The organism is Neobacillus soli NBRC 102451 (assembly GCF_001591665.1).
GTDB classification, from domain to species: Bacteria; Bacillota; Bacilli; order Bacillales; family Cytobacillaceae; genus Neobacillus; species Neobacillus soli.
In genome coordinates this window covers 57672-165720 of sequence record NZ_BCVI01000019.1, presented here as the reverse complement: position 1 = coordinate 165720, position 108049 = coordinate 57672, and the positions used below count along the sequence as shown (strand labels likewise).

88 protein-coding genes, 1 tRNA gene, 4 pseudogenes and 4 riboswitches (1 of these 97 running past the window's edge) are annotated in these 108049 nt (G+C 38.4%); of the genes and pseudogenes, 62 read left to right on the top strand and 31 right to left on the bottom strand.

All coding sequences use genetic code 11. The annotated features are described in order from the left end of the window. The 8 genes from BSO02S_RS08320 to BSO02S_RS08285 form a co-directional block, all read left to right on the top strand. On the top strand, positions 1–874 hold an 874-nt coding region (locus tag BSO02S_RS08320), incomplete at its 5' end, for an RES family NAD+ phosphorylase (protein WP_084374945.1). Positions 875–1722: 848 nt separating this feature from the next. Further along, complete coding sequence (locus BSO02S_RS08315; RefSeq protein WP_066065230.1) at positions 1723–2967, top strand: ABC-three component system protein; 1245 nt, start codon at positions 1723–1725, stop codon at positions 2965–2967. Continuing rightward, positions 2957–3481 carry an ABC-three component system middle component 4 gene (locus tag BSO02S_RS08310; protein WP_066065227.1) on the top strand — a complete coding sequence of 175 codons (525 nt, stop codon included), beginning with the start codon at positions 2957–2959 and terminating at the stop codon, positions 3479–3481. Before BSO02S_RS08315 ends, BSO02S_RS08310 begins: the two co-directional genes overlap by 11 nt. Beyond that, positions 3474–5450: a hypothetical protein gene (locus BSO02S_RS08305; protein ID WP_066065224.1), complete on the top strand. Its 1977-nt coding sequence runs from the start codon at positions 3474–3476 to the stop codon at positions 5448–5450. Before BSO02S_RS08310 ends, BSO02S_RS08305 begins: the two co-directional genes overlap by 8 nt. Positions 5451–6590: 1140 nt before the next feature. Beyond that, entirely contained in the window at positions 6591–7733 is a 1143-nt protein-coding gene (locus tag BSO02S_RS08300; RefSeq protein ID WP_066065221.1) for a putative endonuclease domain-containing protein, read from the top strand. Positions 7734–7901: 168 nt separating this feature from the next. Beyond that, positions 7902–8081 carry a YneF family protein gene (locus BSO02S_RS08295; RefSeq protein ID WP_066065218.1) on the top strand — a complete coding sequence of 60 codons (180 nt, stop codon included), beginning with the start codon at positions 7902–7904 and terminating at the stop codon, positions 8079–8081. Between the two features lie 139 nt (positions 8082–8220). After that, complete coding sequence (locus BSO02S_RS08290; RefSeq protein WP_066065216.1) at positions 8221–9972, top strand: ABC transporter transmembrane domain-containing protein; 1752 nt, start codon at positions 8221–8223, stop codon at positions 9970–9972. Position 9973: 1 nt separating this feature from the next. Beyond that, positions 9974–11770, top strand: coding sequence for an ABC transporter ATP-binding protein (locus tag BSO02S_RS08285; protein WP_066065213.1), 1797 nt, complete (start codon positions 9974–9976; stop codon positions 11768–11770). A 43-nt stretch (positions 11771–11813) separates the two neighbouring features. Here BSO02S_RS08285 and BSO02S_RS08280 read toward each other — a convergent pair whose 3' ends face one another. Next, positions 11814–11990 (bottom strand): aspartyl-phosphate phosphatase Spo0E family protein, encoded by a 177-nt coding sequence (locus BSO02S_RS08280; protein ID WP_066065210.1) that lies wholly within the window; start codon positions 11988–11990, stop codon positions 11814–11816. Between the two features lie 280 nt (positions 11991–12270). On the opposite strand from BSO02S_RS08280, the gene BSO02S_RS08275 reads away from it, so the two are divergent. The 3 genes from BSO02S_RS08275 (at position 12271) to BSO02S_RS08265 (ending at position 14092) form a co-directional block, all read left to right on the top strand. Next, positions 12271–12981, top strand: coding sequence for a cytochrome c biogenesis CcdA family protein (locus BSO02S_RS08275; protein ID WP_066065207.1), 711 nt, complete (start codon positions 12271–12273; stop codon positions 12979–12981). Between the two features lie 111 nt (positions 12982–13092). Continuing rightward, the gene (locus BSO02S_RS08270; protein ID WP_066065204.1) at positions 13093–13452 is read left to right on the top strand and encodes a response regulator; all 360 of its coding nucleotides are present in this window, start codon (positions 13093–13095) and stop codon (positions 13450–13452) included. Positions 13453–13612: 160 nt separating this feature from the next. Then, a complete protein-coding gene (locus BSO02S_RS08265) occupies positions 13613–14092 on the top strand; it encodes a CcdC family protein (RefSeq protein WP_066065202.1) in 480 nt (159 codons plus the stop codon). Positions 14093–14165: 73 nt separating this feature from the next. Here BSO02S_RS08265 and BSO02S_RS08260 read toward each other — a convergent pair whose 3' ends face one another. Next, positions 14166–14591 (bottom strand): DUF2621 domain-containing protein, encoded by a 426-nt coding sequence (locus BSO02S_RS08260; protein ID WP_066065199.1) that lies wholly within the window; start codon positions 14589–14591, stop codon positions 14166–14168. A 309-nt stretch (positions 14592–14900) separates the two neighbouring features. On the opposite strand from BSO02S_RS08260, the gene BSO02S_RS26950 reads away from it, so the two are divergent. Next, positions 14901–14997 (top strand) — tRNA-Sec (locus tag BSO02S_RS26950). 286 nt (positions 14998–15283) lie between these two features. Here BSO02S_RS26950 and BSO02S_RS28620 read toward each other — a convergent pair. Continuing rightward, positions 15284–15432, bottom strand: a pseudogene (locus BSO02S_RS28620) (asparagine synthase); the annotation flags it as partial. 1 nt (position 15433) lies between these two features. Here BSO02S_RS28620 and BSO02S_RS27915 point away from each other — a divergent pair. Next, positions 15434–15676: pseudogene (locus tag BSO02S_RS27915) on the top strand (transposase); the annotation flags it as partial. A gap of 306 nt (positions 15677–15982) precedes the next feature. Here BSO02S_RS27915 and BSO02S_RS08250 read toward each other — a convergent pair. The 8 genes and pseudogenes from BSO02S_RS08250 to BSO02S_RS08220 form a co-directional block, all read right to left on the bottom strand. Further along, positions 15983–16885 (bottom strand): TIGR01777 family oxidoreductase, encoded by a 903-nt coding sequence (locus BSO02S_RS08250; protein ID WP_066065192.1) that lies wholly within the window; start codon positions 16883–16885, stop codon positions 15983–15985. Between the two features lie 100 nt (positions 16886–16985). Then, complete coding sequence (locus tag BSO02S_RS08245; protein WP_066065189.1) at positions 16986–17531, bottom strand: HXXEE domain-containing protein; 546 nt, start codon at positions 17529–17531, stop codon at positions 16986–16988. A 98-nt stretch (positions 17532–17629) separates the two neighbouring features. Beyond that, positions 17630–19501 carry a squalene--hopene cyclase gene (shc, locus tag BSO02S_RS08240; RefSeq protein WP_066065187.1) on the bottom strand — a complete coding sequence of 624 codons (1872 nt, stop codon included), beginning with the start codon at positions 19499–19501 and terminating at the stop codon, positions 17630–17632. 288 nt (positions 19502–19789) lie between these two features. Next, on the bottom strand, positions 19790–20365 hold the full coding sequence (locus BSO02S_RS08235) for an NAD(P)H-dependent oxidoreductase (protein ID WP_066065184.1): 576 nt from the start codon (positions 20363–20365) through the stop codon (positions 19790–19792). Between the two features lie 567 nt (positions 20366–20932). After that, positions 20933–21207, bottom strand: a pseudogene (locus BSO02S_RS26265) (UV DNA damage repair endonuclease UvsE); the annotation flags it as partial. A 204-nt stretch (positions 21208–21411) separates the two neighbouring features. After that, entirely contained in the window at positions 21412–21837 is a 426-nt protein-coding gene (locus tag BSO02S_RS28265) for a tyrosine-type recombinase/integrase (protein WP_084374944.1), read from the bottom strand. 152 nt (positions 21838–21989) lie between these two features. Further along, positions 21990–22922 (bottom strand): response regulator, encoded by a 933-nt coding sequence (locus BSO02S_RS08225; RefSeq protein ID WP_066065178.1) that lies wholly within the window; start codon positions 22920–22922, stop codon positions 21990–21992. Between the two features lie 4 nt (positions 22923–22926). Continuing rightward, complete coding sequence (locus BSO02S_RS08220; protein ID WP_235846891.1) at positions 22927–24216, bottom strand: ATP-binding protein; 1290 nt, start codon at positions 24214–24216, stop codon at positions 22927–22929. Positions 24217–24767: 551 nt separating this feature from the next. Here BSO02S_RS08220 and BSO02S_RS27910 point away from each other — a divergent pair. The 6 genes and pseudogenes from BSO02S_RS27910 (at position 24768) to BSO02S_RS08195 (ending at position 32266) form a co-directional block, all read left to right on the top strand. Beyond that, positions 24768–24929, top strand: a complete 162-nt coding sequence (locus BSO02S_RS27910) for a hypothetical protein (protein WP_235846890.1) — start codon at positions 24768–24770, stop codon at positions 24927–24929. A 137-nt stretch (positions 24930–25066) separates the two neighbouring features. Then, positions 25067–27664: a M14 family metallopeptidase gene (locus tag BSO02S_RS08215; protein WP_066065175.1), complete on the top strand. Its 2598-nt coding sequence runs from the start codon at positions 25067–25069 to the stop codon at positions 27662–27664. A gap of 373 nt (positions 27665–28037) precedes the next feature. Then, positions 28038–29156 (top strand): annotated as a pseudogene (gene ltrA / locus BSO02S_RS08210) (group II intron reverse transcriptase/maturase); the annotation flags it as partial. A 430-nt stretch (positions 29157–29586) separates the two neighbouring features. Next, positions 29587–30414 (top strand): electron transfer flavoprotein subunit beta/FixA family protein, encoded by an 828-nt coding sequence (locus BSO02S_RS08205; protein WP_066065173.1) that lies wholly within the window; start codon positions 29587–29589, stop codon positions 30412–30414. After that, positions 30415–31449 (top strand): electron transfer flavoprotein subunit alpha/FixB family protein, encoded by a 1035-nt coding sequence (locus BSO02S_RS08200; protein WP_066065170.1) that lies wholly within the window; start codon positions 30415–30417, stop codon positions 31447–31449. Between the two features lie 295 nt (positions 31450–31744). Beyond that, positions 31745–32266, top strand: coding sequence for an ECF transporter S component (locus tag BSO02S_RS08195; RefSeq protein WP_066065167.1), 522 nt, complete (start codon positions 31745–31747; stop codon positions 32264–32266). Between the two features lie 49 nt (positions 32267–32315). Here the strand turns inward: BSO02S_RS08195 and BSO02S_RS08190 are convergent, their stop codons facing one another. Together BSO02S_RS08190 and BSO02S_RS27495 are read right to left on the bottom strand one after the other, a co-directional pair. Next, entirely contained in the window at positions 32316–32999 is a 684-nt protein-coding gene (locus BSO02S_RS08190) for a TerC family protein (RefSeq protein ID WP_066065165.1), read from the bottom strand. Positions 33000–33108: 109 nt separating this feature from the next. Continuing rightward, positions 33109–33168, bottom strand: a riboswitch (Fluoride riboswitch). 126 nt (positions 33169–33294) lie between these two features. Next, complete coding sequence (locus BSO02S_RS27495; protein WP_169802731.1) at positions 33295–33453, bottom strand: hypothetical protein; 159 nt, start codon at positions 33451–33453, stop codon at positions 33295–33297. Between the two features lie 147 nt (positions 33454–33600). Between BSO02S_RS27495 and BSO02S_RS08185 the strand changes: the two genes are divergently transcribed. The 10 genes from BSO02S_RS08185 (at position 33601) to BSO02S_RS08140 (ending at position 49711) form a co-directional block, all read left to right on the top strand. After that, on the top strand, positions 33601–34161 hold the full coding sequence (locus tag BSO02S_RS08185) for a sugar O-acetyltransferase (protein WP_066065162.1): 561 nt from the start codon (positions 33601–33603) through the stop codon (positions 34159–34161). 89 nt (positions 34162–34250) lie between these two features. After that, a complete protein-coding gene (gene dsdA, locus BSO02S_RS08180) occupies positions 34251–35612 on the top strand; it encodes a D-serine ammonia-lyase (protein WP_066065159.1) in 1362 nt (453 codons plus the stop codon). 362 nt (positions 35613–35974) lie between these two features. Then, a riboswitch (glycine riboswitch) is annotated at positions 35975–36076 on the top strand. Positions 36077–36392: 316 nt separating this feature from the next. Then, positions 36393–37778, top strand: coding sequence for an amino acid permease (locus BSO02S_RS08175; protein WP_066065158.1), 1386 nt, complete (start codon positions 36393–36395; stop codon positions 37776–37778). A gap of 115 nt (positions 37779–37893) precedes the next feature. Further along, positions 37894–37996, top strand: a riboswitch (glycine riboswitch). Between the two features lie 305 nt (positions 37997–38301). Next, positions 38302–39702, top strand: coding sequence for a dihydrolipoyl dehydrogenase (lpdA, locus tag BSO02S_RS08170; RefSeq protein WP_066065153.1), 1401 nt, complete (start codon positions 38302–38304; stop codon positions 39700–39702). Positions 39703–39830: 128 nt separating this feature from the next. After that, the gene (purU, locus tag BSO02S_RS08165; protein ID WP_066065150.1) at positions 39831–40700 is read left to right on the top strand and encodes a formyltetrahydrofolate deformylase; all 870 of its coding nucleotides are present in this window, start codon (positions 39831–39833) and stop codon (positions 40698–40700) included. A 259-nt stretch (positions 40701–40959) separates the two neighbouring features. Next, a complete protein-coding gene (locus BSO02S_RS08160; protein ID WP_096190882.1) occupies positions 40960–42033 on the top strand; it encodes a Wadjet anti-phage system protein JetD domain-containing protein in 1074 nt (357 codons plus the stop codon). Then, the gene (locus BSO02S_RS08155) at positions 42024–43538 is read left to right on the top strand and encodes a hypothetical protein (protein ID WP_235846889.1); all 1515 of its coding nucleotides are present in this window, start codon (positions 42024–42026) and stop codon (positions 43536–43538) included. Before BSO02S_RS08160 ends, BSO02S_RS08155 begins: the two co-directional genes overlap by 10 nt. Then, entirely contained in the window at positions 43535–44281 is a 747-nt protein-coding gene (locus BSO02S_RS08150) for a DUF6063 family protein (RefSeq protein ID WP_066065144.1), read from the top strand. Before BSO02S_RS08155 ends, BSO02S_RS08150 begins: the two co-directional genes overlap by 4 nt. Further along, positions 44259–48728: a coiled-coil domain-containing protein gene (locus BSO02S_RS08145; RefSeq protein WP_066065141.1), complete on the top strand. Its 4470-nt coding sequence runs from the start codon at positions 44259–44261 to the stop codon at positions 48726–48728. The genes BSO02S_RS08150 and BSO02S_RS08145 overlap by 23 nt, the downstream gene beginning before the upstream one ends. A 209-nt stretch (positions 48729–48937) precedes the next feature. Beyond that, on the top strand, positions 48938–49711 hold the full coding sequence (locus tag BSO02S_RS08140) for a L,D-transpeptidase family protein (RefSeq protein ID WP_066065139.1): 774 nt from the start codon (positions 48938–48940) through the stop codon (positions 49709–49711). 134 nt (positions 49712–49845) lie between these two features. Here the strand turns inward: BSO02S_RS08140 and BSO02S_RS08135 are convergent, their stop codons facing one another. Genes BSO02S_RS08135 through BSO02S_RS08125 form a run of 3 tightly spaced genes read right to left on the bottom strand, consistent with a single transcriptional unit; the run spans position 49846 to position 53001 of the window. Beyond that, positions 49846–50760, bottom strand: a complete 915-nt coding sequence (locus BSO02S_RS08135; RefSeq protein ID WP_066065135.1) for a pseudouridine-5'-phosphate glycosidase — start codon at positions 50758–50760, stop codon at positions 49846–49848. After that, on the bottom strand, positions 50757–51866 hold the full coding sequence (locus tag BSO02S_RS08130) for a carbohydrate kinase (protein WP_066065132.1): 1110 nt from the start codon (positions 51864–51866) through the stop codon (positions 50757–50759). The genes BSO02S_RS08135 and BSO02S_RS08130 overlap by 4 nt, the downstream gene beginning before the upstream one ends. 46 nt (positions 51867–51912) lie before the next feature. Further along, the gene (locus BSO02S_RS08125) at positions 51913–53001 is read right to left on the bottom strand and encodes a BMP family lipoprotein (RefSeq protein WP_066065129.1); all 1089 of its coding nucleotides are present in this window, start codon (positions 52999–53001) and stop codon (positions 51913–51915) included. Between the two features lie 174 nt (positions 53002–53175). Beyond that, positions 53176–53236, top strand: a riboswitch (Fluoride riboswitch). Between the two features lie 62 nt (positions 53237–53298). On the opposite strand from BSO02S_RS08125, the gene crcB (BSO02S_RS08120) reads away from it, so the two are divergent. The 6 genes from crcB (BSO02S_RS08120) to BSO02S_RS08100 all read left to right on the top strand — a co-directional run bounded on the left by crcB (BSO02S_RS08120) (position 53299) and on the right by BSO02S_RS08100 (position 57318). After that, positions 53299–53700: a fluoride efflux transporter CrcB gene (gene crcB, locus BSO02S_RS08120; RefSeq protein ID WP_066065126.1), complete on the top strand. Its 402-nt coding sequence runs from the start codon at positions 53299–53301 to the stop codon at positions 53698–53700. Next, a complete protein-coding gene (crcB, locus tag BSO02S_RS08115; protein WP_066065122.1) occupies positions 53700–54074 on the top strand; it encodes a fluoride efflux transporter CrcB in 375 nt (124 codons plus the stop codon). The genes crcB (BSO02S_RS08120) and crcB (BSO02S_RS08115) overlap by 1 nt, the downstream gene beginning before the upstream one ends. Before the next feature lie 16 nt (positions 54075–54090). Beyond that, positions 54091–54678 (top strand): undecaprenyl-diphosphatase, encoded by a 588-nt coding sequence (locus BSO02S_RS08110; protein WP_066065119.1) that lies wholly within the window; start codon positions 54091–54093, stop codon positions 54676–54678. 336 nt (positions 54679–55014) lie between these two features. Continuing rightward, positions 55015–56277, top strand: a complete 1263-nt coding sequence (locus BSO02S_RS08105; RefSeq protein ID WP_066065116.1) for a pyridoxal-phosphate-dependent aminotransferase family protein — start codon at positions 55015–55017, stop codon at positions 56275–56277. 193 nt (positions 56278–56470) lie between these two features. Beyond that, a complete protein-coding gene (locus tag BSO02S_RS26250) occupies positions 56471–56578 on the top strand; it encodes a YjcZ family sporulation protein (RefSeq protein WP_084374942.1) in 108 nt (35 codons plus the stop codon). 164 nt (positions 56579–56742) lie between these two features. After that, positions 56743–57318 (top strand): hypothetical protein, encoded by a 576-nt coding sequence (locus BSO02S_RS08100; RefSeq protein ID WP_066065113.1) that lies wholly within the window; start codon positions 56743–56745, stop codon positions 57316–57318. A gap of 56 nt (positions 57319–57374) precedes the next feature. Here the strand turns inward: BSO02S_RS08100 and BSO02S_RS08095 are convergent, their stop codons facing one another. Beyond that, positions 57375–58094, bottom strand: a complete 720-nt coding sequence (locus tag BSO02S_RS08095; RefSeq protein WP_066065110.1) for a polysaccharide deacetylase family protein — start codon at positions 58092–58094, stop codon at positions 57375–57377. Positions 58095–58245: 151 nt separating this feature from the next. On the opposite strand from BSO02S_RS08095, the gene BSO02S_RS08090 reads away from it, so the two are divergent. Next, positions 58246–60273 (top strand): YhgE/Pip domain-containing protein, encoded by a 2028-nt coding sequence (locus BSO02S_RS08090; protein WP_066065106.1) that lies wholly within the window; start codon positions 58246–58248, stop codon positions 60271–60273. Positions 60274–60570: 297 nt separating this feature from the next. On the opposite strand, the gene BSO02S_RS08085 is transcribed toward BSO02S_RS08090, so the two are convergent. Continuing rightward, on the bottom strand, positions 60571–61287 hold the full coding sequence (locus BSO02S_RS08085; protein WP_066065103.1) for a Crp/Fnr family transcriptional regulator: 717 nt from the start codon (positions 61285–61287) through the stop codon (positions 60571–60573). Positions 61288–61399: 112 nt separating this feature from the next. On the opposite strand from BSO02S_RS08085, the gene BSO02S_RS08080 reads away from it, so the two are divergent. Then, complete coding sequence (locus BSO02S_RS08080) at positions 61400–62686, top strand: NCS2 family permease (protein ID WP_066065100.1); 1287 nt, start codon at positions 61400–61402, stop codon at positions 62684–62686. Between the two features lie 127 nt (positions 62687–62813). Next, a complete protein-coding gene (locus BSO02S_RS08075; RefSeq protein ID WP_066065096.1) occupies positions 62814–64421 on the top strand; it encodes an ABC1 kinase family protein in 1608 nt (535 codons plus the stop codon). Between the two features lie 60 nt (positions 64422–64481). Here the strand turns inward: BSO02S_RS08075 and BSO02S_RS08070 are convergent, their stop codons facing one another. Then, positions 64482–65726 carry an MFS transporter gene (locus BSO02S_RS08070; RefSeq protein ID WP_066065093.1) on the bottom strand — a complete coding sequence of 415 codons (1245 nt, stop codon included), beginning with the start codon at positions 65724–65726 and terminating at the stop codon, positions 64482–64484. 243 nt (positions 65727–65969) lie between these two features. On the opposite strand from BSO02S_RS08070, the gene BSO02S_RS08065 reads away from it, so the two are divergent. After that, entirely contained in the window at positions 65970–66398 is a 429-nt protein-coding gene (locus BSO02S_RS08065; protein ID WP_066065091.1) for a MarR family winged helix-turn-helix transcriptional regulator, read from the top strand. Between the two features lie 29 nt (positions 66399–66427). Here BSO02S_RS08065 and BSO02S_RS08060 read toward each other — a convergent pair whose 3' ends face one another. After that, complete coding sequence (locus BSO02S_RS08060) at positions 66428–67555, bottom strand: polysaccharide deacetylase family protein (RefSeq protein WP_066065088.1); 1128 nt, start codon at positions 67553–67555, stop codon at positions 66428–66430. A 322-nt stretch (positions 67556–67877) separates the two neighbouring features. Between BSO02S_RS08060 and aspA the strand changes: the two genes are divergently transcribed. Continuing rightward, entirely contained in the window at positions 67878–69296 is a 1419-nt protein-coding gene (gene aspA / locus BSO02S_RS08055; RefSeq protein WP_425320380.1) for an aspartate ammonia-lyase, read from the top strand. 155 nt (positions 69297–69451) lie between these two features. On the opposite strand, the gene BSO02S_RS26935 is transcribed toward aspA, so the two are convergent. Continuing rightward, positions 69452–69646, bottom strand: a complete 195-nt coding sequence (locus BSO02S_RS26935; protein WP_142303733.1) for a hypothetical protein — start codon at positions 69644–69646, stop codon at positions 69452–69454. Positions 69647–69816: 170 nt separating this feature from the next. On the opposite strand from BSO02S_RS26935, the gene BSO02S_RS08050 reads away from it, so the two are divergent. The 4 genes from BSO02S_RS08050 (at position 69817) to BSO02S_RS08035 (ending at position 75787) form a co-directional block, all read left to right on the top strand. After that, positions 69817–71331, top strand: coding sequence for an amidohydrolase family protein (locus BSO02S_RS08050; RefSeq protein WP_066065083.1), 1515 nt, complete (start codon positions 69817–69819; stop codon positions 71329–71331). After that, positions 71328–72815 (top strand): amidohydrolase family protein, encoded by a 1488-nt coding sequence (locus tag BSO02S_RS08045; RefSeq protein WP_066065080.1) that lies wholly within the window; start codon positions 71328–71330, stop codon positions 72813–72815. The genes BSO02S_RS08050 and BSO02S_RS08045 overlap by 4 nt, the downstream gene beginning before the upstream one ends. A 106-nt stretch (positions 72816–72921) precedes the next feature. Continuing rightward, positions 72922–74487: a glutathione ABC transporter substrate-binding protein gene (locus BSO02S_RS08040; protein ID WP_066065077.1), complete on the top strand. Its 1566-nt coding sequence runs from the start codon at positions 72922–72924 to the stop codon at positions 74485–74487. Between the two features lie 76 nt (positions 74488–74563). Further along, positions 74564–75787 (top strand): amidohydrolase, encoded by a 1224-nt coding sequence (locus tag BSO02S_RS08035; protein ID WP_066065074.1) that lies wholly within the window; start codon positions 74564–74566, stop codon positions 75785–75787. Between the two features lie 89 nt (positions 75788–75876). Here BSO02S_RS08035 and BSO02S_RS08030 read toward each other — a convergent pair whose 3' ends face one another. The 7 genes from BSO02S_RS08030 to BSO02S_RS08000 form a co-directional block, all read right to left on the bottom strand. Next, a complete protein-coding gene (locus BSO02S_RS08030) occupies positions 75877–77193 on the bottom strand; it encodes an SLC5/6 family protein (RefSeq protein ID WP_066065071.1) in 1317 nt (438 codons plus the stop codon). Beyond that, on the bottom strand, positions 77190–77882 hold the full coding sequence (locus tag BSO02S_RS08025; protein ID WP_066065068.1) for a response regulator transcription factor: 693 nt from the start codon (positions 77880–77882) through the stop codon (positions 77190–77192). The genes BSO02S_RS08030 and BSO02S_RS08025 overlap by 4 nt, the downstream gene beginning before the upstream one ends. A gap of 15 nt (positions 77883–77897) precedes the next feature. After that, a complete protein-coding gene (locus tag BSO02S_RS08020; RefSeq protein ID WP_066065066.1) occupies positions 77898–78647 on the bottom strand; it encodes a sensor histidine kinase in 750 nt (249 codons plus the stop codon). 82 nt (positions 78648–78729) lie between these two features. Beyond that, complete coding sequence (locus tag BSO02S_RS08015) at positions 78730–79725, bottom strand: ABC transporter ATP-binding protein (protein ID WP_066065063.1); 996 nt, start codon at positions 79723–79725, stop codon at positions 78730–78732. Next, the gene (locus BSO02S_RS08010) at positions 79725–80744 is read right to left on the bottom strand and encodes an ABC transporter ATP-binding protein (RefSeq protein WP_066065253.1); all 1020 of its coding nucleotides are present in this window, start codon (positions 80742–80744) and stop codon (positions 79725–79727) included. Before BSO02S_RS08010 ends, BSO02S_RS08015 begins: the two co-directional genes overlap by 1 nt. 16 nt (positions 80745–80760) lie before the next feature. Further along, positions 80761–81681, bottom strand: a complete 921-nt coding sequence (gene nikB, locus BSO02S_RS08005; protein WP_066065060.1) for a nickel ABC transporter permease — start codon at positions 81679–81681, stop codon at positions 80761–80763. A 22-nt stretch (positions 81682–81703) separates the two neighbouring features. Next, the gene (locus tag BSO02S_RS08000; protein ID WP_066065057.1) at positions 81704–82606 is read right to left on the bottom strand and encodes an ABC transporter permease; all 903 of its coding nucleotides are present in this window, start codon (positions 82604–82606) and stop codon (positions 81704–81706) included. Positions 82607–82897: 291 nt separating this feature from the next. Here BSO02S_RS08000 and BSO02S_RS07995 point away from each other — a divergent pair, with 291 nt between their 5' ends. The 3 genes from BSO02S_RS07995 (at position 82898) to BSO02S_RS07985 (ending at position 87035) form a co-directional block, all read left to right on the top strand. Continuing rightward, positions 82898–84475 (top strand): glutathione ABC transporter substrate-binding protein, encoded by a 1578-nt coding sequence (locus tag BSO02S_RS07995; RefSeq protein ID WP_066065054.1) that lies wholly within the window; start codon positions 82898–82900, stop codon positions 84473–84475. Positions 84476–84554: 79 nt separating this feature from the next. Then, positions 84555–85793 (top strand): amidohydrolase family protein, encoded by a 1239-nt coding sequence (locus BSO02S_RS07990; RefSeq protein WP_066065051.1) that lies wholly within the window; start codon positions 84555–84557, stop codon positions 85791–85793. A 21-nt stretch (positions 85794–85814) separates the two neighbouring features. Continuing rightward, a complete protein-coding gene (locus BSO02S_RS07985; RefSeq protein ID WP_066065048.1) occupies positions 85815–87035 on the top strand; it encodes an amidohydrolase in 1221 nt (406 codons plus the stop codon). Between the two features lie 63 nt (positions 87036–87098). Here the strand turns inward: BSO02S_RS07985 and BSO02S_RS07980 are convergent, their stop codons facing one another. Beyond that, positions 87099–88808 carry a PucR family transcriptional regulator gene (locus BSO02S_RS07980; RefSeq protein WP_066065045.1) on the bottom strand — a complete coding sequence of 570 codons (1710 nt, stop codon included), beginning with the start codon at positions 88806–88808 and terminating at the stop codon, positions 87099–87101. Between the two features lie 253 nt (positions 88809–89061). Here BSO02S_RS07980 and BSO02S_RS07975 point away from each other — a divergent pair, with 253 nt between their 5' ends. The 7 genes from BSO02S_RS07975 to BSO02S_RS07945 all read left to right on the top strand — a co-directional run bounded on the left by BSO02S_RS07975 (position 89062) and on the right by BSO02S_RS07945 (position 97405). Next, positions 89062–89946 (top strand): oxamate carbamoyltransferase subunit AllH family protein, encoded by an 885-nt coding sequence (locus BSO02S_RS07975; RefSeq protein WP_084374941.1) that lies wholly within the window; start codon positions 89062–89064, stop codon positions 89944–89946. Beyond that, positions 89943–91487 (top strand): acyl-CoA synthetase FdrA, encoded by a 1545-nt coding sequence (gene fdrA / locus BSO02S_RS07970; protein WP_066065039.1) that lies wholly within the window; start codon positions 89943–89945, stop codon positions 91485–91487. The genes BSO02S_RS07975 and fdrA overlap by 4 nt, the downstream gene beginning before the upstream one ends. 3 nt (positions 91488–91490) lie before the next feature. Then, positions 91491–92918, top strand: a complete 1428-nt coding sequence (locus BSO02S_RS07965; RefSeq protein ID WP_066065037.1) for a YlbE family protein — start codon at positions 91491–91493, stop codon at positions 92916–92918. A gap of 96 nt (positions 92919–93014) precedes the next feature. Next, positions 93015–94205, top strand: coding sequence for an ankyrin repeat domain-containing protein (locus tag BSO02S_RS07960; RefSeq protein ID WP_235846888.1), 1191 nt, complete (start codon positions 93015–93017; stop codon positions 94203–94205). Next, positions 94205–95161, top strand: coding sequence for a carbamate kinase (gene arcC, locus BSO02S_RS07955; protein WP_066065031.1), 957 nt, complete (start codon positions 94205–94207; stop codon positions 95159–95161). Before BSO02S_RS07960 ends, arcC begins: the two co-directional genes overlap by 1 nt. 122 nt (positions 95162–95283) lie before the next feature. Next, positions 95284–96825, top strand: a complete 1542-nt coding sequence (locus BSO02S_RS07950; RefSeq protein WP_066065030.1) for a xanthine permease — start codon at positions 95284–95286, stop codon at positions 96823–96825. A 130-nt stretch (positions 96826–96955) separates the two neighbouring features. Further along, a complete protein-coding gene (locus BSO02S_RS07945) occupies positions 96956–97405 on the top strand; it encodes a nucleoside deaminase (protein ID WP_066065029.1) in 450 nt (149 codons plus the stop codon). 53 nt (positions 97406–97458) lie between these two features. On the opposite strand, the gene BSO02S_RS07940 is transcribed toward BSO02S_RS07945, so the two are convergent. Further along, positions 97459–98337 (bottom strand): alpha/beta hydrolase, encoded by an 879-nt coding sequence (locus tag BSO02S_RS07940; protein ID WP_235846887.1) that lies wholly within the window; start codon positions 98335–98337, stop codon positions 97459–97461. A 769-nt stretch (positions 98338–99106) separates the two neighbouring features. On the opposite strand from BSO02S_RS07940, the gene BSO02S_RS07935 reads away from it, so the two are divergent. Further along, positions 99107–100141 carry a VanW family protein gene (locus tag BSO02S_RS07935; protein WP_235846886.1) on the top strand — a complete coding sequence of 345 codons (1035 nt, stop codon included), beginning with the start codon at positions 99107–99109 and terminating at the stop codon, positions 100139–100141. A 148-nt stretch (positions 100142–100289) separates the two neighbouring features. After that, positions 100290–100931, top strand: a complete 642-nt coding sequence (locus BSO02S_RS07930) for a hypothetical protein (protein ID WP_066065025.1) — start codon at positions 100290–100292, stop codon at positions 100929–100931. A 345-nt stretch (positions 100932–101276) separates the two neighbouring features. Here BSO02S_RS07930 and BSO02S_RS07920 read toward each other — a convergent pair whose 3' ends face one another. Further along, positions 101277–102665 carry a sigma-54 interaction domain-containing protein gene (locus tag BSO02S_RS07920; RefSeq protein ID WP_066065246.1) on the bottom strand — a complete coding sequence of 463 codons (1389 nt, stop codon included), beginning with the start codon at positions 102663–102665 and terminating at the stop codon, positions 101277–101279. Between the two features lie 290 nt (positions 102666–102955). Here BSO02S_RS07920 and BSO02S_RS07915 point away from each other — a divergent pair, with 290 nt between their 5' ends. The 6 genes from BSO02S_RS07915 to BSO02S_RS07895 form a co-directional block, all read left to right on the top strand. Beyond that, entirely contained in the window at positions 102956–104155 is a 1200-nt protein-coding gene (locus BSO02S_RS07915; RefSeq protein WP_066065021.1) for an ornithine--oxo-acid transaminase, read from the top strand. Between the two features lie 212 nt (positions 104156–104367). Then, positions 104368–104541 (top strand): hypothetical protein, encoded by a 174-nt coding sequence (locus BSO02S_RS27485; RefSeq protein WP_169802730.1) that lies wholly within the window; start codon positions 104368–104370, stop codon positions 104539–104541. Between the two features lie 146 nt (positions 104542–104687). Next, the gene (locus tag BSO02S_RS07910) at positions 104688–105035 is read left to right on the top strand and encodes a PadR family transcriptional regulator (protein ID WP_066065019.1); all 348 of its coding nucleotides are present in this window, start codon (positions 104688–104690) and stop codon (positions 105033–105035) included. Then, the gene (locus tag BSO02S_RS07905; RefSeq protein WP_066065018.1) at positions 105016–105654 is read left to right on the top strand and encodes an HAAS signaling domain-containing protein; all 639 of its coding nucleotides are present in this window, start codon (positions 105016–105018) and stop codon (positions 105652–105654) included. Before BSO02S_RS07910 ends, BSO02S_RS07905 begins: the two co-directional genes overlap by 20 nt. Before the next feature lie 69 nt (positions 105655–105723). After that, complete coding sequence (locus BSO02S_RS07900) at positions 105724–107196, top strand: DUF4153 domain-containing protein (protein ID WP_066065017.1); 1473 nt, start codon at positions 105724–105726, stop codon at positions 107194–107196. 126 nt (positions 107197–107322) lie between these two features. Further along, positions 107323–108049 carry the 5' portion of an ABC transporter permease subunit gene (locus tag BSO02S_RS07895; protein ID WP_066065014.1) on the top strand. Its footprint extends 149 nt past the window's final position, so 727 of the gene's 876 nt are visible here — the first part of the coding sequence; the start codon lies at positions 107323–107325; the stop codon falls past the right edge of the window.

Sequence of the window (108049 nt, the reverse complement as noted above, 5' to 3'; positions counted from 1 at the left end):
AAATACAGTAAAGCTAAAGGGGACTTCACCACTTGATAGATTTAAAAACTTAGTTGTACCTAAAGAAACGATTGAAAATGTTTATCCATACAAAAAGATTAATAAAGGTGATGTTAATAACATCTTTTCTGGTCTATCTCCTTCTGATTATAAGTTAGAATGTGATATCAAGGAAAATAAGGTAAATACTGTCCTTATCAAAAAAGATACAAGTGAAGAGATTCCCGTTAAATCATTAGTAAGTACAATAGGAGCAGGTGATCTATTAAGGAACATTACAAAAGAAGAGGTAATATCGTTTTATTTGCATCTATCTAGGTATCCTATGTTGGGTTTGGAACATGAAGTAGGAAAAAGAATATCAAGTGAATTGGAAAAAATTTCTGTAATTAATGTGAAAAATAGGATATTATACAGAGCCAGACCTAGAAATCCAAAGAAAAGAGGAATCCTATATAGTCCAGATGAGATGTTTTCTGCTCCATTTGGTATGTCAAGCCATGGAAGATTCAATGTCGTGGGACAAGGAGAATTATATACTTGCGATAATATAGATGTTGCAGTTAAAGAGTGTACTAAAGATTTAGATATTACTGTTGATGTTATTCAATGGGAATTAACAGAAAGTATTAAAATGATTGATTTAACAGATGTAAATTCTCCTTTAGTTCAATACTGTAGCTTTAGTGCTGATACCTCGTCTGGGTTAGAATATTTAGTACCAAACTTTATTGCTCAATGTGCAAAAAGTAAGGGTTTAGCAGGAATTGTTTATATAAGTAATCAAGATAGCAATGCTTTGAATTACGTATTTTTTGATTATCAGAAAGGTTGGTTCAAAACACTCAATATCAATGAAATAAAAAGTGCATAAGGAAGTACAGTATCTTGAAATCAAAAACGTAACATATATAGATTTTGTTACGTTTTTTTTGTTTGCAAAGCGGAAAAACGATATTAATGTAATATTTGTATAAATTATCTTCATATTTTAAAAATTATATGATAACTATTGTAATGTCAAAATATGGTTTTTATTTAGGGACAAGTTTCCAAGTTGGTATCAACAAGATTTTACGATTTATTCAATCTATTACCAATTAATAAAATATCGATTTTATTTATTACCGAAATAACTTCCAATTGAGTTAAAATTATCATGATAAGAGAATAGCTTCCTTCCGAATATACACCAATTTTTGTATATTTGTAGTACAATGTATACATACAATTTTAGGGGAAACGGTGATAAAAAACTACCTCCTTTTTAGGAAGTAGCCTTCTATTTACAAACTATTTATGATACGGACAGCTTCTCAGTCGAACAATCCTTATTACTTAGGATTTGAGGTTAAATTACAGCATGTCGTCCAAACCGCCCATGTCAGGCATTGCAGAACCAGCTGGTTAATGGGTGTCTATTCAGTGTTATTAAAATTTGCGTTTCAAGATTTCATTGAAGACCGAAAGTTCAAAAATACAACAAATGTAAATATTCAAACTCACAGAGTGCTACTTGGTGATTCATTGAATATTGCATCCTAAATGAGGTAATAAACGTTGAGGATATCAACTAATGTTGTACATAAAACTATTCAGTAAACATATGTTTAGTAGTAAAAAATACATATTAAATTGATTAGGATAAATGAATGAAGCTATGATATATTTCAAAAAGGAAATAAAGGGCAATTATTCCTTTTTTATGGGGGGAAATGGAGAATGAATCCTATAAGCTTTATTACTGAAAAAGATAAAGAAAATTTAATCATATTTGTTCATGGTTTTACAGGTGATAAAAGTACCTGGACAAATTCAGATGGAAAATCATTTCCGGAAATGTTAAAAGAGGAAAACGAAATATGTAAAAATTTTGATATTGCCTATTTTGATTATTTTACAAAGCTGGTAGATTTGAGGAAGACTAGACTTTCAACTAGTTTTGTAGGAAATCTGTTTGGTCAATCAATAAAGGCAAAGAAAAATATAGGAATTAATAAGCTTGGTGAATTTTTTAAAGCAGCAATAGATATATATTGCTCTGATTATAAAAATATAATAATCGTTGCCCATAGCATGGGTGGCCTAGTGTCAAAAGCATATATTTTGAACGAATTAAAGGAATACTCTAATACGAAGGTAAAACTTTTTATATCTTTAGCTGTTCCACATAATGGCTCAAATTGGGCGCATATTGGAAAAGCATTATTTAAAAAAAATCCGCAAATAATCGATTTAAAGCCATTAAGTGAATTATTAAAGATACTTAATGATGAATGGATTCAAATAAAAGTGGAAAAGCCAAAAACCATTTATTATTATGGTAATTTTGATGATATTGTAAAAGAAGAAAGTGCTATATCCTATCAGGTTGAAAAACAATTTAAAATTCCATGTGACGAAGATCATCTTTCAATATCTAAACCAACAAAAGACAGTTTAGTTTATCAAGGAGTTAAAAAAAACCTTATTGAGTTTATTACCGATTTGAACTTTAAAAAAAAAATGAGTTCTAAATCATTCGAAGATGATGGAAAGTTGGACGATGAGGTCTTTGTTTTAAAACTTTTAATTGCGGATGTTCACAATAGAACTATCAAAAGTGCTAAAGAAACATTTTTTAATGCTGAATATATGAAAAAGGCATTAATAAGTAAAGGTTATAATCTTGAAGATTTAAGAGAATTATACACAAAAATAGAACATTTATATGGAATCTTTTTTAATAAATTAGTTGAGGGAGAAATAAAAAATAGTAATCAGTTGGTAAATAAAATTTATGAACAAATTATTGAAAAGGATATGAATTATTTAAAAACAACTATCCCTTTTCTTGATGCTATAAAAAAAACTGGTATGTTACATCAATTAGCTAATAACCTAGATAAGGATATATGGTGGGAACAGAATCATTCTATAAAAAATATAGAAGACTTTAGGAGGGCAAGAGATAAATATGGAGAATAAATTATCATTTGTCATTCCTGAAGCAGATTTACACTTCCGACTTATAAGATTACTTATTATACTAGATAACCTTTCTTTTACAAGTAAAGGAAATCCAATCTTAACAATTGAAAAAATTGTAATGTTTGAATTTTTGGTGAGGCATCCCAACATTTTAAAGGACGTTTTAAAAGTAATATCTAGTAAAGGTAATGAGAAATTTGTTTTATATGATGAAGAAGTCGGTTCAATAGAAGCCCTTTATCCAAATGAAATGTCGTTATACGATTTTACATCAACTAAAGTACTTTTGAAAACTTTGATTAAACATAAATTAGTTGAAGTAAATGTAGTAAAAGATATTATATTTTTTCTTATAACTAAAGAGGGAATTGAGTTTTTAAAAAATACTGAAGCAGATCATATAAAAAGAATGGTTGAAATTTGTAAGGCTATGTATCCTTTACGTTCAACAACGACAAACGAATTAAAAAAAATAATAAAACCTATAATAAAGGGGGGTAAAAATGGTTAGCTCACCAAAATTATTAATAAACAAATTGGTCTTAGTTGGTAGAGAAAAATCTTATAATGTTAATTTTCATAGTGGTTTAAATATTATTCATGGAGATATGGACACTGGAAAATCGAGTATATTAAATCTTATTGATTACTTACTAGGTGGAAGTAAGGTTAATATGTATGATGAGATAGAACAAAATGGGAAATATGGATTATTAGAAGTAGAGTTGAATGGAACAATATATACTTTCAAAAGGGATATATTCAAAACTGATGAGAATATTGAAGTTTATTCTACGACAATTGAAAATATGGAGTCTATTTTCCCTCTTGAGTATGCACCAAAATATACTGCAAAAGAAGGACCTGCTGGCTACTTTTCTGATTTTCTTCTATCTAATTTAAATATCCCTTTAGTAAAAGTGAAGAAATCTCCGTCAAAAGAAAATTCGGATATGGTACGTTTAAGCTTTAGAGATATTTTTAAATATTGCTACTTCAACCAAGATGAAGTAGGGAGTAAAGAAATATTAGATAGAAAAAACTATGCATTGGTTGCGAAAAACAAAGAAACTTTTAAGTTTTTACATAATGCTTTAGACACCCAAATTACAGAATTGCAAAATTTAATTGGTGAAAAAAACAAAGAAAAAGCAAAGCTCTCAAATAATTATGGAGTTATTTCATCGTTTCTGTTGGAGACTAAACTATCTACTCATGAATCTCTAATGGAACAAAAATCAGAAGTAGAAAGAAGATATTCCCTAATTAATAAAGAGATAAATAGGCTAACCGATTTAATGAAATCCGATTCTACTGAGATAGAAGAGTTACGTGAAATAGTAACAGAATTAGATGATGATATATCAAATTTAAATAAAAAGAAATTGCAAAAGGAAATGTTTTTAGAACAAAATTTACGTTTGAAAAAAGACTACAGTAGTGACTTAGGTAAATTACAGGTATCTCTAAGTGTAAAGGACAAACTTCCAAAAATAACTGCAGCTAGCGTTATGTGTCCTTTGTGTGATAGTAATTTGAACATAGAAGAATCTACTCGATTTTTTAATAATAATAATGAGGAGATATTAAAAAAAGAGATAAACAGCATAAAAAATAGATTAAAAGATATTAAGCTTTTAATAGAGGAAGAAAGAGATGAATTATTTGTTCTGGAAAGTAAAATTAAAATAAAATCAGAAGACTTGAATAGAGCAAGAGAAGTATTAGACACATCATCTTCCAACTTTATTTCTCCGTACCTATCTCAAAGGGATATGTTAATAGCTGAAAAGTCATCTTTAAGTGAAAAATTCAATAAATTGGATTACTTTTTAAAGATTAGAAATCAACTTAATGAAATTGAAAATAATATAATCACAATATCCGACCATTTATCTGAGCTAGGCATTAAATTAGAATTTATTAAAAATTCTGCCCCCTCAATAGATAAAATTCTTGATGATATAGGATCATATTTAAAAGAGTTTTTAGAAGCTATACCAATTAAAAATCCTTTTGGAATTAGATTAAGTAACAAAACCTTTTTGCCGATTGTGAGAGAACGGGATTATACGGATCTAACTTCCGGAGGGTTAAGAACGCTCGTTTCAGTAGGATATATAGTTAGCTTATTAAAGAATAGTATTTATACAAATACAAACTATCCTTCATTTATAATGATCGACACTATAGGCAAGTATTTAGGAAAAACAAAGAAAGATAGGCTGAAGCTATTGTTAACTGGTAATGATGAAGATCTAAAAGAAGATATGGAAGATCCTACAAAATATGTTAATCTTATTAAGCTATTGATTGATATGTCCGAAGGGTTTTTGAAAAACAATAAAGAACATCAAATAATCGTAGTAGAAAATGATTTTCCTGAAGAATTAGAAGAGAAATACCAAAAGTACGTAGTCAAAAGATTCAGTACAAATGAAAGAGAAGGATATGAAATAGGATTTATTAATAATGTATAAGTTGGAGATTCTCTAAAAATCCATAAAATATATGTTAATGTACGTAATACCAAATTTTTAATAAAAGTTATATTTGTTTTGAATTCCCCTCATAAGGGGGGCAATGGAAAACTATATTCAGTAATGACGTGCTTAATATGAAATAGGAACATGTATCAGAGCAAAATAATAACTCCTAGTGATCATCTAGGATAGTACTCATTTCATTTGGGATTCTTTATTAAAATTATTAGCGAGTTGAATGAAATTGAGTTCTTAGAGAATAAGCAGTAATAAGTAAAAAAAACATTTTTAATAACCGTGAAACATCTTTACATTTAACGATAACTGCTCTGTATTAAAATTGTTAGAAATAACCTAAGAAGTAGTCTATTCTATTGCAACAATATAAGACACGTAGTATTTTTACCATACACTCTGTCCCCTTCTTAACTACAGAAGCAGTTGTTGCTATAAACCAGAAGAAAACTAAGACAGCATTCCAGACATGGGTGACATATTTCATAAACGATTAGTATTTTTCCTCAGAATTAATCCTATCCCCTTTATTGGAAGTAGGATTTTTTTGTGGAATTTTAAGTAGTTCCTAATTGGAAAGTTTTTTATAAAAAATAGTGCTGGCTGATTTAGAACAATAATATTAAATTAATAAAAGCAGAGTTTTATCAATCAAGGGAAGGAAAGTTAAGCACAAGTAACACACGTTCTCGAATTGCTTAAGACGAACATTTACAAAGAAGTAGCTCAAAGAGGGTAATCACTAAAAGAGCATTAACCCACAGAAAAAACGAGCAAGAAGCACTGCATATCCTCAAGTAGAGGGGATACTTTAGTTTTAGACGGGTAAAAAATTGACAGGTCGATTTGGGTAGCTACACCACAAACCCATGCCTAGGAAAAGTATAAAAATATACCTTTACTTGGAAGAGTTAAGAAGAATAGAATAAGAAGATATTATACACCACCAACTCTAGGAAGGCATTTAAATGTAACTCTCTGAATGACTATATCCGTGTCTTCAGAATGTGATTGACACTTTCACACAACATTCACACTTCGTCTCCATGCTTATTCAGTAGTATAATAGAGGTATTTGAACAATCTAATATAGCACTAAATAACAACATGAGGTGACTCATAATGGAACAGCAACAACAAGAAGGTAGAATGTATAGGGGAATTAAATTGGCTGATAGTGTGAGGTTGTATAAGAAGAACGGAGAATATTTTGATAAGGTAAGAAACGGTTTGGATAGATTCGTGGATGCAATCATTGAGGTTAATTACGATGTTGTTGGGGAATTTGTAAACAATATGACCAAATTAGTCATCCGATGTGATAAAGGTCATGTTTATAATACATCACCCAATAACATAACAAACGGTTACAGATGTCAAAAATGTGCTGGAAATTCTACCGAACAAGCAAAAGTAAATTTCTACAATGTGGTTAAATCAATAGGTTATAAGGTGATCGGTGAATATGAAAATTCTAAAACAAATATTGAATTACAATGTGACAAGAACCATGTTTACAGTGTGAAACCTAATGATTTTATACACACAGGCAACAGATGTCCGAAATGCTCAATCAGAAACCCAGAAAAGGCAAAAGAGGATTTCTATAACTCCGTTGAATCGGAAGGTTATAAAGTAATCGGAGATTATAAAGGCTCTCATAAAAAAATAGAAATCCAATGTACTAAAAATCATGTTTACAGTGTTACACCATCAAATTTCAAATCGGGATGGCGATGCTCCAAATGTTCGGGTAACTGCCCAATAGAGGCGGAAAAGAACTTCTATAATGAGGTTGAATCGGAAGGTTATAAAGTCATTGGAAAATATATAAAATCCTTAATAAAAGTAGAACTCCAATGTGATAAAGGACATTTATATAGTGTAATACCACCGGATTTTATGAGAGGAATTAGATGCCCGAACTGTTCTGAAAGCAAGGGTGAAAAAATAATTCGGGAATGGTTGGAGTCAAAAGGTATTGTTTGTTTTGCTCAATATAAATTTCCCAATGATACTAGGAAATATGATTTTTGTTTGCCATTTGAGAATATCATTGTCGAGGTGCATGGATTACAACATTACAAAGAGATTGAGTTTTTCAGTAATAGCAACCTAACACGTGAACAATCAAACGATAAACGCAAACAAGAATTTGCCGAATCTCTAGGATATAAATATATCGTAGTAGATTATAGAGAACATAACCCACAACTGGCTCTAGAAAGATTCATAGAATCGTACAATAAATTAAATGCAGAATAAATAGTTACCTAAGTTGGGTGACTATTTTTTTGTCTTCAGATTCAACCAGTATTCGGATCTATATAATAATAGAAGGATTAACCAGTATCCTCTCAATCTAGTTAGTTTTCATTGACAAACATGCGTTTTTTATGGTTTACTTTTCTTATCAGAAATGTGACTTGAAAATTGGTTAAAATACTGGTTGAATTTTTCTTTTCAAAGTGGTTCAAACCCTTGGGAATTAAGAAAAATCCGCCAATCAATGAACAAATGTTAAAAATGATGATGATGCAAATGGGCATGAAACCGTCGCAGAAGAAGATCAACCAAATGATGGCAGCCATGAACAAGCAGCAATCTAAATAAAACCGGACAAGCACTCCATATGAATGGGTGCTTTTTTCGTGCCTTAAAACCATGGTTTCAAAATCTTTATTATTTTAGAAATATTTGATAAAATAAAACCGCGACTGGTTGGATTTTCAAGTGTTTTGGGGGAGTTTTAATGAAAGTTTTTTTAGAATTAGGCTGGTTTTTTAAGCAGGAGAAAAAAGCGTACATATCAGGTGTTCTTATTTTATTATTTGTAGCATTGCTGCAGTTAGTTCCTCCAAAGGTAATCGGAATGATTGCCGATCATATTAACGATGGAACGATAACGAAGGGTATGCTTGTCGAGTGGGTTGTTGTTCTTATCGCCGTCGGTCTTGCCATGTATGGACTGAGATATTATTGGAGAATTATGATTTTTGGTTCAGCGGTTAAACTTAGCAGGATTTTAAGGAATCGGTTGTATCAGCATTTTACCAATATGTCGCCGACATTTTATCAGAAAAGCCGTGTGGGAGATTTGATGGCGCATGCTACGAACGACTTGTCAGCCATTCAACAAACAGCAGGATCTGGGGTTCTGACCCTTGTAGACTCACTTTCCACTGGCGGGTTTGTAATCATTGCAATGGCTTTTACTATCAGCTGGAAATTAACCTTGATTTGTTTGATTCCGATGCCGTTTATGGCGATGCTGACAAGCTGGTTTGGATCGATGTTACATAAAAGCTTTTACAAGGCACAGGAGGCCTTTTCCTCTTTAAATGATAAAACCCAGGAAAGCATGTCAGGGATTAAGGTTATCAAAACGTTTGGACAGGAACAGGAAGATATTGAAGATTTCCGTAAAAAATCGGAAGATGTCGTTCAAAAGAATATGGTCGTAGCGAAAATAGATTCCCTCTATGACCCGACTATTTCGATTATTGTCGGCATTTCCTTTTTCCTATCGATTGCCTTTGGGGCAAAGTATGTGCTTAACGGCGAGTTAACGATTGGTGAGTTAATTTCGTTCACGACTTATTTAGGGTTATTAATCTGGCCCATGCTGGCATTCGGCTGGTTGTTTAACATTGTCGAACGCGGACGTGCCTCCTACGACAGGGTTGCTGCTCTTCTACGGGAAAAGGTGGATATCACCGATGATGACAATGCACTTGATGTGGTGCCATATGGTGATATCCAATATAGGATTTCAGAATTTACTTATCCTGGAGATTCAAAGCCGCTCTTAAAGGATGTCCTCTTTTCGCTAAAAGCTGGTGAGACACTCGGGATTGTGGGGAAAACCGGTTCTGGAAAGACAACGCTATTGAAGCTGCTTATTCGCGAATTTGAGGGCTATCATGGGGAAATTCTTTTTGGCGGCGAACCGCTCCAAAAGTACAAACTGGAAAAATTACGGGAAGCGATTGGCTATGTACCACAAGATCATTTCTTGTTTTCGGCTTCTGTTGCTGAAAACATTGCCTTTACAGACCCCACCGCGACAATCGAAGAAATTGAACATGCAGCCAATTTAGCCAATATCCATGACGATATTCTCCAATTTACTGATAGTTATCAAACAGTGGTTGGTGAGCGTGGTGTGTCATTGTCGGGCGGGCAAAAGCAAAGAATTTCGATCGCCCGGGCGCTCCTTATGAATCCTGAAGTTCTCGTACTCGACGATTCCTTGTCAGCGGTAGATGCGAAAACGGAGGAAGCGATTCTATCCTCCTTAAGGCAGAATCGTGAAGGAAAAACCACCATCATTACCTCCCATCGTTTAAGTGCCATCCAACATGCCAATCTTATTCTCGTCCTTGAGGATGGGAAGGTTAGCGAACGAGGCACACATGATGAGCTCATGGAAATAGACGGATGGTACAATGAAATGTATGTACACCAGCAGCTAGAAGAGTTAGTGGAGCAAGGGGGGTATTAAGATGGAAGAGAAAATGCAGTTATCCGAACGTGAGCAAAGAAAGATCTTATTCCGCCTTCTTTCATATACAAAGCCGCATAAGAAACTAATCGGTGTTGCCTTTGCCCTATTGCTGTTAACAACCATAGGAGACATCGTTCTGCCCTATTTAGTCAAAATTTTTATCGATGATTATTTGACACCAGGGAATCTTGCGTTTCAGCCATTGCTGATTCTTGGTTCTGTCTATATGGGGATTCAAATCGTTAAGGCTGTTCTGATGTTTTTCCAATTTGTTAAATTTCAGGAGATAGCCCTCTATATTATCCAGCAGCTGCGGATTGATGTTTTTTCAAAGGTCCAGTCGCTTGGTTTAAAATATTTTGATAAAACGCCCGCAGGAAGTATAGTGTCCCGGGTGACAAATGATACCGAAGCCATTAAGGACATGTTTGTCACCGTCATTGCGACCTTTATTCAAAGTGGATTTTTGCTGACAGGTATATTCATTGCTATGTTTATCTTGAATGTAAAATTAGCTTTGTTTTGCGTGATTATTATCCCGATCTTATTATTTGTCATGAACCTGTATAGAAAACTAAGTTCGCGATATTACCTTGATATGCGGGAAAGATTAAGCCAATTGAACGCGAAGCTCGCTGAGTCGCTGCAGGGCATGGCGATTATTCAGGTATTTCGTCAGGAAAAACGCCTTCGCAAGGAGTTTGGCAATATTAATGAAAAGCATTATAGTGCGGGGATGAAGAATATTAAAATTGATGGCTTATTGTTAAGGCCAGCGATTGATTTAATTTATATTTTTGCGTTAATCATTGTCCTAAGCTATTTTGGGATTACCTCCCTCCAACACAGCGTTGAGATTGGGGTTATCTATGCATTTATTAATTATTTGGATCGATTCTTTGAGCCTGTTAACCAAATGATGATGAGGCTTTCCTTGTACCAGCAGGCGATTGTGGCTGGGTCGCGCGTCTTTAGATTATTGGATGAGGAAGAATTGGCACCTGCTCAAAAAGATGCTCAGGTGAAGTCTATTGAAAAAGGAAAGATTGAGTTTAAGGATTTAAGCTTTTCTTATGATGGAAAAAGAGACGTCCTTAAAAATATTTCTTTTACAGCGAATCCAGGCGAAACGGTCGCACTTGTCGGCCATACCGGCAGTGGGAAAAGTTCCATCATTAATTTGTTGATGCGTTTTTACGAATACGAACGTGGGGAGATTCTGATTGATGGGGAATCGATTCGTCACTATACTAAGCCTGAGCTGAGAGAGAAAATGGGCCTTGTCTTACAGGATCCGTTTTTGTTTTATGGGACGGTAAAGGATAATATACGCCTTCATAATGAAAGCATGTCGGATGAACAAGTAGCAGAGGCGGCAAGGTTTGTTCAGGCCCATACCTTTATTGAGAAGCTTGAAGATGGCCTTGATCATAAGGTAGTGGAGCGGGGAGCTACTTTTTCAAGCGGTCAAAGGCAATTAATCGCTTTCGCACGGACGATTGCAGCTAATCCAAAAATATTGGTTCTTGATGAAGCAACCGCAAATATTGATACAGAAACAGAAGAGGCGATTCAAACAGCGCTGGCAAAAATGCGGAAAGGGAGGACCACCATTGCAATTGCCCATCGACTATCAACCATCCAGGATGCAGATTTAATTCTCGTCTTGCATCAAGGCGAGATTGTCGAACGGGGAACCCATCAAGAACTGCTGGGACTTGGAGGTTTATACCATAAAATGTTCCTCTTGCAGAACGGAGCGGTTGAGCGGCTTGAGGATGCTATCAATGGATAGAAAAAGAGCCCGGAGTAAGATCTCCAGGCTTTTCCTTCGCCTTTTAACAGGCTGATGATGGAATTTTTTTTATATAGACTCGATTATATTCATTTAATAGGTGGTCAAGCTCCTGGCTATACCGGATGGCAACGGAGGATGTCAGGCCGTTGCTAATGGCGGCTTGAATTAATTCAGCTCGTTTTTTTTCTATTAATGCTACTAAATCTTGTTTGATCACGGCCGTTGTCCTTTCCGGAGTGGCTCCTAATTTTAGGGAAAAGTAGAATGTAAGACTAGCAAAAATGCATTGTTTTACTAGTATAACCTATGATGTAATAATTTCAAAGACATTTGTAAAAAAATACCCATTAAATTCAGACATATTCTTGGAGAAAAGGGGATATCTTGAAGAAATATCAAAAAACAATCGAAGACACAAAATATTCATGTTAACCATTATCTTTTAAGGCAAACATTTGTTAGAATAAAAACGTATCGACTATAGTGGGAGTGTTAATATGTCTGATGTAAATATATTCATAGCAATCGGTGCCGGATTTTTAAGTTTTATATCGCCTTGTTGTTTGCCGCTCTACCCAGCCTTTCTATCATACATAACAGGAATGTCTGTCGGGGAGCTAAAAAGTGAAAATGCGATGCTTCAAAAGCGGAGCCTGCTGCATACCTTGTTTTTCCTATTAGGCTTTTCGGTAATTTTTATTGTGATTGGGTTCGGAACGTCCTTTTTTATCGGTCGTTTTTTTGTTGAATATAAGGATTTAATTCGTCAGCTTGGCGGGATTTTTATCGTTTTCTTTGGATTAATCATCGTCGGGGTTTTAAATCCGCAGTTTATGATGAAGGACCGTCGTTTCGAATTTAAAAATCGACCTTCCGGTTATATTGGGTCAATCCTCATTGGTATGGCCTTTGCGGCTGGGTGGACACCTTGTACAGGCCCGATTCTAACAGTCGTTATCTCACTTGCGGCCACAAATCCAGGATCAGGTGTTTTGTACATGACGGCCTATTCACTTGGATTTGCCATTCCTTTCTTAATTCTATCTTTCTTTGTTGGCCGCATGAAATGGATCCGGACGCACAGTGCTAAGATTATGAAAATTGGCGGTTACTTAATGATTGTGATGGGGATTGTGCTCTTTTTTGACTGGATGACAAAAATTATTACTATCTTCTCAGATTTGTTTGGCGGCTTCACTGGATTCTAACTTCCATTTCTCCCTGAAATTTGCTAATTGTGGAATAATTCAATATATTTAAAGATGGGGATGATAGATTGATGTTTTGCCGCATACATGGCAAATCAAGGGGGAAATGCGTTGGCAAGAATACTAATTGTAGACGATAAAAAATTTATGCGAAATACGTTAAAGAATATTCTAACGAGTGATAACCATGTGGTAGCGGGGGAGGCAAAGGATGGTAAAGCCGCTGTTAGGTTGTACCGTGAATTAAGGCCTGACCTTGTTACCATGGACATTATAATGCCGGAGATGAGTGGACTTGAAGCCATTAAGATTATTCGGGCCGAATTTCCTGATGCAAAGATTATTATGTGTTCGGCAATGGGTCAGCAAAAGATGATTATCGAAGCCATTGAAGCCGGCGCAAAGGACTTTCTTGTCAAGCCTTTTGACGATTGCAGGCTTCTAGAAGCCATTAACCGCGTGTTGAAATAGAGGCTGTTCGGGATTCCGGGAACGATTTTTCCTTTTTTTGTATGGGTTACCTTTGGCAATTCATAATTGGGAACATAATATAGAGAAAAAAATATTTCAATATCTATCAATTGAGATATAATGGGTAAGTAAATAACTTGCTAAGGGAAGAATGAATTCAATGAACTACGTTGTTATTTCCTCCATCGGTGCTGTTTTCATGGGCTTTTTTGTGTTGTTTGTTCGCATGAAAGCCGCAAAGAAACCGACAAATATAAAAAAAATTATCTTACCGCCTATTTTCATGTCAAGCGGGGCGCTAATGTATGTGATACCTGAATTTAGATTAACCTCATTGGAAATACTAGAGGTAGTAGTTGTAGGGATGCTTTTTTCTATCCTGCTGATTAAAACTTCTAAATTTGAGATTCGTGAAAATGATATTTATTTAAAGCGGTCCAAAGCGTTTATTTTTATTTTAGTCGGTTTGCTAGCAGTCCGTCTGGTATTAAAAACGATTTTAAGCAGTACAATTGATATTGGTCAGTTAAGCGGCATGTTTTTTCTATTGGCATTCAGCATGATTGTACCGTGGCGCGTGGCGATGTATAGATCCTATATGAAACTTTATCGAGAGCTTCACCGTTTGAAAACGATATAAAGATAGGGACACTGACTCATCGAGGTCAGTGTTTTTATTTTTGATAAAATAAAAAACCGCCTAGGGTGACGGTTTAAAATAAATGCTCGTATGGTGTCACATCGATTCGATTTTCAAAAAGCTTTTTACGTAAAAATTTATGATCCCTTTTTGGTGTCGCTTGAATGTATCCACGGATAACGAGTTCCTGCGTGATTTTGGCAGCCTTTTCTTTCAGGGCGAGCTCACCTATTTTTCCGGCAATCTTATGCCTGGCCACATCACGGAAAAGCTCGGGAACCGGGCTGACTAAATCCTCAAGAAGTGCTTTCTCCTCGCCATTCCACAAGTGCCGCGATTCATTCACATAATGCTCTTCCCAATCCATCACCGATTTGCCGTCTTCCTTCGGCATCTTTTTCAAAAACTTTCGGAACATAAAGAAACCGCCGATGGCGAATAAGCCGACTAAAATAAATACCCATAATAAGATAAACCATAAAAACCAACCTTGAAGCATACTATTTTTCACCTTCAAAAGAACTATTTTTCATTTATTATAGCTGTTTTTTAGGGGAAATGACAAGTAATCGCGATAAATTGCGCGGGGGTATGTAAAGAAAGGACGAGTTAGGTTGGAAAAAATGGTGGGATTCCCCTTGCAAAGCGTTGAAGCATGTCGAAAAAGTGACAAATGAGCCGATTCTATTGATTATTACTATATTACATTGTAATATGATTACAAATGATAGGTAAGCAAGAACATTGATTTAGTTTCTAAAAAGACTGTGAAACCATAGTTATAACACATTGATCATTTCCATCCTATGGGGCTGAATGGGGCACTGGTGTCCTCCACAGTCTTCAAAACTGCTTGAGACCTGCGTGCCAGGTCTGCTGGGTTCGATTCCCAGGCGGTCCCGCCAATTATGATCTAATAATACATATTTAACCGCACGGTGAAATTTTCACTCGTGCGGTTTTTACCTTTTAATGAATATATTTGGATTGCGAACTTTTATGTGAAACAAGATTTTTCGGGTAGTGCAACTGGCACTGTTAACTAGTTTTCTGAAGGAGGTAATGTTATGGGCAGGAGTTTTGACGATCTACCAGATGTATTAAGGGGAGAGGACATAACTTCAGGACAAATAGGATTCTAAAAAATAAAGATTCATAAGGGAAGGACAATCGTCCTTCCCTTATGAATCTTTAACGCCGGTGCTCGACTATATCGATTGCCCCTAATACAACATGAGCCAAACCGAAACCAATAATCGAACCTGTAATCATGGTTTCATGTTTCAATTGTTCCGTAATGCCACTCCTGTGGTTGTTACAGCTGTTCCAGGTACTGCAGGGTTTGATCAAATACATATCGAACAATTAGAACAGGCCAATCAAGAGCTGCTCGATAATGTCCTAAGTTCAGAGATTCAAAAGCAATCATATTTGATTTATTCTGATACCTATGGTCATCAGAGTCGGCGGCTTACAATGCTCATTATGGTACCATTGGATTCCATCCATTAGCGGCTTTCGATGGTGGAACAGGCGACTTTTTTAAGAAAGGCAAAGCTGCGTCCTGGAAATGTGTATCATTCACTATTAATCGGCAAAAAGCGTTCAAAGTTATCAGGCGGTTACAATATTTATTTTGTTCAATAATCTATAACTATTTTACCAAAAGTAAACTGTCATTTAGACTAAGGCCTAAGTGTAATAATTTGGTCCGGACGCACGAGACAATATACTTGAAATACGAAAAAAATCCCTTCAAATGCCAGTCGGAGTTTTCTGCGAACAGCTGAGTATGGACACAGCGTGCTATTCGGGGCAGGGGAGCCTGTCGTACTGACATGACTAAAGCGGGATTATAAGTTTCCTTCTTCATACCGGCGCAATGTATCGTTAACCTAGAATATCAGAAAGTGCACTTTTTACGTCTGGAAATTGAAAGGAATAATTGTGGTAAAGTGCTTTTTGAGGGAGTACTCGCTGCCCTTTTAATATCACCTGACTCATTTCACCAAATGCTACTTTTAAAGCAAGCCCAGGCACACGAAGCCAATGTGGGCGGCGAAGGACTTTTGCAATGGACTGTCCGAATGATGACATGCGTATTGGATTAGGCGAGGTCACATTCAACGGTCCCTCTACATCAGGCTTAATCATGGCGAAATAAACCATCTCAACCACATCTTGAATATGCACCCAGGAAATCCATTGCATCCCACCGCCGATTGGCCCCCCAATACCTAATTTATACGGTAGCACCATTCGCGGTAAGGCACCCTCTTGACCAAGAATTATACCAAAACGCGCGAAGACCGTTCGAACGCCTAATTCTTTCGCCAGTGCCCCTTCTTTCTCCCAACGCTTTACAACTTTGGCCAAAAAATCATTTGCATCACTTTTGGAGGTCTCATTAAACGTTTTGAAATCTGACATCCCGTAGTAACTTACACCTGAAGCGTTAACAAGAACTTTTGGCTTTGGATTTAAATGCCCCAAAATTCGAATTACTTCTTTTGTGGCTGTGAGGCGGCTGTTCAATATAGCCTCCTTTTTACTTTGGGTCCACCGTCCGCTACCGATTGGTTCCCCGGCTAAATTGACCATGGCATCGACATCCTTAAGTTCTTTTTCAGGTTGATTATCTGCAGAAAGCCACTCCAAATAATTAATGGACTCACTTGTTCTTTTTTGATTGGGAAGACGTGTTAATATGGTTACTTGATGGCCTTTCTGAGTCAACAGGTGAGTCAAAGCTTGACCCACAAACCCGCTTCCTCCCGTTATAACAACATGCAATTTACTCACCTCCTGCAACTACTTTTTTATAATGGACTAACTTATCCTTTGAATGGGGAATAGTAACCATATTATCATTTCAGAAAGAGTCAGGAGCCAGTTAGTGAATAAAGTAACGGCCTAAGAGATTCCCAACAAGAAATATCGGGATCATGAGCAGGCTGACGGGGAGACTTGCGAAAATTAAATGCCAGTCTATCAGGCCGCATTCGAACAAACTGTAATATGCAATAAGACAGTAAGGGATGAGGAGGAATAGCGCCGTTATGATTCCAGGTGTATAGCCTTTAAAAAAGATGGACTGAACAATATGCATGATTACCTGCAGAATAAATAAATTGAGAATTGCTATATATAAAAGAAAGCCTCCTCCGTTTAATGAGAAATGGGTAGTCATCAATGTAGTGAATGTGATAATCAACAAAATCCATGTAGCCGAAACAGAAAGTTGGGCGGCCGTCGAACCTGATTTATCTCTCATTTTTAATGCTAGTTTGATGAAGGGAGATTTTTGAAAACTGTTTTTGCTTGATTTCATGGAAGATTCAATTGTTATGATTTCTTCTAAGTCATGGAAAATGAAAATGATTGGGAACAACCAAATGATTGTATTAAGATTGAAAAATTGGCGAAAGGTTTCAAGCATCTTTTGCCTCCTACATGTTGGAAAGAATTTGTTTTTCTTATATGTTTTTATCGCTTTATTTCAGAAAGTAAATCCCTAGCTGCCGAATCGCCCTGTTTTTAACTCTCTTCAGCTAATTTTTGATAATGAGCCAGTGCCAGTAATGGAAAAACGTATTCGTAACAATGATAATTGAGATAAAAGGATCCCGCCATACCCCTTCCTTTTGGGTAGGTCTTTGTCCAATCTTTTTCTTTTCCGTCCACTAAAAAAACTGCACCGTTTTCAATTTCAGGCGTAACTCCAGTTGCGGCCGAGATAAGTGTGTCAAGGGCCCAAGCGGTATGAGTGCGGGTACTTTCGCGGAGCGGCACATAACAATTTTTGGTATCACTTTTACAGGATTCTCCCCAACCCCCGTCGGGATTCTGAATTTTCCGCAACCAAGTTAGAGACTTTTGAATAGCTGGATGATTCGTGGAAACCCCAACTGCAACCATTCCCGTTACAGCCGCCCATGTGCCATAAATATAAACGCCCCATCGCCCCACCCAGGAACCATCTGAATTTTGATGCCGCAAGAGCCAACGAATCCCACGTTTCACCATAGGATGGTGAAGATCCAAATGGGTATAGTTTCCGAAGAACTCTAAAGTCCTTCCCGTTAAATCAACCGTCGACGGATCAATCAATAAATCTTTTCCACCCTCTATCGGTAACAAATTCAACACTTTCTTGTCCACATTCTTTTCGAAGGCCGCCCAACCTCCGTCATTGTTATGCATGGAAATGAGCCAGTTTACTCCACGATCCCATGCCTGCCGGCAATCCACTTGCTCTGTGGCCAAAGTACGTATCGCCCTCAGTGCAACTGTTGTGTCGTCAATATCTGGGTGGATCGTGTTCATGTCCGAAAACCCCCAACCTCCCGGTAACAGGTTCGGTTCATGAATGACCCAATCCCCGTATTTGAGATGCTGACGGGAGAGAATGTAATGATTTGCCTTTTGAATAGAGTTAGATGAATAGGGGACTCCGGATTCTTGCAGAGCATAACTAATTAACGTCGTGTTCCAGACCGTAGCCGTCGTATATTGGCAGTGAAGTTCTCCGTCAATACGGCAGGTCATCGCTTTTAAACCTTGCACGGCACGAGTAATCACCGGATGTGAATTCGAATACCCCCTCGCAAGTAAGGCAAAAATCATGAGAGAAGTTGTGCTGAAATAATTTAAATAGGTGCCGTCCGGTTCGATTCGGTCCAACATATATTTTTCGGCACGATATAATGACAGTTCGCGAAGATTAACATGGGACTTCAGGCCCTTAATTCCCTGTTTAATCCATTTGATTACCGAGCGGGCCTCTTCTGCTTGATCCTCTGTAAAAAAACGAACTTCTTTTTTTTGAAACAAATCGGAGAGATCGGGCGATAGCTCTGTTCTCCTACGAAAATTCGTATTGGCAAGAATTAAAAAAGGGATAATGTTCGCTCTCCCGTACACGGAGAAGTCAAAAAGATTGATTGGAAAGGAGTCTGGTAAAAGCATCACTTCGATATTAATGGGGAAGTGCGGCCACTCACATTGTCCTGTTACGGCCAACATGATTTTCAAAAACATATGGACTTCTGTGGCCCCTCCGTTGGCCATAATAAACCTTCTTGCAGCCTGGATTTCCTGGTCTTTTCGATCCCGGTAACCGGAATAAAGAAGGGCATAATAAGCTTCCACAGTGGATGTCAGATTTCCTTTTTCTTCGTCATGAAACAGCTTCCATGACCCATCTTCCTGCTGTTTTCCGGCGATACGTTTCACCAATTCTTTTATGAACTCCTCATCATTTATCTCCAATGTCCGTAATAAGATAATCATACTGCAGTCTGTTGCGATGCCAGTCTCGAAAGGATATTGCCAGGACCCGTCATCTGCTTGGTCCCTAATGAACTGATCGGCGATTCGGTTAATTTCCTCATTTACCCGATGCCTCAAGTTTCTCACCCTCTTTCGTTGTCTTACTTTGTATTCATATTCCCCTAGCAATATGAATATGCTTTTCTTTAATGGGAGAACCGGACCAGTTAAAATGAAATTTTGATAAGGGATGATGTATTTTTATCCTGTATAGGCAATCACTTTAATCCATTATAGCTGCGGTTGTTAGGCTAAAACCTCCACGTTTGATCGTACCGAGGAGTTTTGTGTTTCTGAAAAAATATAGTACATTACATCGGTTCTTCTCAATGGTTAGGAATTCCAGATGTGGCTATCCCATATTTTTTAAATCGTTTTTGCTTGATGGTAGATTTTTTGAAGCCATTTCCGCCGGGTCTCATAGGTAGAATGTTTAACAAACGTTAGTCGGGTTCTTTTGATATTTTTAATGCCGCAGAACTTTAAAATGTAATCTCGGACGACAATCCATTCGACATTTTTTCTAAACAATCGAATAAAGAAAGAGGGAGCATCGATGGTGTAAATAACCCATGCTGATTTATTCTTCAATAAGCCTTTTGGAAATTTCCCGTGGTGTTGATACGCAAATCCAGAAACAAACACGCGATCAAAAAAGCCTTTTAAAATGGCTGGTACACCATACCACCAAATCGGGTAAATGAAAATTAACTGATCAGCCTGCTCAATTTTTTTTCGATATTTTTCAGTATATGGATCATAGATTAAATCCCTTGGTTTGTGCTGCTCATCGATGACTAAAACAGGATCAAATTTCTCCGCGTATAAGTCAATTAATTCAAATTTCCGTTTGGCTTCCTTTAACCCTTTCATGACGTTCTCTAAAATTGCATGATTAAGGCTATCCTTGTTTGAGTGGGCATAAATAATTAAGGTTGTCATATGGATCCCTCCATTAATGGATAAAAAATATTCCAATGGTAGAAAGAATTAATATCCTAATTGAAAACTCATTTCTACTATTTATGATCATTTTTTTGTTCCACGGCCCCTTACGCAATCGAATTTTCAGCAGCTCTGCGTCCTAATTTGGCATCAATCGTTAGTTTTATAATGAAAAGACGCACAAGAATAACTGATAAAGAGGAGGAAAATACGTGGTATTGATATGTCGCGATCGCCGGAACTACTTGTGTTAGTTCACCTGATTGCAATATATTCCTAAATTATATTCAATTCCTATAAGATTTATTTCTAGGAACCTTTAATGGTATTAGTGTTTGTTGTATTTTTTGTATGGCGTTCCACCACTTGCCAAGGCAAATCATTACCCCCATAAAACTAAAAAAACTAAAATGAAATAAAGCGCGGATCCTTGAAGCGCCCTTTACTTTAATAAGATTTAATTTTCCTTCACACACCCTAGGTAGGGGTAGTAACAGAGAAAGCTAAAGATTAGGCGTGCCTACAATTATGAAAGCTGTAACCTATCTAGGACCAAATTTAATGAAACAAGGCTTCGTCTTTTTTCTTTGCTTTAATCATACAGTCAATTTGCGATACACTGCCCGTAATTTCTTTTAAAAACTAAAAAAACATATCCATATCGACAAAATCAGCATGATGTCGAAATGCCTTTTGGCTTTTGGGATTGGAAATTATGCATTTTATAGGAAGGGGAGAGTGGCGCCACGTTTGGATGACTCGGCCCCACTGAAGTTGCCAATTTAGATTCGATGACGGGCAAGTTGATGATGATAATCGAATACTAGCGGAATATCCAGCGGAGGGGACGTTTTCCCTCCAGCAACATTTTCGCATGGGGAATGCCGCAAATCATGAAATCGGCTATCTGGAGGTTAGCAGCATTTAAAGATCTTTAAATGCTCTGGTTAATTAGATGGTGCTTGATATTTCCTTTGGAGTTGCAAAAAACCAAATTATGATGGTTAAATGTTTCTCCAAGGATTTTTCTTCGGTGATCATGTTTAACTTTGAGCGCCTGAATTAGCTTTTTCAGTTCCTTTGTTAATCTTACCCCTCTTGGTTTTCCGTTTTTGGGATTTGATTGAAAAAATATATTTTCCATTTGCATCCGTAATGGTTTGGCGGATATAAAACTTTTCAGCTTTAAGATCAACGTGCTCCCAGGTCAAACCTATTAATTCGCTTTTCCGCATTCCAGTGTGGGCGGCTGCATAAATAATAGCGGTATATACCGGCGTTCTTACCTTAGCAATTTTTAACAGCAAATTGAGTTGTTCCGTTAGAAGTGGCTCAAAAAGCGTGTCATAGATGGCACAGAAAGAGGGTATGCATGGTCTTTTTAAATATAAAGTTGACGTTCTTTTGGTTAGACAAGTTTTGTTCGAATGAAAAATGTAACAATTGAAATTTGTGAATTTGGTCCTCAAAAATTAATGAACCCAGCTATACAAGGGAATAAATATCAGCAAGGACAAACATGGTTATCACAAAATTCGATACTTTATATTTGTAGGAAATTCTTACACTTGCCACAAGTATGCAAGAAAAAGAATAAAACTCTGAATACCCATGATATGGCTTAATTTGACTTAGCCGAAGTTAACCGCTGTGTTTCAAAATATAGAACCTGAATAAACTTTTTAGTATTAATTCGGATTTGTGAAGTTGGTAGTGATTTCCCTTTCTTAATTTCACGCATCCTTTCTTGTACTATAGCGAAGTCAAAAAAGTTAGGGGCATAATTTTCGAATATTGGATTTGTAAAATCGTTTAATCCAAGTGAGGCCAAGCGGTTCAATGATTGATAAATAGCCCTTCTAGTACGTTGTTTTGAAGCCTTTATATCTCGGTTTAATTCTTCTGGTTGGGGCGATGACTCATGTTTTCCTTGTACTACTTTTAAAAAAATGTCCTTAAGGTGGGGAAAACCATCTTTAAATGTTTTTACTCTTTCATACTGATGAAGGTAATCTAAAACATCTAATAGATCCTGATATCCACTTTCACCGACAATTCCTAATTCCGATAAAAGATGTTGGGCAAATGAAGTAAAATCTTGTGCTGGAAAATTATTTTTTTTAAGTGTAGTATTATCCGGAAGTACATTACGCGCTAATTGATGAATATTATGTAAGGATTCTTCTAAATAAATGCGGTCGATAACCTTTTTAATCACCGATAACACTTCTATTTTATTGATTGGTTTAGTTATGTAGTATTCAACACCGTATGAATAAGCCTCTGCAATCAATTCTTTTGACTCTATTTGGGAAATCATAACAGTTTTTCCATTAAAAATGGGTTTGATATCATTAATGGTTTCAATGCCATCCTTAATGGGCATTAAGAAATCAATCAGTAAAATACGTACCTTTTTTAGGGTGAAAAGGTGTTCATCTATCATGGAGCCATCCCTCGCTTCACCCACTACCACCCCAAGATCCTCGTCCTCTATAATTCCAGCCAACATAGCGCGTGTTGCATCATCATCATCAACTATATAAAATAACATGGTATCAACCTTTCAAAGTTAATTTACAGATTGGTAATCGTATTTTATAGTAGGATCCACTTAGTTTCCCCACCTCACTTTGCAAGATAATTTCACCCTCAAGCTGTTCAACCAATTCCCTTACATAAGTGAGCCCAATTCCTGTGGATGCTCTGCCGCTGCTATCATATTTAGTGGTAAACCCGGGTTTAAAAACTAAATGTATTAGATTTTGTGCAATACCGGGGCCATTATCCCTGATTTGAAATTCCACAAAATCATGATCCCTGCGTACATTTATAGTTATTATTCCATCCTTCTTAATAGCCTCTATAGCATTTCCAACTAAATTATTCATAATGGAAAGAACCTTATATATATGATAATTAGGATGTTTTCCTTGAATATCCAATATAATTTCAATTTCTTTTCCTGATAAATTTGCATACTTCCAATTAGATTTCACAGCTATATTTAATAATTCATTTACCTCCATATACTCTGAAAAATCTTTATCGGCTATAAGTCTTGAAAGTCCCGAGAGGATTCTTTGATTATCTTTTTTAATATCATGGGTTTGGCCGGCAATCTTAAGCGCTGTTTGGGATAAACCTTCTTTTTCATCCTTTTTGTTCTCAATATTCTTTAATGAGCGATATAAGTTATAGGCGTCTCTTGTGATATTTTCACTATTTATTAAAGTTTTGCGTAAATTAATTGCCTCTTCGTATAAATTTGTGGTGACCGTAATTAGGTGTTCATTTTGTTTTTGCATTTCTTCTATCCTTAGCCGTGTTTCATAAAGTACATATAAATTAAAAATACCTATAGTAAAAAAGCTGCGGAAAATAGCAATAACACTAATCTTGCGTATATCATCACGTGTTACAACGGAATCAAACGCAACATATTGAGATGTTAACTCTGCTGAACTTGCCAAAATATCAAATATAATCCCTAGAAAACCTATTAAAATTGATTGGTAAATATAACGGTTGGACTTTGCAAAGTAAAAAAGACATCCAAAGGTGAAATAGTAGAAAAATGTCGGGTAACGATGTTGAAAAGAGTATGTGAAATCATGATGAAGCAGGTCTAACAAAATACGAAATGCTACAACGGATATTCCTACTACAGTACCCGATAGAATAGCGGGGTATTTTCGTAATAATAATAGGAAAAAGAAAAATGTTGGCATACCAAAGCTTATACGAAAGGAGTCGTTAAAAGGGTAAAAGTTTAATTCACCTGCCAATGGGACTGCAATTATCATATATATAAAAATGTGTAAATTTTTTTTAGCAGGGGGACTCAATGTTGTTTAATACCTCCCTCTATAAATGTTGATTTATCAACGATTTAAGCCGTTGGTAGGGTGTAAAAAAATATTTTTAAATATTTTGTGTTTCTTTTTGTTTGTTATTGTAGTTTTAACTTTATGATATAACAGAAACCATAGAATTGTAAGTATATTTAAAATATTCCAACTTTTGGAGGTGTTTTATTAAAATCAATTAGGAGTTATTTCCTAGTTTGTAAAGGAGGTGGAATCTATTATCAAAAACAAACCGTTGCACACGCTTCATAAATTAAGTAATAGAGGGTTTTAAAAGCGTCAATTTTATCTTATATAGTGTGTAGGGAAGTGAAATATTTATAAGATAAATTTTTAAAAGCAAATTTTGATAGCCTTTATAATAGCAATTATTGTTAGGGTTATTTTTGGAAGTTCAAACAATGTGATTTAACCATTGGGGGGATTTATTTCTAGGTTTGATTAAATTTATCATTGCACCACTTATATAGGCAACGCTTGTTGTAGGAATAGCAAGTAATGGAGATATCAAGCAACTTGGACGAGTCGGGGTGAAGACGTTTGTTTATTATCTCGCGACAACTGGGATCGCCATAATAATCGGCTTAGCTGTTGCTTTTGCTATATCACCCGAAAAGGGTTGGTTATTTCAACAGCCGATGTCGGCCGTAAAAGCATTTGTAAGGATGAATCCGTTTACCTTTTTTAAATGAATTTCTTCTGCCGCAGTTAATGCATTTAGTACTGCAATCAGTGCAGGGACATTACCGATAACTATAAAAAACACACAAGAGGAATCATTTTAGGAAAAATGTCAAGGGCGTCTAAATATTTATTGGGAGTGAAATGAATGAAAAGAATACTAGTTACCTTATTATCAATGATTCTGCTATTTTCTATCGTGACTCACGCTTTGGCTGGCAACAATAAAGATGAACCTAAACCCGCTGCGGCCCCTTCACTGGAAGTTGGGGAAATAGTCAGAATTTTAGTGCCTGGCAGTGATGTCCTCGATACCCTGCAAAACAAGGGCTATGACCTTGCCGGTGGTGTTAAGCGCGTCCCCGACGGCATTGAGGTGGATGCTATACTGACAAAAGAACAGCTAAAGGCGCTGCCTGAATATGGCATCATATTAGCCGATGATCCATTGCGAGGAGCCCCCGAAAAAGCACTGCGATCATTAACGGCGAAACTCGCCAATGATAAAGTTACGATTGGAAGGGTTGACTGGTTTACCAGTCATGGACAGGGATTCTTGTCAGTTGAAGCAAAAACGACAGCCGAGGACGGAGCCGTTCTGACGCTGCATTGGGGTGATAAGTCCCAAAAGATGGAACTTTATATGGACTCCGGTGTTTATATGTACCATCGGGTGCTTGCCAAAGTGGATGGGCCTAGGCCGGACACAATAAAGGTTACGAGCTCGATCGGAGCGGAAAGCAGCGCAAAAGTGAATGACTGGCTCTACCCCATTGAGGCTGATATAGACCGACCAGGATACAAGAGCGGCTTTGCCGATGGATACCAAAATCCGACACAGCTGTATAAACGGATTGAACAATTGGCGGCGGAACATCCGGAAATCACTGAAATTATTGAGCTGCCAAACAAGACAAATGGCTACCGCCGTCACGCTCAGGCACAATTTGGCAATGGAACAAGCGGGGCAACCGGTGATCTTCATAGTACTTTCTATGTATCTTCAAAAAAATACGGCCATGAAGGCGGCAATGACATCACTGTAACGCTGGATCGCCAAATAGTTGGTAATGAAACTTCTGTATCAGTCAATGCGAACAATATCACTGTACATCTGGCTGTTAATAAAAACGACCCAAGCAAAATTGCAGCGACAGCAAAGGAAGTTGTAGCGGCGATTAATGAAGACCCGGAAGCCAACGCACTGGTAACCGCAGATCTGTACCGGAACGGCAATGGTAGTGGTATTGCGAAAGTGTTTGGGGCGACTAAGCTGACTGATTTCTTGAAAGGGCCGAAGGAAATTTCCCGTGAGCCTTTTACAATGAAAGCCCTTCGCATAGGAAAGAAAAGAGACGGAACAAAGCCAGGAGTTATGATTCAGGCTCAAGATCATGCACGGGAATGGGTAACCCCCCTCGTAGCACTAGAATCAGCCGAAAGACTGCTGGCAAACTATGAAACTGATGAAAAGACAAAAGAGATCGTAGACAACGTAGATATTTTCATCATTCCATCCAATAACCCAGATGGTGCCCACTATACCTTCTTTGACTCGAACATGCAGCGACGGAATATGACGAACCACTGCGGACCGGAAAATGCAGACCCGGGACGCCGGAATAGCTGGGGAGTCGACCTCAACCGTAATTATTCAGTCGGTTCTGTATACGATGGATATAGCGGCGGTTCAACTGTTTGTACATCCGATACGTACGCTGGACCTAGTAAATTATCTGAGCCGGAAGCCCAGAATGCTGTCTGGCTTGCTGAAAATTACTCAAATATTAAATTTTTTATGACTGTTCACAGTTACGGAGGCCAATTGTTCTGGCAGCCTGGATCTTATAAAGCGGATGGCCGAATTACAACGCCGCGCCCTCCACTTCGTGATGAACAGTACTACTGGCAAATGGCTGAGAAAATCCTGTCCAATGTTAAAAGCTTGCGTGACTCTGTTGTTCAGCCCAGTAACATTGGAGGCTCTGCGGATGTCCTCTATTCCTCCGCGGGCAATGTTCGCGAAGAACTGTACAACAATTATGGCATCTATGCGTTCGGATGGGAAGTAGGCGGTGAACAATGGGATCCAAAAGCCCAAAGATGGCTAGCTCCAGGCGGATTCCAGCCGGCATGGGCGGAAGGATCGCTTCAATACCAGGAGTATGCCAGCGGTGTCATCACAATGTTTGAACTTGCGATGGAGTACGGTCGTGATAACAAGCCAGCCACTACAGAAATCATACAGGACAAAAAGCCTGATGGTTCAGTAAATATTACATTCTCGCAAAGCAAACCGGCCAGCATCCACTATACGACAGACGGAAGCACTCCAACAGTCGACTCACCGACCTATGAGGCTGCAAATATCCGTGAACCTGGTGAAACTATCAAAATTTATGAGAACACGACGTTCCGCTGGATTTCCGTCGACGTTAAAGGCAACAACGAGAAGGAACAAAACGTCGATGTAAAAGTTGAAATAAGTGCGGCAAATATGAAGAAGCTTGTAGAAAACTTCCTGAATGATGGGGACATTACAAATAACGAGGCTGCCAGATCCTTGACAAATCATCTGACCGCCTTAAGCCTTTACGAAGAAAAAGGATTAGGGGAAAAAGTCCAAAAACATTTGAATGGTTTCAAGGTACTGCTAGACAACCATTATTCAAACAACTTTATTTCCAAAAAAGCCTTTAATATATTACAAGCCCATGCTGATTATTTAATCAATCAGTGGAAATAGTGTCCGAAAATAAGAAATTCCCTCCATTTTGCAATTGAAGTGCTCCCCACTAAGTGGACAGGAAAAAATTAAAGCTTTGACACTTAAAGTAACGAGTTCAGTTACGGGGAGAATAATAAAAATAACGACACTAATTTAGCATACAACTCACCAACGAATTAACAGTGTAAATATCAAGCAATAAGGTAGGGAAGCCTCGAGAGAGGTTTCCCTACTTTATGTTCGCCCAGCATGGGTTCAGTCTCTAGGGTGAAAGTCCCGAACTGTGAAGGCAGAAGTAACAGTAGCTTAACGCAAGGGTGTCCGCGGTGACGCGGAATCTGAAGGAAGCGAGCGACAAACCTCCGGTCTGAGGAACACGAACTTCATATAACGGGCTTCTTTAAGAGAGGGAAATTATCAACATACCCCTGTCCGACGAGTCGAAATCCCGAAACCGAAGGAAGGAGTGAGGTTACTGGGTATCCCAACCGTGACAGACCGTTTCATTCAGCAGGCTATTGCCCAGGTTCTGACACCAATCTTTGACCCTACCTTTTCAGACAATAGCTGTGGTTTTCGTCCAAATCGGAGAGGACATGACGCTGTTCGAAAAGCAAAGGGTTATATTCGAGAAGGTTACAGATGGGCAGTGGCTATAGACTTGGAGAAATTCTTTGACAAGGTGAATCATGACAAGCTAATAGGAATTCTGGCGAAAAGGATAAAAGATAAACGGGTCATCCAACTCAGCCGAAGATACCTGCAGGCAGGTATTATGATAAATGGAGTGATCCACGAGGCAACCGAAGGAACACCACAGGGTGGTCCTTTAAGTCCATTACTATCAAACATTATCCTTGACCTGTTAGACAAGGAGTTAGAGAGCAGAGGTCACAAATTCGTACGTTACGCGGACGAATGTAATATCTATGCGAAGTCAAGGAAAGCTGGCAAAAGGATAATGAAATCCATTACCAGTTTTATCGAACCAAGACTCAAACTAAAAGTCAATAAAGGGAAATACGCAGTAGACCGACCATGGAAGCGGAAGTTTCTTGGATTTAGCTTCACTGTTCATAAAGAACCGAAGGTTCGAATTTCAAACGAAAGTGTTAAGCGATTGAAGACGAAAATTCGAGAATTAACGTCAAGGTCTAAACCACTTTCAATGGAGGAAAGAATTGAGAAACTAAATCAATATTTAACAGGTTGGTGCGGATATTTCGCTTTAGCAGATACACTAAGTTAATCCAAAGAATTCGATGAATGGATAAGAAGAAGGCTACGCATGTTTATGTGGAAGCAGTGGAAGAAACCTAAAACAAAGGTTAGGAATCTAATTAGTTTAGGGGTTCCACAAGCCAAAGCATTTGAATGGGGGAATTCAAGAAAGAAATATTGTAGAATTGCTCATAGTCCAATTCTACACAAAACCCTCGACAACTCATATTGGAGAAGTCAAGGGCTGAAAAGTTTATATAATAGATACGAATTTTTACGTCATACCTAATTGAACCGCGTATACCGAACGGTATGTACGGTGGTGTTAGAGGTCGGGGGTTAGTCACCCCCTCCTACTCTGACCTGCGTGCAGGTCTGGTGGGTTCGATTCCCACGCAGTCCCGCCAATTCAAACATAATAATATTTATCGCACAGGATTACAGCTGTGCGTTTTTGTGTAATTAGATACGTTCTTGTTTAATTATCGCATAATGTTTGCTTTTGTGGATCAGGACAAATTTACCCTATCTTATCGAGATTATTTCATATGGAGCAAATTTTCCTATTTTCAATATTTATAAAGATATTTGTCAGAAATTTCGCATGTAAGGACATCTCCTTTAATAAAGTAATGGTAACGGGCGTAAAAGGCCTTTTAAGTGGAAAACAATCGAAAGTAAAGGCACCGTGTGCTTTTTTACAATAAAGGAGGGGTATAATGCTGCATATTGTGGCCTGTATCAAACAAGTGCCTGACACCAAAATTATCAAGATGAATCCGAAGACAAACACGATGGACCGAAGGACGGCGCCTGCGATATTGAATCCATATGATGCCCATGCTGTTGAAGAGGCGGTGCGTCTAAAGAAAAGGTATGGAGGAATCGTTTCCGTTGTGACGATGGGACCTCCTCCAGCGGTAAATGCGATTAAAAAGTGCATTGAAATAGGCGCTGATGAGGGCTATTTGATCACGGACCGCCGGTTTGCCGGGGCGGATACATTGGCAACAAGCTATGCCGTGACAAAGGCGATTGAAAAAATTGCAAAAATAAAGCCTGTCGATTTGATTATTTGCGGCAAAATGTCTATCGATGGGGATACCGGGCAAGTTGGACCCGGAATAGCAAGAAGGCTCGATATTCCACCGCTGACCTCTGTGAATAGTGTGGTAGATATCAATCAAGAAGAGGGATATGCCATTGTCCATCGGAAGCTTGAGGACGGGCATGAGGTCGTCAGGTCCACATTGCCATGTTTGTTCTCCGTTGAAAAAACAATCAATGAAGTGCCGTACTCACCACTTCCAAATATAATAAAGGCTGCCAGATATAAACCGCATATTTGGTCTGTTGATGACCTGGAGGGGGTAGATATAAAGCAGCTTGGTTTGAAGGGGTCTCCGACCATTGTCTCCAAAGTATGGGCTCCGCAAAAACCGGCAGGGGGAACGTTCCTCGAAGGGAGTCCACGGGAACAAGTAGAGCAGTTGCTTTCCGTCGTGCTTGAAAAGAAAGAACTGTTTGAAATGAAGGGGGAAATATAATTGGATTTCCAAGATTACAAGGGTGTTTGGGTATTCATTGAACAAAAGGATGGCGAGGTTGCTTCTGTATCCCTCGAACTGCTGGGGGCCGGAAGAAAGCTGGCAGACAAACGGGGAGTGGAATTGGCGGGGATTTTAATCGGGGAAAATGTTAAGGATTTAACAAATACTGTTTTTGAATATGGGGCAGATGCCGTGTATGTATATGATCAGCCCATTTTTAAACATTACCGGACCGAAACTTTTATGAGGGCGCTCTTGGAATGCAGTAATAAATATAAACCGGAAATTATCCTGTACGGGGCCACCTCGACGGGAAAAGACTTGGCAAGCGCGGTAGCCACCGATATGCCGACGGGCTTGACGGCGGATACGACGGAGCTGGATGTTGAAGAGGAAACAGGTTTGCTACTCGCAAGCAGGCCGGCCTTTGGCGGAAATATTATGGCCACTATTTTATGTAAAAAATACCGTCCGCAAATGGCGACAGTTCGCGCGAAAGTCATGAAGGCACTGCCTCCACAATCAGGGAGAACAGGCAGAATCGTGGAAGAAACAATATCCTTAAAAGAAGATGATATTCGGACAAAAGTCCTCGAAATTGTAAAGGCAACGGTAAAGAAAGTACGAATCGACGAAGCAGATATTATTGTTGCCGGTGGAAAAGGATTGGGGAGCTATGAAGGATTTCAGTTAATTCACCAATTGGCGGAAACGCTTGGAGGAGCGGTTGGCGCCAGCAGGGATGTGGTGGAAGCGGGTTGGATCGACCATGCTCATCAAGTGGGGCAAACCGGCGTGACGGTAACGCCGAAAATTTATTTTGCGATTGGCATTTCGGGTGCGATTCAACATATAGTGGGAATGAAAAATTCTGGATTAATCATTGCCATTAATAAAGACAAAGAAGCCCCCATATTTCAGTCCTCTCATTATGGAATTGTTGGTGATGCCTTTGAGCTTGTTCCTATATTAATTGAACAGTTTAAAAATGCTTTATCTAGAGAAAAGGTGAGCAATACCAGTGAAGGTTGATATCATGATGCCGAAGCGCGAAACATAAAACTGAAATTTTTAAAAAGGCAGGAGTCTTAAGTCCCGCAAAGAAGGTTTTATAATAAAGACAAAACACTCACAAATGTTGATATTTCAATCAATGTTTGTGAGTGTTTTTTTTCTGTGGAAAAGGGGCGGAGCTGCGCAAAAGTGAAGTAGTTTTATTAAATACGTGGCAGCCAGAAATGATTTTTTAATGTGCTATAAATGAAAAAGTTGTTTATTAAGTATCTGATTGTATGATATTATTTTAAAAAAAGAAGAGGGTTATCATATGAATTCAACATTCTTACCGACAAAAACAACTAATACCAAAGCCATTGTCATCAATGCACTTTTCATCGCATTAACCTTTGTAGCCACGATGTTCATCAACATAAGGCTCCCAATAATGGGTAACGGAGGGCTAATCCATCTGGGTAACGTGCCTCTTTTTATAGCAGCACTGGTTTACGGCAAAAAAACAGGTGCCATCGCAGGTGCCTTCGGGATGGGCCTCTTTGATGTTGTCTCTGGTTGGGCACTATGGTCACCGTTTACATTTATCATCGTAGGTACAATGGGCTTCATAGTCGGACTTATTTCTGAAAAGGTACCCGGCAAAAGAGCCCTTGTTAACACTCTGGCAGTTGCAACTGCACTAATAATAAAAGTTGTTGGCTACTATTTTACCGAAGTGATCCTTTACGGTAACTGGATACAGCCGTTCGGCTCAGTTCCCGGAAACATTATGCAGGTAGTAATAGCAGGTATAATTGTAGTACCTCTTGCAGGACGCTTTAAGAAAAAAGCTTGAATACTACATTAATTTTACTTTAATGGGAGCTAGGTACTATACCTAGCTCTCATTCATGAAATGAAGAGGCACGGTTTTGTATTCTCCTTATTATACCAATAATGATGATGATGACTGCAATGTCTAAGGCAAAAACGTTTATCCAATTATTAATGTGTATTTCTAATACGTCTTCAATAAATATAAGTGGATTTTTTGTTATGGGATCTTTAACTATACCTAAAATAGCAATGTGAGCGATTAATCCGCTGGCAATGACTTGAATCCATGAGGTGTTCCCTAAAATATCAGTAAATGAACAATATAAGATAAAAAGAGTTGAAACACTCAAAAAAATACCTAATGCTATAATAAGAGGATTTGATGATAGTTCTGAGGTAATCATGACACTATCTAAACAAACTGAGAAATCAGTAGCAATCACAATCAGCATCATTTGGAAAACCGATATGTTTGGAATAGTTTTTATTCTTTTGTCCTTTTCAAAGGACCATGCCAACCGAAAGGCAATGCAGAGGATTATAATTCCTGTAATTAAGCGCAAACCTGGTAATTCTACTATTAAATGAATAACCATGACATAAACGGTTCGGCTTAAGGTTAGACAGATAACAATATAAGTGATAAGTGCTTTTACCTGATAACCATACTTTCGGATTACTGCGGAAATAATAAGAAGGTTGTCAAGATCGTTAATGCAATTCATGAAAAAAATCTTAAGAATATCACTCAAAATAAAATTCCCCCTGATTGTTTAGATTCATCTATTTTTAATTGAAGGTATATGCATTAATGCAACAGCTTCTACAAAAAACAGACTCCTACCAGAAATAAAGTTTCTTATTCTGGTAGGAGTCATTAGTTTTTCCGCGGTTATGACGAACTCCATCGCCTATTCAATTTCCTTTAATACACTATATACAACAAGGAAAAATATATGTCCAAATAAGAAAAAATTTTTAATTTTCCTTGAGCTATAGTAATGTATCAATTAAGTGAAAAAATAAAAAACCACTCAAAGTGGTTTTTTAATCGCGCATTGCTCCTGCCTCTCGGGAAGTCATTGCACCTTGTCCTTCGCTTACATCTTTTTGAATTTCTTGTTTTACTTTTTGTGCATCAGTTCCGGAAAATTCTGGTTTCATAATAGAACCCAAATTCTCTTTAGCTTGTTGATTTTTTTGCATAAAAGTCCACCTCAATTTCTTGTTTAACAATCTTATTATTTACAAAAATCACTCGGAATATCCAGAGGATTTGAGCGAGTCTGACTAAGCTTTGATAGGCTAGCTTTTTTTATAGACATTTACAAATGATTGGAAGGCGGTTAAAAAATGAAAACAGAAAAAGAAAAAATGTTGAATGGTGAACTTTATAATGCAGCCGATCCAGAATTACTAAGAGAAAGAACTAACGCGAGAAGGTTAACCAGAATATTTAATGAGTCACTCGAAACAGATGATAGCAACAGGACGGAATTATTAAAACAACTATTTGGTTCCACCGGGAAAAATTTAACCATTGAGCCAACATTTCGTTGTGACTATGGCTACAATATACACGTGGGCGAAAATTTCTTTGCTAATTTTGATTGTGTTTTTTTGGATGTTTGTGGGATTTGGATCGGAGATAATTGTTTGATTGCACCAGGAGTTCACATATATACAGCGACCCACCCGCTAAATACAAATGAAAGAATAACAGGCGCAGAATACGGAAAGCCAGTACATATCGGTGATAATGTCTGGATTGGAGGGAGAGCTGTTATAAACCCTGGAGTTAACATAGGTAATAATGTCGTCATCGCTTCGGGTGCGGTCGTAACAAAAGATGTGCCAGATAAAGTGGTGGTCGGTGGAAATCCTGCAAAAATTATTAAACGGATTGAAGAATAGATAATGCCTAGGAATGCTTAGTTTGTTATGGGATAAAGTTGTGAAATATTTGAAACCACTAAACTAAAGGGTGGAAGGGGATTGAGTATATGGAAAGAATAGCTGGAAAAACGATTGAGGAATGGAAAAATGAGTATCCATTATTAAAAAAAATGGTCTCTACAGAAGAGGTTTTTTGGGAGAATCCAAAATACAGAACGTTTGAAGAAGCAATAAACAATATTTCATTGAATGAAAAAGATGTAAAAGAAGCAGAAGAAAGATTAAACAGATTTTCTACATATATTGCTAGAGTCTTTCCGGAAACACAAAAAATGGATGGAATCATTGAATCCCCTACGATTGAAATTCCATCAATGCATGCCTATCTAGAGAAAATGTATAATCAAAAAATTGAGGGGAAAATACTGCTTAAATGTGACAGCCATCTTGCTATTTCGGGTTCGATTAAGGCAAGAGGGGGAATTTATGAAGTTTTAAAACATGCAGAAGATCTTGCAATCGAAAATCAGATGTTATTATTTGAAGATGATTATTCCATTTTGGATAGCGAAAGATTTAAAAACTTCTTTTCTCAGTATTCGATTGTAGTAGGTTCAACAGGAAACTTAGGACTTAGTATTGGAATCATGAGTGCAAAGCTTGGGTTTAACGTAACAGTTCACATGTCTTCTGATGCAAAACAATGGAAGAAAGACCTTTTAAGAAGAAAAGGGGTAAAAGTAGTTGAACATGAATCCGATTACGGTATTGCTGTAGAGGAAGGACGAAATCAGGCAGAACAAGACCCGAACAGTCATTTCATCGATGATGAAAATTCAACTACTTTATTTTTAGGGTATGCGGTTGCAGCGTCTAGATTAAAAAAACAATTAGATCAAATGAAAATAACAGTTGATGAAAATCATCCACTGTTTGTATATCTTCCTTGTGGAGTAGGTGGTGGACCAGGAGGGGTAGCTTTTGGTCTAAAATTAATATTTAAAAATAATGTTCATTGCTTCTTTGCAGAACCAACGCATTCGCCCTGTATGCTTCTAGGTTTAATGACCGAACTACATGATAAAATTTCCGTTCAAGAAATCGGAATTGATAATCGTACAGATGCTGACGGTCTAGCAGTTGGCAGGCCATCTGGTTTTGTTGGAAAAACATTGGAAAACCTCATAAGTGGTGTTTATACTGTAGGGGATGATAGGTTATATAAACTTTTAAGTTCCATGGCAGATTTGGAGGAAATTTTCTTAGAGCCTTCTGCATTGGCGGGTATTGTTGGTCCAGCACTCTTATTTAAAGAAAAAGCAGGACAAAACTACATGATGGATCATCACTTAAAACAAAAAATGGTCAATTCTATTCATATTTCATGGGCAACTGGAGGCAGTATGGTTCCTAAGGAAGTTATGGAAACCTATTATAAAAGAGGATTACAAATTCAATTAAGAAAATAAAATTACATTTTGAATATTTTTTGACCAAATGAATAGAAACGTCCATACTTTTGATTGACTGTAATGTAAACTCTATTAAATTTGAGGTAATTAAAAAGGTTGCCCATGTGATAAACTCACGGGGCAACTTATAGCAACTGCGTTGGTGTAAATATCTCCGATTCCCTGTTCAACTTTGTTAGATAGAGACTTCTTTTCTATCTTTTTAAAAAAAAAAGAGAATTCAAAATTTTGTTTTTAATTTGATTGACAACGGAATAAGTATATGAGAATATTACTTTATGAATCCGCTTTCAATATTAAAATAATTTACTCTATTAAAAATTTAACTTTTTTTTAAAAAATAATTGAATATTTTACGGTTGATTGTATTGGGAGAGAGTGATGAATGTCGCCGCCGAAGGAGCAAATTCCATAAAATCCTTGGAATAAATCTCTCAGGTAAAAAGAACCATTACATGACGTAGCTCTGGAGAGTGCATATTTCAAAATATGCCACCAAAGGGGATTCGCATTTTTGCGGAAAAAACTTTCAGGTAAAAGGACAGAGAGGGTAGGAATATTGCCCTTTTCTGTCCTTTTTTTGTTGCAGAAACTAACACTCTCTGCAACTAATTTCCATTAAACCCAAAATTACCATTTAGTCATGTAAAAGTAAGTGTCATCAACAATTTCCATTATAGATTTTATTTAGGATAGTTTGAAACATTTACCTGAGATATCTTAATGGAATGGGACTGACCTTTTCATATAAAAAAAAGTAGAGGGTGGGAAATCTATATGCAGGAACAGAAATTGTCGAGGGGCTTAAAAAACAGACACGTACAACTAATCGCTATTGGCGGGGCAATCGGAACAGGATTATTTCTCGGAGCAGGAAAATCTATCCATTTAGCTGGACCATCGATTTTAATTGCTTACTTAATTACAGGTGTCATTTGCTTTTTGATCATGCGTGCACTTGGAGAACTACTCTTATCTAATTTGAAATATCATTCTTTTGTTGACTTTGTAAGAGACTATTTAGGTAATATGGCAGCATTTATCACTGGCTGGACCTACTGGTTTTGCTGGGTTTCAATCGCAATGGCAGACCTAACAGCAGTTGGTCTTTATACCCAGTATTGGTTTCCCTCCGTACCACAGTGGATGCCAGGATTAATTGCGCTAGTCCTTTTGCTAATGATGAACCTTGCTACTGTAAAGCTTTTTGGCGAAATGGAATTCTGGTTCGCCTTAATTAAAGTCATCGCGATACTAGCACTCATTGTCATCGGTGTTTTTATGATTATTAAAGGCTTTTCCACTGATGCGGGCACATCAAGTTTCACGAACCTATGGAGCCACCAAGGCATGTTCCCAAATGGCATTAATGGTTTTATCCTTTCCTTCCAGATGGTAGTGTTTGCGTTCGTTGGCATTGAACTTGTAGGACTTACAGCAGGTGAAACAGAAAACCCAGAAAAAGTAATTCCAAAAGCAATCAATAATATCCCTATCCGCGTGTTAATTTTCTACATTGGAGCACTTATTGTTATTATGAGTATTTATCCGTGGAACGCTATTAACCCATCGAAAAGCCCATTCGTTCAAGTTTTCGTGGCGGTTGGTATCGCTGCAGCTGCTGGGATCGTCAATTTTGTCGTTCTAACATCCGCAGCTTCGGCATGCAACAGCGCCATTTTCAGTACAAGCCGGATGGTATACACACTTGCCAAAGATAAAAATGCACCTGCACCATTTGCAAAACTTACTTCCCATAAAGTACCTTCCAATGCATTGCTCTTTTCAACTGTTGTCATTTTAATTGCCGTTGTGTTGAACTATGTAATGCCTGAAGGAGTATTTACACTAATTACAAGTATTTCTACTGTATGTTTCATCTTTATTTGGGGAATTACGGTCATCAGCCATTTGAAATACCGCAAAACAAGACCAGAACTAGCAAAAGTGAACAAATTTAAATTGCCGCTTTATCCATTTTCCAATTATTTGATCCTTGCTTTTCTAGCATTCGTTCTTGTCGTGCTAGCACTTGCAGAGGATACTCGCGTTGCCTTGTTTGTAACTCCTGTTTGGTTTATTTTGCTGATTGCAATTTATAAGATGCGGAAAACGAAGGCAAATGAGGAGAATGGAATGTACAGCCAAAAGATATCTGGATAATAGTCGTTGTTTAGAAATGTTATAGTTAAAAAATATAATGTTCTTGCCTAAAAATTGGTTTGGTATCTCTTTTTTCGAAAACATTGTTAATCCAATGAAAATTATATATAAGCGGATGATGGTTGTGGGAGAGTGCAAAGTAATAAGCCACCGAAGGAGCAAGTTCCAAAAATACCCTTGGAACAAATCTCTCAGGTAGATGGAACCACAACAGGACGCACCTCTGGAGAGCGCGTATCACAGCAGTAGGCCACCAACGGGGAAAGACTCTGGAATAAATGGAGTTAAACTCTCAGGTAACAAGGACAGAGAAGGGGAGAGATAGTATGCTACCCTTTTCTGTTCTTTTTTTGTGTTCAAAAAGGGAGTGTTTCAGATCTTAGGAATGAGCGAAATTTTAGGCACGCCAAAGTTTGCTGTTGTCAGAGGTGGTCAGCAAATATTCAATGGGGAGTTTACATGGGTTTATATCAAAATGATCCAAGTATTCCGATAACTATAAAATGAAAAGGAGATAACGAATATGACAAAAGAATATGATGTTGTAATTATCGGTGGTGGAACAGGTGGGTACGTGGCTGCCATTCGTGCTTCCCAATTAGGTTTAAGAGCGGCGGTTATTGAAAAAGGAAAAATCGGTGGAACATGCCTTCACGCTGGTTGTATTCCGAGTAAGGCCTTATTAAGAAGTGCAGAAGTATACGCTCAAACGAAGAATGCAGATAAGTATGGTGTAATCGCCCCTGTAGTTGGTCTTGATTTTTCAAAAGTACAAGCCCGAAAAGAAGAAATTACGGACCGCCTATTTAAAGGTGTTCAACATTTAATGAAAAAGGGAAAGATAGATGTTTATGATGGAAAAGGAAGTATTACAAGGACAAAAGATGTGTTAGTGGAATTGAATAATGGTGAAGGGGAAGTCATTTTAAGCCCCCAAAATATTTTAATTGCAACAGGTTCCCGTCCAAGAACACTTCCAGGCCTGGAAGTGGATGAGAAGTATGTGATGACTTCGGATGAAGCGCTAAAAATGGAGAAGCTTCCCAATTCTATCCTTATCGTTGGCGGCGGAGTAATTGGAATCGAATGGGCATCGATGCTTTCGGACTTCGGAATCCAAGTTACAGTAATCGAATATGCCGATCGCATTTTACCAACTGAGGATACAGATATTTCAAAGGAAGTACAGCGTTTAATGAAGAAAAAAGGAGTAAAAATTGTTACAGGAGCAAAAGTACTTCCAGAAACGCTGGAAAAAGGTGAGGGTGTTTCCATTAAGGCGGAGCATAAAGGCAAAGAAACACCATTTTCTGCAGACAAACTTTTGGTATCTGTAGGGCGATCTCCAAATACAAAAGAATTTGGTCTTGAAAAAACGGCTGTTGAACTAAATCCCATTTTTATTAAAACAAATGAGTTCTACCAAACAAATGAACCGAACATTTACGCAATTGGTGATGTCATTGGCGGCTTGCAGCTTGCCCATGCTGCCTCACATGAAGGAATCATTGCTGTTGAACATATGGCAGGTAAAACGCCAAAAGTAGTTGATTCAAACCTTATTGCCAGATGTATATATTGCAGTCCAGAAGTAGCAGGTGTCGGACTCACAGAAGAAGCGGCAAAGGAAAAGGGATATCTAGTGAAAGTTGGTAAATTCTCATTCCGTGCGATTGGAAAAGCATTGGTTTTTGGTGAATCAGACGGATTTGTCAAACTGGTTGTGGAAGAAGGAACTAATAAGCTTTTAGGCGCTCATATGGTAGGTCCTCATGTAACGGATATGATTACGGAGGCTGGACTTGCTTGTGTATTGAATGCAACAGCAATGGATATTGCCCAAACGATACACCCGCACCCTACATTAGCCGAAGCAATTGGTGAAGCAGCCCTAGCTGTGTATGGACAGGAAATTCATGCTTAACTAGCGTTAGATAGAATAGAACAAAATATTGTGAAGGTTCTTCTTTTATTTAAACCTTTACCTATCAAATTACGAAGGAATTAGCCTTCTTATTTTACATAAATAACCTTAAGGATGGTGGAAGAGCGGTGATCCAAAAATTGAAACCCAATCGGGCAAAATTATTAATTTCATGTCCAGAAAAGCCAGGTATTATCTCGACTGTAACGAATTTTCTATTAGAACACAAAGCTAATATTGTCCATTTTGATCAACATACAACTGATCCAAATGGAGGAATGTTCTTTATGCGGATTGAGTTTGATTTAGAAGAATTCGATACTTCATTTAATAAACTTGAACAAGATTTACATGTACTCGGCCAGGAGTATGACATGGATTGGCAGCTCGGTAGTAATGTACAAAGAAAGCGGATGGCCATCTTTGTTTCCAAAACGGACCATTGTCTTAACGAGCTTCTATGGCGGTGGAAATCCAATGAAATTCTAGTAGATATCCCGATGGTAATCAGTAATCATACTATTTTAAAAGAAATAGTTGAAAGTTATGGCATTCCTTTTTATCATATCCCAATGTCTCAAGAATCAAAAGAAGATGCCGAACGGAAAGCAGTAGAATTGATGAAAGGGAAAGTGGACTTAATTGTCCTGGCCAGGTATATGCAAATTCTTTCCCCTAACTTTATTTCTAAGTATCCTAATCAAATCATAAACATCCATCATTCATTCTTGCCGGCATTTGTTGGCGCAAACCCTTACGTGAGAGCGTTTAACAGAGGTGTAAAGTTAATCGGTGCAACAGCACATTACGTTACGAATGATCTTGATGAAGGACCAATTATTGAACAGGATGTACAGCGAATTAATCAACGCTATACAGCAGAGGATTTAAAGACTGCCGGACGTCATGTGGAAAGAAGAGTTCTTGCTGAAGCCGTTTCCTGGCATGTTGAGGATAAGGTACTTGTTCATGGTAATAAAACAATCGTATTTGCTTGAAATCAAGTCAGTTCGATTCCCACTCAGTCCCGCCAACCATAATCATTACTTACCGCACGGTGAATTTCTTCACTGATGCGGTTTTTTGTTTATTTATAAGGCAATTTCAAATTTCTGTGACGAGCGAGTGGGTTCATTTGCCGTCTATTATTATTTTAAAAAAATTTCATTTACCAACAATATCGCAACTAGTTTATAATATAAGAATGCCCAAAATGGGTATTAGAGTCTATTCATGACACTAAGAAGAGGTAAGTAGGTGAGTACAATCGATATCATTGAAACACGGGTGAGAGGTTTTATCGCAGATATTCAACACCCTAACCAGAAAAAGAAAATAAATAGTAACGAGTTAGAATTTCAGTTGCGCAAGCTAATGGATGATTATTTTGAAATGGATGGTTATTCATTGTTTTATCGTGCAATCCAAACATTGCAAGGTGAAGGGCAACTGATCCCTGTTCAAAATAATCAATACAATGGTAAAACACCAGCGCTTGCCTTATATTACTGGGTAAATATAAAAGTTCAGACCGCCAAATGGGATCGTCTCGAGATGATGAAATTAAGTGATCAGTTTGATTTTTCCTATTATGAACGGCATCCTGAATGGCAAACGAAAGAAGAATGGAGTCGAATCCATAATGTATATACGTTTCTAAAGACCAGTCAGGAACGGAAAATCGTATCACTAGAAGAAAGAAGCCTCGAGCTCTTTGGCCATGAGAAGTTCTTATTTGGTAGTGATAGCTTTCCTGACGGAAAAGGCTTTTTAGCTAGAATTGGAATAGTAGAAGACCAACTTAAAATGGTGAACTATGGGGAGCCTTTTGTCTTTTGGATGAAACAAGGGGAAGAAATGAAAGATATTCAGAGAGTACTAATCGTCGAAAATCTATCTTTCTTTCATACTTCCATTAAATTATTGGAAGCGAATCAGCTGGATTATGAACCTGAACTTATCATTTATGGTGAAGGAACTAAGATTGAACGGAGCTTTTCCTTTTTCTTTCGAATGTTTCCTCCCAAATCCTATCTTTTCTACTACGCAGGGGATCTTGATGCCGCTGGATACGGAATCCTCATTCGGCTTATCGAAAAATATCCGGATAGCTGTATTCAGCCGGCCTTAAAAATCTATCGAAAAATGCTCGAATGTCTAGAACAAAGGAATGACCAGAAAATAGGTCAATCACAAAACCTCAAATACCGTGATGTATTCTTTCAATGGTTTACGGAAGAGGAGCAGTCGTTATTATTGCAATTATGGCAGGAAAATAAGCGAATCCCACAAGAAGTCTTAAACATAGAAACATGGAGGAGATGGCTGTGAACGAATCATGGGAAGGTTTCGCCCAGCGTATGCAACGATTAAATCCATTATTTGAGCTTGGCAGGGGAATGGAAGTAGGAGAGCTGAAGCCTCATATCCAAACGATCCTGATGCAAGTGCTCCTGACCATCTTTTATCGAGAATTAAATGATAATGATCATCGCCGTAAATCAGATATCAAATATATGGTAGAAGATTCTATTAAGCAAATGAAGCTTCTAGCAGACGATAAGCAAATGGAACGGATTACAAGTGGGCTCCTGTATCAAGGGAAAGAAGAGTATAGTAAACCGTTTGAATCCTTATATTACGATGAAATAAGTCAATCTTGGGAAACTCAGGTCTTCCGTTATGTCACGATGGATGAATTATATACGAATTTAGAAATAGGCGGATCGATTGTTTATAAACTCACGGATGTCTCTCAGGAAATGATTTTTATGAGCAGGGAAATGGCGGAGGAATTCTCGATAACGATTGAACAACTCTATAGTATGCAGCTAATTAAAAACGGTAATTTTAGAAAAGCAACTCGAAACCTCGATCACCTCATTTCACGAGTAAACCGCTTAATGGCAAAAGAATTCACTTTTCAAAAGGAAATGATTAATAATCCTAAAATCTTATTGATCGAAGAAGAATGGCAAAGGGCCGACAATCGTGTGGAAATTGAAAAGCAATTTGAAGAAGAAAAAAATCACTTCCGAACCATTACGAGCATGATCGAAAAAACGAAGCGAAGAAATGAAGAAGATGATTCTATTCAGAAAGAATTGATTCTTCTCCAAGAAAAAATTGGTCATACAAGACAATTGCATGACCGTTTTGCCAAGCTCGTCATTCAAAATATCTCCTATGAGATGAAATTAAAAGCGGAAAACCCTTCCTTGTTTTGGGAAACCAGCCTGGTTTCATTTCGAGAACATCTTTATGAAAATTGGTTCATGAAGGAAGGGGTCAAAAGTTTTGAGACGATAGAAAAAGTCCTTTCTCCGTTGTTTTCACCGAAGAATGAATTTATTTTTCCACTGGATTGGATTTGGGGGGAACAAGAATTTGATGAAAAACAACTAACGGATGTTGCCATCGAAGAAGAGGCAGAAGAAAGCATTACTCGTCTCCGAGTGACGAATTGGGATTCTGTTATTAAGGCATGGAGTTATGTTTTTCAACATTTACAAACATACGGAGAGTTTTCATTAGCTGATTTATCGACAATGCCATTAGAAGTGCAGGACTTATGGTTTGAAGAATCTGAAACGATTGATTTATGGATGATGTTTGATAAAAAGCCGCTGAAGGTTCAAGTGCTGCATCGGAAGGAAGAAACATTAAGTGACGAGAGGGAAATCCTTCTTTTAAAACTAATGAAGGAATATCCACAATTCCAAACTTTTGAGGGCTTGAAAATTTTTACTATGTTTGATCATCGCGCGGAGCCACATCATTGGTATCAAATGAAAATTACCCCGTTTAAGATATGTGTACAGGAGGAGCAACGATGAATGCAGAATCAATCAAAAAAGCATCAGCTGTCTATTTTACTCTATTAAAAGATAAAGTAATCGACGAAAATAGCGAACATTTCCAGACGTATTTTGATCCGGAAGTGAGACAGACTGTCCTATTATTAGCAGACGAATCTGGTACATATATCATTGAATCGCCGAAACGGATCCAATTAGTTGTCCAGCCGACCGGCTCTGTCTTTGCTACGAATTTTACACATATGAAAGAAAAGCATAAGCAAGTCGAAACGAAAAAACACTTTCATCTTATGAGCGTTGTCATGATGTCTTTCTTAGCAGCCATAGACCGCAATCAGGCTGCAAAAATCCGCACGAAGCGGGAAGGGATTAGCTTCTACGCATTAGAACGTCTTGTTAACGATCTCATAATGAATTGGGAAAGCATTCTTAAAGTGAAACCTGCCTTCGGTGAGGAAGAACGTATCGATATGAAGGAAGTTGTCATAATGTGGAAATACATGGAAGTGGACACAGATGATTATGCGGCTAAAAAAGCCAATAGACGAACCCGAATCGGTTTAATTGCTAGTTGCATGCGCTTATTAGAGACAGAGGGCTTAATCGTCATTCTAGATCAGGAAGATATTCCAAAGGTAATTCCAAAACAAGAGCTTTTTGAGCGAATTGAATACCTGTATCACGATTATGATCGTTATGAATTATTTAAAAAATTAATGACGGTAGAGGAGAATGAGCATGCCGAAAATCCATCGAATTAGAATTGTTGGCCTGAAGTATGATGGCATGCAAAAGCAATATAAAGATACCACTTTTAACTTCCATAATGAAGAGACCTCCACAAATGGTCTCATTGCGATGATGAATGGGGGTGGGAAAGGTGTATTCCTGCAAACCATCTTTCAAATCCTTAAACCTGGAACCTCGTGGGGAAAACAAAACAATCGTTATTATCAGCAGTTCTTTTTTAATAATAAAGAGCAATTTATTCCCTACACCTTTCATGTACTTATTCAATGGGAATTGGACGGTTCGGACCGCCGTCACCTGGTAACGGGAGGAATGTTCTCAGCCGAACAGCGGATTTCGATGAGTGAAGAAAGTGGAAATGAAAGCAAAACGCTGGAACAGGAAGCGAAGATCCTCCCGAATATTACCTTTTATACAAGAGAATTTGAACGGAAAGAAGAGGTTTCGCTTGAGCATATTCCACTCTATGAAAATGATGAAGTTGCTGAAACCGAAAGCTTGAAGGACTATTTAAAATGGAATGGATATGACGTTTACCGGGATACGAAGAAGCACTATCGTATTCTGGATACGTACGGGATTAACCGTAAAGACTGGGATATTATGAAGGAGATTAACAAGGATGAAGGCGGCGTTGGGAAATACTTTGAGGGAGCTGAGGATGATCATTCCCTGTTCCAAAAACGAATTATTCCTACGGTTAGCCAAGTCTTGCATCGGACGGAACATCAAAAGAACGATCTTGTCGAGATTTTCAAGAGTCAGGCCAGTATTGCCAAGGACCTGCCTGTTCTTTTAAAAAGAGAACAAGCACATAAGGAATTTTTAGAAGACATTGTCCCTTTTGAAGAGAACCTAGCTAAAGGGGTAGAGCACAAAGAAATTGTTCATGAAAGTGTTAAGGTCGGAAGACAACTTCTGGGTGCTTTAGAGCATTTGAAGCAAACGGAAGAGGAATCGCAGCTTACTTTAGCGAAAGACATGGAAAAATTAACGATAAGGCAAGCAGATTTACGCTATCAAAAAGACAATTTAGAGTTTGCAAAAGCTCACAGAGAGGTACGGGATTGGGAGAAGAAATTAGTAGAAGAAAGGAATAAGCACACTTCCCTACAAGCGGTCGTAAAGGATAAACAGGAACGAAAAGAACAGCTTGCCTTTCTACTATTATTGAAAGAGTGGAGTGAAAACGAGCAAACGATTCGCTCTCTTTCTCAGCAGATAGCGACATTAGAACAAAATAGCGGCTTAGAGCAAGTGAATCAAAGAATGGATGAAATCAAAAAAGAAGCAGCACAGCAATGGGAGCATTCTTACCAATCCATACAAGATGCGGTTAAGCAGTATTTGGGGTATCAAAAGTTTTTAAAGAAAAAAGGAAATGATCTGTCGCAGCAGGATAAACAAAAGACAAAAGAGATTGCTCAGCTTAGTGCTGAAATTGATTTTCTCTATACACAAATCCATACATTTGAGTCGAAGGAAGAAGCACTAATCAAAGAATTTGGCGACCGCTTAACCTATGACTTAAGGGGCTATATCGAGTTTCTATCTAAACAAATTGAAAACAAAAAGGCTAGCTTAGAAGAGATGCAGGCAAAAGAGAAAGAATCTAGTGAAGTGCAAAATCAGCTTGCCACATCACATGGTACGCTTGTCCAATCGATTCAGTTTTCAGAAGAAAAATGTGCAGAGTTAAAGGCAGCAAATATAGAGCAAAAGCAAAAAGAAGCAAAACTGTTAGATCGGCTTCATGGGTTAGTAGATGATGTCACTGCACCTTTCACCCACGCGCTTCTTTCGAAATATGCACTACAGATTGAAGACATCCTAGCCAATAATCGAGAACAAGGTGAACAAATTAAAAAAGACCTTTGGGAAATACAACTGGATCATTCCTTAAATGATGAGCACTTCTGGATTCCTAATAAAGATGTGAAGGAATTAAAGGAATGGATTGATGAAAAGACGGGCATTGATGTGTTTTATGGTACCCAATTTCTCCAATCTTTAAGTAAAGAAGATATCGCGAACACCCTTTTGATGTATCCGCTCCTTCCATACGGTTTAGTTGTAAGCGGGCAGCAATGGCAAAAAATTAATCAACAGGTTCTTTCCGGAAGAATGTTTAAAAGTCCTGTTCCTATTTTCCTGCGTGAAGAAATGAACAACGAACATAAACAGCCATCCTTCGTGATCATTAACGGAACAGAAAAAGAGCTATTAACGGATAAGAATCAATTTACCAACTGGAAAATAAAGATTGCTAAACAAATAGAAGAAAAGAAAGATACACTAATTGAAATTAATAAAACAGAAACCTCCTTACGTCGCATGTTAAAAGAAATCGATCGATTGTTATCGAGTGAGCTGGCTGTTGATATCGAGAAAGCTTTTAATCAGGAACAGAACGCCCTTCTTTCTAAGAAAATGAAATTACAGGAAATCACAACACAAGAGCAAAAAGAAAAAGAATTACAGCTTGGGTTAAAAAAACAGTTGGAGACTACAAAAGGAAAAATAGACAAGCTTACAAAAGATGTAGAAACAATCGAAGAATTTGATCGTGAAAAGCTTCTATATCAAGAAAATAAATGTGTGAAATTAGAGAAAGAGAAACAAAAGGAAGCCTTTGTCATGGGGCAGCAAGAAATAGGAAAAGAGCACCAAACTATAGTTGAACTGCAAAACAAGTGGAATCAAACGTATTTAGAATGGAAGGTTACAACCGAACAAACGATAAAGGAGATTGCCTTCTTTATTGAAGCAGCGGTTTTTCCAGCTGATGAAAAAGTGGAGCAATCTGAAGAGGTCCCACGTTTATCACCTCATTTATTAGAGGAGATTAATGGAAGCATCTTAGAGTTAAAACAGCTTCAAAAATCAAAAGAAGAACAGTCTCGAGAATTACTGGTTATTCAAGCAAAAAAAGAAACAGAACAAAAGCAGCAAAAGAAATTAGAGAAAAAACTCGATACTCATAACAAGGAGTGGAAGGAAGCTCCGGAACCAGATGAACCGATAAGTATAGTAGAGAATATGTTGCAAACGGCACAGAAGGAAGCGAAGACTGCGGAAAAAGAAGAACGGGAACAAGGAACGGCTGTAACAGTCGCAGAAACTTCCTTACAGCATGCCGTTATTCAGCGTGACAAATCAGGAAAAAAGATCGCAAAGCATGAAAAACAGCCTGAAGAATGGGAAAATCTAGACTTAGAGATAAAAGCAGTAGAAATAAAAGACCAGACGAAACAAACGATAGAGGAACTAAAGCAGACGGAAAAACGCCAAAAAGAAACAGAAACGAACATTGCGGGTTTCGAAGGGGATTTGTTAACCTTATCCGTTATCCTAAAGGAGGAAGCGGCGGCATTTACTGAGACGGATGTAGAAAAAATTAAGAGTCAAGGTAAAGCATGTATCCTATCCTGGTGTGAAGCACATCAAGCGATTCAGGAGGAAGGACAAGAAAAGCATGCGAAAATCGAACAATCATTAAGGAATTTAAAGCTAACAATCGAAGGCAAAGATTGGGAGATTCGTTTTAAAAGTGAAGTATTAACCACATTAGACCATATGGATACGAGGCATTATTCTTATGTTCAAAGCATCGTTAAAAATATGAAGCGGTTTTCACAAAGTGGATTGGAACAATTAGAACGCGACAAAGAAAGGGCAGAAAAGGCGCAAAACTTCTGGGCCAGCCGTGCCAGCATGAAGGTCATGAGCATTTCAGAGGCGATTCGTTCTATGATTGCAAAAATGAAGCTGAAAAATGAACGAGGATCCTTTCCACTCGTCCAGCTAAAAGAGGATATCTTACCTAAAAAGGCTGAAGATATCGAGCCGCTCTTGAAGCAGCATTTTGTAGCGGCTATTAACAAAATTACCAAACAATTTGATACGATTGATCATAACAATCAAGCGGTAGACCAAGAAATAAAACAACTGATTAGTGATGAGCAAATTTTATTTGTATCACTACGAAATCGATATCCTGAGCTGCTTGTCTATAATATGCGAACGGATAATGCCTTTATGTACGGGAAACCGCAAAGAGATCATTATTCAACCTGGCAGACCATTAATCAAGGTTCAAAGACGAAATCCGATGGCAGTGGTGGTCAAAAGCTATCAGCCCGAATGGTGATGATGATGATGTTATTATCTGTTAAAAACGAAACAGATCAAAGCTGGGTTCCTTTAGTCTGTGATAATCCGTTCGGACAAGCGGCGTCGGCACATGTCCTCGACCCAATCTTCTCAGTTGCCGAAAAACTGAAGTTTCAATTCATCGTTGTCACGCCGCCCGAACTGGTGAAAACGGAAATCAGCCAACGATTTGATGCCTATTATAAATTGGACTTCATTCGCGAAAAAGGCAAAGAAATTGTATCGGACACCATTGTTCCAGCCTTTCGAATTTACCAGGGAGCGGAAGAAGCTCAGGTAAGATGAAACTAAAAGCGGTGCCAGAAACCATCCAGAAAATTGGATAGTGCCTGGCACCTTTTATTGTAGTTTATCAAATCATTAGTAATAAAATTAATAATATATTCTTCCAAGCTTTAAATGTAACATTTTTTAATAAAGTTGTAATGTATACAACCCCCTCAGACATAGGATACACGGATTAGTCATTTAAATGTCGTATTGGAGGGGTTAGATTGCCCAAAAAGTGGTTCATTCTGTTTGTATTTGCATGGTTTATGGTGTCAAGTTTTATTGTAGGTGTGCCGACTGGTTCCGCGGCTGCTGGAACCAAACTTATTATCATCAATAAGGCAGTCAATCGGCTAGCATACTATGAAAACGGTCAGTTAAAAGGGCAGTTTAAAGTAGGAACAGGGAGAAGCCGGTCGTTAACACCAGAAGGCAAGTTCAAGATTGTTAATAAGATTAAGAATAGGCCTTACTATAAAGGACATATTCCAGGTGGAGACCCTCGCAATCCGCTTGGCAACCGGTGGCTCGGTTTGAATGCCCGTGGAACATGGGGAACAACTTATGGGATTCATGGAAACAACAATCCAAGCTCAATTGGCGGGTATGTGAGCAGCGGCTGTATACGAATGTATGATAATGAAGTTGAATGGCTGTTTAATCAAGTTCCAACTGGTACAACAGTCATTATCACATCATCAGGGAAATCCTTTAGCGCAATTGCAGCAGCTAATGGATATATAGTAAAAGGGGGGACTAATGCCCCTTCAGTTCCTGTTAGTACAAATGGGCAAATATTAAAAAGAGGAAGCCAGGGGCCTGCTGTACAAGAGCTTCAACGCAAGCTGACCGCACAAGGGTTTAGTACGAATGGAGTAGATGGTTTCTTTGGATTAAACACAGAAAATGCAGTCCGACAGTTTCAAAAAGCACGTAAGTTAACAGCTGATGGTATAGTTGGACCTGCTACAAAAAAAGCGCTCGGAATTAAAAAGTAAATGAAAAGGTTAATTATTAAGTTGCCCAGGTTGCTGGGCAGCTTTTTTGTATAGGAAACAAAAAGCTTGCTGGCTAGTCTAGATCCTAGATTTTGCCTGCAAGCTATGTATTATAAAGTTGTGTTTTCTAATCCTTATTTCATTTCATTAAAACTGACAGCAATTTTTGCTCCAATTACTGCATTGTTTTTAACCAAGGCAATGTTTGCATCAAGGCTTTTGCCTTCTGTTAATTCTTTTACCTTACCTAATAAGAATGGCGTTACGTTCTTACCAGAAATATGTTTTTCCTCTGCTTCTTTTAATGCAGATTCGATTACGTTATTAATGGTTTTTTCATCCATGGCAAATTCTTCAGGAATAGGGTTGGCAATAACTGCTCCACCTTGAAGATTTAAATCCCATTTAACTTTCAATGTAGAGGCGATAGTTTCCGCATCGTCTGCACGGAAGTTCACTGAGAAATCACTTTTGCGTGTATAGAAGGCAGGAAGGACATCAGTTTGATAGCCAATAACCGGTACACCTTTTGTTTCAAGATATTCCATCGTTAATCCTAAATCTAGAATCGATTTAGCACCCGCACAAATGACGGCCACATTTGTTTGTCCTAATTCTTCTAAGTCCGCTGAGATATCCATGGTTGTTTCTGCGCCTCGGTGTGCACCGCCAATACCACCGGTTACGAAGATATTAATTCCAGCTGCTTCCGCACAAATCATCGTCGCAGCAACCGTGGTTGCTCCCAGTTTTTTGGTTGCGATTAAATAAGCTAAATCACGTCTTGAGGCTTTTGCAACATCTGAACTTTTACCGAACATTTCTAATTCTTCGTCAGATAATCCGATTTTAATTTTTCCATCTATAATCGCAATCGTTGCCGGAACGGCTCCATTATCACGGATGATTTGTTCCACTTCACGAGCGGTTTCCACGTTTTGTGGATAAGGCATGCCATGAGAGATAATCGTAGACTCTAACGCAACGACTGGTTTTCCTTGTTCTTTTGCTGCACGTACTTCTTCAGATAAAGTAATGTATTGTTTCATATTAATTCCTCCAAGTCTTTTTGTAGTTGTACAGCTGTTAGATCTTGTCTGACTGTGTATGGTGATTGCAATGTTTTAGAAGCATTCATACTTCCGGCCTTTGCAATTTCGATTAACGTTTTACCTTCTAACCAAGAGTAAATAACAGCGGAGGAAAAAGCGTCTCCCGCTCCTGTGACATCGACAATTTCATTTGTTTCAATAGGTGATACACGGAAGATTCCATCCTCCTGATTACCAATCATTGAGCCATCTTTTCCATTAGTAATGACCACGTTGGATATCCCTAATGATAACCACTTTTCTACAGTTGCTTTCCAATCTTCTTCATTACTTATTTCAGTATTAAAGTAAGTTTCAGATTCATCTCGGTTTGTAATTAGCCATGTCACACCGGATAGGTCCTTTGGTAGCCGCTTCATTTTCGGTGATGAAACCGGTATTAAGACAAGGGGCAGGTCATGGCTTTTAGCGAAATTGCACAAGAACTGAATGGTTTCCTTCGGACAGTTTAAATCGACCATGATACATTTTGACTGGCTTAATAATACCTCATGTTTCTGCAGTAAATTAGGGGTGAGGGCTTCGTACACTTCCATATCTGCTAAGGCAATAATTAAATCACCGGTTGAGTCTAAAACAGCCGTGTAGGAACCTGTTGATTTTTCAGGGAATCGGGTCACGGTGTCTAAGTTCATGTATAGGGAAGATGCTTCTTCAATGATTGACCAATCTTTATCATCGCCGCTCGTTGAAATAAGTGCCACTTCCATCCCAAGCCGCCCAAGGTTTTCAGCAATATTCCGGGCAACTCCGCCTGCATTTTGAGTAGCATAAATTGGATTTGAAGTACCTAACTGGGCTTTATCTTTTATGTGGAATTTACGATCAATATTAGCCCCGCCGATACAAATTACTTGTTGTGATTCACTCAAAATGTAGGCTCTGCCTAAAATATTTCTTTTTCTAATTAAACCAGAAATGATATTTGCAATGGAAGGCCGGGATAACCCTAATGTTTCTGCAAGCTCTTGTTGTGAAACATAAGGGTTCTTCCGTATTAAATTGAGAATCAATTGTTCCTTCTCCGTTATTTGTTCCGGCACAAACTCACCTCATAAATTACAGTATCTTATCCGTTCTTTTTCTTTTCTATTTTTTCGGGTTAAAGCTTTTTAATTCTTTACGTGTTTCGGGAACTTTTAGCTCGCCTGATTTAATTTTCTCAACCCACTCTTTTACTGATGCTTCAATATCAGCTTTGTTGGCTGCTTTCGCATTGATAGGTGCTAAACCAACACTATCCTCAGCCAAACCATATAACGTAACTTTACCCCCAGGGAATTGGCCGTCTTTTGTTTTAGTTGCAAGGTCTTTAACAGCTACATCAACGCGCTTTAATGCAGATGTAAGGACCACGTCTGGACCCATGTCAGCTTGGTCACGGTCTACACCAATAGCCCAAATGTCTCTGCTTGGGTCTTTTTTCTTTAGGTCATTTGCTTCTTTAAAGAGACCTACACCAGTAGCCCCGGCTGAGTGGAAAATTACGTCGGCTCCAGTAGAATACATTTTAGAAGCAATGGTTTGACCAATCTCCGCTTTGTCAAACACACCTGCATACTGAACGTCAACTTTTACCTCAGGCTTAGCAGCTTTAACACCAGCCAAGAAACCGGATTCGAATCGTTCGATAACAGGAATTTCCATACCGCCGATAAAACCGATATGGTTTGTTTTTGTTGTTTTGGCCGCTGCTACTCCTGCTAGGAATCCTGCTTCTTGCTCTTTGAACAGAATACTTGCCACGTTGGGTTGGTTTACCTCAGCGTCTACGATGGCAAATTTAGAATCTTTTCGTTGTGTTGCAATAGTTTCAACTGCATCCGGCATTAAGAAACCGATACCGTATACTAGATCAAAGCCTTGACGAACAAGCGTATTTAAGTTTGTTGCATAATCAGCATCTGACTGGGATGGAAGGTAATCGTAACCGTCTTTTCCTTTATTTAAGCCATTTTCTTTACCGTAATTTTTAAGCCCTTCCCATGCAGATTGGTTAAATGATTTATCATCAACACCACCGATGTCAGTAACCATTGCTACAGTGAAGTTTTTTTCTTTGCCTCCACTTTTGGAAGTATCCGTGCTTTTGTTGTCATTACTTTTACCGCAAGCGCCTAATAATGTACCTGCTGCAAGAACCAATGATAGTGCCATTCCGACATTACGCTTTTTCAAAATATGTTGCCTCCTTAAATGATTGTGGTTTGGTTAATAAATATTTTTCAAACTATTGTTTGAAAAATAAACTTATGTTTGGATTATACTTTTATTTTTTTGCTTGGTCAACCTATTTTATCTTTCACCAAATAACGATTGGATTATTAATATTTTTTGCGTATAATATTAACTATTCGAATAGGTGATGGAGTTCGCCGAAACCGTCCATGTGACTAATGACTCCTACCAGTGATTTTCTTGTAACTGGTAGGAGTCTGTTTTAATTTATTGGTTAAAGAAAGGATGTCCCGTTGAATGAATGTATTTGCAGTGGGAGTGGGCGGGTTTTTAGGTGCTATATTGCGTTATATGGTCGGAAAAATAATACCCTCACCATCGGGGTTTCCTGCTAGCACCTTGATAATCAACCTATTAGGTTGTCTATTTCTTGCCTGGTTTTTCACCTTTACAGCTAAAAAATTAAGTATTAACCCTAACGTAAAATTAGCGATTGGAACAGGGTTTACTGGGGCCTTTACCACATTTTCAACTTTCTCCGTTGAAACCATGAATTTGATAAAAAATCATCAATTTTTGTTTGCATTACTTTATGTACTGCTTAGCATACTGGGAGGAATTGGATTCGCTTTATTAGGCGCTAAGTTTGCTGAAGGTAATGTTGGTCCGGTAAAACATGGGAAGGGAAGGGCGGATTAATGCTGTTTGTTGGTATCGGTGGTATATTTGGCGCCATTTCACGGTTTCTGCTCGGAAAATGGATAACAAGCAAATCATCTAGTTCACTCCCTTTTGGAACTTGGATCATTAATATAAGCGGTTCATTTGTACTTGGTTTTCTTGCTGTTTTGCATCTTGGAAATGGTATTCCTGATTGGATATGGCTTTTATGTGGAATAGGTTTTCTTGGGGCTTTTACGACCTTTTCTACGTTTGGATACGAAACGATTCAATTGTTGCAGAAAAGGGATCGTAGACAAGCTGTAATTTATGTTTCCAGTTCTGTGGTGTTGGGTGTTTTAGTCGCCTGGCTTGGAGGATTGTTGGGATTATCTTTTCCTAACCTATTATAAAGAAAAGAGGCATGTTATGAATTACAAACTATTTCAAGCTGTTAATGATTTTGCGGGAAATCACCCCTTTTTAGATGGGCTGATGGTTTTCGTTACAGAAAGGGCGTTAATCATCTATGCTTTGGTTTTACTTAGCATTTGGTTTTTCGGTAAAGAAAAATATAAATACACAGTTGTTTATGCAGCCATTACAGGTGTATTAGGATTATTCATTAATTTTGTCATTGGTCAAATTTACTTTGAGCCGCGTCCATTTGTCACGCACGACGTGCATTTACTTGTTAAACATGCAGCTGATGCTTCGTTTCCAAGTGATCATACTACAGGCGCATTTTCATTAGCACTTGCGGTTTTTTTACGTCACCGTAAAATAGGGGGCGCGATGGTTTTGTTTGCTGTTTTAACCGGTTTTTCTCGTATCTACGTTGGGCACCATTATCCATTTGATGTACTTGGCAGTATAGTTGTTGGGTTAGCAGTCAGCATACTTGTTTATAAGCTTTGCCCGTTACTGGAGCCGATTCCACGTGCAATCATTAAAACTTATAATCAAATTCCGTTAGTACCGAAAAATGGAAAAGGTGAAAATAATTTAAATCATTAACACAAACACCGGCCTTGTTCTCTGTAAGGTCGGTGTTTTATTGTTTTACATATCTTTAAATTTTATTTTTTATTATAATTATTATTCAGAGGTTGATGAAAATAAAGTCATATGATTTGAAAATTGTCGATTATTCCTTTTTTAATGAAAGTACCACGGGAAATAGCGAACAGTGCCACTGTTCGCTATTTGGGTATCTGCCTCTTTGAATATTTAGAATCTTATTGATTTTAGTGCTTTATCCTGATAAAATTCTATTATTATTTTGAAACAATGTTTCTTAATAGGAAACGTTTTCATTTTTTAGCTAGAATTCACTTCAGGAGGCTTTATTTTATGACCAAGTATAAAGATTTAAATGTTCCTCTAAGAACGATTATGACTCCCGGGCCAGTAGAAGTAGATCCCCGTGTTTTAAGAGCAATGGCGACCCCCATATTAGGTCAATTTGATCCAGCATTTACAAATATAATGAATGAAACAATGGAAATGCTTCGTTCTATTTTTCAAACAGATAACCAATGGGCATTCCCGGTGGATGGGACATCTAGATCGGGGATCGAAGCTGTCCTTTGCAGTATCATTTCACCTGGGGATCGAGTATTTGTCCCAATCTTTGGCCGTTTTGGATACCTGTTAACGGAAATCTGCCAACGTTATGGAGCAGAAGTAATTACAATGGAAGCTCCTTGGGGAGAAGTCTTTGATCCGGAAGTTATTATTAATAAGATTCATGAAGTATCTCCTAAAATTGTAGCCATCGTTCATGCTGAAACATCAACTGGCTGTATGCAGCCACTAAGGGAGATTGGAGAAGCTTGTCGGGAGGCTGATGTTCTGTTGGTCGTCGACGCTGTGGCATCCATAGGCGGGGTCGATCTAAAGGTTGATGAACTAAAGCTCGATGCGGTTATTGGAGGAACACAAAAATGCTTATCTATTCCATCCGGATTGGCTCCGATCACTTATAACAATCGAATTGAAGAAATCCTATTTAAGAGGAAAAGTATTGAACTAGGATTAAGAAACTTTCAAAGCGAGCCTTCAAACAATAGAATCATAAGCAATTATTTTGATTTAGCACAGCTTCAAGATTATTGGAGCCCGGTACGACTTAACCATCATACGGAAGCAACTAGTATGCAATATGCCTTAAGAGAAGGGCTGCGGATTATTTTAGAGGAAGGCCTTGAAAATCGTTTTGCCCGCCATAAGCTAAATGAAAAGGCATTGGTATCAGGAATTAAGGCAATGGGTTTACATTTATTTGGTGATGAATTGCACAAGCTTCCAGTCGTTACCTGTATTGAGGTTCCTAATGGAATTGACAGCGAAGAAGTACGCTCAATGCTGCTAGAAGATTTTGAAGTAGAAATTGCGAGTTCATTTGGACCGCTCCATGGAAAGATCTGGAGGATTGGAACAATGGGATATAGCTGTCGCAAGAAAAATATTCTCCATGTCCTTGCAGCCTTGGAAGCAACACTTATTAGGAAAGGTTATAAAGTAAATAAGGGTGAAAGTGTGCAAGCGGCTTTGGATGTCTATGATGAGCACAAACTACAACCAGAGGAAATTGAAACTATCGGAAATTTTTAAAGGGTTAAGGAAGGTCCTACGAAAATTTTAGGGGACCACTTTACCTTTAATTCGAAACTAGGCTCTTACGTTGTATTCATTTAAACGACGTAAGAGCCTAGTTTTTGCATGGTTTTAGAAATCTACACCTAGACCCACACAAAGGAGATTCTTTTACATAAGATAATTCAGGAACAGATAGGAGGTGGATTCAATGGATGGTGCAGCAGGCTTCGGGGGCGGATTTGCCTTGCTCGTAGTTTTATTTATCCTGCTTATTATCATCGGTGCAAGCTTTATCGGTGGTGGTGGGTTTTATTAAAAACCAATTTTGAAAATTTTTCACGCTATATAAAAACGGATGGGGATTGCATTGGGCAATCCCTAATTCATTTTTCACTCTAGTGGTAAATGTTGCGTAAACATATTAAAAACCATCATATTTTAAAGGGCGTAAGCATTATCTTAAAAGGGAGGGGGTTTCCTATGAAAGAGCGTCTAAATCACCGTCAGGCATACATAAATTCCCGAGCGAAAAGTTACTGCCCCTATTCGAATACAACAAAATTAGTAATAGGCTCTGTCTTGGCCGCCTTTGCAGCAATTTTTCAGTCCGCAGGTATATTTGTTGGATTTGGATATGCACTAAGTATCCTTGCTACACTAACGATTGTGCTGTCAACCATGCTGTCATTTAGGATTGGTTTTATGTCGTACTTCCTAACCATTTTATTATTAGCGATTCTTCAACCAAGTGAGCTGCTTGTTTTTTCGCTTACAACCGGGCTGTTAGGAGTTGCGCTCGGTATGGCCTTTAAGTGGTGGAGGAATTGGATTATCATCACAGTATTTGGTGGTGCTGCACTTTCCATTGGAATTATGATTTTACTTTATCTGCTTAGGTTTCCTATCTTAGGTCCCTCGGTTTCACATTCCTTTGATATTAAAATAGCTTTACTCATCTTCCTGTTTTCTCTGTTATATAGTTTGATTTGGATGGGTTTAAGTCAAAGAATATCAAGACTTTTATTCAGGGCAACTGCCATTAAGACTCAATATTGAAAGAGAACGGTATGCGAACAGTGACAGGCACTGTTCGTTCCGTTCTCTTTTTGTGATCAGTGATTTTTATACTCTAGTAACTCAGATATACTTACAAATTGATAACCATGTTTTTTAAGGGTTGGCAGAAGGGTTTTAAGTGCTTGAATGGTTTGATTGCGATTGCCGCCCCCGTCATGTAATAGAACAATATCACCATCTCTTGCATGACGAATCACATGATCCGAAATTATTTTTGCCCCAGGTAAAGCCCAATCATTGGGGTCCTGATGATAGGACCAAAGTATTACTTTATACCCCTTATCTTTTACTTCTCTTAGTAAGTTATAATCTATATATCCACCAGGGGGGCGGAACAACTTCGGATTGTTTTGTTGATACCTTTGTATAATTCGTTCTGCCCGGGTTATTTCTAAGCGCATACGTTTAAATCCGGCTTTATTTTCATAGGTATGTGACATTGAATGATTGCCCAGTTCATGGCCATCCAGAACTACTTGCTGTACAACCTCCGGATAGCGCTCCATTTTGTATCCTATCTGGAAAAATGTAGCATGCGCTTCGTATTGTTTAAGGAGAGCAAGAATCTGTAATGTATATTTGGGATGAGGTCCATCGTCAAATGTTAACGCTATGACCTTTTTCTTTGTAGGAACTTCCCAAACTACTTGTCCAGTAGGTTCCACTTGCTTTCTCTTTATCATCTCTGCCATGGCATTCGTTTGGACAATCGAATAAGAACAAATGAATACGACAACTAAACGAAACCATATCATAAGAATAAAGCCCCTTTGTTCAAATGTTTCTTTTAATTTTCCCTTTTTGAATAGAAATTATTTTTCGAAACAAGTCTTTCCCATTTCCTGAATCTTTCATTGTAAATAGTGAATGATAAAGGAATGATAAAACTTGTTAAGGGTGGGGGAAATGGGAAAGGTTTGGCACATTTATAAAACGGATTGGAAAAATATATTTAGCGTTCCTACTGTGGCATTGTTGATAGGGGCACTAATGGTCCTCCCTTCTGCATACGCATGGGTGAATATTAAATCTATGTGGGATCCATATAGTAATACCTCAGGGATTCGGGTGGCCGTTGCTAACGAGGATGAAGGAGCAGAGGTTAGCGGGAAGAAAATGAATGTTGGAAATGAAACAATAAAAAGCTTGAAAAAGAATCATAAGCTAGGCTGGGTGTTTGTTAATCGAAGCGAAGCGGTAAGTGGTGTAGAGAAAGGAAACTATTATGCTTATTTGATTATTCCAAAGGATTTTTCGAAGAAGCTTACGAGTATTTTGGAGGTGAACCCCAAAAAACCGAAAATAGAGTTCGCTGTAAATGAAAAAATCAATGCAGTGGCACCGAAAATTGCCAGTTCGGGGGCGTCGAGCGTTACAGCTCAAATATCGCAAGCCTTTATTAAAACAGTGGGTGACGCGATTTTTTCAGGGTTTCATAAGGCTGGCGTGGAGTTAGAGCAAGAATTACCGTCCATTCATAAGGTTGAAAAACAAATCTTTGACCTAGAGAAGGCACTGCCACAGATAGAGAAAATGGGAAAAAAGGCAATTGAACTTGAGGGGAAGCTGCCGGAAATTCAGGAAAAGGGCCAGAAGATTATCGAGCTAGAACAAAGAATACCCGAAATTCAGCAGGCAGGCACCAGTATATTAAAGGTCGAAGCTAAATTGCCGCTTGTCCATGAGGCAGGTGACACGGTGGAAGAGCTGCAAGGGAAGTTTACAGACATAAAGCATGCTAGCGATATTATCTCTGAGGCGGCAGCGAATTTGTCTGAAATAGAGGCAAATATTAAACAGGCGATTGATAGTGCCGAGAACACAAATCAGGCTGACACCACAGCAAATCAAGAGCAGTTAAATCGGCTATATGAAGAACTAGTAAAAATCCATGGAAGTATCCATGAAATACATGTGGCTCTTCAACAGAAAGTGGACAAGGTGGCAGGGGGTATTAACTCAACAGCCTTATTTTTTAAAAATGATTTGCCAACTGTTGAGCAAAAAATGCATAAGGCGGCAGACTTTGTGCGAACTGATTTGCCGAAAGCAGAGGAAGATATTCGTAAAGCGGCAGACCTTGTTAGAACAAAGCTTCCTGAACTAGTAAAGGTCGTCCATAAAGCTGCAGATTTAGCTCGAAACGATCTCCCGGGATTTGAAGCAAGTATAAGGAGTGCCGCCGATAAGATCCGCAGGTTTGAAAGCAGTGTGGATATGAACAATCTCATTCAATTCCTAACGCATGATCCGCAAAAAGAGAGCAGTTTTTTATCAAGTCCTATCCTTTTGAAAACGAAGCGGATCTTTCCCATTCCAAACTACGGTTCAGCGATGGCACCCTTTTATACAATGCTGGCCCTTTGGGTAGGAGCCACTCTTCTAATTGCCTCTTTAAGAGTAGATGTTGAAAACCCCGATAATAGTTACAGGGGGTACCATCTCTATTTGGGAAGGTTATTCACGTTTTTAACGATAGGAATCTTCCAAGGAGCCATTGTCGCTCTTGGTGATTTGTTTTTAATTCATACATACGCCGTAGATAAACTTTGGTTTGTACTATTGAGTATGTTTATCAGCATGGTGTTTATTATTATCACGTATACCTTATGTTCGGTGTTTGGTAATATCGGAAAAGGTTTAGCTATCATTTTTTTAGTGCTTCAAATCTCCAGCTCTGGCGCGACCTTTCCGATTAGTACGACCTCTCACTTTTTCCAAACGATTTATCCTTTCATGCCATTTACCTATGCGGTCAGCATGCTCCGTGAAACGGTAGGGGGGATGGTGAATGAGGTAGTTATAAAGGATGTCCTATTTTTACTTGTTTTTGTTGCCGCCAGCCTTCTTTTAGCGCTTGTATTGAAAAAACCTTTAAGTAAGCCAATTCAACAATCAGCGGAAAGGGCTAGATCTACTAAGATCATTCCATAGGTAAATTCCCTTTAAAAAACAGCGTCTTTAAACATAGCGGACAATTTCACTGTTCGCTATGTTTATGAAAATAATTATTGGAAATTTGATTGGTATCAAAGTTTATTTTTTCTATCCAATGTAATCTAAAGTTGTTCATGTTAATAAACCATATTTTGTGAAATTTACTGATCATTTGGCAAAGTTAGATTCAGTTAATAGGATAACCTTATTTTTGTGAACCAGTTAACAAAATATTTGTTGGCGTGGTAACTGAAATGGAATGCTTTCATTTGTTATTATTGGAGGGTGACCTGACTAAAGGTTAGACCACTTCCGAAGCGTTGGAACCTCTTCTGTTTGACTGCATATTACTTCCAACTGGTTCTTGTCTAAAAGGTAAAAATACTTTTCACGTATATCGATAAGTCCTTCATTTTGAAAATCTCCTAATATTTTTGAGATGGATTCTCTAGTTACACCCAGCATACTAGCAAGTATGGATTGACTCATTTTTAGGTCGATTTTAAAAATATCGCCACTTGGTTTCCCGAAATTATAATAGAGATCCATAAGTAAATTTGCAACTTTCGTACGTACATCATAGAAGGTTAAATAGCGAATCAAGCGGTTGAGCATTCTGGTCCGTTCAACGAGAATCATATAAGCTTTTCTTAAAACAGAAGGATATTTGTCGACAATTTTCAGGAAATCCTGTTTTGTAATTTGCCAAACTGAAACATTTTCAAGTGCTTCAATGGAAGAAATTCGATGATTGTCACTCGACAAGGCCTCAACTTCTCCGAGGATATCTCCAGGCATGGAAATACTCAGAATGATCTCCTTCCCTTCATGAATACGAAAAACCTTCACCATACCTGACCGAATGATGTAAACATCCTCACTTTGATCATTTTCAAACATGAGGATATGGTTCTTTTTAAAATTTCGTTCCCTAAGCAGTGGAAGGATACGTGGGAAGTCAACCTCAGGAATATCAGAGAAAATCGCAATTTCTGAGATGTTGGAAATCATAAATATACATCCTTTCGACATGGAGATCTTGATGAGTTAAATAACAAGTGGCAAAAATAATTATAACACTATTTGGACGATTAAACTCGTACAAAAAAAGGGGTAATTTTGGTTGAAGAAACGATTAGATAAGCTATTTTATATTCAAAGAGAAAATTCGAGTTTCCGGACCGAGGTTCTTGCCGGTTTAACTTCATTTATGACGGTTGCTTATATTATCGTAGTCAATGGGGCGATATTAAGTAAAACCGGCATGCCATATGAAGCCGTAACCATTGCAACGGTGATTTGCTGCTTTATGGGCTGTATGTTAATGGCACTTTGGGCCAATTCGCCATTAATTATTGTCCCTGGGATGGGAGATAATGCTTTTTTTGTCTTTACTCTCGTCTTTTCATTAGGACTCACGTGGCAGCAAGCACTTGCAGTTGTCTTCCTGGCAGGTATTGTTTTTACCTTGATGACAATAACGAAAGGGGCGGTTTATTTATCACGCTCCATTCCAAAGTCGATGATAAACGCAATGACAGCGGGAATTGGCTTTTTTATTGCCTTTTTAGGATTAAAAAATGGTGGAATAATTGTTGCGGGCGAGGGGACATTTGTCAAACTAGGTGATCTTGGGAGTCCAATTGCCTTAACAACCTTGCTTACTTTGATCATTTTAGTTCCACTTTTCTTACGAAATGTGAAGGGGAATTTCCTGATTGGGATTATCGCAGGTACAGTTATTGGCGGATTACTGGGGATTGTTGATTTTTCATCGTTACGTGATTTTAGTTTCTCCTTTAGAGGGTACGATAAGATCCTTTTTGCCTTTGATTTTAGTCAGATTGGTACGGTTAATTTTTGGACGGCTGTGTTCTCTTTATCGATGGTCATTATTTTTCAAAATATGGGTTCTCAACTTGGCATGCTTCCAGATAAATCGAAGTTCAGGAAATCATTTCAGGCCAATGCCTTTTCGATTATCGGTGCGGGACTTTTTGGCTGCAGCCCGACAACGACAGCTGCAGAGTCGGCAACAGGTATTGCCGCAGGCGGGAGAACGGGCTTAACCTCGTTAACGGCAGGTCTGCTGTTTATTCCTGCATTGTTTCTGATTCCGCTTTTTAAAGTGATACCAAATGCGGCGATTGCACCTGTCCTCATCATTGTCGGCTGTCTGATGGTTCAATCGCTGAAGGAAATACCATTTGATGACTTTACAGAAGCTTTTCCCGCCTACTTAATGATGGCAATAATGCCATTATCCTTTAGTATTGCCAATGGGATTGCCTTCGGTTTTATCGCCTATCCGATTCTCAAGCTGGTCACTGGCCGGAGAAGCGAGGTTTCTATTACGATGTATGTTATCGCCTTTTTCTTTTTGATTTATTTTATCTTGGGTTCCATATAATTTAAGCCAGGCATCATAAGCCTGGCTTTTTGCTGCCTATCGATCATGGGTCTATACTTTTACGGTAAAATGTTGGTAAAATGGGTAGGACTTAACATTTAGCAGGTTCTGGAAAGGGTGCTTGTGAATGAAATATGATCGAAAATGGCTGCGAATGTGGAGGATTCTGTCCTTTACCCTATCCGTTTTGTTTCGAGTCTACTGGTATCGAATTCTCAAGAAATCGGAGTCGGAACGGGAAAAGTTATGGGGAAGAATTGGCCAGGAATTTCGGCAGCTGTTATTTAAGTTAGAGGGACTATTAATAAAGGTAGGCCAATTTTTAAGCATTCGTGCGGATTTGCTTCCTAGTAGTTTTGTAAACCAGATACAAGATTTAGTTGATCAAGTACCACCTTCACCTTGGAAAGATATTAAAAAGGTATTGGAGAGAGAATGGGGTGGACCAATAGAGGATAAACTGCTGTCGATAGATACAAAAGTAGTGGCTTCCGCATCAATCGGGGAAGTATACCGTGGTCGGTTAAAAGATGGAACCGAGATTGCTGTTAAGGTGCAGCGCCCAACAATCAAGTCAATCATTCGAACGGACTTTCGGTCAATAGCGATAATTATTTGGCTTGCCCGCCACCTTGGAACCATTCCGAAAGGCTTTATTAATTTTAAGATGTTATACCAAGAGCTAAGAATGGTCATTCAAAGAGAATTAGATTTCAATAAAGAATTGGAAACGATTAACCACTTTCGTCACCGCTTTCGAAAATATAACAGGATGGCAATCCCAAAGGTTTTTCCTGAGTTAAGTACTACACATGTGCTGGTTATGGAATGGGTGGAAGCCGTTAGAATTACAGATAGTAACTTTTTAGATTATTATGACATTGATAGAAAAAAATTATCCCAGCGTTTATTCGAAATTTTTATTCCACAATGGCTAGAAGCGGGAGTATTTCATGCGGACCCACATGCTGGGAATGTACTGGTGAAATCAGATGGGACGATTGTTCTGCTAGATTTTGGCATGGTGGGAGAAATTTCTAAAAGAGATGCTGCAAATTTTCAAGATTTGTTACAGGCAATCTTGGCAAAAAACTACTCGATGGCAGTAAAGGTATTAAAGGAGTTAGGTTTTTTGCTTCAGGATACGAATCCAAAAACGATTGAACCTATTCTAAAAGAAGCATTTACGATTGATTTGAATCAATTGAAAGAAATGGATCTTTTTCAGATTAAAAAAGACCTTAACGATATTGTCAAATCACTTCCAATCCAAGTACCCACCCGGTTTATTTTCTTGGGCCGTTCTTTTGTTACGATTGAGGGAATGCTTCATACCATTAACCCCAATCAAGAATTCTTGGAGATTGCCAAACCTGCCTTTTTGAAATGGATAAATCATGGGAACCAAAGTAAATGGAAACTAGTATTGAAATGGATGCATTCCCAGCCGATATTTCATATCTTTCATTCGATTACTGATATTTTAGAAACGCCGCAAAGGCTTCTTGCATGGAAGGAAACAGGACAGCAAAGAGAATTTTGCTTTTTAATCTATGAAAATCAGAAAAAGCAGTCGTATTTTTTGGGAATACTAGGATTGATCGGATGTTTTTCCGGGATCTATTTGGATTATCCTTTTGTTGGGCAGTTATCCGCGGCGATAATTGGAGTTTCACTAATTGCTTACTTAGTATGTCATGTAAAACAAAAAAAGTGGTTGAAGAAAATAAACTGAACATGGTAAAGGAGGCCGACAACGTATTCGGCCTTTTAACATCTTTTTTCAAAAATAAAATCAATGGGCGGATTCAACATCGTCAACATGTTTTATATGCTTATTATTGAACCAAATAAACAGGACCGATAGAAACACAAATCCTGCACCGACGATGAATGGAACAGATGAATTAAACCACTCCGATAATTTACCAGCAAGAAAGGGTGCGATGGCTCCTCCGATAAAGCGCAGGAAGCTATATGCGGCCGATGCCGTAGACCTTTCAACAGGAGCGGAGTTCATTACAGCGGTAGTAATCAGCGTATTGTTATTCCCTAATAAGGCACCTGCAAGTATAACTGCAGCAATAATAACCCATTGTGTAGATGTCCAGATACCCATGACAAGTAGAAGAAGTGCAAACAAGGTTAACATAATACACATAGATTTAACGGTTCCGAATCGTTGCTGGAGTTTTGGTGCCATGAATACAGAAGTGATAGCCAGCAATAAACCCCAGCCAAGGAATACAAAGCCCAATCCATGTTCGTCTAAACCCATTACAAAAGGAGCGTAAGCCAGTAAGGTAAAGAATCCAAAGTTGTACAGGGCAGCCGCAATCCCTAATACTAAAAGAGAACGGTGCTTCAGGGCACGGAACGGATCCATTATTGATGTTTTAGATTTTACTGTGTTTTTGGTACTAGTTTTCGGCATTAAGGTAGAAAGACCGATAAAAGCAACAATCATCAATGTAGCAACCCCAAGAAATGGGCCTCTCCATGACATAGCACCTAACCAGCCGCCGACAAGGGGTCCAACTGAAATCCCAAGCCCGACTGCAGCTTCATATAAAATGATTGCTTTTGCTGTTCCGCTATTTGAAAGGGATACGATGGCCGCTAACGCTGTTGCTACAAATAATGCGTTCCCTAAGCCCCAGCCGCCGCGAAGCCCAACAAGTGTCCAAATCCCGTTGGATAACCCTCCAAGCGCTGAAAATATGGCGATGATGACGATACCAGTCAGCAAAGTCCATTTGATACCAAGTCTAGACGAAATCGCCCCGGTAATAAGCATGGCGACTGCCATAACGGCATTATAGCTTGTAAAAAGTAGTGTTACTTCACTATGTGATGCATTTAAATTTTTGGCAATAGCAGGGAGAATCGGGTCAACAAGACCAATCCCCATAAAGGCAATTATACTTGCAAAAAAAACTGCCCAGACTGCCTTTGGCTGACTAAGTAAACCTTCCTTCCCCCCGTTAGCTAGTGCCTTGTTTGATGGAGTTGGTGCATTAGATTTTGATAAAGATGTCATTCTCACTTCTCCTTTAATGAATTTTCCGTAAATTTTTTTTATTAAAAAGGTTGTTCTTTTTCCAATCCTCTAACAATTATTTTCCTTTGCTACAAACAAGTTGTATTATGAAACTATGTTATTGTATTATACAACTATTTATCACTATGTCAATGTTGATTACTGGTGTGGGCTGTGAATACTGGATGGAATTATGTTAACATGAGTTATAGAAAATAAGGGGAAAAGTGAGGTAGTAAAGACATGGATGAGTATATGTTAGAAACCATTGAACTAGAATTGGCGATCCTTATTCGTCGTACAACATCAATAACCTCGAATAAAAAAATTAGTAAGCTAGATCGATCCGCCTATCTTTTATTACATCAATTATCAGCAAATGGATCTGCAGGAATTAAAGTTTTGTCGGATGAATTCCGTTTAGATATTTCCACCGTGAGCAGACAAGCGGCAGCTTTAGAACAAAAAGGATATGTGTACAGAATTCCCGATCCCCTGGATGGAAGAGCATACTCTCTGCAGATAACTGATTTAGGAACAAAGGAATTAATTGAATACAAACAGGCACGAATAAAAAGAATAACGGAACTTTTAAAGGATTGGTCGGAAGAGGAAAAAGATTCATTCGGAAAACTTTTAAAAAAATTCAATCAGTCTTTCATAGATAGGTGACAATAAAAAAAGGAAGCTTTAAAAGCTTCCTACCTTGCTCCTGTTTGCGCGGCAAACTGATTGATGGTTGTTGAATAAGAGATTCTTACACGATGCATGAGCAGAAATTCATCCTGCTCACCCTTTTCGATAAATTGCCCCGGCTTTGTGGTTGTCGCGAATCTATAATATTTCTTCGTTTCTTCCACAACCTTGTCATCAAAATGTCCGTATGGGTAGGCAATCGCAATAACGGGCTTTCCTGTCAATTGTTCAAGTTTCAGCTTAGAATCGTTGAGCTCTTCCTGATAATTTGTAATCTTTGGAAGATCTGCATGTGACATCGTATGTGATTGAATAGAGAAAATTCCGGAATCCACCATCTCTTTAATATCAGTAGAAGATAAGTGATTAGACCCTTTATCAATATAGGACCCAATGACATATTCGGTTGCCGCCGGCTGGAAATGATCATCCTGCAAGTTCTGGAGAATTCGAAATGCATTCAAATTGTTTTTCATCCCGTCGTCAAAAGTGACAAGAATCGGCTTGTTCACCTTGTTCACTTCATCCCAGCGTTCAAAGGTAAGGAGGGTATATCCGTTTTCCTTTAAATAGTTCATTTGCGCTTCGAAATTGGCAGGCGTCACGAACAGTTCCTTTATGCCTTTACCAGGATAGTCAGCTATGGCATGGTACATAAGAATGGGGACATATGGTTGAAAGGTTAGGGTAGATTTTGCAAGAAGTTCCTGCCTGCCATTTTCAAACATTCCGTATGCCTCGACCTGAAATTCTCCCCGCTGCCCCGAAAATTCCTTCGTATCAAACAAGAATGAAAAATCATTTTCCTTTTGTGTCGACTTGAAAATTTTCATATCATTTTGCCCATCGGCGGTCCGCCAAATATGATAATCAATCTCTGAAACATCCGTTGGTCGATTTATTGTGGTTAAGGTTGTATTAGCAGATTCAAAAGTCATGGGGCTTATCGAAATGGCCGCTTTCGGCTCGAAGACAGGTATTTTTTTAATTAGTGGTGCCTTCTTGCTCACTTTCATGTTAATCTCTTGATTTGCTGCCAGCTGGAATTTCTTATTACTGGCTTTTGCTTCCTGTATGCTGCAGCCGGTTAAAAGTAATGTGAAAAAAAGAGCAATATAAAGTAACCTGTTCATGTTATCCATCCTCGTAAAATAGTAATCTCGCAAAACATCATACCATTTACTCATGTATTAAAAAAGATTTCTTGAAGGTGCCTGACACTAAATATAAGAAGAATACTTAATAAAAGTTTGCTTTATTTTAAAACATATTATGAAAGTGAAATCTTGGATTGTTATATAAGAATTGCCAGTTAGCTTTTTAAAAAGAGATTTTTAATATATTTCATGGAATAAAGATGAAAAGTGGGACAAGGATAGGAATAGCTGTTATTATTTTTTGTGAGGAATATTTATCAAAATAGATTGTTATCTATAAGAGGTGGGACAGATGTTGATGGACACGAAAAGGATAGAACAAGATTTTTTAGGAAAAAAGGAAATACCAAAGGATGCCTATTACGGAATACAAACGTTAAGGGCCGTTGAAAACTTTCCAATTACCGGTTATCGAATTAATGAAGAGTTAATAAAAGCACTAGCAATGGTGAAAAAAGCTGCTGCAGCTGCCAATATGAACACAAAACGCTTATATAGCGGATTAGGGAATGTCATTATCCAAGCAGCAGATGAAATTATCGAGGGGAAATGGAATGATCAGTTCATTGTTGATCCCATCCAAGGCGGAGCTGGAACGTCGATGAACATGAATGCAAATGAGGTTATAGCAAATCGGGCGCTTGAATTGTTGGGGCATGCAAAAGGGGCCTATAATCATTTAAGTCCTAATAGTCATGTAAATATGTCGCAATCAACTAATGATGTTTTTCCGACAGCTATTCATATTTCAAGCTTAAAGTTACTAGAGAAATTGCTTATTACAATGAACGATATGCACAAAGTTTTTAAGATGAAGGCGAAACAGTTTGAAAACGTGATAAAAATGGGCCGCACCCATCTTCAAGATGCTGTTCCGATCCGCCTTGGTCAAGAGTTTGAAGCATATAGCCGCGTTCTTGCACGTGATATAAAGCGGATTCATCATTCCCGCGAGAATTTATATGAAGTGAATATGGGAGCAACAGCTGTTGGGACCGGGCTTAATGCTGACCCCCAATATATTAAGGATGTCGTCAAACAACTAACTGAGATTAGTGGATTACCATTGACTAATGCCGAACATCTTGTTGATGCCACTCAGAATACCGATGCCTATACCGAAGTTTCAGCTGCATTAAAAGTCTGTATGATGAACATGTCAAAAATCGCCAACGACTTACGCTTAATGGCGTCAGGTCCACGTGCCGGGCTAGCGGAAATTTCCCTTCCTGCCCGTCAACCCGGTTCGTCGATCATGCCAGGGAAAGTTAATCCTGTAATGCCGGAACTCATCAATCAAATTGCCTTCCAGGTGATTGGAAACGACCATACGATTTGCCTCGCTTCAGAAGCGGGTCAACTTGAATTAAACGTCATGGAGCCTGTATTAGTCTTTAACCTACTTCAATCTATCAGTATTATGAATAATGGATTCCGTTCCTTTACTGATTACTGCTTGGCAGGTATTGAAGCAAATGAAACGCGGCTAAAAGAATATGTTGAAAAGAGCGTAGGAATTATTACAGCAGTCAATCCGCATCTTGGTTATGAAGTGGCGGCACGAATTGCGAGAGAGGCCACTGCAAGCGGTAAGTCAGTCCGTGAATTATGCCTGTTGCATGATGTCCTAACCGAAGAAGAATTAGACATCATTTTAAATGTTTATGAAATGACTGAGCCTGGAATTGCCGGTGCTGCACTTTTGGATAGAGATTAAAGTGTATTAAAGGACCCAGACAAAAGAATACAATTAAGAAGCCTCCCCCCTTAAAAAAACCAGGGGTGGAGGCTTTTACTTTTATAGTTATTTGAAAAGTCCTTCAAATTTATTAAGTAAATCGCTTAATATAACTATTCGGTATTCTGGTGCTTTTAACCATGGAATAACTCAGTCCACCCCTTCAGAGTGTTAATTTCACCAATATGCATGAGAATGATATCGCCATTGCCTGCTCCCGTTTCAGATTGCAGTAAATATTCCATTTGCTCTAATTCTAATGGCTCATCATCAGGTAATAAAACATTCATTTTATATACAGCCCCACATGATCCTCCAATTGCCTGCATCAAATTTAATCAAAATAGAATTTGAAGGAAATATGATGCAGCAATGAAGTAGAAATATATAAAAAAAGAGTAATATTTCTGAAAATACTAACAATCGTTTTTTTTCTATAATTAATCTAACGACTTACGGGCAAAAAAGAAGAACAGTTTGCAGATTGGAGGAGGAAAAAATGATTGATTTGCTGCTTACACATGGAACCGTCATAACGATGGATTCTAGCAGACGGATACTTCAAAATGGTGCAGTCGCCATTGATAATGGAAGAATTATCGATGTTGATACAACTGAGAAGCTAGAATTGAAGTATGAAGTAAGGAAACGAATCGATTGCAGCCATCAGTGTATTTTACCAGGGTTAATTGATGTCCACGGTCATGGTGGACATTCGATGTTTAAAACAATTGCAATGGAGAATATCGACTTTTGGATGCCAATTATGACGAATACGTATAAGCATTTTGTAACCGATGATTTTTGGTATTACGAAGGAAGGCTCTCTGCCTTAGAACGATTAAAGGCTGGTATAACGACAGGTGTATCCGTTATAGGCTCGATGCCGCGCTCTGATGACCCAATTTTTGCCATCAATCATGCGAAAGCATATGCAGAAATCGGTGTTAGAGAAGTTGTATGTACAGGTCCATGCAACCCGCCATGGCCGCATTTATTCAGCCGCTGGGTTGATGGGAAAAGAATAACAAAGGAAGTAACCTATGAAGAAGTGTTAAACGGTGCTGAAGCAGTGATTGAAGCATTACATCATGCCAATGAAGACAGGACGAGGGCATTTATCACACCATTTGTCATCGTTACATCGGTTGAACCATCTGGTCCAACCTCACCAGCTAAGCTTTATGGATTAACGGAACATGATTTGTTTCAAGCGAAAAAAATTCGTGAGATTGCTAGGAAATATAGAACAAGAATTCATTCTGATGCCTTTGGCGGGATGATCCACCTAGCCGTACAAGATTGGGAAAACGCCCTTTTAGGCCCCGATGTCCACCTGCAGCATTGCCGAGGAATTTCTTTTGATGAAGCAAGGATTTTAGCCGATACAGGTACAAGTGTAAGTGCCTCACCGGGCATCACACAGGTTAGTGCACGAACACCGGTACCTGAATTAATTGAGCTGGGAGCTACGGTAGCTATCTCTACAGATGGGACATCACCTTGTACAAGTTTTGATATGTTTCAAGCAATGAGGAAAACACAGTTTGTTCACCAAGCCGCATTACGAGACGAATATTATTTACCGCCAGGAAAGCTGTTAGAAATGGTAACCATTGATGCAGCAAAATGCATTGGCTGGGATGACGAACTTGGGTCTCTAGAAATTGGGAAAAAGGCAGATGTAATCACTGTCAATCTCCACCAGCCACACCTAACTCCAGAATTTATGCATGTTCACAGACTTGTGTTCCAAGCTGTTGCTAATGATGTCGACCATGTCATTGTCGACGGGAAAATCATTATGGAAGGGCGAAAGGTTGGTACGGTTGATGAAAGCACAGTTTTAAATGAGGCGTGTGAAGAGGCGAATTCAACGATTCAGCGTGCAGGCCTTGATAAATATATGCATCCAACAAAGTATTTTTGGGGACATGCTCGTGCCTATGTAGATGAAAAGAGATACAACGAGGAAGATTACAATTTTGCCCCAGTGAAAGGAGAAAATAAATGAAAACGAAGCTAAAGGGAAGATATGTCATTGGCTATGATGGGGACGATCATGTGATTTTAGAAAATGCCGAGGTTGTTTACGAAAACGACACGATACTATTTGTCGGGAAGAATTATCCCGAAGAAGTGGATGAAGTAATTGATGCTGGAAACGCTGTGATTAGTCCCGGATTTATTGATTTGAATGCATTAGGAGATATTGATCATGATATTTTACATCTAGAAGCGAGTTCTAATAGAACAAAGAATCTTCTTTGGTCAGAGCGTTACGTTGAAAATGGGCATCATGAAGTAATGACGGAGGAAGAAGAAGCCTTTAAATCGCTTTATGCCTATTCGCAGCTGATTCTCCATGGGGTTACAACTGCCATGCCCATTACATCGGTATTCTATAAAAGATGGGCTGAAAGTTATGAAGAGCTAGCAGCTGCTGCACACCATGCAGGACAGCTAGGACTCCGAATCTATTTAGGTCCAAGCTACCAATCGGGAATGAGAGTCGTCGAACCTGGCGGAACCATCAAGCTTTTTTGGGATGAAGAAGCTGGTAGAGAAGGACTCAAGCGAGCAGTAAAATTTATTGAGGAATTTGATGGTGCCTATAATGGCTTAGTGAAAGGGATGCTTGCTCCAGAACGGATTGAGTGTCAAACGGAAGAAAGTCTTACCCAGACAAAATATTTTAGTGATCAATTGGGTGTTCCAATTAAACTACATGCAGCACAAGGAAGTTTCGAATATCAAACAATTATGGATACACATGGTGTAACGCCTATCCAATATTTATATAATCTAGGATTTTTAGGTCCGAAGACCGGGATCCCACATGCCCATTTTATTGCTGGTTATAGTGAGGCACAATCTGGCGAGGGAGATGACATAGCCCTTCTAAAAGAGACTAATACTACGGTCATTCATTGCCCTTTGATAATTGGGAGACATATGGCCGCACTAGAATCTTTCGGAAAATACAAAAGGGCCGGAATCAATTTAGCATTAGGAACAGATACCTTTCCGCCAGATATGTTTCAGAACATTCGAACGGGCAGTATGTTCTCGCGTTTTATAGAAAAAGAGGTAGATAACTCCACATTTGCCGATTTCTACCGTGCAGCTACACTTGGAGCCGCTAAATTTCTTGGCAGGGATGACCTGGGCAGAATAGCTGTGGGTGCTAAGGCAGATATAATTGCGATTGATCTTGATGGATTCCACATGGGGGTAATCGACGATCCGATTCGAACGATGATTGTCAGTGGGTCGGGAAGAGATGTCAAATTATCAATCATTAATGGCCGAATTGTTATGAAGGATCAAAAAATCCCAAGCCTTGATTTGGAAGAAATCAAATCCAAAGGACAAAAATATTTTAACAAAATGAAAAAAGGATATTTGGAAAGGGATTATCAGCTGCTTCCAGAACATAAATTGTTTCAGTCATCCTTTAAAAAAGTCGAATCTAATGAAATTCTTAAAAAGAAGTAAAGATATTGTAAAAGAAGGTAAAGATTTTCGAAACAATTAGTCTGAATATTTTTTATAATTAGACAAAAGTAAATGATTTCAAAAAAATATTCAGGAGGATTGAGCCATGAAAGCAAAACGGGGGTTGGGAAAATTTTTCTTAGGTCTGTTGATGGCAATTATTATTACGGGCTGTTCGACCAATAAGGACGTCAGCACAAAGGGAAATGGAAAGGACAAGGCATCTAAGGCTGGGGGAACGCTGGTTATTGCTCGATTATCAGATGCTGAGAACCTGGATCAACAATTTATGTCGACAATCAATGCTGCAAGTGTTACCCACGGCAAGATTTATGAAGGCTTAGTTGGCCGCGATAAAAATGCCGAAATTAAGCCCTTGCTGGCGGAAGAATGGAAGCAGCTGGATGATACAACTTGGGAATTCAAACTTAGAAAAAATGTAAAATTCCATGACGGAACTCCTTTTAATGCAGATGCAGTAAAGGCAACCTTTGACCGGCTTTTAGATCCGAATGTTGCTTCACCAAGAGCTGTTGTATTTAAAATGGTAAAAGAAGTGAAGGTAGTAGATGAATTTACGGTTCAATTTATTTTATCAGAGCCATTCTCCCCTTTACTCTCCATTCTTGCTAGTCACGAAGGTGGAATCATTAGTCCGAAAACGATTGAGAAGTATGGAAAGAAAATTATTCAAGAACCGAATGGAACAGGTCCATTTGTCTTTGAATCCTGGACCCCTGGGCAAGAGATTGTTCTTACTAAAAACAATGAGTATTGGGGAACGAAAGCGAAGGTAGATAAAGTCGTATTTAAGGTAGTTCCTGAAGAAACAACGAGAATCTCCATGCTTGAAACCGGTGAAGCACAGATCGCTGAACCGCTGTCTGTTCCGATGATGTCCACTGTTGAAGCGTCGCAGGAGTCTGAGATTTACCGTAGTGAAGGTTTTGGGACAGAGTATATTGGTTTTAATGTACAAAAGAAACCTTTTAGTGATGTCCGCGTTCGTAAAGCAATCGCGCATGCCGTTGAAATGGATTCCATTATCAAAGGTGTTTACAATAATGTTGGCAAAAAAGCAAATTCCTTATTGGGATCAAAGGTCTTTGGCTATCATGCCGATATGAAGGCATATGAATATAACCTTAACGAAGCAAAGGAATTGCTAGCTGAAGCAGGTTATCCTGACGGTTTTGAAACGACATTAAAAACAATGGATAGTAAAGAAAGAATAAACATGGCAGAGGTTCTCCAATCACAGTTAAAAGGGGTTGGCATTAAATTAAATATCGAGGTATTGGAGTATGGTACCTTTGTTGAGCAGGCAAACAAGGGTAATACTGAAATGTTTATCCTTAGCTGGAGGAATGCGACAGGGGATGCAGATTATAATCAATACAACCTTTTCCACACGAATTCTCAAGGAGCGGCTGGAAATACCTTCTTCTATAGCAATAAGGAGGTTGACCGTTTAATTGATGCTGCTCGTGGTGAAAAAGATCAGGCGAAACGTGTCGAGCTTTATGCACAGTCACAGGAATTAGAAATGAAAGATGCGGTATACATTCCAGTTCGGGTAATTGAAAATTTAGCCGCTGTTGCAAAGAATGTAGAAGGTTTCTCTATCAGTCCTTCAGGCTATTTAGAAATTAATGATGTATCAATTAAATAAGAAATTTTGATAAGAGGGATATCTATTTTGGATAACCCCTTTTATCTGTTTTTTAAGAATGAAAGGGTGCAGGAATGTGAATGGAACTTATTGGTTGATGAATACGCGGTTAGAAACAGGTTACAAAAGAGAAAACGGAAGAATTGTCGGTACCAATACTGAGCTATATCATTTATTAATTGAAGATGGAAAAATCGCAAAAATTGTAAACGGCACTGAGCCAATTGCAACTGATATGTCTGTGAAGGATGCACAAGGACTGTTGCTGATTCCTTCTTTTATCGAAAAACATGTACACCTGGACAAAACCTACATGGCCGGGGAATGGAGAGCTTGTATCCCTGCTTCAGGTGTGATAGAACGTTGTGACATAGAAAAGAACATTTTAGCCTCTATCCCATCCACCACTCAACAACGCGCTGAAGCATTGCTTGAGGAAATATTGACTTTTGGATCTACTCATGTAAGAACGCATGTTGATATTTATCCTGAGGTGAAATTGCAAAATTTAGAGGGAGTACAACAAGCATTAGAAACATATTCCAATAGATTAAGCTCAGAAATTGTAGCCTTTGCCCAGCATGGCTTGCTGCGTTCAGGAACAGTAGAACTTATTAGAGAAGCTGTGAGAAATGGTGCAGGGATTGTTGGTGCTGTGGACCCTGCAACAGTAGATCTTAATATTGAAGCATCACTCGTGCAGTTAATGGATTTGGCAGTAGAGGGAAATGCCGATATAGATCTGCATTTACATGACCCTGGTCACTTAGGAACATTTACGATGAAGCGGCTCGCTTATTTGACGAAGCAAGCTGGATGGGAAGGAAGGGTAGCAGTCAGTCATGCATTTGGATTAGGGGATGTCTCAAAAGAGGAAGCAATTGAAATGGCCGAGATTCTTAAAGAGTCAGGTATTTCGATAGTAACTAGTCTTCCCATTGGTCGAAACATTCCGCCAGTGAGTCTATTGGCTGATTATGGAGTTGAGGTGGCAGTAGGGAACGATAATATTTATGATTCGTGGTGGCCAACAGGTAACGGTGACGTTCTTGAAAGAGCTGGCCGTTTACTGGAGCGATTCCGCTGGACGGATGAGCTGTCGCTCTCACAAGCATTAAAGTATATTACTGGGGGCATCATACCATTAGACAAAGAGGGCAGCCAAGTGTGGCCAAAGGCAGGGGATACAGCCAATATGATTTTAATCGATGCCAGCTGTTCTGCAGAAGCAATTGCCAGAAGGTCAAAACGGAAAACCGTATTCTATAAAGGAAATGTCGTTTCCGGCTCACTAAACTAGTAAATATAAAAAAACAAAAGGGATGATGCCGTCATCCCTTTTTTGCGTTAGTGATAAAAAACGGACGTGCCAAATTTTCCAACGCCTATTTACCTCATCCTTTCTTTAGACTGTTTGGTTATTGATTTATAGAGGAAGAAACTTAAGCAAATAAAGGTTGAAATAGCAAAGCTTATCCAAATTACTCTTAAGTTATCTGTCACTGGCAAAAATAAATACCCCCCCACTGTGCCAATCAAGGATGCAAAGGGAATGAGAGAAGGGAGGGTGTACTTGCTTAGAATGATATAGAGCATCGGGCCAATCATCGAAGCGTATATATTCCCGAAAAAAAATAATAATTGCAGTGGATGCGGAGTAAAAATACTTACGATTACGAGTAAACAAGTGCAAATTACTCCAGAAAAAATATAGGTGTACTTCCATTTTTCTTGCTCGGTTAAGGCACGAATAACCTCCATAACATTTCTCACAAACAGGGTTGTCGTAGCGTGCAATTCAGCATTAATCGCTGACGAAATCGCACTAAAACAAAATAGAACAAATACGATAATAAGCATTGTGGATTGAATTTTGTCGACCAGCTCAAATATTAAAGAATAAATATTTTGGTAGCTTCTTCCGAACATAATAATCATCAATAAAGCAGTGATGGCAAGGGGGATGGTCGCCCAAATACCACCTGTTAAGGTAAAAGTTCTACGGACTTTTTCCTTTTCGATAATAAATACTCTCTGCCATGTGGCGCGGTCAATCATGATTTGACCTAAAAAGATTAGGATTGCAGTGAAAATAAACCAAATAGCATCGGTATTTTTTATAAATAATAAATAGGGATGGTAAAGCTTAATTCCGTCATAAACAGGGTATACTCCCTCCTGAATAAAAAAGTAGACGGGAATAATGATAACAGCAGCAAAGATTAAGGTGACATTAACACCTGCCAATTGATGCAGTCGCTGCATACCACCAATTCCACCGATAAAAAAGCAAAATAAAGTAAACACTAACATACCAAAGAATACAGGTATGGGGAAAATCATGTGGATAAGAATTCCTGCTCCCATTGCTTGCACAAATAAAGAATCAAAGCTGGTCAGCAGCAGAATCGTTATCATATACCAATACCCGCTAGGAGTTAGTTTTTGCCGTAAGACATCCCCAATTGTATGCTGGTCAGGATATTTTTCACGAATTATTTTGGCTAAAAAGCCAAAAAGAATAAGGGCTAGAGCCCCCATAAGTGCGTAGCCTATTCCACCGGCAAGTCCATATTTTATCAATGTTTCTGGTGAAGATAGAATGGTATTTCCCGTTACCCAGCGGGCTAATAAGCTAACAATTCCAAAGCCAACTCCAAGTTTAAAAGTACCACTTACATAATATTGATAACTTTTTCTATTCAACGATAAGACTCCTTTAAACGATAGTCCCTTGGTGATAGGCCAGTTACTTTTCGAAAGATTTGGCTAAAATAATGCTGGCTGTTAAAGCCGCATCTTTCTGAGATAGAATTAATGCTTAAATCAGGGTAGTCGATAAGCATTTTTTGAGCTGCTTTCAACCGATAATCATTTAAGTATTCAGAAAAACCCATCCCGACCTCTTCCTGGAATTTCCGACTGAAATAGGCTGGATTTATATGGATCTTTGAAGCAAGATAATTCAACGTTAATTTTTCACTGAATTCTTGTTGAATAATTTGTAAAGCTTTCATAATCGTCTCTGAATATCGGCCAATTCTCTCGTATTTTCCTAATACTGTCATCAACTCTTCCTCTATGACCGGCTTTGTAATATAATCGACGACTCCAAGTCTAATCGAGGTTTGGGCGTATTCGAAATTTTGAAAGGCAGTGACCATTATGATGTCTATTTTATAGGAGCGGGTAAGCTCCATCGCTAATTCTAATCCCGATTTACCAGGAAGTTGAATATCAAGAAATGCAAGAAAGATTTCATACTGCTTGACAATTTGCAGCGCTTGGGATGCATCCTGTGCCTTGAAAACCTTCCATGTTGGGAACTTTTTTTGAATTAAATATTCAAGCTGCTCTAATTCAAGCTGCTCATCGTCTACTAGCAGGATATTCATCGATCATGCACCTTCCTAAAACTCTGACTTATTAACAAACGGAAAAATAGCGGAAACTGTGGTCCCGTCCTCCGAGTCCACTAGTGTAACAGAAGTGTTTTCATTAGGGAAAAGAAGTTCGAGTCTTTTTACTATATTCTCTAAACCAAGTCCACTCTCGTGAGGAAGTTTTTCTTGGTCGATAAAGGCGCTGTTCCAAACAGCTATATAAACTTCCTTATATTTTTTAACAATCGTTATTTTTAAAAAAGCATCGCCGATATATTTTTCAAACGAGTGTTTAAAAGCATTTTCAACTAGAGTTTGAATTAAAAAAGGGATGATGACCGCCTGATTTACTTTAGAATCTGTTGAAATTTCATATTGAAGGCGGTCGCGAAATCTTATTTTTTGAATTTCTAAATAATAATTTACATAGGACAATTCCTCTTCAACTGTAATAAAACTATTATTTGTTTGATACTTAAATTTAAGCAGTTTGGAGAGTGTTTCGATTGAGCGAATCAATTCTTTTTTTCGGTCAAGCCTAGCTAAACTTAAGATTGAATTTAATGTATTAAAAAAGAAATGCGGTTGTATTTCCTGGTTTAATTGATTGTAATAAGCCGTTTGCAGTTCCTTTTCTAAAGCGATTTCCCGTGTTTGTTTCTCTAGAAGATCGATTCGTTTTTCGAAAATAAACAAGAAAAGCAGTGTAAATGCACCCAGCAGCGGGGCTAAGGCACAAATCATAATATACATGGAGAAAGCTTCAATTGTAAGCATCCCAGAAATCTCCTTTAGATGAGGAAAAAGGGAGGCCTTTATCTGCTCCCTTTTTTAATATAATATTTTACACAATTTAGTTTTATTGTGCTAATTTTTCTGCGAAATGGCAGCTGACAAAATGGTTGGTACCTAATTCTCGTAAAGCAGGTTCCTCAAGCTTACATTTCTCTGTCGCAAAAGGACAGCGGGTATGGAAGCGGCATCCACTCGGAGGGTCAATAGGGGAGGGGACATCTCCCTTTAGGATGACGCGCTCACGCTGTATAGCTGGATTTGGTACGGGAATCGATGATAACAATGCCTTCGTATAAGGATGCAGCGGTGAATCGAATAAATCCTTTTTGTCCGCAATTTCAACAACCTTACCTAAATACATAACCATAACCCGGTCCGAAATATGCCTTACGACACTCAAATCATGGGATATAAACAGGAAGGTGAGGCCGAATTGTCTTTGCAGCTTCTTTAATAAATTTAGGATTTGAGCCTGAATCGAAACATCCAAAGCGGAAACCGCCTCATCACAAATGATTAATTTTGGATTAACCGCAAGTGCCCTGGCAATGCCAATACGCTGACGCTGGCCCCCGCTGAACTCATGTGGATAGCGGTCAAGTGCTTCTGGCGGTAATCCGACATAGTCCAGTAATTCAAGCATTCTATCCATTCTTTTTGGTTTGGCCACTACTTCCTGAATAGCCATTGCTTCGTTCAAGATTTGCTTTACCGTCTGCCTTGGGTTAAGTGAGGCAAATGGGTCCTGAAAAATGACTTGTAGCTCTCCTCTAAGCTTCCTCATTTCTTTTTTATTGAAATGTAAGATATCTTGCCCGGAGTAATACACTTTCCCATCGGTTGGTTCGTCAAGTCTTAAAATAGCCCGTCCGGTTGTCGATTTACCACAGCCTGATTCACCGACGATACTCAACGTTTCACCTTCAAAGAGCTGAAAGGAAATGTCATCAACCGCTTTTACAAAAGCTTTTGGTTTGAAAAAAGAGTCTGTTTTCACAGGGAAATATTGTTTCAAATGTTCCACTTTTAATAGTACTTTTTTTTCCTTAGTAGCCTCCATTATTTTACAGCCTCCTGTTTTTCGACCTGGCCCGTCCATTGGTCTGTATACATCCAGCAGCGAACCTTAACCCCGTCATTCTGTTCCATTAGTTCAGGCTGCTGCTGGTAGCAAATCGGTTGTTGAAAAGGACATCTTGAGGCAAAGCGGCATCCAGATGGCATATTGTAGGGACTTGGGACACTTCCTTCAATTGTCCGTAATTCCTCTTGATCTTCATAAATTTTCGGTAATGAATCTAGTAACCCTTGTGTGTATGGGTGTTTTGGGTTACTGAAAATTTGTTCTGTAGAGGCATATTCGATAATATTACCTGCATACATCACAGCAACATTATCACAGGTTTCAGCGACAACCCCCAAGTCGTGCGTAATCATGATTACTCCCATACCAAGTTTGGTTTGCAAATCTTTAATTAGCGCAAGTATTTGAGCTTGAATTGTAACATCCAAGGCCGTTGTCGGTTCATCGGCAATCAGGACCTCCGGCTTACAGGCAAGAGCCATTGCAATCATTACACGCTGGCGCATTCCGCCGCTTAATTGGAATGGCTCTTGTTTTGCTCGTTTTTCTGGAGAAGGAATACCAACTAGTTTTAGCATTTCAACTGCCCTGTCCCAGGCAGCTTTTCTTCCCATTTTTTGATGGAGCCTTAAGGCTTCAGCGATTTGTTCCCCAACAGGAATAACTGGATTTAAGGATGTCATCGGCTCCTGAAAAATCATTGAAATTTCATTGCCGCGAATTTTTCGCATTTCGTCCTCCGACATCGTAACTAAATCTTTTCCCTTATATAGAACCTGTCCTCCTGCAATTTTTCCGGGAGGGGAGGGGATTAAACGCAGGATGGAAAGGGAAGTCATACTTTTTCCACAGCCGGATTCACCGACAATACCAAGCGTCTCACCTTTTTGCAGTGTGAAATCAATACCATCGACAGCTTTACTCACCCCGCGTTTTGTAAAGAAATGTGTCTTTAATCCTTTTACTTCTAAAATGGGTTTATTATTTTCTGTCATTTTCATTCACCACCCTCTAGTTTAGTTCAATCCGTTTATTAAAGAATCGATAGAAAACATCAACGAATAAGTTTACAATCACAAAGATCATCGAAGCAAATAATACGCCGCCTTGGACCATTGGTAAATCCCGCATCCGTATGGCATCAACAATCATTCTGCCTAGGCCGTTAATCGCAAAAATAGATTCAACCAAAACGGTTCCCCCAAGAAGGGCGCCAAATTGTAAACCAACTACAGTTATGACCGGAATTAATGCATTTCTCAATGCATGCTTGTAAACAATCACTCGTTCACGAAGACCTTTTGCACGGGCTGTACGTATATAATCCTGGCGGATAACCTCGAGCATACTTGATCTTGTCATCCTTGCAACAATCGCCGCACCACCTGCCCCTAATGTAAGCGCAGGAAGTATAACATGAAGAATGCTATCCCAGCCAGCAACAGGAAGAATTTGCAGTTTTACGGAGAAGAAATACATAAGCATTAATCCAAACCAAAAACTTGGAAGGGAAATTCCAAATAAGGCAACTAGCATTACACTTGTATCGGTAAGGGAATAAGGTTTAATGGCTGAAATAATTCCAGCTGCCATTCCTAAAACGATGGTAATGATGATACTAAAGAATGCAAGCTCCATCGTAATAGGCAGTCTGACAAGAATTTCATCCAGCACTGGCTGACTGTTCTTTAGGGAAAGGCCAAAATCACCTTGGAATATATTAATTAGGTAATCAAAGTATTGAACGAATAACGGTCTGTTTAATCCCAATTGCTCACGAATTCCTGCAATTGTTTCTTTTGAAGCTCCTTCGCCTGCAAGCAAAACAGCAGGATCTCCTGGGACCAGCTGCATAATAAAGAAAACAACAAATGTTACCCCAATAACAACCGGGATTGTTTGTATTAAACGGCGAAAAATAAACATCAACATCGTTTGTCAGCCTCCTCTTAATCTATTTCTTCATTCGTGGATCAAACGCATCTCGTAATCCATCACCAAAAATATTAAAACCTAAAACCAGAATGGAGATTGCCAAGCCTGGAAATAAGGCAATATAGGGTGCTGAGAATAAGAAATCCCGACCATTACTTAACATTGTTCCCCATTCAGGAGAAGGGGGCTGGGCACCAAGGCCAAGGAATGATAAACCTGCTGCTGAAAGAATAGCTGTAGCTAGACGCAAAGTACCCTGGACAATGATGGGTGAAAGAATGTTAGGGAAAATATGTTTAAAAATGATGGTCATATCATTTGCACCTAGTGATCGAATGGCATCAATATATTCAAGACGCTTAACTTCTAATGTAGAACCGCGGACTATACGAGCGAATAATGGCACAGAGAAAGCACCAACGGCAATCGTAACATTCATGAGGCCTGGACCGAGAGCACTAATGATTGCAAGTGCCAGCAAAATTCCAGGGAAAGCAAGCATTACATCCATCGCCCTCATAATGATGGAGTCAACCCATTTTCCGTAATAACCGGCAACTAGTCCAAAAATAATTCCGAAAAAAGAGCCAAAGGATACTGCCGCAAAGCCGACACCCATTGAAAGCCTTGAGCCGTAGAGGATTCTGCTCAAAATATCCCTCCCTTTGTCGTCAGTCCCCATCCAATGATCAGCGGATGGCGGCAGCAATTTATTTTCCAATTTGATTTCATATGGATCGAAGGGAGCAAGCAGCGGTGCGAATAGTGCAATAAAAATATAGAAAAGAATGATGATTCCCCCGACCATCGCTGCTTTATTTAACATTAAAATAGAAAGGAAATCTTTTAGTTTCGATTCTTTTGGGTGGGATATGGATTGTTTAATAACAATTTGCTGTTCTGTTTTAGCTTCTAGTGACATGTGAAATCCTCCTTATTTTATTAGTAGAAAGTATGGTGTAGGTTCTCGCTGCGGTGGTCCTCCTTTCAAACTTTCATTTTTTTGTTGTTAATGTACAAATTATCAAAATTCAGTGGAAAGTAAATATTTTTTAAATTGTTTGTCAAAATAGTTTAAATAGTAGTAAAAATTCTGTAAATATTCAAGCTTATCATCTTCTATAATGCAGATATGCAACTAATAAGGGCAGGTGAGAAACGTTATACATCGCAGATAAAGAAACATCAAAAAAACAAAAAGGGGAGAAAGAAAATGGAGAGAAAAAGAAGGCCGATAAAAAATGGTATTCTATTTATTTTAATAGGACTCATGCTGGTATTTGTTCAAGCATGTTCGACAAAATCAACTAATTCAAATGAAACAGCAGGCAAAAAAGAAGGAGCAAAGACTGGCGGCACGTTAACGGTCGTCCGACTATCTGATGCTACAAAGCTAGATCCGCATTTTATCACAGATATTCCTTCGGCAAATATTGTGTATCAAAAGGTATATGAGGGACTAGTTGAGCCGGATAAAGATTTTAAAATTCAGCCACTTTTAGCAAAAGAATGGAAAGTTGTTAACGATACTACTTGGGAATTCAAATTAAAAGAAGGTGTTACTTTCCATGATGGCGCACCATTTAATGCTGAGGCAGTAAAAACCACTTTTGACCGTTTATTAGATCCAAAAACAGCATCACCGCAACGTGAAAAGTTCTCAATGATTACGGAAGTAAAAGTTGTGGATGAGTATACCGTGCAATTATTACTTGCATACCCGTATGCACCACTTTTATCTATTTTGGCTAGTAATGAAGGAAGCATCATCAGCCCGAAGGCATTAGCTGAGAACCCTGATGGTTTATCACAGCACCCAGTTGGTACAGGCCCGTTTGTATTTGAATCCTGGAAAACCGGCCAAGAAATTTCATTAAAGAAAAATGATAAATACTGGGGTAAAAAGCCGAACATTGATCGGGTAGTATTTAAAGTCGTTCCAGAAGATGCAACACGTCTAGCAATGATTGAAACAGGTGAAGCACAAATAAATGATCAAGTGCCAGTTACTGAGATTGAGCGGATCGAAGCCTCAAATACAATGGGTCTATATCGTACAGAGGGATTAGCAGTTGAATATGTTGGTTTCAACACAAAGAAGAAACCATTTGATGATGTACGAGTTCGTAAGGCTATCAGCCATGCCATTGAAAGAGAAGCGATTATTAAGGGCGTCTATAATAATGTAGGAACCCTTGCTAATGTGGCAATGAGCCCGAAGGTGTTTGGTTATAGCGATAAAGTGAAGCCATATGATTATGATTTAAACGAAGCAAAGAAATTGTTAAAAGAAGCCGGCTTTGAAAAAGGAATTGAACTGACATTATTAACAAGTGATCGAAAAGAACGTATTAATATGGCAGAGGTTATTCAATCCCAGTTAAAAGGGATTGGTGTGAATGTGAAAATCCAGGTAATGGAGTATGGTGCTTATATTGATATGATTGAAAAAGGCGAGCATGATATGGCAATCGGCGGTTGGGGAAATGCCACTGGTGATGGAGATTACAACCAATACAACTTATTCCATTCCGATTCACAGGGTCCTCCAGGAAATCATTTCTACTATAGTAACCCAGAAGTAGACAAAATGATTGAAGACGCACGTAAGGAAACTGATGAAAAGAACCGTTTAAAACTTTATGAAGAAGTAATGCAAAAAGAAATAGACGATGCAGTTTATATTCCAATCCGTAACTATGAGCATTTAGCGGCCTATAGTAAGAATGTTAGTGGTTTTTGGTTAAATGCCGCGAACTACCTAATGATTGATGATGTTGTTATTAAATAGTGTTAAACATATAAAAATCGGAAAAGTACTTTTGCAAAAGAGTACTTTTCCCAGTTCTATTACCTAGGAGGGAATATTAATGACAACTTTTTGGCTGACAAATGTTCGCTTAGAAAAAGGCTTCAGTTATGAAAATGATCGAATTGCCGCTACCAAAACAGAAATTTGCCACCTAAAAATTGAAGGAGGAAATGTAGCAGAGATCACACAAGTGATGCCGACAGGCGATGAGAATCAATTTGATGCAAAGCAATTGCTGTTACTTCCTTCGCTAAGAGATATGCATATTCATATCGATAAAACCTACTACGGTGGGCCATGGAAAGCCTGTACTCCGCTCACAAAAGGAATTTTTACAAGATTAGAAGAAGAAAAGGAACTACTTCCAAAGCTTTTACCGACCGCTCAAGAACGTGCGGAGAAAATAATTGAGTTATATTTGAAAAATGGCCATACCCATATTCGCACCCATTGCAATGTTGATCCTGTTATAGGCTTAAAAAACCTTGAGGCAACTGTGAACGCCTTGAAAAAATATGAGGATGTTCTTACATATGAAATAGTTGCCTTCCCTCAGCACGGATTGCTTAGAAGTGACTCTGTTCAACTGATTCGTGATGCAATGAAGAATGGCGCAACCTTGGTGGGCGGCGTCGACCCTGCAACAGTCGATCGAAATATTGAAAAATCCTTACACACGATTTTTGAAATTGCCGTCGAAAATAATAAAGGTGTGGACATTCATTTGCATGATCCCAATACATTAGGGGCCTTTACATTTGAAAGAATGGCTCATTATACAAAGGAAGCAGGCCTGAAGGGCAGGGCAACTATCAGCCATGGGATGGCATTAGGTGATCTTCAGGGTGATGCACTTAGCGAAATGGCGGCTATTTTAAAAGAGCAGAAAATTGATGTTACCACCACTGTTCCAGTCAATCGAGCAACCATCCCAATCCCCATGCTTGATCAGTCAGGTATTTCCGTATCTGTTGGACATGACAGCCTAACAGATCACTGGTCGCCATTCGGAACTGGAAATACGATTCAAAAGCTGGGAACACTTGCGGAACGCTTCCGATTGTCTGACGAATATTCTCTGTCAACGGTCTTAAAATACGGTACAGGTGGTGTTACTCCTCTTAATGAAAAAGGAGACCGAGTGTGGCCAAAGGTTGGCGATGAGGCAACGATGATGCTTGTCAATGCTACCTGTTCGGCTGAAGCAGTCGCAAGGAGAGCTTCAGTGGAATCATTATTCTTTAAAGGAAAAAAAGTTGAAAACAAACAAGAACAAACAGATACAGTGAGAGTTTAAACTTTCTAAAGGAGGATTAAAATGTCCACTTCATATTGGTTAACCAATGTAAGATTAGAAACGGGATATACTCAGGACGAAAAAGGGGTTTATGAAACGAAAACAGAGCTTTTCCATTTGAAAATCCAGGATGGCATAATTGTTGAGAAGAAGAGTAATAGCTTTGGGTTGCTAGAAGGTGAAAAAAAGGTTGATGGAAGGGGATTTTTAGCCGTTCCAACGTTTAAAGAAATGCACAATCATTTAGACAAAACCTATCTTTCCCTTGATTGGAAGGCACCAATCCCGGCAAAAAATTTAGCAGAGCGGTTACATTTAGAAGCAATGGAACTTGCAGAGTTGGCTCCAACTACGAAACAGAGGGCCAGTGCCATGATAGAGCTGCTCCTTTCTCAAGGTTCCACTCATATTCGCACCCATGTTAATATCGATCCCTATATTGGTTTGAGAAATTTAGAAGGTGTTAAAGGAGCACTTGAGGCCTATTCTGATAAGTTAACCTATGAAATTGTCGCTTTCCCGCAGCACGGTTTATTAAAAGAAAATGTTCTTCCGCTTATGAAAGAAGCAATGAGATCGGGGGCTCAAATTGTAGGAGGACTGGACCCAGCTGGAATCGATCACAATATCGAAAGGTCTCTTTTTGAAGTGATGAATTTAGCAGCCGAATTTAATTCGGATGTAGATATTCATCTGCATGATAGCGGTCAAGTAGGATTTTATACGGTAGAAAAACTAGCAGAAATGGTCGAAGAAGCGAAATGGCACAATCGTGTTGCTGTTAGTCATGCCTTTAGCTTAGGTGAAGTTCCAGTACCACAGCAGGAGGTTCTCGCCAATAAATTAAGTGAACTGGGGATGTCGATTATGTCGACAATACCAATAACCAAAACTCTTCCACCAATCGATTTACTAGACCGAAAAGGAGTAAAGGTTTATTTAGGATGCGACGGATTCTATGACTCTTGGGGACCATATGGGACAGGGGATGTATTAGAAAAGGTTACACGTTACGGGGAACTGTATCGGAAAAGTGATGAACGTTCATTGGCAGAGTCGTTAAAATTTGCGACAGGCGGGCCAACGCCGTTAACAAAGGATGGTGAAATCGCCTGGCCGCTAGAAGGCGATGACGCAAGCCTGGTTCTTCTGGATGCATCCTGTTCGGCTGAAGCGGTCGCAAGAACCCCTAGGCGGGAGGCTGTTATTTTTAAAGGTAAAATGGTAGCCGGGGAAATTTAAGAAAAGTTTAAAAGCTAACAAAAAAAAGGTCCCGTTTCAACTTAGAAAATGGGACCATTTTATTTAAGAATTAATATGAAGGTTTTTATTTAAGAGTCTAAAAATCTTTAATGCTAATTGGATTTGCAGCAATTCCTCTGAGTTTTTTAAATCAGTATTTAAGATTTCCTTGATTTTCTCAATTCTATATATTAGGGTATTTCTGTGTAAAAACATCCCCTTTGCTGTTTCGCTGATATTAAGATTATTTAGAAAGTAGTTCTCTAAGGTAATAATATAACTTGTCCCATGAAGTTGGTCATGCCCATAGATTTTTCCAAGCCGTTTCATGAAAAAGTCTTCTAATTCCATGTCCTTGATATTACTATCCAGGAAGTGGTAGATGGAATGGTCCTCAAAATGAGATACTCCGCCTAAGGAATTAAATCTTTGCATAAGCCGAATTGATTCATTTGCTTCAGAAAAACTTTTGTGAAGGGAATTAATGGTTTCATATTGCCGGCCAATTCCAACTAAAAAGGTAGAGTTTTTTATTTCTTTTGCCTGTTCATTGTAAATTTTATTTGCGTATTGTTTGACCTCATGTACGGATAAAAGAGGCTTATTGTCATTTTGCCCAATCATAATAATGATGCGATTGTTCCGGTAAAAGCAAGTGACCTCGCCATTTGCGAAATTTGAATGATTATAAACCAATTCCACACATCTTTTGGATTTGTTCTCCAACTGAACCTTCCTAGCCACCAAATCATCATAATTGTCAGGTTCCTTTGATTCTATATTAATGACGATACAGTAATAAGTGTAATTAGCATTTAGCCCATGCATTTCACTAAGAGTCTGAATGGTTTCACTGGAGGTGATTTTTCCGGTAAGCAAATCATCAAAGAAATCCTGCCTGATTTTTAATTTAACCTCCTCGATTTCCTTTGTCTTTATTCGTTCCAATGCCATAATGGTCGATGCCTGCTCTAAAATGATAAAGTCAAACTCCGTTAATTCATGGACTGACTGCCAAACAATAATATATCCATAAATATTACTGGCTACTGCGACAGGAAGGATGCGGCATTTGATTTCCATACCTTCTAAGTTATAAGTTCGTAATATACTCTTTTTCATTTCGCTTATGTTATTAGGGATTGAATCTATAAAGTCCTGATTGAAAACTGGTCTATTTTTCACCAAATTAAAGCAATATGCCAACGGTACCTTATTATTCACATGCTCATTATAGTGAAGCAGCTTCCAATCCTTGTCTACAAATATAATTGGATTATTAATGGAACCGGACAGCATGGAGGAAATTCTTTCTATTCCGCCGCCTTCTAGGGTAATCCGGAAAAATAAATTATGCATATCTAACGTTTTTCGATTTAATAAATCATACCTTCCGGATGCCTTCTCATTAATAATCGAAATGACTCTTGAAAGGGTATATTCGAAGGGTAACTCCAGCAGCGGCAGCCCCATTTTGTTTGCATGGTCAATCATTTTCTTCGGCAGCTTATCAAAGTATCGTTTCATTTTAACCACAAGCCCTGCACAATTTATCGCTGAGAGTTCGTTAATGATTCTAATTTGCAAATCCTCATTGCCTTTAAATATGTAACCAGTGGATAGCAGGAGTTCATTAGGTGAAAGCCAGTCGAATGCCTCAGGATTTTCAATGATATTGACAATGGATATTTCATTGTCAATGCCCTTTTCCCCTGCAACAATCTTTAATCCATCAATAGCTTTTATATCAAATAATTCCTTAACTGTTAGCAACTTTTACCTCTCCTTTTTGTCGTAATTTCATCACATTTAATTGTACAACATGCACAAATGACATCGTTCTTTTTTGGTTCGCGTAAACGATGATGTTTTTATGCATTCTATCTAAAATAATCATGTAAGGTTCATTAGTTGTCAACAAAATTCGCGGTGTTGAGAATTATTTTACCCGCAACCTGAAGCTTACAAAAAATTAATTTGAAAGGGGCTGCATGAACAGACGTTCCAGTTCAATGATGTATCTCAATTGAGGAAGGCGCTATCTGGTGATCTTGAGGTAATCGAAATGATTAATAATTCGAGTTTAGTAGGTTATGTTCATAGCACTTTTAAAAGGACAATTAATATTCATTGTGTAGAAGATGGAGAGTTATATACGATTGCGAGCAGACAAATTGATAATGGGCCAAATACGCTAGTGATTCATTCTGACAGTCTCGAGGAATTGAATATCGATTTAAATGATCCGGTAGTTGTGAAAAATACGGAACTACTCATTTCAAATAAACTAACTATACCTATTGATCGGACTAAATTGTGGGAAAGTATATTACCGGAATTCCCAACCAATGCCGAAAAGGCAAAGAAAAATTTGATGCGAATGAAGGAATACATCGATTTCCATGGTAAAGCAGGAGGAATGAAAAAGAATATAGCGGCCCAAAGTCTCTATGGAACAGAAATGTCTAAAATGCTGGAGGAACGAACTAGGCTGCTATTACACGAATTGTTAAAGATTCGAATGGCCAATGGATTGCATCATGCTGTTTCATTAATAGGTCTTGGTCCTGGACTTACTCCTTCGGGGGATGACTTTTTAGTTGGATTATTTACGATGATGAATGTAAGGGAGAGTCCGTTATATTCCCATCAATCCTTTTGCACGGAAGTTGTGGAAAAAGCGAAAACCCTAACAAATGAAATTAGCTATATGGCTTTAAAGAAAGCATCCGTTGGCAAAGTGAGAGAATCTATTATTCAACTAGTCAATTCCGTCTTTTATGGGGAGGAACGCGACTTAAATCCCTCTTTAAATAAAGTACTAAATATCGGTTCTTCATCTGGAACAGACATAGCCTTAGGACTTGTCTGTGGGTTGGAAGCCAATCTTAAAATAGGAGGTCAATTATGACTGTACAAGCGATAGTAAAACCAAATACCTATTTCGATTCAGTATCATTAATGTCACTGTCAACAAAAGCGAACCAAATTGAAGGTGTTGAACAGGCAATCATCGCAATGGCAACTGAAATGAATAAAGAAGTAATGAAAAATGTTGGTTTATTGACATCAGTTGTAGAAGAGGCAAAATCAAGTGACTTAGTTATTGTGGTTAATGCGGCTACAGAAGAGCTCTGTGAAAACGCATTCATCATGATAGATGAATTGTTTACTAAGAAGAATACATCCACAAGTAAAAGCAAAGTTAAATATTCAACTATTTCTTCCGCAGCAGAGAGTATTCCTGATGCTAACTTGGCTGTGATTGCAGTTAACGGAGCATATGCACCTAGAGAAGCTAGAAAAGCTCTTGAAAATAATCTCCATGTCATGATGTTTAGTGACAATGTCAGCATCGAGGACGAAATTGAATTAAAGAAACTAGCGCATGAAAAGGGATTATTAATGATGGGGCCAGATTGCGGAACAGCCATTATTGGCAATGTTGCTTTGTGCTTTGCAAATGCTGTAAGAAAAGGAAGCATTGGGATTGTCGGTGCTTCAGGAACTGGAAGTCAGGAAGTAAGTGTCCGTATTCATGAATTTGGCGGCGGTATCTCTCAAATGATTGGTACCGGTGGTAGAGATCTAAAAGAAGAAGTTGGCGGAATCATGATGCTTGATGGAATCAAAGCTCTTGAAGAGGACGAAGCAACGAAAGTAATTGTTCTTATTTCCAAGCCACCTGCACCAAGTGTGGAAGAGAAGGTATTGGCAATAATAAAGCAATGCACAAAACCAGTGGTTGTTTGGTTCGTTGGCGGTAACGAGGAGAAGGTTAAACAAGCAGGCGGGCACTTTGCGAAAATGTCAAAAGAAGCAGCACTTAAAGCGGTCCTATTAGCTGGTGCTGATGAGAGCAAAATTAACAAACGTGCGTTAAACATTCCACTTATTGAAGAGGTTCGTACCAAGTTAACACCTGAACAAAAATATATCCGCGGACTATTCAGCGGTGGTACTCTTTGTGACGAAGCTATGCATGCTGCAATGGAGAAGTTCGACAATGTATACAGCAATATCCAGAGAGACCCTAATTATCGCTTAAACGATAAAAATGTAAGCCAAGAACATACATTTATTGATTTTGGTGATGATGAGTTCACGCAAGGCAAACCGCATCCAATGATTGATCCATCCACGAGAATGGCAAGGTTTATTGAAGAAGCAAAGGATCCATCTGTTGGGGTAATCGTAATGGACTTTGTGTTGGGTTATGGTGCCCACGAGGATCCGGTTGGAGCCATACTTCCTGTCATTATGGAGGCAAAGCAAAATGCAGAAGATGAAGGCAGACACCTCGAAATCATCGGCTATGTACTAGGAACAGAGTTAGATCCACAAAGCCTTGAAGAACAGGTAGAGAAGTTACTTGCAGCAGGTGTAACTCATGCTAGCAGCAGTCAGAATGCCGGTCTTTTGGCAAGAGAATTTGTCGTGAAGGGAGAATAAGCCATGAGTAAAATTAATGACCTTTTCAATCAAAAATTAAATGTAATTAACGTAGGAATAGAATCATTTAAAGATGATCTATTAGCACAAAATGCAGAGGTTACTCACCTTGAGTGGACACCACCAGGAAGAGGCAACCCTGAGCTAATTGCTGCACTTGATATACTTGAAGATTCAGCCGTTATGAAAAAAATTGAAGCAGCAAATAAAGAAGCAGTTGAAAGAATTATTAACTCAAAACCGGTACTAATTGGTTTTGAAAAAGCGATAGATTGTGTTCCAGGAATGACCAAAACAACGATTCTTCATGCCGGTCCGCCAATTACTTGGGACAAAATGAATGGCCCAATGAGAGGTGCTATTACTGGGGCGATTGTATTTGAAAACCTGGCAAAGGACTTAGAGGAAGCTGAAAAGCTTGCTGCTTCTGGTGAAATTACCTTCTCTCCATGTCATGAGCACAATTGTGTCGGCTCGATGGCAGGTGTGACTTCTGCTTCGATGTACATGCACATCGTCGAGAATAAAACCTATGGAAATATTGCCTTTACTAACTTAAGTGAACAGCTTTCAAAAATCCTTCGGATGGGTGCAAACGATCAAAGTGTTATTGACCGCCTAAATTGGATGCGTGATGTATTCGGACCAATTTTAAGCGCTGCAATGAAGTTAAATCCAAATGGTATTGACCTGCGTTTAATGCTTGCACAAGCGCTTCATATGGGTGATGAGTGCCATAACCGTAACGTTGCAGGTACGACGCTATTAATTCAGGCGTTAACACCTTATATTTTACAAACAGATTTCACGATTGATCAAAAACGCGAAGTATTTGAATTTGTCGCCAGCAGCGACTATTTCTCCGGTCCAACCTGGATGGCACTTGCAAAATGTGCTCTTGATGCAGCACATGGCATTGAAAACAGTACGATCGTAACGACAATGGCACGTAATGGTACAGAGTTCGGTATTCGTGTCAGCGGGCTTGCTGGTAACACATGGTTTACCGGTCCGGCACAAAAGGTGATTGGCCCAATGTTTGCTGGATACAAACCTGAAGATTCAGGATTGGACATCGGGGATAGTGCCATTACGGAAACGTATGGTATCGGTGGATTTGCCATGGCTACGGCTCCTGCGATTGTCGCACTTGTAGGTGGTACGATAGAAGACGCAATTGGCTACTCTACTAAAATGAAAGAAATTACAACAACTGAAAATCCAAACGTAACTATCCCATTGCTTAATTTCATGGGTATTCCAACAGGAATCGATGTTCGGAAGGTCATTCAAACTGGAATAATGCCAATTATTAATACGGCAATAGCCCATAAAGAAGCTGGAATTGGCATGATTGGGGCGGGAATTACCCATCCACCGGTTGAATCGTTTGAAAAGGCACTACTTGCTTTAAGTGAAAACATTAAGTAATAGATTCTGGTCCTAGTCATTTTAGGACCAGAGCCGATTTTAATCTTTAATAAAAAACTTCATGTTAGGATCATCACAACAAAGGAGAGAATGGCGTTGGATAATCATTCCTTAAATAGCAAACTTATAGAAGCAAGTGAGCAGGGGGATTTAGCTGCTGCAAATCAACTTTTAGGTGAAGGTGCAGACGTTACATTTAAAGATGCTGCCGGTCAAACAGCGTTAATGGCAGCGACACAAAAAAATCAAATTGCGGTCGTTAAATTGTTACTTGAAGCAGGCAGTGACGTAAATTCAAGAGATATAACCCAGCTAACTCCATTTATTTGTTCCGGTGCCAACGGCTTTCATGAAATTTTAAGTTTAATGCTCCAGTTCGGTGCAGATTTAAACAGCGTGAACCGTTTTGGAGGTACGGCACTGCTGCCTTCGAGTGAGAAAGGCTATTTGAAAACGGTCCAAGTCTGCTTGGATGCCGGAGTTCCGGTAAATCACGTGAACAATTTAGGATGGTCAGCACTGCTAGAGTCCGTGATTTTAGGTAATGGCGGCCGGTTATATTCTGATATTATTCAAGAACTTATTGACGCAGGTGCAGATGTGTTTCTCCCTGATAGAGACGGGAAGTCGGCCTTACAGCATGCCAATGAAATGGGCCACGAAAAGATTACTGCCATCTTGAATAAGAAATATGAAGAAAATAATGAATCTATTAAAAAGGCAAAAAAACTTGCAAGAATCGGATATTATGAGGAAGCCATCTTAGAAGTTGAAAAGGGCCTTGAACACGATGGTCAAAACCTTGATTTGATTTACTACAAAGGCTTTTTTCTACAAGAGTTAAAGAGATATGAGGAAGCACTTGGGGAGTACACCAAAGCATTAGCCCTTGATCCAATGGATTTAGACTTCTATTTCTATACGGCCAATTGTTTAAGAGCAATGAGGAAATCCGAGGAAGCGCTTTCAGAATATGATAAAGCTTGTGCATTAAACACGACTGAAACTTTTTATCGTTATCATAAATCCAATTACTTAAGAGAGCTGGGCAGACACGAGGAAGCCGTTATTGAAATGGACAAATTGCTTGCGCTAAAGCCAAACCGCTACGATTTTTCTTTCCATAAGGCAAACAGCCTTAGGTCTCTAGGTAAACATCAGGAAGCAATTGAAGCGATTGAGAATGCGATTGCAAATGACCCGACTAATCCATTATATCATTTGCATAAGGAACAATCTCTTGAATTGCTAGTGAAACAAGCAAACGAAAGCAAGGGGAAAAATTGATGGAAAAATTAGTAATAGTAGCAATTGGAGGAAACTCATTAGTCCGCGATAATGGACGTGATACGGTTCAGGACCAATATGAAGCGGTGTGCGAAACAGCAGTAAATATTGCCGATATGGTTGCAGAAGGTTTCAATGTAGTAGTCACCCACGGCAATGGCCCACAAGTAGGTTTTGGACTAAGACGGTCGGAAATTGCGAATGAAGTCGCTGGTATGCCGGCAGTTCCACTAGTCAATTGTGGTGCAGATACGCAAGGCGGTATTGGCTATCAAATTCAACAGGCCTTAACAAATGAATTTGCAAGAAGAGGGATCAACAAGAAGGTAGCTACTATAATTACACAAGTAGAAGTAAGTATTGATGATCCAAACTTCAAAAATCCAACAAAACCTGTGGGATCCTTTTTTACACTAGAGCAAGCAGAAGAGATGAAGAAGGAACATCGAGATTGGATTTTCATTGAAGATTCGGGCCGTGGCTACAGGAGGGTGGTACCATCGCCTAAACCAATTGATATTATTGAAAAAGACGCAATTAAAACATTAATCAATGCTGGTTTTGTGGTTATTGCAGTTGGAGGCGGCGGAATCCCTGTTGTAAAGAACAATAATCATTCATATGTGGGCATCGATGCTGTTATTGATAAAGATTTTGCAACAAGCCTATTAGCAGAACAAGTTCAAGCGGAAACGTTAATTATTACAACTGGTGTTTCAAGAGTGTGTATCAATTTTGGAAAACCTAATCAAAAAGCTCTTGAAAAAATTACAATTGAGGAATTGAAACAGTATGCCGCTGAAGGACACTTCCCTCCAGGTAGCATGCTTCCTAAAGTCGAAGCAAGTTTGAGTTTCTTGGAGAAAGATGGCTTAAGGGTAATTATTACCGATCCTGAAAGTCTAAAAGATGCAATCGTTGAAAGGGCAGGCACGCATATTATCAATTTAAAATAATTGAAAACGACTACCTTTAGATAGAAGTAAATATTTATGGAACAATCAAAATTAGAACAATCGTAGGATAAATATTAATGCAAAGGCTACTCAGAATAATACATTTTAAAGGAGAACTTTATATGGGGAATATATCTTTATGGAAAAAAGGAGACATTGCGGCTTCCTTCGGTTTGTTCGTTAATGTTTTGACAGACTTTTTGGTTATGATTTCATTATTAATTGCTGTAGTTGGTATGCCAAAAGAGTTTGTTTTTAAACAAATTGTTCCTGGCTTTGGATTAGCTGTATTGATATCTGGCGTTATTTTTGCTTATTTTGCCTATAAATTAGCTAAGAAAACGGGTAGAAAAGATGTTACCGCACTACCATCAGGTTCTAGTTCACCTGGGATTTTTCTTATCGTATTTGTGATTATGCTTCCTCTATATCATCAAACAAAGGATGCTGCTTTCACAACAACAGTCGCTGTGATGTGGGGCTTTGTTGAGGCTTTCATTTTAATATTAGGTGCATTCCTGGGTGAAACGATTAGAAAGATCGTCCCAAGAACTGTATTGCTAGCAGCATTGGCTGGTTTGGCATTTGTATTCTTGGGTATGAACCCAATGCTACAATCTTTTGAAATGCCTGTAGTGGCATTTGTTGCATTAATAATCATCTTCATGAACTGGTTAAGTAAACATCCAATATTGAAGAAAATACCTACGGGCTTATTATTGATAGTAGTTGGAACGGCAATTGCTTGGATCGCTGGATATCAAAATCCTGCTGATGTTACTGAAGCTCTAAAATCATTCGGCTTTAATCCTCCTATGTTGCATTTAAATGGGTTTGCCGACAGTTTTAGCGCTGCCTTACCATATTTATTAACTGCTGTACCTCTAGGATTATCGAACTACATTTTTAATCTGGAAAACGTTGAAGCTGCTGCTGTTTGTGGAGATGAATACAAAACTAGAGACGTTATGCTTACAAACGGATTTTGTACCGCAATAGGTGGCCTTTGTGGTAACCCATTCCCAGTAACAGTATATGTAGGTCATGCTGGTTGGAAAGAAGTTGGTGCAGGTTTAGGCTATTCTATTGCTAGCTCTGTTGCAATATTCCTATTATCGATTTTCAGTCTTATGGGTCTGTTGCTAGCTGTTGTCCCAATTGCCGCTATTGTTCCGATGCTTGTGTTTATTGCGATTGTAACAGGGCATCAAGTTGTCAAAGAAAGTCCGAAATTTGAAGCACCGGCAATCTTTGTATGTTTCTTCCCATGGGTAGCTAACTGGGCACTTGTTGCTGTTAATAATGCAATTTCAGCTACTGGTACGTCGGTAGGGACAGCTGCCAACCAAGTTTCTTCAGATGCCCTGCATAATGCTGGACTTTTCTACGATGGCTTGGTTGCTCTAGGTAATGGTGCTCCTATTACGAGTGTTATTTGGGGTTGTATAGCTATATTTACTATCCGTAACACGCCTATAGGAGGCATAATAGCTGCAGTGCTAGGAGCCACTTTAACTTTTGTTGGTGCCATTCATACAAGCACACTCGGACTTGCACAAACAACTGCTATGCCTTTCGTTTGGGGATATCTACTAATTGCAGGATTTTTAGCATATAAACTCTATATAAATAAGAAAGATAATATAGGTCCTGTTACAGAGTAAAATGAAAGCAACTCAGGAATATGAATAATTTGATCCAACTCCTGGGTTTGATTTGAAAATGAAATAAAGAGACTGGGTCATTTAGTTATTCCCAAAATTTTTATATGCAAAACTAAGGAGGACTCTTAATATGGATTATATGAAATTAGCTGCAGATGCAACAATAGTTGGTATGGAAAGCAAAGTAGGTGGACCATTTGGTGCTACCATCGTTCGCGGTGATGAAGTAGTTGCTGCCGTAAGCAACACCATGTTGAGAGATACTGATCCATCTGCACATGCTGAGATGGTAGCTGTAAGAGAAGCGTGTAAAAAATTAGGTACAATGGATTTATCGGATTGTGTTGTCTATGCTACTTGTGAGCCTTGTCCAATGTGTGTATCTGTTATGATTTGGGCTGGTATCAAGGATGTATACTACTGCAGCACAAGAGATGACGCTGCTGAACATGGTTTTTCTGACGTGCACCTGCGCAAATATTTATCGGGTGAAGACGATCTTGTCATTAACATGGTAAAAGTAGAAGATAGGGAAGATTGCGATCATCTATGGGAGCATTTCCACGAATTAAACAAATAAATCAATCAATCGAAAAAGCACAGCCTGTTGATGAGAGGGCTGTGCTTTTTTGTCTATTCGGCAAGATGAGTGTGGAGGAAGTCAATGACCTGCTTGAGTGCGTGTTGGACAACTGGATTATGGAAGTCTTTATCAAAAACATGCTCACCATTTGGAATGGTAATTAACTTGGCTTCGACTGACTGCTTTTTAATGGCCGCCCTCATAAAAACGGACTGCTCATAGGGAACATCCGTATCTTTGGTTCCGTGTAAAAGGAGGGTGGGCGGATATCCACTTGATATATTGTGAATGGGACAATATTTCCTGATTGTTTCTTGATTGCCTTCTGGCTTCAGTCCTGTAATTTTTTCAATCCATGTACCATGCTGCCTTGCATGCACATAAAGGAGAAACCGCTCCTCTATAGATGCTTCTGTAATGGGCTGCTTTGACACTAGGGAATTAGCCACATTTTTAGGGACAATGTCCTTCTGACAGTAAAAACTACTTGGGGTGGTTGCCCATTTACCTAGTAAATCGCCATATCCATAGAAAGAGACGATTGCACGCGGCTTAGATTTAAAGGTACCAGTACAAAGTGCGAGGAAACCACCTGCGGAACTGCCTACTACTGCCATTCTTTTAGGATCAATGGAAAATTGTCTAGGACCTTCTTTTTCTAACCAAAGCAGTGCGTCTAGCACGTCGTCAAGAATCTCTGGAAGCTTTGCTCCAGGGGCCAGCCGATAGTCAATAGAAAACAAGGCAATCCCGTTATTTGTATAGAGTTTAATCATTTCCTCACTTATTTCTTCTCTAGTTCCCCAAACAAGACCGCCGCCGTGAATATTAACGACAACTGGTGCATTTTCATGGTTAACTCCATAAAAATCCGCTTTAATAGCAAATTTTTCATCTTTCTTATAAAGAACTGTTTTCTTTATTTGCATGTTACACGTCCTATTATGAAGGTAGATTTAGATGTAAATTAGTAAACTATTATTGTAATTTAGTTTAACAAAATACAAAGAGTAAGTCATTTAATATACAACAAAATACCCAATCATGTTATCCTCACCGATGACATATTTTGTACATACCCCTTTGTATAACATGCCTAATAGATTGTAGCGATTACGGAAGCCTTGTATACCTTGGGATTTAATCCTCCTGAGGTGCACATAACTAGTCTGATTTCCGGAATTGCACATGCACTTCCTATTTAGCTACTTTGAAATTCCATTTCTGCCAAACCTTCATAGGTTGAAAGCAATGCGTATGTATGGTCATCTCTGGATATAGGTGTTAATATCTCCACCCTGTGATCATAAGTTTCATTCCTTAATATTTTAAGCTCTTTTAAATTTTCCATTCCCTCTTTGAATTTTTTTAACCACAAATGTCTGATAGACAAAAACGGCCATTTTTTGCATCCCTAAAAAAATAAACAAACTTAATTTTTAGTATTTATCTATTCCCTTTTTTTATTCATGCTACTATCCTTTGCAAGGATAATGATTTAGAATGAATTGTAATTAACTGTGAGATATTTTTCATCTCTAAAATGAAATGAGAATAAAAATCCTCTTAAGCAGGAAAATAAAAATAAAAATGGAATAGAATAGGAGAATGATATGAAACTAAATTCCATTGGAAAACGTCTAAAAGATAAAGTGGCAATACGCACTTATTAAAAAAATAGAAAAGTTGGGGAAAAATGTGACAAAGGTAACAAGGGGTATTTTACTATTATTAACAGTAAGTTTACTGGGGTTAACTGGGTGCGCGGAACAAACTACGAAGGAAAAGGCAGCCAAAGCAGTAACACAGCAAGAGAAAATGGCTAAGGAGAAAAAATTAAAGGAAGAAAAGAAAAGAGAAGAAGAGAAGAAAAGAGAGGAAGCAAGGAAAAGGGAAGAAGCAAGGCCGGTTTACGTGAATATTATTGATCCAAACACGAAAGAAGTTATTAAAACATTTAATACGAAGGAATTGGGTTATGTAACGAATCCTGAAAATTATAAAGCGGAAATAGCAAAATTAACAAGGGAATTAGCGAGAGGAACACAAACTACACCCGGTTATGACAAGAGAATGATTCTTGATCGGTTAAACGCAAACGGGCAGGTAATAAAAGGAAAACCGCAAACGATTCTAGATGAAGCTGAGTTGTCTGAAAAAATCAATCAGGTTTCAGTAAATGGCGGGGATGTTGAGCTTCCACTATATATTACCGAAAGTGGTTATAAGCCTAAGGATGCCGCTTATTTAGGGGAAGTGGTGATCGCGTCCTTTACAACCCATTTTAATGGTGGTGTAGCAGGAAGAACCAAAAATATTGAATTATCAGCGCAGGCCATTAATAATACCATTATCGGTACGGATGATTTCTTCTCTTTTAATTCAACGGTAGGACCGAGTGATGCCGCACATGGATATCAAAATGCACCGGAAATCAATGATGGGAAATTAGTCGATGGAGTCGGCGGGGGCATTTGCCAAACATCATCCACATTGTTTAATGCAATTGATCAAGTTGCGGTTAGTTATGTAGAAAAGCATCATCACTCATTGCACGTAGGCTATGTGCCAACAGGCAGAGATGCAACAGTATCCTATGGCGGCAAGGATTTTAGATTTAAAAATACGACAGGTGCACCTGTAATCTTAAAAGCAATTGTTGGAAGTGGATCACTGACGGTTGAGGTGAGAACAGCAAAAGCTTATCAAAGCCTTGTAAAAATGCATAGTTAACAAAAGTAACGAAAAAATGTGACCAGTATCTTGCAGATACTGGTCTTTTTTATTGTGAAAATAAACCATGGAAGCAGAACCTGCATATTTTAAATGTATTGGGTGGAGCCAGCCTTGATAATTAAGTTTGCGAAAGGGGAACGAAAAAGTGGGTAACAAAAAATATACGGAAATGATGCAAAAGTATAACGAGGAAGCAGATAGCATCAAAGAAAGCTACAAACTGATAAAAGAAAATATGCTTATGGAATATGAAGAAATAAAAAAGAGATTTGATGCAGTGGATGGGATTATTCAAAAAGTTGCCCAGGGAGAAGACCATCTTGATGAACAGACAAAGAAAGAACAGGTGTCTAAGGATGAAGCATTGGTCTATATTAGCAAAAAGCTTGAGGAAATAGAGCAATACGAAAAAAATAATTTAAGAAAAGTACTAGCGAAGCAAAAAGAAATAAAGGGAAAATTTGAAAAAGAATTAACCGTCGAAATAACGAAACAAAAGTATAAGCTAATGAAGGCAAAATATGATTTTCTTGCTGCTGCGATTGCCTTACGTGAAGAACATAAGACAATAATCCACGAGGAATATCTCCATCAAAAGCTAAAAAGCGATTTAGAGTTCCAACCAGATGGAGAATTTACAGATGCATTTAAGGCCTTGTCCTCTGCAATCGTAAACAATGGGGCAGCAGTTTCCAATGAAGAATTGCATCAGGCATTACATTCCGGACAGTTACCTGAAGGTTTGGAAAAAGAAGTTAAGCTTGCTGAGGAGAAAGGCTTCATTTGATCCTGCAAAAAACCCTTCATTGAACAGATGATGAAGGGATTTTTGTTTAAATTAAATTTTAATAGAAGGGATATCTGACTTTCAAAAAAATTACCTCATATCTTCCCAATCCGTATAATGACCGCTGCCTGAACATCCGGGGCATTCAAATGAATTAAAGTACGCAAATTCATTATAAGGGTATACCGTATAGCCTCGACCCTGACAATCAGGACATTTGCCTTGATCTTTCATGGTTGTGACATGATTTTGATACCTTGTCTCTTTCCATTGGTTAAATGAGTTGAGTAGTCCCATTTTCTTCACCTCATCGTTTTTTCTTAGTATGGATGAGAAATGGAATTATTATGCATCTTCAAATCTATTTTTAGTGTCTATCTTTAATTTCTTCATTCTGTACTGTAAGCTTTGGCGGCTTAATCCAAGTAAATTAGCAGACCGGGAAATATTGAAATTATTTTTATTTAAAACATATTTAATATAGGACTTTTCAAATAACTCCATTTGATCTTTTAGCGGGACGGCTGCATCTGAATTTTCCGTTATGAAGGTATCAACAGTTGAAAGTGGAATCATTCTTTCCTTTATCTGCATTTTGCTTCGATAATGGTACGGTAAATGGTTGTACCTGATTACTTCTTCATCCATCATAATGTTCATCGCAGCTTCAATAATGTGCTCCAGCTCTCGAACATTTCCATGCCAATCATACTCGAAGAAGGATTGTCTAACTTCTTCGGATAAGCGCATTACATTCATGTTAAACCGCTCATTATATTTTTCAATAAAGTGTTCGATTAAAATCGGAATATCCTCTATTCGTTCTCTTAATGGAGGAATAAATATGGTTACGACTCCAAGGCGATAATATAGGTCTTTACGCAAACGATTATTGGCAATTGCATCAATGGGATCTTCATTCATGTTGGCAATGACCCGGACATCAATCGGGGTATCCTTGGTATCGCCTACTCGTCGAATCGTTTTTTCCTGAAGGACACGAAGCAATTTTGCTTGAAGATTTAAATTTAAAGAGTTAATTTCATCAAGAAGCAAGGTTCCGCCATTTGCCTGTTCAAATAAGCCGATGGTATCCACAGCACCCGTAAAGGCACCCCGTTTTGTACCGAAAAGGAGACTCTCTATTAAATTATCGGGAAGTGCTGCACAGTTTTGCGATATGAACGGGGCAGATAACCGATTGCTGCCATTATGAATACTCTGGGCAAAAAGTTCTTTCCCCGTCCCTGTTTCCCCAACTATTAATACATAAGAGGAGGTTCGGGTCGCTCGTTTAGCTCCCTCAATGACGTCTAAAATTGTCTGACTCTTTCCAATAATATTATCAAAAGTAAATCTAGTTCCTTTATTGTTGAGATTTTCCTTCAATAGTCGTTCCAATTTCGTTACATCCTTGGCAATCTCAACAGCGCCTTGGAGTTTATCGTCATGATAAATAGGGATTGTATTGTTAATCGTCGTAATTTCGTGACCTTTGTTATTGAAATAGGTTTGCTTTACATTGCTTGTTTCATTTCCATCTTGTAACGCTTTGACGAGTGTACTAGATTGGTCATCCTTAAACATAAACACATCCAATAAGTTTTTATTGATGACATCTTGAATATCCATTGATTCCATTTGCATCATTTTTTTGTTATAGATAATGGTTTTTCCAGTCTCATCAACTGCATGGACACCCACATCAATTTTATCCAAAATTCGTTTGTACATCCCGTTAATATATTGTAAATAATGGATTGCTTTATTTGTATTTTCCACGGTAAGTTCCTACCCCTTGTTTTATCTCATTTCCACCTATTTAACCAGAAAAAACTTAATAACGCAAAATAATTTTGCACTATTATGAAAAAAATCTCAAATTCCGCAAAATTTTATGGCGCCAAAATTGTTAGTAAAACCTTTTAGTGTGCAAAATCTATTGTTGGCACGAAACTTGCATAATATTAAGCAAGAGCCTATTTACTTATTAAAGGTTTTTTATAATAAAGGAGGAAAACATAATGACAGTAACAACAAATACAACGGAAATTATTGAGCAAACAAATAAATTTGGTGCAAATAACTACCATCCGCTCCCAATTGTTATTGCGAAAGCAGAAGGAGTGTGGGTGGAAAGTCCAGAGGGGAATCGCTACATGGATATGCTCAGTGCCTATTCAGCGGTTAATCAAGGACACCGTCATCCTAAAATTATTCAGGCTCTGGTTGATCAGGCGGGCAGAGTTACCCTTACTTCCCGTGCATTTCACAATGATCAGCTGGGCATTTGGTATGAAAAAATCTGTAAACTAACTAATAAGAATATGGCACTGCCAATGAATACCGGGGCAGAAGCAGTGGAAACAGCCCTTAAAGCAGCACGCCGCTGGGGTTATGATGTGAAAGGTATTGCGGATAATCAAGCGGAGGTTATTGCTTGTATTGGTAATTTTCATGGCCGTACAATGGGTGCGGTGTCTTTATCATCTGATCCTGAATATAAGCGCGGCTTTGGACCGATGCTTCCAGGAATCAAGTTAATTCCCTATGGTGATCTTGAGGCATTAAATGCTGCAATCACACCAAATACAGCAGCATTTTTAATTGAGCCGATACAAGGAGAGGCAGGAATTATTTTACCGCCAGAAGGATTTTTGAAGCGAGCGTCTGAAGTGTGTAAAGAGAAGAATGTATTGTTTATTGCTGATGAGATTCAAGTTGGTTTGGCACGAACTGGAAAGATGTTTGCCTATGAATGGGAAGAAATTGAGCCTGATATGCTGATATTAGGGAAAGCACTTGGCGGAGGGGTATTCCCAATTTCCTGTGTTGCTGCCAATTCCGATGTGTTAGGCGTATTTAATCCAGGGTCGCACGGTTCAACTTTCGGCGGAAACCCGCTTGCGTGCGCAGTATCCCTCGCGGCTTTAGAAGTTATTGAAGAAGAAAATCTTGCAGAACAATCTCTTGAACTTGGAAAGTATTTTCTTGAACTGTTAAAAACCATTACCAATCCGTTGATTAAGGATGTACGAGGAAAAGGTTTGTTTATTGGTGTAGAATTAACTGAAGAAGCCAGACCATTTTGTGAGCAATTAAAAGACGAAGGGTTATTGTGCAAGGAAACACACGATACTGTCATTCGCTTTGCTCCGCCACTGATTATTTCAAAAGATGAGATTGATTGGGCATTCAAGAAAATACAAAAAGTATTGTCGTGAAAAATGCTCTTTCCACTTTTGTGGAAAGAGCATTTTTGCGTTTAATGCGCAAAATATTCTACAATGATGCAAAAAAAATTGGCGGATATATTCAAAAAGTGTTCACAAAATAGTATTGTTTAAATGCTCTAACAAAAACGCTTGGATTGAGCGTTTTTTTTTTGCGGATAAAGTAAAACAAACTTCTCCATACTAATATGGAGGTGATTTTTATGGGAAAATGGAATGAGCAAGCTGCTCCCAATAATAATTTACCGCCGAAAACAATCAAGGCGGGGGAACTATTAGGAAGCCAAGCGATACATGAGTTTTCAGAGGAATTATCTGATGGCGGCGAGCGTGATCAATTCATTCAGATACAAAAAAACAATCCAAAAATAAAATAGGATAGTGGAAAAGCTGTGGCGATAGAAAAATCGTCACTATTTTTTTGAAAAAAAGTCTTTTAAAAAAAATCTCCATTAACCCTTTACAAACCCATAAAAGCATTGTAGAATTTCTATGTACCTAATATTCCTAGGTAGGTGATAAAATGTTTAACCGTGAATTGGTCAAAGGCAGTACATCGCTAATCTTACTCCAATTATTAAACGAGCGCGATATGTATGGTTATGAATTAGTAAAAGAGCTTGAAAAGCGCAGTGATAATGGTTTGAGCGTAAAAGAAGGGACCTTATACCCGGCACTTCATAAGCTAGAAAAACAGGAGTACATTGAATGCTACTGGGTTGAGCAAGAAAAAGGACCAGCCCGTAAGTATTACAAAATCACAAAAGCGGGCAAAGAGCTATTAGACGAAAAAACGCGTGAATGGCAGGATTTTGTTAAAGTAATGAACAAGGTGATAGGGAGATCGAAGCATGGAACGGCCGAAGAATAAGTTTCTTGAAGAACTGGCAAAGGGACTGAGAAATCAAACTGACCTGGAGAATATTATCCGTGAATATGAGTCGCATATCGATGAGATTCTGATTGAATCCTTTGATTGTCAGGATGAGAATGCGGTTATGGACCGTCTTATTGAAAGGCTGGGCAGTCCTGAAGAGATTGCGGAAGCGTGGAATGAAGAGTTATCCGTTACCCCAAGCAATATGAAATGGCTGTTTATTCTTTTAAATGTTCTCTTTTTCGGGGGAGGCAGCATATTAACGCTTGCCCATAATCTTTATCAGTGGGAATGGCTTTCGACCATTTGGAATTACTTGACGGCCATTCCAACCTTAATTGCCTTTTTGTATTTATTTTTTTGGGCGTTACTCGGATACGAAATCGGAAAAGGGTTTGGTCATGGCGGAAGAGCGCTCCTTAGAAAAACGTTCTTACTCTCGCTCATTCCAAATTTACTATTAATGATCCTAACGGTTTTTCACATCATACCGCATTCATGGTTTGCTCCATTATTAACAAAAACATTTATTATTGCTTGTATCTTTTTTACAATTATCCTCTATCCAGTCAGCTGGATTGGCTATCGCTGGGGGAGGAAAGCATCGATATGAGCAGTTTTTTTTGCATTGATACCTAGTAAAACTATATATATAGAAATTCTATACAAAAGAGGGATGAATATGGAAACAAAAATTGGTAAATTGGATTGGCTCTTTTTATTCTTATGTCTGCTGCTCGGGATTTTAGCCGAGGAATCGTTTTTCCGTGGCCAAATTGGAATTTCCTATCTTGTGTTTATCATGGCATTTTATATGGTATTCTTTTGGCGCTTTCGGCGCTTCTCTTACTCCCATCAGCGCTTCGGTTATCTTGTGATTTGTTGTATTTGGCTTTTGTCGGCAAGTTATTTCTTAAATGATAACATTCTTTTTTATGTGTTAAACATCCTTGTAATACCTAGCCTGGTCCTTTTTCATCTTGTGTTGGTTACAAGCCCGAAAAATCTCCGTTGGAATCAGCCAGTCTTTGTTTCCTATTTATTTTCAAGGCTCTTAGATGCAATGAAATATAATGCTGCTTTTGCATTCTTGTTTGGTAAAGGCTTAAAAGGTGGTGTAGACGAAGACAAATTCTTAATTTGGAAAAAAGTAATGATTGGGGTTGTCATCTCAATTCCAGTTCTCACTGTTGTATTGAGGCTCTTAATGACGGCAGATAGTCAATTTGAACGTTTGGTTGGAGGTATACCAAATTGGTTCCGAGTAGTAGACGCTGAAAGTATATTAAGATTGATTGTCATCCTATTCTGTATGGCAGCTTTCTTTGGGATTATGCAAACCCTGATTAAAAAACAAGTAAAGGTCATCAAGCAGCAAGAGAATTTACAAGCGTTCCCGAAGATTGACTCCATCATAACGATAACCGTTCTAATATTAATCAATATAGTCTATATTTTATTTACACTTGTACAATTTAAGTATTTCTTTAGCGGCACATTACAAGGGGATTTTACCTACGCCGAGTACGCGCGAAAAGGATTTTTTGAGCTATTGTTTGTCACCTTAATCAATTTGTCGATTACCATTGTTGTCTTAACTTGCGTGGAGCAGGGGAAAAATGGTATGAAACGATTGATGCAAATCCTTTTGACTATTCTCGTCTTATCTAGCTCAGTGATGCTTGGCTCCGCATTTTTACGATTAGGCATGTATGAGGATGCCTATGGATTTAGCTTCACGAGGGTGCTCGTTCACTCATTTATGATTTTCTTAGTTGTTATTTTTACGTATACTTTGGTGAAAATTTGGGTTGAAAAACTTTCCTTATTCCACTTTTATTTTCTCGCTTCATTACTATATTACACAACGATAACCGTCATCGATTTGGATAAAATTGTCGTGAAGGAAAATATGAACCGCTATGAGAACAGTGCAAAAATCGATGTACAATATCTAAATAGCTTATCATATACCGGAGTGCTTGGATTAATCGAACTATATGAAACGGATAAAAATATACCGGAATTACAACCTATTTTACTAGAGCAGCAAAAGGAAGCAATTACAATGAGCCATTCATGGCAATCGTATAATTTAAAAAGAGAGAAGGCGTTTGCAGAACTTAAAAAGCTTGATATAAATAATGAGTTTTAGCATGCAGGAAGACTGCATGCTTTTTCTTCGCAATCAAATAAAATAGGAATATTGCAAAAATACTAATTAAATGGTAAAAAGGGAATGACAGAATTTTCTACTATATAAATTTTTCTGGAGGAAGCAATGAAACGATTATCGCGTTTAATTATTAGAATAGGACTGGTCCTCTCAGGTTTCCTATTTGTATTTAATGTGCCATTCTTTTGGGGAATAGAAAAGGATTCCGTGAAAGTAAATTTTATTGCCTTTTGGGAACATGTGAAATCAGATTTTCTTGTCTTAATAAATATAAAAGACGAAAGGTATCTGGAGTTTTTTAAAGAGTTGGATATATTGGTAAGCTATCAATATACGATGACGATTCTACTTGTCAGTTTAATAATGGTCATGGTTCTTGCCATGGTCTTTGCCGTTTTGATTATGCTTGCGCCGCTAAAAGTAAGAAGTCGCCTAAAAAGTATGGTCAATTTTTTCGAAGGGGTTCCGGATTTACTCGTCATTTTTTTATTTATGTTTTTTGTTATTACCCTTTATAAAACAACGGGATTAAAGTTCTTACAGCTCTATGGTTTATTTGGTAAAAAACCATATTTTGTCCCAATCATGACGGTCTCCTTCTTACCGCTTTTCTTATTGTTGCAATTTCTAATCAAAACCATTACCGATGAACAAGGTCAGCCCTATATACTTTATCTGAAAGCAAAAGGAATTGGCCGCATAAGAATCATACTTGTACATATAATGCGTAACATCTTTCCGCTAATTATTCTCCAATTAAGGACTATTGTTTGGGTGTTACTATCCAATATTTATCTGGCAGAATTTATCTTTAATATTAATGGATTTAATC

Bases quoted from the DNA above. Each gene is read 5' to 3' on its own strand.
- BSO02S_RS08075 (WP_066065096.1), top strand. From the start codon at position 62,814: ATGAAATATGATCGAAAATGGCTGCGAATGTGGAGGATTCTGTCCTTT.
- BSO02S_RS08290 (WP_066065216.1), top strand. From the start codon at position 8,221: ATGAAAGTTTTTTTAGAATTAGGCTGGTTTTTTAAGCAGGAGAAAAAA.
- BSO02S_RS07995 (WP_066065054.1), top strand. From the start codon at position 82,898: ATGGAGAGAAAAAGAAGGCCGATAAAAAATGGTATTCTATTTATTTTA.
- BSO02S_RS07950 (WP_066065030.1), top strand. From the start codon at position 95,284: ATGGGGAATATATCTTTATGGAAAAAAGGAGACATTGCGGCTTCCTTC.
- fdrA (WP_066065039.1), top strand. From the start codon at position 89,943: ATGACTGTACAAGCGATAGTAAAACCAAATACCTATTTCGATTCAGTA.
- crcB (WP_066065122.1), top strand. From the start codon at position 53,700: ATGCTGTTTGTTGGTATCGGTGGTATATTTGGCGCCATTTCACGGTTT.
- BSO02S_RS08285 (WP_066065213.1), top strand. From the start codon at position 9,974: ATGGAAGAGAAAATGCAGTTATCCGAACGTGAGCAAAGAAAGATCTTA.
- arcC (WP_066065031.1), top strand. From the start codon at position 94,205: ATGGAAAAATTAGTAATAGTAGCAATTGGAGGAAACTCATTAGTCCGC.
- BSO02S_RS08040 (WP_066065077.1), top strand. From the start codon at position 72,922: ATGAAAGCAAAACGGGGGTTGGGAAAATTTTTCTTAGGTCTGTTGATG.
- BSO02S_RS08315 (WP_066065230.1), top strand. From the start codon at position 1,723: ATGAATCCTATAAGCTTTATTACTGAAAAAGATAAAGAAAATTTAATC.
- BSO02S_RS07965 (WP_066065037.1), top strand. From the start codon at position 91,491: ATGAGTAAAATTAATGACCTTTTCAATCAAAAATTAAATGTAATTAAC.
- BSO02S_RS08060 (WP_066065088.1), bottom strand. From the start codon at position 67,555: ATGAACAGGTTACTTTATATTGCTCTTTTTTTCACATTACTTTTAACC.
- crcB (WP_066065126.1), top strand. From the start codon at position 53,299: ATGAATGTATTTGCAGTGGGAGTGGGCGGGTTTTTAGGTGCTATATTG.
- BSO02S_RS08110 (WP_066065119.1), top strand. From the start codon at position 54,091: ATGAATTACAAACTATTTCAAGCTGTTAATGATTTTGCGGGAAATCAC.
- BSO02S_RS08175 (WP_066065158.1), top strand. From the start codon at position 36,393: ATGCAGGAACAGAAATTGTCGAGGGGCTTAAAAAACAGACACGTACAA.
- BSO02S_RS08070 (WP_066065093.1), bottom strand. From the start codon at position 65,726: ATGACATCTTTATCAAAATCTAATGCACCAACTCCATCAAACAAGGCA.
- BSO02S_RS07915 (WP_066065021.1), top strand. From the start codon at position 102,956: ATGACAGTAACAACAAATACAACGGAAATTATTGAGCAAACAAATAAA.
- BSO02S_RS08300 (WP_066065221.1), top strand. From the start codon at position 6,591: ATGGAACAGCAACAACAAGAAGGTAGAATGTATAGGGGAATTAAATTG.
- nikB (WP_066065060.1), bottom strand. From the start codon at position 81,681: ATGTTGATGTTTATTTTTCGCCGTTTAATACAAACAATCCCGGTTGTT.
- BSO02S_RS08025 (WP_066065068.1), bottom strand. From the start codon at position 77,882: ATGAATATCCTGCTAGTAGACGATGAGCAGCTTGAATTAGAGCAGCTT.
- BSO02S_RS07945 (WP_066065029.1), top strand. From the start codon at position 96,956: ATGGATTATATGAAATTAGCTGCAGATGCAACAATAGTTGGTATGGAA.
- BSO02S_RS08020 (WP_066065066.1), bottom strand. From the start codon at position 78,647: ATGCTTACAATTGAAGCTTTCTCCATGTATATTATGATTTGTGCCTTA.
- BSO02S_RS08010 (WP_066065253.1), bottom strand. From the start codon at position 80,744: ATGACAGAAAATAATAAACCCATTTTAGAAGTAAAAGGATTAAAGACA.
- BSO02S_RS07920 (WP_066065246.1), bottom strand. From the start codon at position 102,665: ATGTACAAACGAATTTTGGATAAAATTGATGTGGGTGTCCATGCAGTT.
- BSO02S_RS08310 (WP_066065227.1), top strand. From the start codon at position 2,957: ATGGAGAATAAATTATCATTTGTCATTCCTGAAGCAGATTTACACTTC.
- BSO02S_RS08195 (WP_066065167.1), top strand. From the start codon at position 31,745: ATGAATTCAACATTCTTACCGACAAAAACAACTAATACCAAAGCCATT.
- BSO02S_RS07985 (WP_066065048.1), top strand. From the start codon at position 85,815: ATGTCCACTTCATATTGGTTAACCAATGTAAGATTAGAAACGGGATAT.
- BSO02S_RS08065 (WP_066065091.1), top strand. From the start codon at position 65,970: ATGGATGAGTATATGTTAGAAACCATTGAACTAGAATTGGCGATCCTT.
- BSO02S_RS08085 (WP_066065103.1), bottom strand. From the start codon at position 61,287: ATGATTTCCAACATCTCAGAAATTGCGATTTTCTCTGATATTCCTGAG.
- BSO02S_RS08305 (WP_066065224.1), top strand. From the start codon at position 3,474: ATGGTTAGCTCACCAAAATTATTAATAAACAAATTGGTCTTAGTTGGT.
- BSO02S_RS26250 (WP_084374942.1), top strand. From the start codon at position 56,471: ATGGATGGTGCAGCAGGCTTCGGGGGCGGATTTGCCTTGCTCGTAGTT.
- BSO02S_RS08135 (WP_066065135.1), bottom strand. From the start codon at position 50,760: ATGAAACAATACATTACTTTATCTGAAGAAGTACGTGCAGCAAAAGAA.
- BSO02S_RS07990 (WP_066065051.1), top strand. From the start codon at position 84,555: ATGACAACTTTTTGGCTGACAAATGTTCGCTTAGAAAAAGGCTTCAGT.
- BSO02S_RS27495 (WP_169802731.1), bottom strand. From the start codon at position 33,453: ATGCAAAAAAATCAACAAGCTAAAGAGAATTTGGGTTCTATTATGAAA.
- BSO02S_RS27485 (WP_169802730.1), top strand. From the start codon at position 104,368: ATGGGAAAATGGAATGAGCAAGCTGCTCCCAATAATAATTTACCGCCG.
- BSO02S_RS08100 (WP_066065113.1), top strand. From the start codon at position 56,743: ATGAAAGAGCGTCTAAATCACCGTCAGGCATACATAAATTCCCGAGCG.
- lpdA (WP_066065153.1), top strand. From the start codon at position 38,302: ATGACAAAAGAATATGATGTTGTAATTATCGGTGGTGGAACAGGTGGG.
- BSO02S_RS08050 (WP_066065083.1), top strand. From the start codon at position 69,817: ATGATTGATTTGCTGCTTACACATGGAACCGTCATAACGATGGATTCT.
- BSO02S_RS08185 (WP_066065162.1), top strand. From the start codon at position 33,601: ATGAAAACAGAAAAAGAAAAAATGTTGAATGGTGAACTTTATAATGCA.
- BSO02S_RS08225 (WP_066065178.1), bottom strand. From the start codon at position 22,922: ATGTTATTTTATATAGTTGATGATGATGATGCAACACGCGCTATGTTG.
- BSO02S_RS08105 (WP_066065116.1), top strand. From the start codon at position 55,015: ATGACCAAGTATAAAGATTTAAATGTTCCTCTAAGAACGATTATGACT.
- BSO02S_RS08215 (WP_066065175.1), top strand. From the start codon at position 25,067: ATGAAAAGAATACTAGTTACCTTATTATCAATGATTCTGCTATTTTCT.
- BSO02S_RS26935 (WP_142303733.1), bottom strand. From the start codon at position 69,646: ATGCAGGCAATTGGAGGATCATGTGGGGCTGTATATAAAATGAATGTT.
- BSO02S_RS08000 (WP_066065057.1), bottom strand. From the start codon at position 82,606: ATGTCACTAGAAGCTAAAACAGAACAGCAAATTGTTATTAAACAATCC.
- BSO02S_RS08260 (WP_066065199.1), bottom strand. From the start codon at position 14,591: ATGCTTCAAGGTTGGTTTTTATGGTTTATCTTATTATGGGTATTTATT.
- BSO02S_RS08095 (WP_066065110.1), bottom strand. From the start codon at position 58,094: ATGATATGGTTTCGTTTAGTTGTCGTATTCATTTGTTCTTATTCGATT.
- BSO02S_RS07910 (WP_066065019.1), top strand. From the start codon at position 104,688: ATGTTTAACCGTGAATTGGTCAAAGGCAGTACATCGCTAATCTTACTC.
- BSO02S_RS08265 (WP_066065202.1), top strand. From the start codon at position 13,613: ATGAACTACGTTGTTATTTCCTCCATCGGTGCTGTTTTCATGGGCTTT.
- BSO02S_RS08245 (WP_066065189.1), bottom strand. From the start codon at position 17,531: ATGCTTGAAACCTTTCGCCAATTTTTCAATCTTAATACAATCATTTGG.
- BSO02S_RS08015 (WP_066065063.1), bottom strand. From the start codon at position 79,725: ATGGAGGCTACTAAGGAAAAAAAAGTACTATTAAAAGTGGAACATTTG.
- BSO02S_RS08045 (WP_066065080.1), top strand. From the start codon at position 71,328: ATGAAAACGAAGCTAAAGGGAAGATATGTCATTGGCTATGATGGGGAC.
- BSO02S_RS07905 (WP_066065018.1), top strand. From the start codon at position 105,016: ATGGAACGGCCGAAGAATAAGTTTCTTGAAGAACTGGCAAAGGGACTG.
- BSO02S_RS08090 (WP_066065106.1), top strand. From the start codon at position 58,246: ATGGGAAAGGTTTGGCACATTTATAAAACGGATTGGAAAAATATATTT.
- BSO02S_RS08145 (WP_066065141.1), top strand. From the start codon at position 44,259: ATGCCGAAAATCCATCGAATTAGAATTGTTGGCCTGAAGTATGATGGC.
- BSO02S_RS08235 (WP_066065184.1), bottom strand. From the start codon at position 20,365: ATGACAACCTTAATTATTTATGCCCACTCAAACAAGGATAGCCTTAAT.
- BSO02S_RS08205 (WP_066065173.1), top strand. From the start codon at position 29,587: ATGCTGCATATTGTGGCCTGTATCAAACAAGTGCCTGACACCAAAATT.
- BSO02S_RS08275 (WP_066065207.1), top strand. From the start codon at position 12,271: ATGTCTGATGTAAATATATTCATAGCAATCGGTGCCGGATTTTTAAGT.
- BSO02S_RS07900 (WP_066065017.1), top strand. From the start codon at position 105,724: ATGGAAACAAAAATTGGTAAATTGGATTGGCTCTTTTTATTCTTATGT.
- BSO02S_RS08150 (WP_066065144.1), top strand. From the start codon at position 43,535: ATGAATGCAGAATCAATCAAAAAAGCATCAGCTGTCTATTTTACTCTA.
- BSO02S_RS08155 (WP_235846889.1), top strand. From the start codon at position 42,024: ATGGCTGTGAACGAATCATGGGAAGGTTTCGCCCAGCGTATGCAACGA.
- aspA (WP_425320380.1), top strand. From the start codon at position 67,878: ATGGACACGAAAAGGATAGAACAAGATTTTTTAGGAAAAAAGGAAATA.
- BSO02S_RS07940 (WP_235846887.1), bottom strand. From the start codon at position 98,337: ATGCAAATAAAGAAAACAGTTCTTTATAAGAAAGATGAAAAATTTGCT.
- dsdA (WP_066065159.1), top strand. From the start codon at position 34,251: ATGGAAAGAATAGCTGGAAAAACGATTGAGGAATGGAAAAATGAGTAT.